The organism is Blastomonas sp. AAP53 (genome assembly GCF_000331245.1).
Lineage (GTDB): Bacteria > Pseudomonadota > Alphaproteobacteria > Sphingomonadales > Sphingomonadaceae > Blastomonas.
Map to the genome: position 1 here is coordinate 396,290 of NZ_ANFZ01000006.1, position 111,319 is coordinate 507,608.

At 62.7% G+C, this 111,319-nt stretch carries 123 protein-coding genes, 1 other RNA gene and 1 pseudogene (2 of these 125 cut by a window edge); 77 read left to right on the forward strand and 48 right to left on the reverse strand.

Annotation, left to right across the window (positions count from 1 at the left end; translation table 11 throughout):
- The 3 genes in view from D618_RS0104840 to D618_RS0104850 are tightly spaced (at most 9 nt apart) and all read left to right on the forward strand, a layout consistent with a single transcriptional unit that may run on beyond the window.
- On the forward strand, positions 1-84 hold the 3' end of the coding sequence (locus D618_RS0104840; RefSeq protein ID WP_017670366.1) for an efflux RND transporter periplasmic adaptor subunit. The gene continues 1,038 nt to the left of window position 1, outside the view; only the last 84 of its 1,122 coding nucleotides appear in the window; its start codon lies off the left edge, out of view; it ends in the stop codon at positions 82-84.
- A 9-nt stretch (positions 85-93) separates the two neighbouring features.
- Positions 94-3,300 carry a multidrug efflux RND transporter permease subunit gene (locus D618_RS0104845; protein ID WP_017670367.1) on the forward strand — a complete coding sequence of 1,069 codons (3,207 nt, stop codon included), beginning with the start codon at positions 94-96 and terminating at the stop codon, positions 3,298-3,300.
- Complete coding sequence (locus D618_RS0104850; RefSeq protein ID WP_017670368.1) at positions 3,297-4,742, forward strand: efflux transporter outer membrane subunit; 1,446 nt, start codon at positions 3,297-3,299, stop codon at positions 4,740-4,742. Before D618_RS0104845 ends, D618_RS0104850 begins: the two co-directional genes overlap by 4 nt.
- A gap of 616 nt (positions 4,743-5,358) precedes the next feature.
- On the opposite strand, the pseudogene D618_RS17685 reads toward D618_RS0104850, so the two are convergent.
- Positions 5,359-6,936, reverse strand: a pseudogene (locus D618_RS17685) (DEAD/DEAH box helicase); the annotation flags it as partial.
- A gap of 250 nt (positions 6,937-7,186) precedes the next feature.
- Here D618_RS17685 and D618_RS0104860 point away from each other — a divergent pair.
- Positions 7,187-7,573 carry a hypothetical protein gene (locus tag D618_RS0104860; protein ID WP_017670370.1) on the forward strand — a complete coding sequence of 129 codons (387 nt, stop codon included), beginning with the start codon at positions 7,187-7,189 and terminating at the stop codon, positions 7,571-7,573.
- Between the two features lie 55 nt (positions 7,574-7,628).
- Here the strand turns inward: D618_RS0104860 and D618_RS17690 are convergent, their stop codons facing one another.
- From D618_RS17690 to radC, 4 genes are all read right to left on the reverse strand, one after another.
- Positions 7,629-9,188: a methyl-accepting chemotaxis protein gene (locus D618_RS17690; protein WP_017670371.1), complete on the reverse strand. Its 1,560-nt coding sequence runs from the start codon at positions 9,186-9,188 to the stop codon at positions 7,629-7,631.
- Positions 9,179-9,541: a hypothetical protein gene (locus tag D618_RS0104875; protein WP_017670372.1), complete on the reverse strand. Its 363-nt coding sequence runs from the start codon at positions 9,539-9,541 to the stop codon at positions 9,179-9,181. The genes D618_RS17690 and D618_RS0104875 overlap by 10 nt, the downstream gene beginning before the upstream one ends.
- 142 nt (positions 9,542-9,683) lie before the next feature.
- A complete protein-coding gene (locus D618_RS0104880; RefSeq protein WP_026091305.1) occupies positions 9,684-10,871 on the reverse strand; it encodes an NAD(P)/FAD-dependent oxidoreductase in 1,188 nt (395 codons plus the stop codon).
- Positions 10,872-10,910: 39 nt separating this feature from the next.
- Positions 10,911-11,648 carry a DNA repair protein RadC gene (radC, locus tag D618_RS0104885; RefSeq protein ID WP_017670374.1) on the reverse strand — a complete coding sequence of 246 codons (738 nt, stop codon included), beginning with the start codon at positions 11,646-11,648 and terminating at the stop codon, positions 10,911-10,913.
- A 104-nt stretch (positions 11,649-11,752) separates the two neighbouring features.
- On the opposite strand from radC, the gene D618_RS18925 reads away from it, so the two are divergent.
- The 13 genes from D618_RS18925 to leuB all read left to right on the forward strand — a co-directional run bounded on the left by D618_RS18925 (position 11,753) and on the right by leuB (position 23,311).
- A complete protein-coding gene (locus tag D618_RS18925; RefSeq protein WP_152414534.1) occupies positions 11,753-14,953 on the forward strand; it encodes a YdbH domain-containing protein in 3,201 nt (1,066 codons plus the stop codon).
- Positions 14,950-15,165: a YnbE family lipoprotein gene (locus D618_RS0104895; protein ID WP_017670376.1), complete on the forward strand. Its 216-nt coding sequence runs from the start codon at positions 14,950-14,952 to the stop codon at positions 15,163-15,165. Before D618_RS18925 ends, D618_RS0104895 begins: the two co-directional genes overlap by 4 nt.
- Positions 15,165-15,545 carry a YdbL family protein gene (locus D618_RS0104900; protein WP_017670377.1) on the forward strand — a complete coding sequence of 127 codons (381 nt, stop codon included), beginning with the start codon at positions 15,165-15,167 and terminating at the stop codon, positions 15,543-15,545. Before D618_RS0104895 ends, D618_RS0104900 begins: the two co-directional genes overlap by 1 nt.
- Before the next feature lie 204 nt (positions 15,546-15,749).
- Positions 15,750-16,109, forward strand: coding sequence for an AtpZ/AtpI family protein (locus tag D618_RS17700; protein WP_017670378.1), 360 nt, complete (start codon positions 15,750-15,752; stop codon positions 16,107-16,109).
- 17 nt (positions 16,110-16,126) lie between these two features.
- Positions 16,127-16,912, forward strand: coding sequence for a F0F1 ATP synthase subunit A (locus D618_RS0104910; RefSeq protein WP_017670379.1), 786 nt, complete (start codon positions 16,127-16,129; stop codon positions 16,910-16,912).
- Between the two features lie 55 nt (positions 16,913-16,967).
- Entirely contained in the window at positions 16,968-17,195 is a 228-nt protein-coding gene (locus tag D618_RS0104915; protein ID WP_017670380.1) for a F0F1 ATP synthase subunit C, read from the forward strand.
- 77 nt (positions 17,196-17,272) lie between these two features.
- Complete coding sequence (locus D618_RS0104920; protein ID WP_017670381.1) at positions 17,273-17,767, forward strand: hypothetical protein; 495 nt, start codon at positions 17,273-17,275, stop codon at positions 17,765-17,767.
- A complete protein-coding gene (locus D618_RS0104925; RefSeq protein ID WP_017670382.1) occupies positions 17,760-18,311 on the forward strand; it encodes a hypothetical protein in 552 nt (183 codons plus the stop codon). The genes D618_RS0104920 and D618_RS0104925 overlap by 8 nt, the downstream gene beginning before the upstream one ends.
- A gap of 94 nt (positions 18,312-18,405) precedes the next feature.
- Positions 18,406-20,349 (forward strand): excinuclease ABC subunit UvrC, encoded by a 1,944-nt coding sequence (uvrC, locus tag D618_RS0104930; RefSeq protein ID WP_017670383.1) that lies wholly within the window; start codon positions 18,406-18,408, stop codon positions 20,347-20,349.
- A gap of 40 nt (positions 20,350-20,389) precedes the next feature.
- Complete coding sequence (locus D618_RS0104935) at positions 20,390-21,112, forward strand: hypothetical protein (RefSeq protein WP_017670384.1); 723 nt, start codon at positions 20,390-20,392, stop codon at positions 21,110-21,112.
- Between the two features lie 153 nt (positions 21,113-21,265).
- Positions 21,266-21,424, forward strand: coding sequence for a hypothetical protein (locus D618_RS19830; protein WP_017670385.1), 159 nt, complete (start codon positions 21,266-21,268; stop codon positions 21,422-21,424).
- A 9-nt stretch (positions 21,425-21,433) separates the two neighbouring features.
- Entirely contained in the window at positions 21,434-22,168 is a 735-nt protein-coding gene (recO, locus tag D618_RS0104945; RefSeq protein ID WP_017670386.1) for a DNA repair protein RecO, read from the forward strand.
- A gap of 81 nt (positions 22,169-22,249) precedes the next feature.
- On the forward strand, positions 22,250-23,311 hold the full coding sequence (leuB, locus tag D618_RS0104950; protein WP_026091308.1) for a 3-isopropylmalate dehydrogenase: 1,062 nt from the start codon (positions 22,250-22,252) through the stop codon (positions 23,309-23,311).
- 18 nt (positions 23,312-23,329) lie between these two features.
- On the opposite strand, the gene D618_RS0104955 is transcribed toward leuB, so the two are convergent.
- On the reverse strand, positions 23,330-23,782 hold the full coding sequence (locus D618_RS0104955) for a VOC family protein (RefSeq protein ID WP_343207518.1): 453 nt from the start codon (positions 23,780-23,782) through the stop codon (positions 23,330-23,332).
- A 27-nt stretch (positions 23,783-23,809) separates the two neighbouring features.
- Positions 23,810-25,078 carry a phosphoribosylamine--glycine ligase gene (gene purD, locus D618_RS0104960; protein WP_026091310.1) on the reverse strand — a complete coding sequence of 423 codons (1,269 nt, stop codon included), beginning with the start codon at positions 25,076-25,078 and terminating at the stop codon, positions 23,810-23,812.
- Between purD and xseA the strand changes: the two genes are divergently transcribed.
- From xseA to D618_RS0104980, 4 genes are all read left to right on the forward strand, one after another.
- A complete protein-coding gene (gene xseA / locus D618_RS0104965) occupies positions 25,077-26,534 on the forward strand; it encodes an exodeoxyribonuclease VII large subunit (protein ID WP_026091311.1) in 1,458 nt (485 codons plus the stop codon). The genes purD and xseA overlap by 2 nt on opposite strands.
- A 127-nt stretch (positions 26,535-26,661) precedes the next feature.
- Entirely contained in the window at positions 26,662-26,865 is a 204-nt protein-coding gene (locus tag D618_RS0104970) for a DUF2093 domain-containing protein (protein WP_026091312.1), read from the forward strand.
- 151 nt (positions 26,866-27,016) lie between these two features.
- Positions 27,017-27,796: a M23 family metallopeptidase gene (locus D618_RS0104975; protein WP_238550595.1), complete on the forward strand. Its 780-nt coding sequence runs from the start codon at positions 27,017-27,019 to the stop codon at positions 27,794-27,796.
- Positions 27,797-28,025: 229 nt separating this feature from the next.
- The gene (locus D618_RS0104980) at positions 28,026-31,184 is read left to right on the forward strand and encodes a TonB-dependent receptor (protein ID WP_026091313.1); all 3,159 of its coding nucleotides are present in this window, start codon (positions 28,026-28,028) and stop codon (positions 31,182-31,184) included.
- 93 nt (positions 31,185-31,277) lie between these two features.
- Here D618_RS0104980 and D618_RS0104985 read toward each other — a convergent pair whose 3' ends face one another.
- Positions 31,278-31,808: a hypothetical protein gene (locus D618_RS0104985; protein ID WP_017670394.1), complete on the reverse strand. Its 531-nt coding sequence runs from the start codon at positions 31,806-31,808 to the stop codon at positions 31,278-31,280.
- A 328-nt stretch (positions 31,809-32,136) separates the two neighbouring features.
- On the opposite strand from D618_RS0104985, the gene D618_RS0104990 reads away from it, so the two are divergent.
- Positions 32,137-35,076, forward strand: coding sequence for a TonB-dependent receptor (locus tag D618_RS0104990; protein ID WP_017670395.1), 2,940 nt, complete (start codon positions 32,137-32,139; stop codon positions 35,074-35,076).
- Positions 35,077-35,623: 547 nt separating this feature from the next.
- On the opposite strand, the gene ruvB is transcribed toward D618_RS0104990, so the two are convergent.
- Complete coding sequence (ruvB, locus tag D618_RS0104995) at positions 35,624-36,646, reverse strand: Holliday junction branch migration DNA helicase RuvB (RefSeq protein ID WP_017670396.1); 1,023 nt, start codon at positions 36,644-36,646, stop codon at positions 35,624-35,626.
- A gap of 36 nt (positions 36,647-36,682) precedes the next feature.
- On the opposite strand from ruvB, the gene D618_RS20015 reads away from it, so the two are divergent.
- Positions 36,683-36,970, forward strand: coding sequence for a hypothetical protein (locus D618_RS20015; RefSeq protein WP_017670397.1), 288 nt, complete (start codon positions 36,683-36,685; stop codon positions 36,968-36,970).
- Here the strand turns inward: D618_RS20015 and D618_RS0105005 are convergent.
- The 9 genes from D618_RS0105005 to D618_RS0105045 all read right to left on the reverse strand — a co-directional run bounded on the left by D618_RS0105005 (position 36,939) and on the right by D618_RS0105045 (position 41,423).
- On the reverse strand, positions 36,939-37,190 hold the full coding sequence (locus D618_RS0105005) for a type II toxin-antitoxin system ParD family antitoxin (RefSeq protein ID WP_017670398.1): 252 nt from the start codon (positions 37,188-37,190) through the stop codon (positions 36,939-36,941). The two genes, D618_RS20015 and D618_RS0105005, sit on opposite strands and share 32 nt — an antisense overlap.
- A gap of 68 nt (positions 37,191-37,258) precedes the next feature.
- Entirely contained in the window at positions 37,259-37,903 is a 645-nt protein-coding gene (locus tag D618_RS18930) for a hypothetical protein (RefSeq protein WP_017670399.1), read from the reverse strand.
- The gene (gene ruvA / locus D618_RS0105015) at positions 37,903-38,502 is read right to left on the reverse strand and encodes a Holliday junction branch migration protein RuvA (RefSeq protein WP_017670400.1); all 600 of its coding nucleotides are present in this window, start codon (positions 38,500-38,502) and stop codon (positions 37,903-37,905) included. The genes D618_RS18930 and ruvA overlap by 1 nt, the downstream gene beginning before the upstream one ends.
- 39 nt (positions 38,503-38,541) lie before the next feature.
- The gene (gene ruvC, locus D618_RS0105020) at positions 38,542-39,024 is read right to left on the reverse strand and encodes a crossover junction endodeoxyribonuclease RuvC (protein WP_017670401.1); all 483 of its coding nucleotides are present in this window, start codon (positions 39,022-39,024) and stop codon (positions 38,542-38,544) included.
- Entirely contained in the window at positions 39,021-39,425 is a 405-nt protein-coding gene (locus D618_RS0105025; RefSeq protein WP_017670402.1) for a DUF559 domain-containing protein, read from the reverse strand. Before D618_RS0105025 ends, ruvC begins: the two co-directional genes overlap by 4 nt.
- A 45-nt stretch (positions 39,426-39,470) precedes the next feature.
- The gene (locus D618_RS0105030; RefSeq protein ID WP_017670403.1) at positions 39,471-40,214 is read right to left on the reverse strand and encodes a YebC/PmpR family DNA-binding transcriptional regulator; all 744 of its coding nucleotides are present in this window, start codon (positions 40,212-40,214) and stop codon (positions 39,471-39,473) included.
- A 69-nt stretch (positions 40,215-40,283) separates the two neighbouring features.
- On the reverse strand, positions 40,284-40,778 hold the full coding sequence (locus D618_RS0105035; protein WP_017670404.1) for an arsinothricin resistance N-acetyltransferase ArsN1 family B: 495 nt from the start codon (positions 40,776-40,778) through the stop codon (positions 40,284-40,286).
- A gap of 8 nt (positions 40,779-40,786) precedes the next feature.
- Entirely contained in the window at positions 40,787-41,032 is a 246-nt protein-coding gene (locus D618_RS0105040) for a DUF2312 domain-containing protein (RefSeq protein WP_017670405.1), read from the reverse strand.
- Positions 41,033-41,099: 67 nt separating this feature from the next.
- The gene (locus tag D618_RS0105045) at positions 41,100-41,423 is read right to left on the reverse strand and encodes a DUF1244 domain-containing protein (protein WP_017670406.1); all 324 of its coding nucleotides are present in this window, start codon (positions 41,421-41,423) and stop codon (positions 41,100-41,102) included.
- A 127-nt stretch (positions 41,424-41,550) separates the two neighbouring features.
- Between D618_RS0105045 and pyk the strand changes: the two genes are divergently transcribed.
- A complete protein-coding gene (gene pyk / locus D618_RS0105050; RefSeq protein ID WP_026091316.1) occupies positions 41,551-43,008 on the forward strand; it encodes a pyruvate kinase in 1,458 nt (485 codons plus the stop codon).
- A gap of 202 nt (positions 43,009-43,210) precedes the next feature.
- On the opposite strand, the gene D618_RS19835 is transcribed toward pyk, so the two are convergent.
- From D618_RS19835 to ykgO, 4 genes are all read right to left on the reverse strand, one after another.
- A complete protein-coding gene (locus D618_RS19835) occupies positions 43,211-43,384 on the reverse strand; it encodes a hypothetical protein (protein WP_017670409.1) in 174 nt (57 codons plus the stop codon).
- A 5-nt stretch (positions 43,385-43,389) separates the two neighbouring features.
- Positions 43,390-43,656: a type II toxin-antitoxin system prevent-host-death family antitoxin gene (locus D618_RS17710; RefSeq protein ID WP_017670410.1), complete on the reverse strand. Its 267-nt coding sequence runs from the start codon at positions 43,654-43,656 to the stop codon at positions 43,390-43,392.
- 25 nt (positions 43,657-43,681) lie between these two features.
- The gene (locus tag D618_RS0105070; protein ID WP_017670411.1) at positions 43,682-44,311 is read right to left on the reverse strand and encodes an HAD family phosphatase; all 630 of its coding nucleotides are present in this window, start codon (positions 44,309-44,311) and stop codon (positions 43,682-43,684) included.
- A gap of 105 nt (positions 44,312-44,416) precedes the next feature.
- Positions 44,417-44,542, reverse strand: a complete 126-nt coding sequence (gene ykgO / locus D618_RS0105075) for a type B 50S ribosomal protein L36 (protein WP_003046794.1) — start codon at positions 44,540-44,542, stop codon at positions 44,417-44,419.
- A gap of 251 nt (positions 44,543-44,793) precedes the next feature.
- Here ykgO and D618_RS0105080 point away from each other — a divergent pair, with 251 nt between their 5' ends.
- The 3 genes from D618_RS0105080 to D618_RS0105090 all read left to right on the forward strand — a co-directional run bounded on the left by D618_RS0105080 (position 44,794) and on the right by D618_RS0105090 (position 47,088).
- Positions 44,794-45,420 (forward strand): hypothetical protein, encoded by a 627-nt coding sequence (locus tag D618_RS0105080; RefSeq protein ID WP_026091317.1) that lies wholly within the window; start codon positions 44,794-44,796, stop codon positions 45,418-45,420.
- Positions 45,417-46,577, forward strand: coding sequence for a M14-type cytosolic carboxypeptidase (locus D618_RS0105085; RefSeq protein ID WP_017670413.1), 1,161 nt, complete (start codon positions 45,417-45,419; stop codon positions 46,575-46,577). The genes D618_RS0105080 and D618_RS0105085 overlap by 4 nt, the downstream gene beginning before the upstream one ends.
- Before the next feature lie 76 nt (positions 46,578-46,653).
- The gene (locus D618_RS0105090; protein ID WP_017670414.1) at positions 46,654-47,088 is read left to right on the forward strand and encodes a hypothetical protein; all 435 of its coding nucleotides are present in this window, start codon (positions 46,654-46,656) and stop codon (positions 47,086-47,088) included.
- A 10-nt stretch (positions 47,089-47,098) separates the two neighbouring features.
- On the opposite strand, the gene D618_RS0105095 is transcribed toward D618_RS0105090, so the two are convergent.
- The 8 genes from D618_RS0105095 to D618_RS0105130 all read right to left on the reverse strand — a co-directional run bounded on the left by D618_RS0105095 (position 47,099) and on the right by D618_RS0105130 (position 56,111).
- A complete protein-coding gene (locus D618_RS0105095) occupies positions 47,099-48,337 on the reverse strand; it encodes a dicarboxylate/amino acid:cation symporter (RefSeq protein WP_026091319.1) in 1,239 nt (412 codons plus the stop codon).
- Positions 48,338-48,408: 71 nt separating this feature from the next.
- Positions 48,409-50,193, reverse strand: a complete 1,785-nt coding sequence (locus D618_RS0105100) for an SLC13 family permease (protein ID WP_017670416.1) — start codon at positions 50,191-50,193, stop codon at positions 48,409-48,411.
- Positions 50,194-50,236: 43 nt separating this feature from the next.
- Positions 50,237-51,592, reverse strand: coding sequence for an MFS transporter (locus D618_RS0105105; RefSeq protein ID WP_017670417.1), 1,356 nt, complete (start codon positions 51,590-51,592; stop codon positions 50,237-50,239).
- 167 nt (positions 51,593-51,759) lie between these two features.
- The gene (gene aroC, locus D618_RS0105110; protein WP_017670418.1) at positions 51,760-52,830 is read right to left on the reverse strand and encodes a chorismate synthase; all 1,071 of its coding nucleotides are present in this window, start codon (positions 52,828-52,830) and stop codon (positions 51,760-51,762) included.
- 88 nt (positions 52,831-52,918) lie between these two features.
- The gene (gene fabI / locus D618_RS0105115; RefSeq protein WP_026091321.1) at positions 52,919-53,725 is read right to left on the reverse strand and encodes an enoyl-ACP reductase FabI; all 807 of its coding nucleotides are present in this window, start codon (positions 53,723-53,725) and stop codon (positions 52,919-52,921) included.
- A 9-nt stretch (positions 53,726-53,734) separates the two neighbouring features.
- The gene (locus tag D618_RS0105120; RefSeq protein WP_193746676.1) at positions 53,735-54,571 is read right to left on the reverse strand and encodes a YihY/virulence factor BrkB family protein; all 837 of its coding nucleotides are present in this window, start codon (positions 54,569-54,571) and stop codon (positions 53,735-53,737) included.
- A 72-nt stretch (positions 54,572-54,643) separates the two neighbouring features.
- Positions 54,644-55,570, reverse strand: a complete 927-nt coding sequence (locus D618_RS0105125) for a DnaJ C-terminal domain-containing protein (protein WP_026091322.1) — start codon at positions 55,568-55,570, stop codon at positions 54,644-54,646.
- 79 nt (positions 55,571-55,649) lie between these two features.
- A complete protein-coding gene (locus tag D618_RS0105130; RefSeq protein ID WP_017670422.1) occupies positions 55,650-56,111 on the reverse strand; it encodes an ABA4-like family protein in 462 nt (153 codons plus the stop codon).
- A gap of 139 nt (positions 56,112-56,250) precedes the next feature.
- On the opposite strand from D618_RS0105130, the gene pdxH reads away from it, so the two are divergent.
- Together pdxH and D618_RS0105140 are read left to right on the forward strand one after the other, a co-directional pair.
- Positions 56,251-56,829 (forward strand): pyridoxamine 5'-phosphate oxidase, encoded by a 579-nt coding sequence (pdxH, locus tag D618_RS0105135; protein ID WP_017670423.1) that lies wholly within the window; start codon positions 56,251-56,253, stop codon positions 56,827-56,829.
- Positions 56,826-57,635 (forward strand): PhzF family phenazine biosynthesis protein, encoded by an 810-nt coding sequence (locus D618_RS0105140; protein ID WP_017670424.1) that lies wholly within the window; start codon positions 56,826-56,828, stop codon positions 57,633-57,635. The genes pdxH and D618_RS0105140 overlap by 4 nt, the downstream gene beginning before the upstream one ends.
- Before the next feature lie 42 nt (positions 57,636-57,677).
- On the opposite strand, the gene D618_RS0105145 is transcribed toward D618_RS0105140, so the two are convergent.
- Positions 57,678-58,307, reverse strand: coding sequence for a hypothetical protein (locus tag D618_RS0105145; RefSeq protein WP_017670425.1), 630 nt, complete (start codon positions 58,305-58,307; stop codon positions 57,678-57,680).
- A gap of 58 nt (positions 58,308-58,365) precedes the next feature.
- Positions 58,366-59,487, reverse strand: coding sequence for a serine hydrolase (locus D618_RS0105150; RefSeq protein WP_081590427.1), 1,122 nt, complete (start codon positions 59,485-59,487; stop codon positions 58,366-58,368).
- A 29-nt stretch (positions 59,488-59,516) separates the two neighbouring features.
- Between D618_RS0105150 and D618_RS0105155 the strand changes: the two genes are divergently transcribed.
- Positions 59,517-59,882: a hypothetical protein gene (locus D618_RS0105155; protein WP_238550589.1), complete on the forward strand. Its 366-nt coding sequence runs from the start codon at positions 59,517-59,519 to the stop codon at positions 59,880-59,882.
- Between the two features lie 11 nt (positions 59,883-59,893).
- Here the strand turns inward: D618_RS0105155 and D618_RS0105160 are convergent, their stop codons facing one another.
- A complete protein-coding gene (locus D618_RS0105160) occupies positions 59,894-60,181 on the reverse strand; it encodes a chorismate mutase (RefSeq protein WP_017670428.1) in 288 nt (95 codons plus the stop codon).
- 92 nt (positions 60,182-60,273) lie between these two features.
- Between D618_RS0105160 and D618_RS0105165 the strand changes: the two genes are divergently transcribed.
- From D618_RS0105165 to D618_RS0105180, 5 genes are all read left to right on the forward strand, one after another.
- On the forward strand, positions 60,274-61,302 hold the full coding sequence (locus tag D618_RS0105165) for a polyprenyl synthetase family protein (protein ID WP_026091323.1): 1,029 nt from the start codon (positions 60,274-60,276) through the stop codon (positions 61,300-61,302).
- 52 nt (positions 61,303-61,354) lie between these two features.
- A complete protein-coding gene (locus tag D618_RS0105170; RefSeq protein WP_051041235.1) occupies positions 61,355-62,761 on the forward strand; it encodes an MATE family efflux transporter in 1,407 nt (468 codons plus the stop codon).
- 105 nt (positions 62,762-62,866) lie between these two features.
- Positions 62,867-65,311: an ATP-dependent helicase HrpB gene (hrpB, locus tag D618_RS0105175; RefSeq protein ID WP_017670431.1), complete on the forward strand. Its 2,445-nt coding sequence runs from the start codon at positions 62,867-62,869 to the stop codon at positions 65,309-65,311.
- A 97-nt stretch (positions 65,312-65,408) separates the two neighbouring features.
- Entirely contained in the window at positions 65,409-65,654 is a 246-nt protein-coding gene (locus D618_RS19275; RefSeq protein ID WP_081590414.1) for a hypothetical protein, read from the forward strand.
- 121 nt (positions 65,655-65,775) lie between these two features.
- Positions 65,776-66,054 (forward strand): ETC complex I subunit, encoded by a 279-nt coding sequence (locus D618_RS0105180; RefSeq protein WP_017670432.1) that lies wholly within the window; start codon positions 65,776-65,778, stop codon positions 66,052-66,054.
- Positions 66,055-66,079: 25 nt separating this feature from the next.
- On the opposite strand, the gene ruvX is transcribed toward D618_RS0105180, so the two are convergent.
- Both ruvX and D618_RS0105190 read right to left on the reverse strand, forming a co-directional pair.
- Positions 66,080-66,538, reverse strand: coding sequence for a Holliday junction resolvase RuvX (gene ruvX, locus D618_RS0105185; protein WP_026091324.1), 459 nt, complete (start codon positions 66,536-66,538; stop codon positions 66,080-66,082).
- Positions 66,535-67,647, reverse strand: coding sequence for a DUF3089 domain-containing protein (locus tag D618_RS0105190; protein WP_017670434.1), 1,113 nt, complete (start codon positions 67,645-67,647; stop codon positions 66,535-66,537). The genes ruvX and D618_RS0105190 overlap by 4 nt, the downstream gene beginning before the upstream one ends.
- Before the next feature lie 158 nt (positions 67,648-67,805).
- On the opposite strand from D618_RS0105190, the gene gatC reads away from it, so the two are divergent.
- The 35 genes from gatC to rimK all read left to right on the forward strand — a co-directional run bounded on the left by gatC (position 67,806) and on the right by rimK (position 93,782).
- Positions 67,806-68,093, forward strand: coding sequence for an Asp-tRNA(Asn)/Glu-tRNA(Gln) amidotransferase subunit GatC (gatC, locus tag D618_RS0105195; RefSeq protein WP_026091325.1), 288 nt, complete (start codon positions 67,806-67,808; stop codon positions 68,091-68,093).
- Positions 68,094-68,095: 2 nt separating this feature from the next.
- Positions 68,096-69,580, forward strand: coding sequence for an Asp-tRNA(Asn)/Glu-tRNA(Gln) amidotransferase subunit GatA (gene gatA / locus D618_RS0105200; protein WP_017670436.1), 1,485 nt, complete (start codon positions 68,096-68,098; stop codon positions 69,578-69,580).
- A 2-nt stretch (positions 69,581-69,582) separates the two neighbouring features.
- The gene (gene gatB / locus D618_RS0105205) at positions 69,583-71,085 is read left to right on the forward strand and encodes an Asp-tRNA(Asn)/Glu-tRNA(Gln) amidotransferase subunit GatB (RefSeq protein WP_017670437.1); all 1,503 of its coding nucleotides are present in this window, start codon (positions 69,583-69,585) and stop codon (positions 71,083-71,085) included.
- Positions 71,086-71,268: 183 nt separating this feature from the next.
- Positions 71,269-72,543, forward strand: coding sequence for an HD-GYP domain-containing protein (locus D618_RS17715; protein ID WP_152414535.1), 1,275 nt, complete (start codon positions 71,269-71,271; stop codon positions 72,541-72,543).
- Positions 72,544-72,747: 204 nt separating this feature from the next.
- Positions 72,748-73,119, forward strand: a complete 372-nt coding sequence (gene rpsL / locus D618_RS0105215; protein WP_017670439.1) for a 30S ribosomal protein S12 — start codon at positions 72,748-72,750, stop codon at positions 73,117-73,119.
- A gap of 57 nt (positions 73,120-73,176) precedes the next feature.
- Complete coding sequence (gene rpsG / locus D618_RS0105220; RefSeq protein ID WP_017670440.1) at positions 73,177-73,647, forward strand: 30S ribosomal protein S7; 471 nt, start codon at positions 73,177-73,179, stop codon at positions 73,645-73,647.
- A 258-nt stretch (positions 73,648-73,905) separates the two neighbouring features.
- Positions 73,906-76,002 (forward strand): elongation factor G, encoded by a 2,097-nt coding sequence (fusA, locus tag D618_RS0105225; RefSeq protein WP_026091326.1) that lies wholly within the window; start codon positions 73,906-73,908, stop codon positions 76,000-76,002.
- Between the two features lie 155 nt (positions 76,003-76,157).
- On the forward strand, positions 76,158-77,348 hold the full coding sequence (gene tuf, locus D618_RS0105230; RefSeq protein WP_017670442.1) for an elongation factor Tu: 1,191 nt from the start codon (positions 76,158-76,160) through the stop codon (positions 77,346-77,348).
- Positions 77,349-77,488: 140 nt separating this feature from the next.
- Positions 77,489-77,800, forward strand: a complete 312-nt coding sequence (gene rpsJ, locus D618_RS0105235) for a 30S ribosomal protein S10 (RefSeq protein ID WP_017670443.1) — start codon at positions 77,489-77,491, stop codon at positions 77,798-77,800.
- 255 nt (positions 77,801-78,055) lie between these two features.
- Positions 78,056-78,814: a 50S ribosomal protein L3 gene (gene rplC / locus D618_RS0105240; RefSeq protein ID WP_017670444.1), complete on the forward strand. Its 759-nt coding sequence runs from the start codon at positions 78,056-78,058 to the stop codon at positions 78,812-78,814.
- A 6-nt stretch (positions 78,815-78,820) separates the two neighbouring features.
- Positions 78,821-79,447 carry a 50S ribosomal protein L4 gene (rplD, locus tag D618_RS0105245; protein ID WP_017670445.1) on the forward strand — a complete coding sequence of 209 codons (627 nt, stop codon included), beginning with the start codon at positions 78,821-78,823 and terminating at the stop codon, positions 79,445-79,447.
- Entirely contained in the window at positions 79,440-79,751 is a 312-nt protein-coding gene (locus tag D618_RS0105250) for a 50S ribosomal protein L23 (protein ID WP_017670446.1), read from the forward strand. Before rplD ends, D618_RS0105250 begins: the two co-directional genes overlap by 8 nt.
- 29 nt (positions 79,752-79,780) lie before the next feature.
- The gene (gene rplB, locus D618_RS0105255) at positions 79,781-80,617 is read left to right on the forward strand and encodes a 50S ribosomal protein L2 (RefSeq protein ID WP_017670447.1); all 837 of its coding nucleotides are present in this window, start codon (positions 79,781-79,783) and stop codon (positions 80,615-80,617) included.
- Positions 80,618-80,620: 3 nt separating this feature from the next.
- Positions 80,621-80,896: a 30S ribosomal protein S19 gene (gene rpsS, locus D618_RS0105260; RefSeq protein WP_017670448.1), complete on the forward strand. Its 276-nt coding sequence runs from the start codon at positions 80,621-80,623 to the stop codon at positions 80,894-80,896.
- Positions 80,896-81,273 (forward strand): 50S ribosomal protein L22, encoded by a 378-nt coding sequence (rplV, locus tag D618_RS0105265; RefSeq protein ID WP_017670449.1) that lies wholly within the window; start codon positions 80,896-80,898, stop codon positions 81,271-81,273. Before rpsS ends, rplV begins: the two co-directional genes overlap by 1 nt.
- A 3-nt stretch (positions 81,274-81,276) precedes the next feature.
- Positions 81,277-81,975, forward strand: a complete 699-nt coding sequence (rpsC, locus tag D618_RS0105270) for a 30S ribosomal protein S3 (protein WP_017670450.1) — start codon at positions 81,277-81,279, stop codon at positions 81,973-81,975.
- 30 nt (positions 81,976-82,005) lie between these two features.
- Entirely contained in the window at positions 82,006-82,440 is a 435-nt protein-coding gene (gene rplP, locus D618_RS0105275) for a 50S ribosomal protein L16 (protein ID WP_017670451.1), read from the forward strand.
- Positions 82,440-82,649: a 50S ribosomal protein L29 gene (rpmC, locus tag D618_RS0105280; protein ID WP_017670452.1), complete on the forward strand. Its 210-nt coding sequence runs from the start codon at positions 82,440-82,442 to the stop codon at positions 82,647-82,649. Before rplP ends, rpmC begins: the two co-directional genes overlap by 1 nt.
- A gap of 10 nt (positions 82,650-82,659) precedes the next feature.
- Positions 82,660-82,929, forward strand: a complete 270-nt coding sequence (gene rpsQ, locus D618_RS0105285) for a 30S ribosomal protein S17 (RefSeq protein ID WP_017670453.1) — start codon at positions 82,660-82,662, stop codon at positions 82,927-82,929.
- Positions 82,930-82,986: 57 nt separating this feature from the next.
- Complete coding sequence (rplN, locus tag D618_RS0105290) at positions 82,987-83,355, forward strand: 50S ribosomal protein L14 (protein ID WP_017670454.1); 369 nt, start codon at positions 82,987-82,989, stop codon at positions 83,353-83,355.
- 2 nt (positions 83,356-83,357) lie between these two features.
- On the forward strand, positions 83,358-83,678 hold the full coding sequence (rplX, locus tag D618_RS0105295; protein WP_017670455.1) for a 50S ribosomal protein L24: 321 nt from the start codon (positions 83,358-83,360) through the stop codon (positions 83,676-83,678).
- Positions 83,671-84,252 (forward strand): 50S ribosomal protein L5, encoded by a 582-nt coding sequence (rplE, locus tag D618_RS0105300; protein ID WP_026091327.1) that lies wholly within the window; start codon positions 83,671-83,673, stop codon positions 84,250-84,252. Before rplX ends, rplE begins: the two co-directional genes overlap by 8 nt.
- Positions 84,253-84,292: 40 nt before the next feature.
- Positions 84,293-84,598, forward strand: coding sequence for a 30S ribosomal protein S14 (gene rpsN, locus D618_RS0105305; RefSeq protein WP_017670457.1), 306 nt, complete (start codon positions 84,293-84,295; stop codon positions 84,596-84,598).
- 12 nt (positions 84,599-84,610) lie between these two features.
- Entirely contained in the window at positions 84,611-85,006 is a 396-nt protein-coding gene (gene rpsH, locus D618_RS0105310; RefSeq protein ID WP_017670458.1) for a 30S ribosomal protein S8, read from the forward strand.
- Position 85,007: 1 nt separating this feature from the next.
- Positions 85,008-85,541 (forward strand): 50S ribosomal protein L6, encoded by a 534-nt coding sequence (gene rplF / locus D618_RS0105315; RefSeq protein ID WP_017670459.1) that lies wholly within the window; start codon positions 85,008-85,010, stop codon positions 85,539-85,541.
- A 3-nt stretch (positions 85,542-85,544) separates the two neighbouring features.
- The gene (gene rplR / locus D618_RS0105320; RefSeq protein WP_017670460.1) at positions 85,545-85,895 is read left to right on the forward strand and encodes a 50S ribosomal protein L18; all 351 of its coding nucleotides are present in this window, start codon (positions 85,545-85,547) and stop codon (positions 85,893-85,895) included.
- A gap of 2 nt (positions 85,896-85,897) precedes the next feature.
- Entirely contained in the window at positions 85,898-86,623 is a 726-nt protein-coding gene (gene rpsE / locus D618_RS0105325) for a 30S ribosomal protein S5 (RefSeq protein WP_026091328.1), read from the forward strand.
- Positions 86,624-86,629: 6 nt separating this feature from the next.
- Positions 86,630-86,806, forward strand: coding sequence for a 50S ribosomal protein L30 (gene rpmD / locus D618_RS0105330; protein WP_017670462.1), 177 nt, complete (start codon positions 86,630-86,632; stop codon positions 86,804-86,806).
- A gap of 164 nt (positions 86,807-86,970) precedes the next feature.
- Complete coding sequence (gene rplO / locus D618_RS0105335; protein ID WP_017670463.1) at positions 86,971-87,471, forward strand: 50S ribosomal protein L15; 501 nt, start codon at positions 86,971-86,973, stop codon at positions 87,469-87,471.
- 197 nt (positions 87,472-87,668) lie between these two features.
- Positions 87,669-89,036 carry a preprotein translocase subunit SecY gene (gene secY, locus D618_RS0105340; RefSeq protein ID WP_026091329.1) on the forward strand — a complete coding sequence of 456 codons (1,368 nt, stop codon included), beginning with the start codon at positions 87,669-87,671 and terminating at the stop codon, positions 89,034-89,036.
- A gap of 61 nt (positions 89,037-89,097) precedes the next feature.
- Complete coding sequence (locus tag D618_RS0105345; protein ID WP_017670465.1) at positions 89,098-89,745, forward strand: adenylate kinase; 648 nt, start codon at positions 89,098-89,100, stop codon at positions 89,743-89,745.
- 125 nt (positions 89,746-89,870) lie between these two features.
- A complete protein-coding gene (locus D618_RS17720; RefSeq protein WP_017670466.1) occupies positions 89,871-90,710 on the forward strand; it encodes a hypothetical protein in 840 nt (279 codons plus the stop codon).
- Between the two features lie 245 nt (positions 90,711-90,955).
- Entirely contained in the window at positions 90,956-92,311 is a 1,356-nt protein-coding gene (gdhA, locus tag D618_RS0105355; RefSeq protein WP_017670467.1) for an NADP-specific glutamate dehydrogenase, read from the forward strand.
- Between the two features lie 84 nt (positions 92,312-92,395).
- A complete protein-coding gene (locus tag D618_RS0105360; RefSeq protein ID WP_017670468.1) occupies positions 92,396-92,866 on the forward strand; it encodes a RimK/LysX family protein in 471 nt (156 codons plus the stop codon).
- A 10-nt stretch (positions 92,867-92,876) separates the two neighbouring features.
- Complete coding sequence (gene rimK / locus D618_RS0105365) at positions 92,877-93,782, forward strand: 30S ribosomal protein S6--L-glutamate ligase (RefSeq protein WP_017670469.1); 906 nt, start codon at positions 92,877-92,879, stop codon at positions 93,780-93,782.
- Positions 93,783-93,809: 27 nt separating this feature from the next.
- On the opposite strand, the gene D618_RS0105370 is transcribed toward rimK, so the two are convergent.
- The 4 genes from D618_RS0105370 to D618_RS0105385 are packed head-to-tail and all read right to left on the reverse strand — an operon-like array spanning position 93,810 to position 96,499.
- The gene (locus D618_RS0105370) at positions 93,810-94,325 is read right to left on the reverse strand and encodes an NUDIX hydrolase (RefSeq protein ID WP_017670470.1); all 516 of its coding nucleotides are present in this window, start codon (positions 94,323-94,325) and stop codon (positions 93,810-93,812) included.
- Between the two features lie 41 nt (positions 94,326-94,366).
- Complete coding sequence (locus D618_RS0105375; RefSeq protein WP_017670471.1) at positions 94,367-95,050, reverse strand: hypothetical protein; 684 nt, start codon at positions 95,048-95,050, stop codon at positions 94,367-94,369.
- 7 nt (positions 95,051-95,057) lie between these two features.
- A complete protein-coding gene (locus D618_RS0105380) occupies positions 95,058-95,852 on the reverse strand; it encodes a TPM domain-containing protein (RefSeq protein ID WP_152414536.1) in 795 nt (264 codons plus the stop codon).
- Positions 95,853-95,908: 56 nt separating this feature from the next.
- On the reverse strand, positions 95,909-96,499 hold the full coding sequence (locus D618_RS0105385; RefSeq protein ID WP_026091332.1) for a LemA family protein: 591 nt from the start codon (positions 96,497-96,499) through the stop codon (positions 95,909-95,911).
- A gap of 160 nt (positions 96,500-96,659) precedes the next feature.
- Between D618_RS0105385 and mscL the strand changes: the two genes are divergently transcribed.
- Both mscL and ssrA read left to right on the forward strand, forming a co-directional pair.
- On the forward strand, positions 96,660-97,088 hold the full coding sequence (gene mscL, locus D618_RS0105390; protein ID WP_017670474.1) for a large conductance mechanosensitive channel protein MscL: 429 nt from the start codon (positions 96,660-96,662) through the stop codon (positions 97,086-97,088).
- A 14-nt stretch (positions 97,089-97,102) separates the two neighbouring features.
- Positions 97,103-97,484, forward strand: a transfer-messenger RNA (tmRNA) gene (gene ssrA / locus D618_RS19280).
- Positions 97,485-97,504: 20 nt separating this feature from the next.
- Here ssrA and D618_RS0105395 read toward each other — a convergent pair.
- The 4 genes from D618_RS0105395 to D618_RS0105410 form a co-directional block, all read right to left on the reverse strand.
- Positions 97,505-97,732: a hypothetical protein gene (locus D618_RS0105395; protein WP_017670475.1), complete on the reverse strand. Its 228-nt coding sequence runs from the start codon at positions 97,730-97,732 to the stop codon at positions 97,505-97,507.
- 90 nt (positions 97,733-97,822) lie between these two features.
- A complete protein-coding gene (locus D618_RS0105400) occupies positions 97,823-99,073 on the reverse strand; it encodes an N-succinylarginine dihydrolase (protein WP_017670476.1) in 1,251 nt (416 codons plus the stop codon).
- Positions 99,074-99,279: 206 nt separating this feature from the next.
- On the reverse strand, positions 99,280-100,290 hold the full coding sequence (locus tag D618_RS0105405) for an arginine N-succinyltransferase (RefSeq protein WP_017670477.1): 1,011 nt from the start codon (positions 100,288-100,290) through the stop codon (positions 99,280-99,282).
- Positions 100,287-101,507: a hydrolase gene (locus tag D618_RS0105410; protein ID WP_026091333.1), complete on the reverse strand. Its 1,221-nt coding sequence runs from the start codon at positions 101,505-101,507 to the stop codon at positions 100,287-100,289. Before D618_RS0105410 ends, D618_RS0105405 begins: the two co-directional genes overlap by 4 nt.
- 173 nt (positions 101,508-101,680) lie before the next feature.
- Here D618_RS0105410 and D618_RS0105415 point away from each other — a divergent pair, with 173 nt between their 5' ends.
- The gene (locus D618_RS0105415; RefSeq protein ID WP_017670479.1) at positions 101,681-103,783 is read left to right on the forward strand and encodes a malate synthase G; all 2,103 of its coding nucleotides are present in this window, start codon (positions 101,681-101,683) and stop codon (positions 103,781-103,783) included.
- 185 nt (positions 103,784-103,968) lie between these two features.
- Here D618_RS0105415 and D618_RS0105420 read toward each other — a convergent pair whose 3' ends face one another.
- The 3 genes from D618_RS0105420 to D618_RS0105430 all read right to left on the reverse strand — a co-directional run bounded on the left by D618_RS0105420 (position 103,969) and on the right by D618_RS0105430 (position 106,979).
- The gene (locus D618_RS0105420) at positions 103,969-104,802 is read right to left on the reverse strand and encodes an alpha/beta fold hydrolase (RefSeq protein ID WP_017670480.1); all 834 of its coding nucleotides are present in this window, start codon (positions 104,800-104,802) and stop codon (positions 103,969-103,971) included.
- Positions 104,803-104,869: 67 nt separating this feature from the next.
- Positions 104,870-106,576, reverse strand: coding sequence for an alpha/beta fold hydrolase (locus tag D618_RS0105425; RefSeq protein WP_017670481.1), 1,707 nt, complete (start codon positions 106,574-106,576; stop codon positions 104,870-104,872).
- 115 nt (positions 106,577-106,691) lie between these two features.
- Positions 106,692-106,979: a 4a-hydroxytetrahydrobiopterin dehydratase gene (locus tag D618_RS0105430; RefSeq protein WP_017670482.1), complete on the reverse strand. Its 288-nt coding sequence runs from the start codon at positions 106,977-106,979 to the stop codon at positions 106,692-106,694.
- A gap of 52 nt (positions 106,980-107,031) precedes the next feature.
- Here D618_RS0105430 and ccmA point away from each other — a divergent pair, with 52 nt between their 5' ends.
- Complete coding sequence (gene ccmA / locus D618_RS0105435; RefSeq protein ID WP_017670483.1) at positions 107,032-107,679, forward strand: heme ABC exporter ATP-binding protein CcmA; 648 nt, start codon at positions 107,032-107,034, stop codon at positions 107,677-107,679.
- Positions 107,676-108,347, forward strand: a complete 672-nt coding sequence (locus tag D618_RS0105440; protein ID WP_017670484.1) for a heme exporter protein CcmB — start codon at positions 107,676-107,678, stop codon at positions 108,345-108,347. The genes ccmA and D618_RS0105440 overlap by 4 nt, the downstream gene beginning before the upstream one ends.
- A 6-nt stretch (positions 108,348-108,353) precedes the next feature.
- Here D618_RS0105440 and D618_RS0105445 read toward each other — a convergent pair whose 3' ends face one another.
- Complete coding sequence (locus D618_RS0105445; protein WP_017670485.1) at positions 108,354-109,100, reverse strand: extensin family protein; 747 nt, start codon at positions 109,098-109,100, stop codon at positions 108,354-108,356.
- 122 nt (positions 109,101-109,222) lie between these two features.
- Here D618_RS0105445 and D618_RS0105450 point away from each other — a divergent pair, with 122 nt between their 5' ends.
- Both D618_RS0105450 and D618_RS17725 read left to right on the forward strand, forming a co-directional pair.
- On the forward strand, positions 109,223-109,666 hold the full coding sequence (locus tag D618_RS0105450; protein WP_017670486.1) for a hypothetical protein: 444 nt from the start codon (positions 109,223-109,225) through the stop codon (positions 109,664-109,666).
- Positions 109,667-109,835: 169 nt separating this feature from the next.
- Positions 109,836-110,339 carry a YetF domain-containing protein gene (locus tag D618_RS17725; protein WP_017670487.1) on the forward strand — a complete coding sequence of 168 codons (504 nt, stop codon included), beginning with the start codon at positions 109,836-109,838 and terminating at the stop codon, positions 110,337-110,339.
- Positions 110,340-110,402: 63 nt separating this feature from the next.
- Here the strand turns inward: D618_RS17725 and D618_RS0105460 are convergent, their stop codons facing one another.
- A protein-coding gene (locus D618_RS0105460) for a glutamate--cysteine ligase (RefSeq protein WP_017670488.1) crosses the window boundary here: on the reverse strand, positions 110,403-111,319 show its 3' portion. 472 nt of this gene lie beyond the right edge of the window; the window shows 917 of its 1,389 coding nt (coding positions 473-1,389); the start codon falls outside the window, past its right edge; its stop codon occupies positions 110,403-110,405.

Genomic DNA, 111,319 nt, shown 5'->3' on the forward strand with positions numbered 1-111,319 from the left:
GTAAAGCCCGGTGCGCCGATCAAGCCCGTTCCTGCCAGCACGCCGCAAGTGATCGCTCCGCCATCTCAGCCAAAGCGCGGCTGAGGCCCCGCTGTGTCACGCATTTTCATCGAGCGACCGATTTTCGCATGGGTGCTGGCGATCATCACGATGCTGGCTGGCGTCGGTGCGATCTATCTGCTGCCGGTCGAGCAATATCCCGATGTCGCTCCGCCGCAGGTCAACATTCGCGCGACCTTCCCCGGCGCATCAGCCGAAACGCTGGAAAACAGCGTCACCCAGATCATCGAACAGCAGCTGACCGGCATTGACGGCCTGCTGTATTTCAACTCCAGCTCGACCTCGCGCGGCCAGGTGACGATCAGCGCCACGTTTGAGAAGGGCACCGATCCCGACATTGCGCAGGTCCAGGTGCAGAACCAGGTGCAGCAGGCACTGGCGCGGTTGCCGCAGCAGGTGCAGCAGCAGGGGCTGCGCGTCACAAAGTCCAACCCGGACTTCCTGATGATCGTCGGTGTCTATGACGAGACCGATCGCAGCACCAACATCGACGTTTCCGATTTTCTCGTCTCGAACCTGCAGGACACGCTTTCGCGGATCGAGGGTGTGGGCGAGACCAATGTGTTCGGATCGCAATATGCGATGCGCATCTGGCTCGATCCGGATCGGCTGGCCTCGGTCGGTCTGATGCCAGGCGATGTGATCACCGCCATCCGCAACCAGAATACGGAAGTTGCAGCCGGCGAAGTCGGCGGGCTGCCCCAGCCTGAGAGCAACCGGCTCAACGCCACCGTCACGTCGCAATCGCGGCTGCGCACGGTCGACGAGTTCGAGGCGATCATCCTCAAGGCCGAACGGAGCGGCGCGGTGGTGCGGCTGGCCGATGTCGCGCGGGTCGAACTGGGGGCGGAAAATTACTCTGCATCCAGCCGTATCAATGGCCATCCCGGCGCGGGACTGGCCATCTCGCTCGCCCCGGGCGCAGATGCGCTGGCGACGGCCGATCTGGTCAAGCAGGCGGTGGCCGATGCCAGGGGCAACTTCCCGGCCGGCTACAATGTCGCCTATGCCAACGACACCACTGCGTTCATCCGGTTGTCGATCGAGGAGGTGGTGCAGACGCTGATCGAGGCGATCATCCTCGTTGTCATCGTGATGTTCGTCTTTTTGCAGAGCTGGCGCGCGACGCTCATCCCCACCATCGCAGTTCCGGTGGTGTTGCTGGGCACGTTTGCCGTGTTCTATCTGTTCGATTTCTCGATCAACACGCTCACGCTGTTCGGGCTGGTGCTGGCAATCGGCCTGCTGGTCGATGACGCGATCGTCGTCGTCGAGAATGTCGAGCGGCTGATGGAGGAAGACCCCGACCTCACGCCCAAGGAAGCGACGATCAAGTCGATGGGCGAGATTCAGGTGGCGCTGGTGGCGATTGCCGTCGTGCTGTCCGCCGTGTTCCTGCCGATGGCGTTCTTCGGCGGATCGACGGGCGTGATCTACCGCCAGTTTTCGATCACCATCGTCTCGGCGATGGTGCTTTCGGCACTGGTCGCGCTGATCCTCAGCCCTGCGTTGACCGCGTCGCTGCTCAAACAGAAGCGGCACGACGGAACGGAACGCAAAAGCTGGCTGACGCGCAACTGGCCGTGGGCCGCAGCACGGATGGAGCGGGCGCAGCACTGGTTCAACCATGGCTTCGCCCGCGGCACCGATCGCTACGTTGGCGCGGTGGAAAAGGTGGTCGATCGCAAGTGGCTGTTTCTGGCGATCTACGCGCTGGTCCTGGTTCTGCTGGTTGCCTTGTTCGTGCGCCTGCCGACCGGCTTTTTGCCGACGGAAGATCAGGGGGCGGCACGTTTGCAGTTTCGTCTGCCCGCAGGAGCCACGCAGGGCCGCACCCGTGAAGTGCAGCTGGCGATCGAAAAATACATGCTGGAGGACGAACGCAAGAACATCGCCGTGATGTTCAGCGTGGCCGGTGGCGGGCAGGGCGCGGCGGGGCAGAACACCGGCCAGGGCTTCGTCAACTTCGTCGACTGGTCCGATCGCACGGCAGCCGAGGATTCGGCCGACGCGATCAGCCAACGTGCCTCAAAGGCGTTTTCGAAGTTTCGCGACGCGCAGGTCAACGTGCTGGTGCCCGCCGCCATTCGTGGCCTGGGCCAGACCAACGGCTTCAGCCTGCAGCTTCAGAACACCAGCGGCATGAGCCGGGAGGATTTTGACGAGGCGCGCAACAGGCTGCTGGAAATGGCGGAAAACGACCCTGTTCTGGCGGGCGTGCGTCTCGGCGAATTGCCCGATGTGCAGACACTGCAGGTTGATATCGACCAGCCCAAGCTTGCGTCGCTGGGACTGAACCAGTCGGATGTGAACACCACTTTGTCTGCCGCCTGGGGCGGGCAGTATGTCAACGATTTCATCGACCGTGGCCGGGTCAAGCGCGTGTTCGTGCAGGCCGATGCGCCGTACCGCGCCACGCCCGACGATCTCGGTCGCTGGTTTGTGCGCGGGAATGATGGGCAGATGGCGCCATTCTCCGCCTTCGCGCGCACGCGCTGGTCGACCACGCCGACCACGCTGTCGCGCTTCCAGGGCTATCCCAGCTTCCAGTTCGAGGGCCAGGCCGCACCGGGGCAAAGCTCTGGCGCTGCGATGGACCGGATCGAGGAGCTGGCCAAGGAAATTCCCGGTATCGGCGTAGCCTGGTCCGGGTTGTCCTTCCAGGAGCGGTTGTCGTCGGGCCAGGCGCCCTTGCTCTATTCGCTGTCGCTGCTCGTCGTCTTCCTGTGTCTAGCGGCCCTGTATGAAAGCTGGACGATCCCCGTCGCGGTCATGCTCGTCATCCCGCTGGGCCTCGTCGGCGCGGTGTTCGCGGTGACGCTGCGCGGGCTGGAGAACGACGTCTATCTGCAGATCGGCCTGCTGACGACGATGGGGCTGGCGGCGAAGAATGCCATTCTGGTGATCGAATTTGCCGAACAGGCGGAAAAACGTGGTGCGCGCGTGATTGATGCGGCGCTGGAAGCGGCGCGGCTGCGCCTGCGGCCGATCCTGATGACCAGCCTGGCGTTCATCTTCGGCGTGCTGCCGCTGGCCCTGTCGAGCGGTGCAGGCGCCAACAGCCGCATCGCCATCGGCACGTCGGTGATTGGCGGCATGCTGACCGCGACAGTGCTGGCGATCTTCTTCATCCCGCTGTTTTTCGTGCTCGTCCGCCGGACGACGCGTGACACGCTCAAGAAACTGCATATCGGCGACGCGCAGCCCAATTCCACGGGTTCGGGCGGAGGCGCGGCATGAAGCGGGCAGGGTTGATCGTCGTGGCGCTGCTGTCGGGCTGTTCGATGGCGCCCAAATATGTGCAGCCTGACCTGCCCGTGCCGGCATCATGGCCGGCGGGCGATGCCTATCTGGCGCAGAGCGAGGCGGCGCTGCCGGTGCTGTCGTACCGCGAGGTTTTCGTCGACGCCAGGCTTGCGCAGGTGATCGAGCAGGCACTGGCCAACAACCGCAACCTGCGCGTGGCGGCGGCGAATATCGAGGCAGCCCGCGCACAGTTCCGGATCCAGCGTGGCGCGCAGTTGCCGCAGATCGGCATCGTTGCAAACAGGACCCAGTTCGACAACGGCACCGCCAACCAGAACCGCAATCAGGATGTCGATATCGGCAATTCGCCCACGGCGAGCCGTTCGACCGCAGGCGTGCGCTATACCGCGGATGTCAGCACCACCGCGTTCGAACTCGACCTGTTCGGGCGATTGCAGTCGCTCTCCGATGCTGCGCTCAACCGCTATTTCGGTACCGAGGCGGCGGCGCGGGCGACGCGCCTGACCCTGGTCGGCGATGTGGCGGATGCGTGGCTGACCTATGCCACCGACCGCTCGTTGCTCGCCTTGGCGGAAGAAACCGCTGCCAACGCGCGCGAGCGGGTCAAACTGACCCGGCTTCGGCTGGATGGCGGTATCGCCCCCCGCACCGATCTTCGCCAGGCCGAGCAGATTCTTGCTACTGCGGAGGCCGATATCGCCGCGCAGACCACATTGCTGGCGCAGGATGCCAACGCGCTGCAGCTGCTGGTCGGCGCACCGGTGGACGAGGCGCTGTTGCCGCGTTCGATCGCCGATGCAGGCGCTGCGGTAAAGACACTGCCAGCGGGGCTCGATTCCACGATTCTGTTGCGCAGGCCCGACGTGATGCAGGCCGAATATGCGCTGAGGGCTGCCAACGCAGAAATCGGCGCGGCGCGCGCGGCGTTGTTCCCGCGGATCACGCTGACGGGACTTGCTGGCCTGGCCAGCAATGCGCTGTCGAGCCTGTTTACCGGCGCAGCGTTCAACTATTCGGTCGGCGAGACCGTGCGTTATTCGCTGTTCGCCGGCGGTGCGGCGCAGGCAGGGGTCGCGCAAACACAGGCACAGCGCGATGCGGCGGTCGCAGGCTATGAAGGCGCGATCCAGGCTGCGTTTCGCGATGTTGCCGACGCGCTGGCGCGGCGCGGCACAATCACCGAACAGCTGCGTGCCTCGCGTGCCTTTGTCGATGCCGCCGAAGACAGCTACCGGCTGACCGACATGCGCTATCGTGGAGGGCTGGACTCGTTCCTCACCAGCCTCGATGCGCAGCGCTCGCTCTATACGGCACAGCGCACGCTGTTGAATACGCAGCTGATCGAAGCGAGCAACCGCGTCACGCTCTACCGTGCGCTGGGTGGTGAGACGGTTGCGCCAACACCACAAGATTGAACCGCGCTACGGGGCGTGCCGCAGGTCAGAGCAACAACATCGCAAACTCGCCCCTGTTCTGCGACTTTCGTAGCAGAGCAGGGGCGATTGTTAGCGTGCAGGCTCAGCCCTTGGGGCGTTTGGTGAAGGGCTTGGCACCTGGGCGACCAGAAAAGCCGGGCTTTCCGCCTTCAGGGCGCGGACGGCTGTCGCCGCGCGGCGCGTAGGGCTTGCCGCCGGGGCCACCAGTGCGGGGACCATCAGAGCGCGGACCATCGCTGCGGGGGCCGCGCGCGGGCTTGTCAGCGAACGAGGCACGGTCGGCATTGGTCTTCTTGTCGCCATAGGGCTTTTTATCGCCAAATGACCTGTTGTCGCCGAACGGCTTCTTGTCGCCAAAGGCGCGCGGTTCGCCATACGGCTTGCGGTCGCCAGAAGGCTTGCGATCGCCAAAGGGCTTCTTGTCACCGAATGGCTTCTTTTCGCCGAATGCCTTGGCTTCATAGCGCGGCTTGAGCGGGCCGGAGTTCGTCTTGCCCTTCTTGCCCGATCCGCTGCCATCACGGGCGTCGGAGCGACGCGGCGGGCCGGAGCGGCTGTGGCCCTGCGGCGGTCCTTCGGCGCGGGTGATCGAGACGCTGCCTTCGTCGCCATCCTCGCCGCCGGCGGTGCGCTCGACAGCTTCTGCGAAGCGATCGGCGACGGCGCGCGGGATTTCAAAATGGGTCGCTTCGTCGCCCAGGCGGATCGCGCCGATTTCGCTACGGGTAATGTGTCCACGACGGCAGAGCAACGGCAGCAGCCAGCGCGGATCGGCATTCTGGCGGCGACCGATGTTCAACGCGAACCAGACAGTGTCTTCAAAACCGGGGCGCGGCCCCATGTCGCGCGGCGGCGGCGATGCAGCAGCGTCGAGCAGTTCCTCGGGCAAAGGCATCTGCGCACGGTGTGCCTGCACCAGCATGATCGCGATGTCTTCTGCCGAGCGCTCGCCCAGCAGCGTTTCGGCCAGCGTGCGGTCGGCGTCGTCCGCTTCGACCGGTGCGCGCAGCTTGTCGAGCAGACGGTCGTGATCGGCGCGGCGGATGTCTTCAGCCGAAGGTGCGTTGATCCACTGTGCGTTGATATTGGCGCCGCGCAGCATCGATTCGAGTCGACGACGACGCGGATACGGCACGATCATCAGCGCGGTACCCTTCTTGCCCGCCCGGCCGGTACGGCCCGAACGGTGCTTGAGGGTGTCCATGTCGCGCGGCAGCTCGACGTGAATGACCAGCGAGAGGCTGGGCAGATCGATGCCGCGCGCAGCCACGTCGGTGGCGACGCATACCCGGGCACGGCGATCGCGCAGCGCCTGCAGCGCCGCGTTGCGCTCGTTCTGGCTGTGCTCACCCGACAGGGCAACAGCAGAGAAGCCGCGCTCGATCAGGCTGGCGTGGAGGTGACGGACATTGTCGCGCGTGGCGCAGAACAGCATCGCGGTTTCCGCTTCGTGCAGACGCAGCAGGTTGACCACCGAGTTCTCGATATCCGCAGGGGCAACCGTCACCGCCAGATATTCGATATCGCCATGACCGCGGTCGGCACCGACGGTCGAGATGCGGTGCGCATCGCGCTGATAGCGCTTGGCCAGCGCCACGATGGGCTGGGGCATCGTGGCTGAGAACAGCATCGTGCGGCGACCATCGGGGGTTGCGTCGAGGATTTCTTCAAGGTCTTCGCGAAAGCCCATGTCGAGCATCTCGTCGGCTTCGTCGAGCACGGCGACCTTGAGGCCGGACAGGTCGAGCGCGCCGCGTTCCAGGTGATCACGCAGGCGACCGGGGGTGCCGACGACGATCTGTGCGCCCTGCGACAGCGCGCGGCGTTCCTTCGAGGCGTCCATGCCGCCGACGCAGGTCGCGATGCGCGCGCCAGCGGGGCCATAGAGCCAGATGAATTCGCGGCTGACCTGCAACGCCAGTTCGCGCGTCGGTGCGACGATCAGCGTCTGCGGCGTGTGGCTGGGGGCAACACGGTTGTCATCACCGATCAGATCGCTGGCCATGGCCAGGCCAAAGGCCACGGTCTTGCCGGACCCGGTCTGGGCAGAAACGATCAGGTCGCGGCCATGTGCGTCTTCAGACAGGACTGCCTGTTGGACAGGGGTGAGCGTGTCGTAACCATGCGCATCAAGCGCGTCCGACAGAACGGCGGGAACAGAGTCAAAAGGCATCGGGATTTCAATTCGTTTAGGGATGCGAAGGTTCCGCGATCGGCGGCGAAACCGCGCGCGGTGGAAAACACGGCCACCGCTGCAAGTCTGCGCCCTTAGCCGTTTTGCGTCCTGGATACAATGACATTCGCTGCCTGGGCTGCCTGCGCCGGTGTTGCGCGGTTCGTTGAGTTTCGTTGCTGAGGCGTGTAACCTGCGTCAACGGATAGGGGCCGTGATTGGCGGCGCCAACGGAAAGGGGGAGGCGAACATGAAAAATCTTGCTGCTTTTGGGTATGTCGTGGCCGCAGTTGGCGCACTGGCGTTGCCGACCATTGCATCAGCGCAAGAGGTGGGCGACTGGGTGCTTTCGCCATGGCGCGGCAGCTCGGTCTATTACCCTGGTGTTATTGAATCGCGCAGCGGATCGCTGGTAACGGTCCGGTTCGATGATGGCGATGTCGAGACGCGCCAGGCCAACACGGTGCTTCCGTTCGACTGGCAGGCCGGCAGCCGCGTTGCATGCATGTGGAGCGACAACAAATGGTATGTCGCCACGGTTCGCTCGATCGCTGCCGATGGGTTCACCATGCAGATCCGCTACGACGAGGACGGCACCATAGAGAATACCAACACCGGGCGGTGCCGTACGCGTTGACCGCCTGCTCCGCCCGCCTGAACGGCCTTGCGGTTCAGGCGGGCGGGCGCCGCCGTCACGCTGCGCGGGAGAGAGGGTTCTCGCGCGGTTCTGTGCCAGCAGAAAGCTGCGTGGACCTCTTGTTGTCCAATCCCAGCCGGAATTTGGCGATTTCCTCCGCCAACTTGCGTGATTCCGCAGCGAGCGACCTTGCTGCGGCACTTGTCTCCTCGACCATGGCGGCGTTCTGCTGGGTGATGCCGTCCAGCGCGCCCACGGTCTGGTTCACCTCGCGCAGCTTCACTGCCTGACCTTCGACCGACTGGGCGATCGTCGTCACGAAATCGCCAATCTGCAGAATGCGGCTCGTGATCCTTTCCAGCGTCTCGCTGGTTTCGGCGACCACCTGCACGCCCACGGCAATCTGTGCATTGGATGCACTGATCTTGGTCTTGATGTCCATCGCAGCATCGGCAGAGCGCTGCGCCAGGGCGCGCACTTCGGTGGCCACGACCGCAAAACCCTTGCCGGCTTCGCCGACCCGCGCCGCTTCGACGCCCGCGTTGAGCGCCAGCAGGTTGGTCTGGAACGACAGCCCGTCGATCACGGCGATGATCTGGTCGATCTCCATCCCGGAATGCTCGATATTGTCCATTGCCACGCGCGCACGTTCAACGATCCCGGCCGAGCTCTCCGCCTCACCCTGCGCGGTTTGCAGCACCTGGCGCGCGTCCTTGGCCTGTTGGGCCGTGCCCGACACGCTATCGGTTATCGCCCGGATGCTGGCGACCGTGTCGTGCAGCGTGGCACTCTGCCTCTCGGTGCGGTCTGCCATGTCATGCGCGGCATGGCTCACATCGCCTGCGCTTTCGTCGATGCTGGTTGCCGCGCCGGAAATCTTGCCGAGCGACTGGCGCATGCCTTCCAGCGCAAGATGATAGTCCGTGCGCAGCTTTTCATAATCGGCAGGGAAGGCTTCGCCGATGCGGCAGGTCAGGTCGTTGCGTGCCATGGCGTTCAGGCCATCGCCCAGCGCGCCGATGACCAGCACCTGTTCGGCTGCGATGGCATTGCGAACCGAAGCCGCTTCCTGTTCAAGCCGTTCAGCTTCGGACCGTGCCGCGGCTTGGCGCTCGATCATCTGCTCAAGCTGCAAAGAGACCTGGATCAGCACCCCTGCTTCTACCAGCACGATCACTGCATGCAGCAAGACGCGGGGCAGATCTGCGCCATCGGGAAAGACCCACGCGGGCATGATGAAATTGGTACCGAGGTGGTGCACCGCGATCACCGCTGTGCCCGCCACGATCGGTCGCCAGTCGCACATCACCACCAGCGTCGCGAGCAACGCAAAGAACATCATGTGGACGTCCATCTGCAGATTCGCCCCTGCGGCCTGGTACAACAGGATCGCAGGGTAGACCGGCATGGTGACACCCAGCAGGATTCTGCCGGTCGACTGGATGTTGCCCGATCGGGCGATCAGCGTCGGGAGCAGGGTGATCGCAACGGCCGCGACGACCGGGGTCCACCCCAGGCTGGCATAAATGCTGACCCCGGCAATGATGGCTACGCATAGCCAGGCGATGATCACGAGCGCGAAAACGCCGTTCTTGCGGATACCGGTCAGTTCCATGAGGTTTGTTTCTTCCCTTGGGTTCCTGCAATCTTCCCGCAAAAGATTTCAGGTGCTTTGATGAGCAGACTCGAATGTTGCCATGCGCTGGCCGCGAGGAGGTCGCGTCGCGCGTAAACGAGGATCGATCCCGGCAGTGGCCCCTGGCCCAGAAACGCCGCACCCTTGGGCAAGGCCCAGCCCATCGTCTGGCCAACCGCCGCAGGGCCCAGCGGAATGACCATCATCGGTCCTTCGCGCGGGGGTGCCAGGGTCATCGCAACGATAGCCGCCACGACCATCGCAATCTGCGCATACAGCGCAATCTTCAGCGCTCGCATGGAGCGATCAGTCTGGATTTCGTCGGAGGGCATGGACACTCGCATGCCCTGCACTATCCAATCGACAAGTAAACATTCGCTTATTTATGGAGCGAATTCTGCCTAACAGACCATTTATAATGGCTGCAAACCTTTGTAGGCATGATGATTGCCGATAGATGGGCGTTCGATAACGCTAAATTGCGGTGCCCGCAGCATGGCCGCTCGCCCAGGCCCATTGGAAATTGTAGCCGCCCAGCCATCCCGTGACGTCTACCGCTTCACCGATCGCATACAGTCCCGGTACTTTGCGCGACTCCATTGTCTGCGACGAGAGGCCATCTGTGCTGATCCCGCCGGCGGTAACTTCGGCCTTGGCATAGCCTTCGGTGCCGTTGGGGTGAAACACCCAAGACTTCAGGCGCCGCTCTGCCTCGACAAGCAGGCGGTCTGCGCAATCTGCGAGGCGGCTTTCGGAACCGAGGCGTTCGCTCAGGGTGGCAGCCAGCCGGTCAGGCAGCATGGCGCCCATTGCGCTGCGCACGGTCGCGCGGGGTTGGGTGCGCTTGGCAGAAGTCAGCCAGCCGGTGGCCGCATCAGGGATGAAATCGATCTCCACCGGCTCGCCATGCCGCCAATAGCTGGAGACCTGCAGGATTGCGGGGCCGGAAAGCCCCTTGTGCGTGAACAATGCCGCCTCGCGAAACGCCGACTTGCCAGCGCGGGCAATCACCTCGGTTGCGACGCCCGAGAGCGACCGGAACAGTGTCTCGTCGCCGCCCAAAGTCAGGGGCACCAGCGCGGGGCGGGGTTCCACGACCTTGAGGCCGAACTGCCGGGCCAGGTCATAGGCAAAGCCGGTCGCGCCCATCTTGGGGATGGACGGACCACCGGTCGCTATCACCAGCGCCGGTGCGCTGGCCGTCCGGTTGCCGATGGCGACGTGATAAACTCCATCGGCATGGCTGACGGCACCCACGCGGTGACCCAGCACCATCTCGACGCCGCCCTTGTCGCATTCCTCGAGCAGCATCGCGACGATCTGCTTGGCCGAGCCATCGCAGAACAGCTGACCCAGGGTCTTTTCGTGCCAGGCGATGCCATAGCTGTCGACCAGCGCGATGAAATCCTGCGGGCTGTAGCGGCCCAGCGCGGATTTGGCGAAATGCGGGTTGGCGCTGATGTAGCGGTCTGCCTGGGTGTTCACATTGGTGAAATTGCACCGCCCGCCGCCGGAGATCAGGATCTTCTTGCCCGGCGCATCGGCATGATCGACCAGCAGCACCCGACGGCCGCGCTGCCCGGCGATGGCCGCACAGAACAATCCGGCCGCGCCAGCGCCCAGGATGATGGCGTCATAGGGGGATGGAGCGGGGGAGGGCATCAGGCGGGTCTATGACGCGCAGGTGGCGCTTAGTCGAGGTCAAATCAGCCCCATCGAGCGCATGCTGCTATGCCCGTCCAATCCGATGATGATATGGTCGTGCACACCGATGCCCAGCCGTTTGCCCGCCTCGATGATCTCGCGGGTGATCTGGATATCCTGCTTGCTGGGCTGGGGATTGCCGCTGGGGTGGTTGTGCACCAGGATCAGCGAGGTCGCCCCCAGGTCGAGCGAGCGCTTGATCACCTGCCGGGTGTAGATCGCCGCCTGATCGACCGATCCTTCGGACATGTTGTCGTCGCTGATCAGCATGTTCTTGGCGTTCAGATACAGAACGCGGACGCGCTCGCGGGTGAGGTGCGCCATGTCGAGCCGCAGATAATCGAGCAGCGCCTGCCAGCTCGACAGGATCGGCTGGCGGTGCACCGGCTCGCTGACCAGCCGGCGCGCGGCGACCTGAACGATCTTGAGCGCCGCTGCGCTGGTATCGCCCATGCCCGGCACCGCGCGCAGCGAATCGCCGTCGGCCGTAAGCACGCCGGCCAGGCTGCCGAAATGGTCGATGAGCTGCTTGGCGAGCTGCTTGGTGTCGCGGCGCGGAATTGCCAGCGCCAACAGATATTCAATAATTTCATGATCATGCAGCCCGGTTCCGTCACTGTTCAGCAAACGCTGCCTAAGCCGGGCGCGGTGGCCTGCGCCGTGATGGCCGCCTGCCGCAGTATCGGGCAGTTCGGCATCGGCCAGCAACGGCAGCACAGGCGAGGAAGGGGGCATATTTTGAGGTTAATCTTTCGCCCCGACGCGGGCAAACGCTTTGTCGGCGCGGCTTTCATCGCTCGGCGTTGCAACCGACGGCGTTGCAGCGCATTCAGGTGGCGATGAGCGACCCCGAGACAGAGGCTGAGGCGATCCCGCCTGAACGTCAGGCGCGGGCGTGGCAGCGAACCGCGTGGCCGCTGCGCGTGGTGCTGTACGGCGTCGCGTTGCTGGGATTGGTCGGGCTGATCGCTTGGACCCAGCGCGAGGATATCGCCCGCAACCTGATCGGCAACGAACTGGAGCGCCAGGGCATACAGGCGCGCTATGATATCGAATCGATCGGTGTCGGGCGGCAGACGGTGCGCAACCTGGTGCTGGGCGACCCCGCCCGGCCCGATGCGACGATCGACCGGTTGAGCATCGATATCGGCGGCGGGCTGTTTGGCCTGAGGATTGACCAGGTGATCGTCGAAGGCCTGCGCGGCTATGGCCGGCTGGACAACGGCCGGGTCAGCTTCGGTACCCTCGACAAGCTGATCTACACTGACAGCCAGGAGCCGTTCAGCCTGCCAAGGCTCGATCTGACGCTGCGCGATGCGAGGCTGCGGATCGAAAGCCCCTATGGCACGCTGGGTATCAAGGGCGAGGGGAGCGGCGATCTGCACGACGGCTTCAAGGGCACAATGGCGGCCATCGGGGCGCGATTCGCTTATCAGGGGTGCGCCATTGACCGGCCCAGCCTGTTCGGCACGATCCGCATCGAAGATCAGCGACCTGCATTCACCGGCCCGCTGCGGTTTGCAGGCTTGGCTTGCGAGGCCGGTGGGGTCGCAATCGGCGGATCTTCGCTGGCGCTGCGCGCCGAGGCGAACGCCACGCTGGATCGAGTCGAGGGCGCGATCGTCCCCGCCACCGGTGCGATCCGCGCAGGCGACGCGGCAGCGGCTGGTTTGCGCGGCCGGCTGGGCTTTGCCTATTCGCCCGGACAGATCGATACCGAGGTGGATCTGACACTGCTGGATGCCGGTGCTTCGGGTGTCGGCTTCGACAGGCTGGTGGCCAGGGGCACGGGCGTGCTGCGGTTGTCAGCAATGCAACCCGACGTCCGCTTTGAAGGCAGTGTTCTGGGCGAGTCGCTTGCAATGGACCCGGCGCGCCTCACTGGGATGGACCGGGCCGTCGGTGCCAGTGCTAGCCTGCCGGTCGGGCCGCTTGTTGCGCAGATGGTCAAGGCCGCGCGGCGTACCTTGCCCGGGGCGAACCTCGCGATGACGGTCCAGGCGCGCAGCGGCGCTGAACGGCTGTCGGTCGAGATCCCGCGACTCGCGCTGAATGGGGCAAAAGGCGAACGGCTTGTCGGCGGTAACAGCCTGACGCTGCGCCGTGTGCGCGACGAGTTCCAGCTCGCTGGAAACATCGCCACCGGCGGTGCAGGTCTCCCGATCTCCCAGTTGCGCATCGTGCCGCGCGGGCAGGGGGCCTATGCGCTGCGGCTGGCTATGGAGGAGTATCGCGCAGACGGTGCGTCGCTGGCAGTGCCGCAGCTGGAAGCGCAGTGGAACGGGCGCGGTGGCCTGTCGTTCAATGGCACAGCGCGGCTCAGCGGACCGATCCCCGGCGGCAGTGTGCAGGGTCTGGTGCTCCCGCTTCAGGGGCGATGGAGCGAGGCAGGCGGTGTCACACTGTACGATAACTGCCAGACGTTGCGCGTCGACCAGCTGCGGCTGGCAAATTTCACCAGCGCACGCCAGGCACTGACCCTGTGCCCCACAAGAGGTGCGCCGATGGTTCGCTCCGGACTCCGTGGTCTGGTGCTGGCGGCGCGGTTGGCGCAGTCCAGCCGGATCAACGGCCGGCTTGGCACATCGGACCTTGCACTGTCGGTGGGGGCCCTGCAGCTCGATTTCCCCGGCACGGCGCAGCTGTCGGATGTCGATCTGCTGATCGGCAACGCGCAGGCGGGTACGCACATCAAGGCGGGCGACTTTAGCGTCGATCTGGGCGATGCCCTGGGCGGGCGCTATGCCGATGCGGAAGCGACGATCGGCGTGGTTCCGCTGTTGATGACGCGCGGTACAGGCGCGTGGCGCTTCGCCGAATCGGTGCTCGAGGTGACGGGCGACGAATGGTTGCTGCGCGATCGTCAGGTGCCCGCGCGTTTCCAGCCGCTGGTAACCGACGACATGCGGCTCACGCTGGCCGATGACAGGATCGGCGTGACCGGTACGCTGAACGAACCGCAGACGCTGCGCCAGGTTCTGCGCGTGGGTATCGCGCACGATCTGGCAACGGTCACCGGCCATGCCGACCTGTTCGTCGATGGCATGACCTTTGACGATACGCTTCAGCCCGAGATGGTCAGCAATATCGCGCTGGGTATCATCGCCAATACGCGCGGCACGGTGGCGGGCACCGGGCGGATCGACTGGACAAGCGAAGGGGTGGCATCGAGCACGGGGCGCTTCCGCACCGATTCGCTTGGCTTCGCAGCGGCTTTTGGCCCGGTCAGCGGCCTGTCGGGCGAAATCGCGTTCACCGATCTGCTCGGATTCGAGACCGGCCCGGGGCAATTGGTGCGGCTGGCAGAGGTCAATCCCGGCTTTGCTGTCTATGGCGGCGCGATTCGCTACCGCCTGCTCCCCGGCTTTCGCATGCAGGTCGAGGGCGGCGAATGGCCGTTTGCCGGGGGGCGGCTGCTGCTCGACCCCGGCACGATCGATCTGGTGAGCGAAGAGCCGCGCCGTCTCGTTTTCCGCGTCGATCGGGTGGATGCCGCACAGTTCCTGGCCGGATTCGATTTCGAGAACATCAACGCGACCGGCCAGTTCACCGGCATCATCCCGATCATCTTCGACAAGGACGGCGGCCATGTCCGCGGTGGCCGGCTTGAGGTCATCGGCGATGGCGGCACGCTCGCCTATGTCGGGGAGCTGACCTATGAAGACCTCGGCACGATGGCAAACTTCGCATTCAACGCCTTGCGATCATTGCGCTATCGATCGCTGGTGGTCGAACTGGACGGCGAGCTGGCAGGCGAGGTCGTCACAAAAATTCGCTTTGATGGCATCAGCCAGGGCGAGGGCGCTTCCCGCAACTTCCTCACCCGGAGGATCGAGAAACTGCCGCTGCGGTTCAATGTGACGATCAGCGCGCCTTTCCTTCAGCTCATCACTTCGGCGCGGTCGCTCTACGACACGCAGTACATTACCGACCCCGGAGTGCTGGGCCTGCTGCCCGGCCAGACGAACAATCCGGGCATCGGTTCGACAACGGAAACAAAACCGGGCATTCAGCCCCCAGAAAGCGAGGATCGTCCATGAAGCGGGGAACATGGTTGGCGATGGTGAGGAACCACAGCGCCCTGGTCGCAGTCGTGATGGCTGCGGCTGCGTCGCTGGGGGGATGCGTGACGATAGCGGCACCGGACAAGCCGATTGTCATCAATCTCAACATCAACATCAAACAGGAAGTCGTCTATCGGCTCGATGGCAAGGCCAAAGAGGTGATCGACGAGAACGCGGAGATTTTCTGATGAACAGGGCTTTTGTGAAAACCGGGATTGCCGCGCTGGCGGTGTTTGGCCTGGCTTTGCCTGCCCTCGCGCAGCGTGATCCGGCCTATGAGGCGGCTCGCTCCAGCGGATCGATTGGCGAGAAGCCGGATGGTTATCTTGCGGTGGTCAGTGGCGGCGACGGCCAGCTGCAGAAGCTGGTCAGCGACATCAATCTCAAGCGCAAGCAGGTCTATACCGAACGTGCTTCCGCCGAAGGCTCGACAGTGGAACAGTTCGCCTTCACCGCAGGCTGCAACACCATATCGCGAACCAAGCCTGGCGAAAAATACCAGGCACCTGACGGCAGCTGGAAGACTCGGGACGGCAGCCCGCCGGTGCGTGATGCCCGCTGTCCGTAACTGCGACAGCTCCCTGAACGCCGAACCCGCCCGGATTTCTCGCGAAATCCGGGCTTTTTCGTGCATGTTCCCGCAGCGCAGCATGGCCATTGACTTGCAACCCAGCCCTTTCTAAACGGGCCGCGCCTTGGCGGGTCCACTCGTCGCTGGTTGCTTGCTTTTTCGATATTGTAGCCTCAGGGCCAATAAGAGGGAGTAAAGCAGATGGCGGAGAATGAACCCGGGCAAGACCCTGTCGGCGGCGACGCGCGGATCGATCACCTTGGTGATCGCTTGCGCGATATCACGCAGCGGGAGCAGGCCGGAGCGAGCGGCAAGGGGGGCGCAGTCGATGCGAATTATCGATTGGGCAACCGGGTGCTCGCCGACCTGCTGGGGGGTATTGCTGGTGGTTTGCTGTTCGGCTGGCTGTTTGATCGCTGGCTGGGCACATCGCCCTGGCTCCTGATCGCGTTCCTCACCTTGGGGATCATCGTGGCGTTCAGGAACATCATCCGGGTTTCCAACGCATATTCGGCGGGGCTGAAAAATCAGCAGTCCCCGAAGGATAAGCCTGAAGATTAAGACGAAGAGGTAAGGTTGTGGCAGCCGAGTCAGGCAAAATCGACCCAATGCACCAGTTCGAAATCGCGCCCGTTTTCTCGGGTGGTTTCGACATTGCGGGGCAGACCATCGCCTTCACCAACAGCGCCATGTGGATGCTGTTGACGCTGGTGGCATTGTGGGTGTTCATGCAGGGCGGCATGAAGCGTGAGCTGGTGCCCGGTCGCTGGCAGCTGATGGTCGAGAGCTTTACCGGCTTTATCGACGACATGCTGGTCGCCAACATCGGTGCCGAGGGCCGCAAATACGCGCCTTATGTCTTTTCGCTGTTCATGTTCATCCTGTTCGCCAACATCCTCGGCCTGCTGCCGATCGGCGTGTTTGGCGGTCATCCCTTCACCGTGACCAGCCATCTGACGATCACCGGCGTGCTCGCCATCGTCAGCTTCGCGATCGTGCTGATCGTCGGTTTCAGCCGTCATGGCTTCCACTTCTTCTCGCTGTTCGTGCCGCACGGCACGCCGCTGCCGATGATCCCGTTCATCTTCCTCGTTGAACTGCTGTCCTTCCTGGTCCGCCCGTTCAGCCTGGGTCTGCGACTGTTCGTTGCGATGACCGCCGGGCATATCCTGCTGAAGGTGCTCGCAGGCTTCGTGATCAACTCGACCAACGCCGGCGTCGGCTATGGCCTGATGGTCGGCCTGCCCAGCCTGACGCTGATGGTCGGGATCAGCGCGCTCGAAATTCTGGTCGCGGTTGTCCAGGCCTATGTCTTTGCGCTGCTCACCTCGCTGTACATCAACGACGCGGTGAACCTGCATTAAGCTTTTCTTTTCGCTACAATCTTTCCATCACACAAGTTTCCTAAGGAGTAATATTATGGACGCAGAAGCTGCAAAGTTGATCGGTGCCGGTCTGGCTGCAATCGGTGCCGGCATGGCCGCTATCGGTGTGGGTAACGTGTTTGGTTCGTTCCTGGAAAGCGCACTGCGCAACCCGGCAGCAGCCGATGGCCAGCAGGGCCGCCTCTTCATCGGCTTCGCCGCTGCCGAACTTCTCGGTCTGCTGGCGTTCGTCGTGGCGATGATCCTGATCTTCGTTGCCTGATTATTCGTGAAACGGGGCCGGCCTGTCGCCGGTCCCGTTTCGCACCTTCAAGATTCTGATCCACGGATAGCTTTGATATGCCCCAGATTGACCAGATCATGTCCACCTACGGGTCCCAGTTCTTTTGGCTGGTGATCACGTTTGGGCTGATTTATTTTGTAATCGGGCGTTCGATGCTGCCGAAGATCCAGGGCACGGTCGATCTGCGCAAGGGTAAGATCGCCGGTGATCTGGCCGCTGCCCGCGCTGCCCATGCCCGTGCCGACGAGATCGAGGAAGAGTATCGTCAGGCGCATGCTCGTGCCCGCGATGCGGCGCTCGCCGTGACGGCCGAAGCCAAGGCCAAGGGCGCTCGCGAGGCGGAAGTCCGGGTGCGGGATGCCGATGTCGGCATCGCATCGCATCTGGCCGAAGCCGAAGGTGCCATTGCGGCACAGCAGGCAGCCGCTCTGACCGAGATCGAAGCCGTGGCGGTGGAAGCCGCCCAGGATATCGTCGCCCGGCTGACGCCGGCAAAGATCACCAAGCCGCAGGTCAACCGTGCGGTCAAGGGAGCACTGGCCGATGCTTGACCTCATCATCCTCGCGTCCGAAGCCGGCGAGCATGCCGATCCTTCGATCGGCGGCGTGCATCTGCTCAACGCCACCTTCTTCGTCTCGGCGGCGATGCTGATCCTGATCGGCATTGTCCTCTACAAGAAGGTCCCGGCGCTGATCGGTGCCTCGCTCGATCGCAAGATCGCCAGCATCAAGGCGGAACTCGACGAGGCCCAGGCCTTGCGTGCGGATGCCGAGCGTCTGCGCGGCGAATATGAGGCCAAGCTGGCTGCGGCAACGCAGGAAGCCGCCGACATGAACGCCCGCGCCGAAGCCGAGGCCGAAGCCGTTCTCGCCAAGGCCCGCACCGATGCGGAAAACCTGATCGCGCGCCGCCAGAAGATGGCGACCGACAAGATCGCCGCCGCCGAGCGTGCGGCCGTCGCCGAAATCCGCAGCAAGGTTGCCCGCGCTGCCACCGGTGCCGCGGCTGCGCTGATTGCCGAAAACCACAATGCCGACGCCGACAAGGCGCTGGTCGATCATACCGTGGCCGAACTGGGCACGCGTCTGAACTGATCCTGTTTCCCTCTCCCTGCGTGGGAGAGGGATCGGTTTTGCCATGTGCTAAACCATTGACCTGCCGCCATCGTCACGCCACATCACGCGCACCATGGCAGGCCGTCCCGCACATCCCAATGACAGCAATCCGCGCGCACCCGACCGCTTTCTGGAGGAAGCGGCGACGTACAGCGTGCGCGGGGCTGATACGCCCGACCTCGACGTCGGTGTCGCTGCCATCCGCAACACGCTGAAATCACTGCCGACGCGGCCTGGTGTCTACCGGATGCTCGATGCACGCGGCGATGTGCTCTATGTCGGCAAGGCGCGGATGCTCAAGAACCGGGTGACCAACTATACCCAGGTCGACAAGTTGCCGCGCCGGTTGCAGCGGATGGTGTCGCTCACCCGGTCAATGCTGATCGTCACCACCAACAGCGAGGCCGAGGCATTGCTGCTCGAGGCACAGCTGATCAAGCGCTATCGCCCGGCGTACAACGTGCTGCTGCGCGACGACAAGAGCTTCCCCTACATCCTGCTGCGCGAGGACCACGACTTCCCGCGCATGTCCAAATATCGCGGCGCGCAGAAGTACAAGGGCCAGTATTTCGGCCCCTTCGCCAGCGCCGGATCGGTGACCAGCACATTGAATTCGCTGCAGAAGCTGTTCCTGCTGCGCTCGTGCTCGGACAGCTTTTTCGCCAACCGATCGCGGCCCTGCCTGCTGTACCAGATCAAGCGCTGCTCGGCGCCGTGCGTGGACCGGATCAGCAAGGCGGATTACGCTGCGCTTGTCGGCGATGCGCGCGCGTTCCTCACCGGCAAGTCGACCGACGTTCAGGCCAAATTGGGCGCGCGGATGGAGGCGGCGGCGCAGGCGCTCGATTTCGAGAGTGCGGCGGCCTATCGCGACCGATTGAAGGCTTTGACCTTCATTCAGGGCAGCCAGGCGGTCAACGCGAACGGGATTGCCGATGCCGATGTGTTTGCGATGGCGAGCCAGGGCGGCACGGTCTGCATCCAGGCGTTCTTCATCCGCGCCGGGCAGAACTGGGGCCATCGCAGCTTCTTCCCCGCGCATGTTCAGGAGCTCGACGAGGCCGAGATCCTCACCAGCTTCCTGATGCAATTCTATCAGGACATGCCGCCGCCGCGGCTGATCCTCACCGATCGCACGCCGTTCGAATGCGATCTGGTGGTCGAGGCGCTGTCGGCCAACATGACGCACAAGCTCGAACTGCTGGTGCCCCAGCGCGGCGAGCGCAAGCGGCTGATCGAGCAGGCGCAGCGCAATGCGCTCGAGGAACTGCAGCGCCGCGTCGCCGAGAGCGCCAGCCAGACGAAGTACCTCGCCGAGATGGCCGATCTGTTCGGGCTCGACGGCCCACCTGATCGCATCGAGGTCTATGACAACAGCCATATCCAGGGTACCAATGCGCTTGGCGCGATGGTGGTCGCGGGGCCGGAGGGCTTCCGCAAGGCGGCGTATCGCAAGTTCAACATCAAGCGCGCCGAAACCGTGCCGGGCGATGATTATGCGATGATGCGCGAGGTATTCGAGCGCCGCTTTGCCCGCGCGCAGACCGACGATCCCGATCGCAGCGGCGGCGACTGGCCCGATCTGGTGCTGGTCGATGGCGGCAAGGGCCAGTTGAACGCGGCGATGGAGGCGCTCGCGGTGCTGGGTATCGACGATGTCGCATTGGTCGGCGTCGCCAAGGGGCCGGATCGCAACGCGGGCCGCGAGACCTTCTTCCTGCCCGATGGCAAGGAGTTCACGCTACCGACCAACAGCCCGGTGCTGTTCTATCTCCAGCGGCTGCGCGACGAGGCCCACCGCTTCGCCATCGGCGCGCACCGCACCAAGCGCAAGAAGGCGATGACCAGCAGCCCGCTCGACGAGGTGCCCGGCATCGGCCCCGCACGCAAGCGTGCGCTGCTGATGCACTTCGGCACCGCCAAGGCGGTGCGCAGCGCCAGCCTTCAGGACCTGCAAAAGGCCCCCGGCGTGTCGAAGGCGATGGCGCAGCTGGTCTATGACTATTTCCGGGGATGATGTAACTCAGCTACACTGTTAAGTGTTATGGGGTCGTCTGATGGGTCTCGACATAATGGTTGGATGGCTAGCGCAGAACCGGCGCTGCCTCGCAGACGAGGAGTTCCGGTCGCTGTTCGAGCCTTTCGATTCGCTGAATGAGGTGTTGGTAGAAGGCGGTGCGCCACCACACCACGAGCCGCTCGACGTTGCCGACGATGATGTGTTCGAAGCGCAGATGTGGGGCTATAACGGTCTCCGCATGGTTCGTCGCGTTGCGGCGCACTGGGCTTTGGAGGGGAGGTTGCCTCCGCCAATCGCATACGACGAAGTCGATGAAGTACCGGTTCTAGACCAGCTGTATGCGGCACATAACGAGTTTATGGCCCGAGAATCTTCGCGCGGGCTATTGTCGCGTTTTGCCAAATCTAAGCCTGCACCAGCTTTCGCCCAACTTCTGTTGCACTCCGATTGTGAAGGCTTTTATCTGCCGCGCCGGATGGATAGGGTAATCTTCGATAGCGGCGATCCCCAGCGGGAAGGCGTTGGCTACATGGTCGGTTCCGCGCCCCTGCTGTGGGAAGAGTGTCAATTGTTGGCTTCATGCATTGACCTCCCTGAGGGGCTCGACACACAGGACGAGCAACTTTGGGAATTTGCCGACAGGCCTTCGAAGACGGGGCCTCTCTGGCAACAATACGGCGTAGAAGCATACTGTCTGACGGTCCTGATGCGAGCCACCGAGGCATCTGCTCGGCTGGGAGCTGCAGTCCAGTTCGTTTGATCAGCCAAGGTGCTAGTTTGTGAGTAATGACTGGGCTTTTACTGGTCCATTTTCGATGAGATTGCGCAGGGACCCCTGTCCATTTTCTGCCGCACAGTTACGATGCAAGCGGCCTTTCATAAGGTCGTATGAAGCGAAAATCTGGATCTTTCGGTGGACAAATCGACCGACACGCAACGCGTAAGCCTCAAAATGCCTCCGGAGCTGCCTGAAAGGCTCGATCGGGCGGCAAGCAGGCGCGGCGTGTCTTTGCAATCCCTGATCAAGGTGTGGATTGGCGATAAGCTGGATCAACTTGCCGACCTGCGCTAGGGCGTTTAAATGCCCATAATCCGCACCCCCGCGATCGTCTGCACGGTGCGAAAGCATGGCGAGCATGGGGCGGTGGCGCGGCTGTTTACGCCCGAGCATGGCCTGCAGGCAGGCTATGTGCAGGGCGGGCGGTCGACAGCGATGCGCCCCGTGCTGATGCCTGCCAATCTGGTGACCGCAGAGCTGCGCAGTCGCTCGCCCGATCAGCTTGCCAGCCTGACGGTCGAGCTTTCCACCAGCCGCGCGCCTTATTATGCCGAGCCGCTGGCGGCGGCGGCGTTCGAGTGGGTGACGTTGCTGACCGCGACGGTCGCGCCCGATGATCAGCCTTTCCCCCGGCTCTATGCCGCGCTGGCCGCGCTGCTCGAACTGGTTTGTGTTGCCCCCTCGGCGCGCTGGTGGGCGCAGGCGATGGTGCGGTATGAGGCGCTGCTGCTCGCCGAACTCGGATTCGGGCTCGATTTGCAACGCTGTGCGGTCACCGGCGAGCGCGAGGATCTGGCCTATGTCAGCCCGCGCACCGGGCGCGCGGTGTCGCTGCACGCCGCCGGAGTCTATGCCGAAAAGCTGCTGGTGCTGCCCGCGTTCATGACCAGTGATGCCGAGCCCGATTGGGAGCAGCTGCTGCAGGGCTTTGCACTCACCGGGCATTTCATCGAGCGTCAGTTCTTTGCCGAACGCCGTGCCGATCCGCTGGCGGCGCGGGTGATGATGATCGACCGCTTGAGGCGGATCGCGGGCTGATCGCTCGCTTCGCGCAAAACAATGTTGCCTGAATGCGCCGCCGGACGCTATGCGCGCGGCGATCACAGACAGGAACACGACATGAAAATTGCAATTCTCCCCGGCGACGGCATCGGTCCGGAAATCATGGCCGAGGCCGTCCGCGTGCTGCGCGCGCTCAACCTGCCGGGTGTGGAATTGCACGATGGCCTTGTCGGCGCCGCGGCCTGGCGCGTCCACGGCCACCCGCTGCCCCCCGAGACGCTCGCGTTGATGCACGAGAGCGATGCCCTGCTGTTCGGCGCGGTGGGCGATCCCGCCTGCGATGGCCTGGAGCGGCATCTGCGCCCCGAACAGGCGGTGCTGGGGATGCGCAAGGAGTTGGGGCTATTCGCCAACCTGCGCCCCGCCAAGGTGTTTCCGGGGCTGGAGGCGCATAGCTCGCTGCGGCCCGAGGTCGCGGGCGCGATCGACCTGATGATCGTGCGCGAACTCAATGGCGATGTGTATTTCGGCGAGAAGGGGATGCGCACCACCAGCGACGGTCAGCGTGAGGGCTATGACATCATGTCCTATAGCGAAAGCGAGGTGCGCCGCATCGCGCATGTCGCGTTCCGCACCGCGCAAGGTCGTTCGGGACGGCTGTGCTCGGTCGACAAGGCCAATGTGCTAGAAACCTCGCAGCTTTGGCGTGATGTGATGATCGAGGTGGCGGCGGAATATCCCGATGTCACGCTCGAGCACATGTATGTCGACAACGCCGCGATGCAGCTGGTCCGCGCACCGGGCAAGTTCGACACCATCGTCACCGGCAACCTGTTCGGCGACATATTGTCCGACCAGGCGAGCATGTGCGTCGGCTCTATCGGCCTTCTTGCCTCGGCGTCGCTGGGCGCGGAGCAGACCGCGTTCGGCACCAAGGGCGCGTACGAACCGATCCACGGCAGCGCACCCGACATCGCGGGCAAGGGCCTCGCCAATCCGGTCGCGATGATCCTGTCGGCTGCGATGATGCTGCGCCACAGCTTCGGGCTGGAGGCAGAGGCCGCGCGGATCGAGTCGGCGGTGGCGACTGCGCTCAACGCAGGCGCGCTGGGCGCGGATCTCGGCGGGACGATGGGCACGGTCGCGATCGGTGACGCGGTGCTCGCGGCGCTGGGCTGATCTCTACTGGCCTGATCTTTACTGGGTCGCAACCCACCAGAGGTGACCCGCCGGATCGCGAAAACCGCCCCTGAGATCATCGTCGGCGGCTTTGCGTATCGGCGGCTGAACCGCCTCAGCCCCTGCCGCCATCGCGCGATCGTAAACGGCCTGAGCGTCTGCGACATAGACATGGAGATGGACCTCCGCCGACAGATAGTCTGTCGCGCCGCCGCCTATCATCACTATGCTATCGTCGATCCGCACCTCGCCGTGCATCAGCGAACCATCGGGTCGGTCAAAGCGGCGAAGGAGTGACGCGCCAAAAACCGCTATCAGAAAGTATATCACCCGTTCGGGTTCAGGACAGATCAAATAGGGACTCACCGATGGGTAGCTTGGGGGTTTCCAGTCTCTCATGCCCGCTCCATTCTGCATGGTCGGTTGACGCCTGAATGATAGCGCAGAGCCCGTCCAGATACCACTGAACATCCTATATCGCGGGAGAGTGGAGGCGGCTCAACCTCGTTCGCGCGCCACTTCGCGCCAGCCGATGTCTCGGCGGCAGAAGCCGGTGGGGAAGGTGATGGCATCGACTGCTGCATAGGCGGCGGTCTGCGCCTCGGTCACGCAGCTGCCGGTACCGGTGACGTTGAGCACGCGGCCACCATTGGCGACCAATGCGCCGTCCTTCAGCGCGGTGCCTGCGTGGAACACCTTCGCGTCGCCCACATCGCCCAGCGTGATCGCGCCGCCCTTTTCGGGGGTGCCGGGATAGCCCTTGGCGGCCATTACCACGGTCAGCGCATAGTCGCCCGAAAACCGGGGAGCGGGGCAGTTTGCCAGCTCGCCCTTTGCGGTCGCGAGGAGCAATTCGGCCAGATCACTCTGCAGACGGGTCATCAGCACCTGGCACTCGGGATCGCCGAAGCGGCAATTGTATTCAATCAGCTTGGGCCCTTCGCTGGTCAGCATCAGCCCGGCGAACAGCACGCCCGAATAGGGCATGCCCTCGGCGGCGAGCGTCGCGACGGTCGGCGCAATGATCCGCTCCATCACCTGGGCTTCTAGCTCGGCGGTCAGCACCGGCGCGGGGCTGTACGCACCCATGCCCCCGGTGTTGGGCCCGGTATCGCCTTCACCCACCCGTTTATGGTCCTGCGCCGATCCGAACGCGACGATCGCGCTGCCATCGGTAATCGCAAAGAAGCTCGCCTCTTCGCCGGTCATGAACTCCTCGATGACCACCTCGGCTCCGGCCTCGCCGAAGGCACCCGCGAACATATGACCAATCGCGTCGTCCGCTTCCTCGGCGGTCTCGGCGATGATCACGCCCTTGCCCGCAGCCAGGCCATCGGCCTTGATCACCACCGGCAGGTCGAAATCGGCGAGCGCCGCACGCGCCTCTGCCGCATGGCTGGCGCGGACATAGCGTGCGGTCGGGATGTCGGCGCGGTCGCACAGCGCCTTGGTGAACCCCTTGGAGCCTTCCAGCTGCGCCGCTTTCGCGGACGGTCCGAAAACGGGCACTCCGGCGGCGCGCAGACTGTCTGCCAGGCCATCGACCAGCGGCGCTTCGGGGCCGATGACGACCAGGCCAATGGTTTGCTCGGCACAGAATGCCGCAGCTGCTGCATGATCGGTCACGGCGAGGTCGACACAGGTCGCATGCTCTGCGATGCCCGGATTGCCCGGCGCGGCGAAGATGCTTTCGACCTGCGGGGATTGCGCCAATTTCCAGCACAGGGCATGTTCGCGTCCGCCGCTCCCCACCAACAGGATATTCATGCCCGACCCCTTTTCAGATGATGCCAATTCGCGTTCGGGCGGGCTGTTAGCCCAGATGGCGGCGGGCGACAACGCCCCGCCGCTGTCAGTTTCGGAAATCTCGAACGCATTGAAGCGCATGGTCGAGGATCGTTTCGGGCATGTGCGGATTCGAGGCGAGATTTCGGGGTTCAAGCGTGCCGCATCGGGGCATTGCTATCTGGCGCTGAAGGACGACAAGGCGGTCATCGACGGGATCATCTGGAAGGGCACCGCGCAGCGGCTGAACTTTGCGCCCGAAGACGGGCTCGACGTCATCGCCACCGGCAAGCTGACGACCTTCCCGGGCCGCTCGAAGTATCAGATCACCATCGAATCGCTCGAGCTCGCGGGCGAAGGCGCGCTGATGCAGCTGTTCGAGAAGCTGAAGGCGCGGCTGGCGGGCGAGGGGCTGTTCGACCAGCAGCGCAAGCGCCCGCTGCCGTTTCTGCCGCGCACCATCGGCGTGGTGACTTCGCCGACCGGCTCGGTGATCCGCGATATCCTCCACCGGCTGGCCGACCGCTTCCCCAGCCATGTGCTGGTCTGGCCGGTGCTGGTGCAGGGCGAGGGCGCTGCGGCGCAGGTGGCAGCGGCGGTGCGCGGCTTCGGCGCGATGCCGATAGCCGAGAGGCCCGACCTCTTGATCGTCGCGCGCGGTGGCGGCTCGATCGAGGACCTTTGGGCGTTCAATGAAGAGCCGGTGGTCCGCGCGATCGCCGAGAGCGGCATCCCGGTGATTTCCGCGGTGGGGCATGAGACTGACACCACGCTTGCCGATTTCGCCGCCGACCGCCGCGCGCCGACGCCGACTGCTGCAGCCGAGATGGCGGTGCCGGTGCGCGCCGATCTGCTCGCGGGTCTTGGCGAGCTCGGACTGCGTGCCACGCGGGCGATCAACCGCAGCCAGGCATTGGCGCGCGAGCGGCTCGAGGCGCGGGCGCAGAGGCTGCCCAAGCTGCAGGATCTGCTCAGCCCGCAACAGCAGCGCGCCGATGATCTGGGCGAACGGCTTCGCGCTGCACTGGGGCTGCGGCTCGCCGATGCGCGCGGCACTCTGGCGCGCGCGTCCGGCGCCCTGCGCCCGGCGGTGCTGGATGCCCGCGCCGGGCTGGCGCGCGAGCGGCTGGCGCGACTGACGCTCGATCCGGCGGTGCTGGAACGGATCACCAGGCGGGCAGGGGAAAGGCTTGCCGGGCTGGAGCGGGTGCTCGCGCAGCTTGATCCGGATGCGCCGCTGCAGCGCGGCTATGCGCGGGTGACCAGCGGCGATGGCCGAACCTTGATCGACAAGGCATCGGCAACGGGCGAGCCAGCGCTGACGCTGCATTTCCGCGATGGGACGCTCGATGTCGCGCCGGTCGATGGCGCGGTGCCGGCACCTGCGCCGCGCGCCAAGCCCAAGCCGTCCGAAGCGCGCCAGCCCAGCTTTCTGTGAACGGGCCCGTCCCGCAGATTTGCACCGGGGGCCACATTCGCTTATCCTGCGCCCAGAGTGGTTGCAGGCAGGGCGGGTCGCGTCTTGGTAAAGCTGCAATTCATACCCGATGGAGCAATTCGAAACGATGCTGATGTCCAACCGCGATCGCGCAGCCCGCGTGCACTATATGGCGAACGGCTTTCGCTTGCTCAGCGCCGGCGATCACGTGCTGTGCGCTGAAACCGGCCACAAGATCGATCTGGAAGAGCTGCGCTACTGGAGCGTCGAGCGGCAAGAGGCTTATGCCAGCTGCGAGATATCGGTGCGCGCCGCTCTGGGGCAGCGCTGATCCGATGATATGCGGGCGGCTTCTGGCTGGCGTGGCTGCGGTGATGCTCGCGGGTCCGGTGACGGCACAAACCACGCCTGCCAGGCCCCCAGTCCAAACCACCGCCAGCCAGGCCGATGGTCCGGACTTCCTCAAGCGGCCGTTTGGCACCATGCGTCCGCTCGCCAGCGGTATTCGCCTCGAGGGCGCACCAAGCCAGGGCGCATTGCTGCGCGGCACCGCGCCGCGCAATGTGACCGGGCTGGACCTTGACGGGGTCAAGGTACCGATCGCCGAAGATGGTGCATTCCTGCTGGGTTTCCATCGCGATGCCCCGTCGCTGGGCGTGCTGACCGTCAGCTTTGGCGATGGCGGTGTAGTGAGCGAACCCCTGGCGATCGAGCCGCGATCCTGGCGGGTCGAATATGTTGCCGTGGCTGCCCGCGGCGGTGTGCCCAGCGCAGCCTTCATGGCCCGGCGCAAGCCCGAACTGGACATGATTGCCGCCGCCCGGTTGCGCGCATCGGACAGCAGCGGCTGGCGTCAGCCGTTCATCTGGCCCGCGCAAGGACGCATTTCCGGCATCTTCGGTTCGCAGCGTGTCTATGCGGGCGAGCCAGGCAGCTTCCACAGCGGCGTTGATGTCGCCGGAGCAGCGGGAACGCCGGTCATCGCGCCGGCTGACGGCGTAGTCATCCTGGCCGCGCCGACGCCCTTCTCGCTGGAGGGCAACCTGCTGATGATCGACCACGGCATGGGGCTGAACAGCGCGTTTCTCCACCTGTCGGCTATCGATGTGAAAGATGGCGAGCGCGTGCGGCAGGGTCAGCAGATCGGCCGAATCGGCGCGACAGGCCGCGCCACGGGCCCACATCTCCACTGGAGCATGAAGTGGAACGACGCCAGAATCGACCCGCAACTTCTGGTGGGTCCGATGGGGGTGGTTCGGTAATTTTGTTACTTGCTCGTTTCTGAACAACTCGTAAATGTGTCATTCAGGTTACAGGGTCCCCCAAAAATGGCGGCGTATCGGGACGCTCGCTTTACAATATTTTTGCACTGCGGTTACCTGCCCTTAGGTCTGGGGAGACCGAAGGGTGTTACATCTGGTCGCGCTTCGACCCCTGATTGCTGTTTTTTTGCGGAAGAACCGGATTGGTTCGCACAGGGGTTGTCCAAAAATGAAGACATTTTCGCGTTTACGTGCTGGGGTCGCACCCGTAGTCGTCGGTTTTGTGCTCTTTTCGTCCATGCCAGCGCTCGCGCAGCAGACCGCTACGGATCGTGACGAGGCGGCAACCGAGCTTCCGCCAACTGCCGCTGCAGAAACCGAAGCTGCGATCGTGGTTACCGGCTCGCGTATTCGTCTGCCTGGGTTCGCCAGCACAGAACCGATCGTGACGGTCACGTCCGAATATGTTGAAGATCGCAACCTGACCAACATTGCCGACGCTCTCAACGAAATTCCCGGTTATCGCGGTTCGGTCACGCCCGACGGCGCGCAGGGTTCGTTTGGCCAGGGCGTCAACTTCATCAACGCGTTCGGACTGGGCTCGAACCGTTCGTTGACGCTGATCAACGGTCGCCGCGTGGTATCGTCCAACGTCGCCACCATTTTCGGCAATGCTGCTCCTGGAACACAGGTCGATCTCAACATCATTCCGACGATTCTCGTTGACCGTGTTGACCGCGTGGCCATTGGCGGCGCACCTGTATACGGGTCTGACGCCATTGCTTCGACCGTCAACGTCATTCTGAAAAAGCGCTACACCGGCCTCGATCTGCGTGCGACATCGGGCATCACCGAAGAAGGCGACAACTTCCGCATCAACGTCAGCGCCGCTGGCGGTATCGAACTGTTCGGTGGCCGGGGTAACCTGACGGCAGCTGTCCAATATGAAAAGGTGAACGGCGTTCTTGCCAATGCCCGCGACTTCCTGCGTGCCAGCCCTGGCTTCGCGACCAACCCCTGCACCGTCGTTACGGCAGGCACCTGCACCACGGCCAACCTTGTCAGCACCATTCGCGGCCCTGCTGGTGCGACGATCGGCCTCAATGATGGCCGTGTGAATACCGGCATTGGTTTCAACAACAGCCAGACAGACGGTTTCCCCGGTTCGGTCCTGACGATCCGCAACGGCATTCCGTCGTTGTCGGTCAACGGCGTGATTGCCAATATCGGTGCCCTGCGCCCGCTAGACTTCAACGTGCAGTTCGCGCGCACGGGTGAACTGGTGCCCTTCAATCGCGGTACCCTGTTCGGCGGCCCGATCACGTCGGGGGCATCGCGTTCGTCCGCTGGCGATGGTTTCATCTTTGCCGACTTCAACCAGATCACCAGCGATGTCCGTCGTATTTCGGCCAATCTGTTCTTCAACTACGACGTGACTGACAATATCCGTTTCTTTGCCGAAGGCACGTTCTTCAACGGTCGTGGTAACGAACTCGTTCAGCAGCAGTCGTTCAACTCGACGCTGTTCGGCGGCGGCAGCGGCGCGTTGACGTTCTCTGTCGACAACCCCTTCCTGACCGCTCAGGCGCGCAACCTGCTGGTGGCCAACGGCTACCAGACGTTCCGCCTCAGCCGCGTCAACCTGGATTTGAATGACGGAACCGGTTCGTCTGACAACGACCTGTATCGCGGCGTCATCGGATTTGAAGGCGCATTCAAGATCGGGGATCGTGACTTCAACTTCGAAGTTTCGGGTAACTATGGACGCAACAACTTCACGGACTTCGGGCAGGATATCAACCAGCAGAACTTCGTGAATGCCGTAAACGTGACGACGGTCAATGGGCAGATTGTCTGCACGGCCACGCCCGCGGTTCTTGCAACCCCAGGCTTCACGCCTATCGCGGACCCCAACTGCCGCCCGTTGAACCTGTTTGGGCGCGGTGCACCTTCTGCAGAGGCTCTGGCCTATGTGATCCAGGACAATGTCGCGGAAAGCGTGCTGCAGCAGACGGTGATCAACGCCAACGTCGGCGGATCGCCATTCGACCTCTTCAACAACCCGATCGCTTTCAATATCGGTTATGAACACCGCGTTGAAGAAGCCACCTTCACGCCGAGCGCCTTCCAGCAGGCTGGTCGTGGCCGGTCGGTTGCCATTGCCCCCAACGGCGGCAAGTACACCTTGAACGAAGTGTTTGGGGAACTGCTGGTACCTTTCATCACGCCAAACAATGACTTCTTCATTCACAGCCTGGAAGGGTTCGCCCGCGGTCGTTACGTTGATAACACAGTCAATGGCGGGTTCTTCGCATGGTCTGCTGGTGGCTCGATTTCGCCGATCCAGGACATCACGTTCCGCGGCAATTTCACGCGTTCGTTCCGTGCGCCATCGATCACGGAACTGTTCTCGCCGGTGACGAACACCTTCGTGACCGTTCCTGACCTGTGCTCGACCGGTAACATCAACGCGGGTCCTGTTCCCGTAACGCGTGCGCGCAACTGCAACGCGTTTCTTGACCGGTTCCCAGATGCAACCCCTCTGGCTGCAGCGGTGGCAACTGTGCCGGGCCGCAACGGTGGCAATCCCAATCTGGGCAATGAAGAGGCTGACAGCTATACCTTTGGTGTAGTCCTGCAGCCGCGCTTCATTCGCGGACTGTCGATTGCGGTCGACTACCTGGATGTGAAAATCAACAATCCGATCGCCAGCTTGACCGTGGCCCAGATCGCGTCGGGTTGCTTCGACAACGAAGCGTTTGACGCAAGCGATCCGGCGAATGGCAACAACTTCTGCTCGTTCATCCGCCGCGATGCCAATGGTCAGGTACCGGCCGACCCCGCCAATCCGGCGGTGACTGCCGGCTTCGTCAACGGCCAGCGCATCTCCTTCAGCGGTATTCAGGGTGTCGTCGACTACCAGACCTCGCTTGAAGGCATCGGCATTCCCGGACAGCTTGGTCTGGGTGGTGACGTGTTCTACGTCCGTCGCCGGATCAACGACATCACCGGCGTGGCACCGTCTCGCACGGACGGCACCAATGCAACCGGGACGAACGATCCTGAATGGCAGGGCCAGTTCCGGTTCCGTTACACGAACAACGGGTTCGGGTTCATCACAAACGTGAACTATACCGGTGAACTCCTGACCTCACGTTTCAACCGTGGTCCTTCGCCGAACGACACGCGTGAATTCGACCAGTACAAGGATTTTGTCACGGTCGATGCCAGTGTGTTCGTCACGACGCCGGACGACTTCCGTCTGACCCTGTCGGTGACCAACCTGACGAACCGCGTGGGTCAGGAATATTTCGGCGTGATCATCCCCGCGTCCATCAACGACCGCTTCGGTCGCCGCTTTGCAGTGAGCGTTCAGAAGCAGTTCTGATCGGAATATCGATCAAAAAAAGGCGGCGCTCCTTTGGGGGCGCCGCCTTTCTTGTGTTTTTGTCAGCGGCCCTTGGTCCGCTGGGCCGACTGGCTATTCCACGCGCTTGGCACGGACCGAACGCGTGTTGCGAACCTTCAGAAAATATCCGCCCAGCGCCCCGACCTTGATTTCGACCGCATCGCCCACGGCTGGGTTGGTCGACAGGGTTTCTGTCGTCTGCCAGACCGCACCTTCGGGAATGGCGATGTTCCACCGGCCACCTCCGGCGCGGCCAACGGCCTTGATCGTGGTGACGAGTGTCTTGTCCGCCTCACTGTCATTGTCCTTGCCGCCGAAGATCGACAGGTCAGGCAGGCGGAAACCGAACAATGACCGCTTGGTCTTCTCGACCTCCTTGTCCTCGACCACGAGGATCTGCTTGGTATCGACTGCGGCCGACAACTTCGCAGCAGCAGAATCGTAACATGCCAGCCGTAGCGTGGCATCGCCGATGGTGCGGCATGACTCCAGCGCGACGAACAACTCGGGGCTGGGGGGCGGGGCTGGCTTGTTGCGACCTTGCGCCAGCGCAGGTGCGCTGACCGCCATGGCTGCAAGCACGGCAGCGCAGAGGATGGGCATGTGGTTTCCGTGCAACATCAAATTTCACCCTTCAGGACTGGTGCGTAGCGCCTTCTCTTTATCCAAGGTGGCCGAAACGGGAAATGGTTTTCGGCGACTGGCCAGATATCTCCCAGGCCTCGCACAGCGGATCGCAGGCAACCAGCTCCACTATGATGCGCGTGTGACCTTTTTGCTACAGCCTTGGGAAAAGCGAAGGATTTCCACGCGCCAAGGTTGCGTCATTCCAAAAATATCGCGTAGACCGGCACCATGGTAGGGCAAAAAACCCGCCTGAACTGGGTTTAGCTGTGCCAGGTAGGCGCAGCGATCAAGGGGAAATTTCCAGATGAAAACACAATTTAAGCTCGGCTTGCTTGGCACAAGCCTTTTTGTTGGCGCTGCAACGCTGGCCACCCCGGCCTTCGCTCAAGAGCAGAGCCAGGAGCAGGAGCAGGGCAGCGCCACTGCGGAAGCCACCATCGTCGTTACCGGTTCGCTGATTTCGAACCCGAACCTCGACCGTTCCGCTCCCGTCAGCGTTGTGACGTCCGAAGAGCTCGATCTTCGTCAGACCAACACGGCTGAACAGTTCCTTCGCGAACTGCCCAGCGCCGTTCCCAGCATCGGTTCGGCTGTTAACAACGGCAATGGTGGTGCTTCGTTCGTCAACCTTCGCGGTGTCGGCAGCCAGCGCAACCTGGTGCTGCTCGACGGTCGTCGCGTCGCTCCGGCTGACTCGACCGGCCGCGTCGACTTGAACAACATTCCGCTCGCTGTCATCGAGCGTACCGACATCCTGACCGGCGGTGCGACCACCACTTATGGTGCTGATGCTGTCTCGGGCGTTATCAACTTCGTCACGAAGCGCGATTTCTCGGGTATCGAAGCCAATCTCGGCCAGCAGATCACCGAGCGTGGTGACGGCAACGTCTTCCGTGCCGACCTGACCATCGGTGCGAACTTCGATGATGGACGCGGTAACGCCGTGTTCAGCGTCGGCTACCAGGAAGCGGATGCCGTTTTCCAGGGCTCGCGTGACTTCTCGCTGTTCAACGTCAGCTCGGTTACCGGCCAGCCCGGTGGTTCCTCGGCCGCCGTGCCCGCCGTGATCATCGGCCCCGGCATTCCGGGCAACCAGATCAACGAAGCTGGCACCGACGTGACTGCATTTGATCGTCCGTTCAACTTCAACCCGTTCAACATTTTCCAGACGCCGTTCGAGCGCTACAGCATGTATGGTGCTGCACGTTACGAAATCAGCGATGCCGTTGAAGTGTTCACGCGCGGCATGTTCTCCAAGAACTCCGTCAAGACGATCATCGCTCCGGGCGGATCGTTCTTCAACACCTATCGCGTCAACTTGAACAACCCGTTCATTCCCGATGCCATCGCCCAGCGTTTTGCCAATGGCCTTGGTCTGACGGCAGCTCAGTTCGCTGCAGCCCGCACTTCGCAGTTCGGTCCGACCCTGCCCGATGGCACGGCCAACCCGAACTATGTCGAGTTCAGCACCCAGGTTCGTCGCCGGACGACTGAAGCCGGTACGCGCGACAGCGAGTTCACGACCACGTACTTCGATTACATGCTTGGTCTCCGCGGTGGCATCACCGACACCATCAACTGGGAAGTTTCCGGTAGCTATGGTGAAAGTGAGCGTATCCAGAGCCAGACCGGCTTCGCGCGTTTGACGACTCTGTCGCAGGCCATGTTGAGCCTGCCCAATGGCCAGTGCGTCAACCCCGCAAATGGTTGCGTACCCATCGATCTGTTCGGTCCGCAGGGATCGATTACGCCTGAGATGGTTGCCTTCTCGTTCTCCGGCGAACAGACCGTTATCGACCGTTCGTCGCTGGCGCAGGCCCAGGGCGTCATCACCGGTGATTTCGGTTGGGGCTTCTCGGAAACGCCAATCAGCTTCGCTATGGGTGGCGAATATCGCCGGTTCACTGCGCAGCGTCGCAGCGATGATGCGTCGAAGTTGCCCGGTGAAGTCGTTGGTGGTGGCGGTGCCGCTCCAGACATCGACGGTGCCTATGACGTCTATGATGGCTTTGGTGAAGTTGTCATTCCGTTGATCGAAAACCGCCCGTTCTTTGAAAGCCTGGTGCTTGAAGCCGGTGCGCGTTACTCGGATTACTCGACTGCAGGTGGCGAGTTCACCTGGAAGGTCGGCGGTAACTGGTCGCCGGTCCAGGACCTGTCGATCCGTGGTAACTACCAGCGTTCGTCGCGTGCGCCGAACATTGGTGAACTGTTCGTTCCTGTCACCACCGGCCTTGACAACCTTTCGACCGATCCGTGCCAGGGTTCGGCGCCGGTTGGCAACGCACAGCTTGCAGCGGTTTGTATTGCCCAGGGTGCACCTGCCGCAATCGTCAATGCTGGTGGTATTCTTCCGCCGGCAGCTGGCCAGATCAACACAACTGGTGGTGGCAACCCGAACCTCGGCGTTGAAACTGCCACGACCTGGACGGTCGGTGCAGTTCTGACCCCGTCGGCAATCCCGGGCTTCTCGTTGACTGTTGATTACTTCAACATCAAGGTTGCAGACGCCATCTCGTCGCCGGCGATCGGTGACATCATCGGTGGTTGCTACAGCAGCGGAAACCTGAGCTTTGCGAATAACCCGCTTTGCCAGCTGATCGAACGTAGCGCCTTTACCGGTGGTCTCGACGGTTCGCCGAACGAAGTCCGTGGTCTGCTGCTGCAGGCTTCGAACCTTGGTCTGATCAAAACCGACGGTATCGACGTGAGCCTGCGTTACAACACGCAGATCACTGACGACATCGGCATCAATCTGTCGTTCGACGGTACCTGGACCAACAAGAACACCTTCCAGGCGTTCCCGGGTGCTATCAACCGTGATTGCGTCGGCTTCTACAGCGTCAACTGCGCATCGATCCAGCCTGAGTTTGCCTGGACCCAGCGTACCAGCTTCCTGTTCGGTGATGACTTCACCGCATCGGTTCTGTGGCGCTATATCGACGCAGTGGAACTGGAGCCCGAGTTCGTGGGTGACTTCCTCGGCGGAAATGGCCGCCCGGCTGTTGGTGAATTCTCTGACTTCACCTCGATCCCTGCCGAGCATTACTTCGACCTGTCGCTCCGTTGGAATGTTGTCGACAACGTTCAGCTGACCTTCCTGGTTCAGAACGTGCTGGACAACCAGCCGAAGGTTGTTGGTTCCGACATCGGTTCGACCGCATTCAACAGCGGTAACGTCTTCCCGTCGACCTATGACGCTCTGGGTCGTCGTTATGCTGCTGCTGTGAAGTTCCGCTTCTGATCCATTCGGCCGCCTGCATGCGAGTGCAGGCGGCCGAATTGTCGTAGAAAGGATTCCGGATATGCCCAACCACTCGAAAATTCTCCTCGCCAGCCTCTTGTCTGTCTCTTTGTTCTCGCCCGCGATGGCTCAGGACCAAAAGGCAGCCAAGGTAGAGGCGAAGGCCACATCTAACGCGGTTTTGGACAAGAATGATCCTGACTACGTGAAATGTCGCCGAGAACCCATTTTGGGTTCGCGGGCAAAATTCCGGAAAATATGTCTGACCAATCGGGAGTGGGAGGCCACTGCGCGTGAAGGTAACCGGGTTACAGATGACCTTATTACCAACATGCGTGCTCAATCGACCAGTGGTAGCTAACAGCTGTCTTGCCGGTTTATTTGCTTTTCAGAACATGTATTGGTATTGAATTGGCGGGTGGATCTTTGGATCCGCTCGCTTTTTTTATGACTTCGCGCCTCGATCGAAGGACGCTGCCTTCTCTGCAGCCTTGGCAGGCGCTAGGTGAAATCCCCTAGATCGGCGAAGGCGCCTGACAACAGGCCGTCACAGGTCGAACAGCCCTTCCTGTGCCCCTTCGGGTGGGTTGAGGCCCAGATGCTTCCATCCGCGCGCATTCAGGCAGCGACCGCGTGCGGTGCGGGCGATGAGGCCCAGCTGGATCAGATACGGCTCGATCACGTCCTCGATGGTGTCGCGCGGCTCCGACAAGCCGGCGGCCAGCGTTTCCACGCCCACCGGCCCGCCGCGATAGATATCCGCGATCATCATCAGATAGCGCCGGTCCATGGCGTCCAGCCCCAGCTTGTCGACCTCCAGCCGGGTGAGTGCGGCGTCTGCTGCGAGCGCGTCGACGGTGGGTTGTCCTGCAACATTGGCGAAATCGCGCACCCGGCGCAGCAGCCGTCCAGCCACACGGGGAGTGCCGCGTGCGCGCCGCGCAATCTCGGTGGCGCCATCGGCGGCGATGCCTAGCCCGAGCAGGCGCGCGGCGCGGGTGACGACCGCTTCCAACTCAGCGACCGTATAGAAATTGAGCCGCACCGGAATGCCGAACCGGTCGCGCAACGGCGTCGTCAGCAACCCCTGGCGCGTCGTCGCACCGATCAATGTGAACGCGGGCAGGTCGATCCGCACGCTGCGCGCGCTCGGGCCTTCGCCGATGATCAGATCGAGCGCGCGGTCTTCCATCGCGGGGTAGAGCACCTCCTCGACCACCGGATTGAGCCGGTGGATCTCGTCGATGAACAGCACATCGCCTTCTTCGAGATTGGTGAGCAGCGCGGCAAGGTCGCCCGATTTTGCGATCACCGGGCCCGACGTCGCGCGAAAGCCCACGCCCATCTCGCGCGCGATGATCTGCGCCAGCGTCGTCTTGCCAAGACCGGGCGGGCCGAACAGCAGCACATGGTCGAGCGCCTCGGACCGGCCACGCGCGGCCTCGATAAACACGCGCAGGTTATCGCGCGCCGCCGCCTGGCCGATAAACTCAGCCAGCGTCTTGGGGCGCAGCGCGGCATCCTGATCTTCGGGGATGCGGTCCGGGGTGAGCAGGCGGTCTGTGGTCATATCAGCTTTTCAACGCGGAATTGAGGTCGCGGGGGCGTGGTGGATGACGCGGACGATAACCACGACACCACCTTCAATGATATAGAATATTCGATGCCGACGATGCACCAGGCAGCGAACGCCGGTGCCAAGCTCGGGCTTGGGTACGCCTACATGGGGGTGCTGTGCGAGGCGATCGAAAGCGTGGTCAAAACCCAGAAAATACGCATCGGCTGTGTCAGGACCGAAGTGTTCAAGACTGAAGAGACGAATTTCAACCAGGTCCTGCCGCGCCTCTGGGCTGATATCCAGTTCAGCCACGATTTGCGGGGTACTCAGTCATGATTTCCCGCAGCACGTCCTTGGGATTCTGACTCAACCGCCCTGAGGCGTGCCCCTCGTCGATCATTGCCTTGAGCCATTCAGCTTCGCCTTCCGACTGCTCTTGATCCCGGCGAAGCAGGTCACGCACATAGTCGGCTGCATCGGCGTACTGGCCCAGCGCAACGCGCTCGTCGATCCACTGCTTCAGGTCAGGCGATACCGAGATGGTCATATCCGTCATGGGCGAAATTATAGACGATCACCGGATCAAGTCCAGCGGTGGCGCTTCACCGCGCCGCTATGGATTGTTTAATGCTGCGGGGGAAGGCCAGACGGTGGCGTCTGCCTTCTTGTCTCCATGTCATCGAGATTCCGTCTGATCGCAGCATTGGTTTCATCCAAATTGCGCGCCAAGGCCTCAGCATCAATCTTGAATGGGACCCATTTTGCATTGTGGTCCAAGGGCCTTGGGGTGCCGCGCGCGACCAAACCACGGGACAACGACTCCGGCCCTTTGTTCCAATCCCTGTCTTCGGCTCGCTGGAACAGCAAGGGCGTGAAAGAGAAAGTCTTGGTCGGCTGCCGACTAGCATTGCCTGTGATGAATCCCGTCAGCACGCCATCTTCTGAGTTGTGATCGTCTGACCACATCTCGACCCAGGTATCGCACATTGAGGTAAGCCTCAATTTGATCTCGATTGTGCTGCCGACGGGAATACCGCGCACGGCTTCTAAAGTCGTTGCTCGGAGGCCTTGTATCTCCTGCTTCGCAGCCGAGTGCAGAGCCTTATCCACCCTAACCTTCAGTACGACGGCGCCGCCGGGGACATGTTCAGGAGCCTGGTTCGCCACAACCGAACGGTAGGCCGCTGGCGATGAGCATGCGGAGGCAGGCGTTGCTAAGACCGCACCCAAGCCTAGGCTAAAGGTGAGCAGCCACAGCTTGCCAACCATCACCGCGCTGCCTTCTTCAGCGCCAGACGGACCAAAGCGTCGAGGCTTGCGCCGTCGCCCAGATCCTCTTCTGCGCCGGCCACCGCGCGGGCCGCGTCGGCGGGTTTGAAGCCCAGGTTCTGCAGCGCGGAGACCGCGTCGGCGGCGTGGTTGCCAACCAGCGCGGGGATGCCGATACCCGCCGGGCCGAGGGCTATCGCGCCCATCTTGTCCTTGAGCTCGTTGACGATGCGCAGCGCCAGTTTCGGCCCCACGCCCTGCGAGCGCGCGATCATCGCCTTGTCGCCTTGTGCCACGGCGCGGGCCAGTTCTTCGGGGGTGAGGGCGGAGAGGATGGCGAGCGCTACCTTGGACCCCACGCCCTGAACGCCGGTGAGCAGGCGGAACCCGTCGCGCTCGCTGGCCGAGGCAAAGCCGATCAGCCGCATGTCGGTTTCGCTCACCTGCATTTCGGTGTGCAGCACGACCTTCTCGCCCTTGCCGCCCAGGTTGGTCAGCGTGCGCGACGAGGCGAACACCAGATAGCCGACGCCGCCGACATCGATCACCGCGTGATCATGCCCCATGCTGTCGAGTATTCCGGTGAGCTTGGCGATCATGTTTCCTGCTTCTCTTTCCCGCTGGGGGAGAGCAGGGGGTTAGCGCAGTTTCTCATGCCCCGCCAGATGTGCATGCGTGATCGCCACCGCGAGCGCATCGGCCGCATCGGGCCCGGCGATCTGCACGCCGGGCAGCAGCCTCTGCACCATCGCATCGATCTGCGCCTTCTCGGCAGCACCGGTGCCGACTATGGCCTTCTTGATCAGCCGCGGGGCATATTCGCCGACGCTCAGGCCTGCGCGTGCCAGCCCCAGTATCAGGCCCCCGCGCGCCTGAACGAGCTTCAGCGTCGATTGCGGGTTCTTGTTGACGTAGATTTCCTCGATCGCGGCGCTGTCTGGCTGGTAGTCGGTGATGATCGCCGCCAGCGCGGTGTCAAGCTCGAGCAGCCGCGAAGGCAGCGCAGCCTTGGCATTGGTCTTGATCTGGCCGTTGGCGATATGGCTGAGCCGATTGCCGACGGAGCGGATCACACCCCAGCCGGTGGTGCCCAGGCCAGGGTCGATGCCAAGGATGATCAAAGCCCCTCCCCTTCAGGGGAGGGGTTGGGGTGGGGGAGTGACTTGCCAGGCCAACGATCAGGCAGGCTCTCCAGTTTTTCCAGGATCAATTCCAAGACCCCTTCAAGACTTTGGCCAACCTCATAGTTCGTAAACCGCATGGTGAAATATCCAAATTCCGCCAGAGCGGCATCGCGTTTTGCGTCTCGCGCAGCATCGTGCGTGTCGCCGTCCACCTCGACAATCAGGGCTTTGGACGGGCACAGAAAATCGCAGATGAATGGCCCAATCACCGATTGCCGCCGAAACTTGTAGCCGCCCAGTTGCGAACTCTTGAGATATTTCCAAAGAATGATTTCAAAGGGTGTAGGATTGTTGCGCAATTCCTTTGCGAACAGAGACAATCGAAGGTCGTTGTCCATTCCCCACCCCAACCCCTCCCCTGAAGGGGAGGGGCTTTGTTCGAGTTATCCCAGCTTCTCCATCACCTCGTCGGACACTTCGTAATTGCCCCACACGGTCTGAACGTCATCGTCGTCGTCGAGTGCGTCGATCAGCTTGAACAGCGTCTGCGCATCGGCTTCGGCGACATCGACCTTGACCTGCGGACGCCAGGCGAGCTTGACGCTCTCGGCTTCGCCGAGCGCCTTTTCGAGCTCACCAGCAACGGCGTGCAGGTCTTCCATGTTGGTCCAGATGTCGTGGCCGTCTTCGGTCGTTTCGATGTCTTCCGCGCCCGCTTCCATCGCGGCCTCGAGCACCTTTTCCTCATCGCCTGCGCTGGCGGGATAGGTGATGAGGCCCATGCGGTCGAAGCCGTGGCTCACCGCGCCAGATGCGCCCAGGTTGCCGCCGTTCTTGCTGAACGCGGTGCGCACGTTGGTGGCGGTGCGGTTGCGGTTGTCGGTCAGCGCCTCGACGATCAGCGCGATGCCGCCCGGGCCATATCCTTCGTAGCGGATTTCTTCATAGTCTTCGCCGCCGGCAGCAGAGGCCTTGTCGATCGCGCGCTGGATATTGTCCTTGGGCATCGACTGCGCCTTGGCGGCGTTGACGGCCAGACGCAGACGCGGGTTCATGTCGGGATCAGGCATGCCCATCTTGGCGGCCACGGTGATTTCGCGGCTGAGCTTGGAAAACATCGCCGAACGCTTTTTATCCTGCGCGCCCTTGCGATGCATGATGTTCTTGAATTTGCTATGGCCTGCCATGGCGGATCTCTGCCTGTATGCTTGAGTGGATGCGAATGCTGGTGCGCGCCTTTACACCAGCGGGGCGGCTTATAGCAACCGCTGCCACCAACCGACATCGCGCCAGCCGTCCAGCTTCCATCCCACCTCGCGATAGATGCCCACCGGCACCATGCCCATCGACTCGTGCAGCGCGATGCTGGCGGGGTTGGGCAGGGCGATTCCGGCGAATACCGCGTGGATGGATTTTGCCCTCAGCCGATCGAACAGGGCGGTGTAGAGCGCGCGGCCCAGGCCCTGGCCTTGCGCATGCGGGGCGATGTAGATCGCGATATCGGCAGAGGTGGCATAGGCAGCGCGCACGCGGTGGGGGCTGGCATAGGCATAGCCTGCGATCTCGCCATCGCACTCGGCCACCAGCCAGGCGTGCGATGCGCCATAGTCTGTGATGCGGCGCGCCATTTCGTCGGCGCTGGGGGCTTCGGTCTCGAAGCTGACCCAGCTCTGCTCGACGAAGGGCGCGTAGATGGCGGCGAGGGCCTCTCCGTCACGGGGCTGCCCGTCGCGGATGCGGATCGCCGCCATGGCCGCGATCAGCCCAGGCCCAATGCAGCCTTGTAGGTATCCAGGATGGCTTCCATTTCCTGCCGGTCGTGCGGCTCCATTTTGCGCAGGCGCACGATCTGGCGCATGATCTTGGCGTCATAGCCCTGCGACTTGGCTTCGTTATAGGTGTCGCGGATGTCGTCTGCGACGCCCTTGCGCTCTTCTTCCAGCCGCTCGATGCGCTCGATGAAAAGGCGCAGCTGGTCGTCGGCCGACATGATGGGTTCGCTCATGATCTGTCTTTCATTTCGGATGGGGCGCCGGGCGAATCTCCCGACGCGAAAATGGTGGATCGCCCCCTTAAGGGTGGTCGGCGTTCTTCGCCACGCTTTCCTTCATCCGGGCGAGCTGTTCTGCGCTGGCCTCGCCCTGATAGCGGCTTTTCCAGGTGGCAAAGTCCATCCCGTAGATCAGCTCCCGGGCGCTTTCGCGGTCGGGCGCACCGCCAGCGTCCTGCACCCAGTCGGCCAGGCAGTTGCGGCAGAAGCCGGCAAGCCCCATCAGGTCGATATTCTCGGCATCGTGACGGTGGCGCAGATGCGCAACCAGTCGGCGGAAGGCAGCAGCGGCAACCTCGTCGGGGATATCGACTTCGGTCGGTGGGGCAGGGATGGCATCTGTCATATAAATTTTTCCACAACGGTTTTGCGATTGAAGACGGTCTGGCCTAAGCAACGCGCTACCATGCCGTTACGATTTGCAAGCGTTGACGGCGATCGGAAATCCAGATTGGCCAGACCAGGGGAAAGATGTGAGTAAGACTATCGCCAAGCGCAGCCGCAAGGTCAAGATTTTGGCAACCTTGGGCCCGGCAAGCAACAGCCCCGAGATGATCGAGAAGCTGTTTCGCGCCGGAGCCGATGCCTTCCGCGTCAACATGAGCCATGGCGAGCATGCCACCCATGCCGCCACGATCAACGCGATCCGTCAGATCGAGACGCGGCTGCAGCGGCCGATCACGATCCTGTGCGATCTTCAGGGTCCCAAGCTGCGCGTCGGTACCTTCAAGGAGGGCAAGGCCTTCCTCAAGCACGGCCAGCATTTCACGCTCGATTCGAACCCCGAACCCGGCGACGACCAGCGCGCTTATCTGCCGCACAAGGAGATCTTTGCCGCGCTCGACAAGGGCCAGCGACTGTTGATCGACGATGGCAAGATGGTGCTGCGGGTGCTGCGCCCGGGCGATGCCGAGATATTGTGCTCGGTCGAAGTCGGCGGGTTCATTTCCGACCGCAAGGGCGTGAACGTGCCCGACAGCTTGGTGCCGATGGCCGCGCTGACCGAAAAGGATCGGCGCGACCTTGCGTTTGCGCTCGAAATGGGGGCGGACTGGATTGCGCTCAGCTTCGTGCAGCGCCCCGATGATGTGGCCGAAGCGCGCAGCCTGATCGGCGGGCGTGCCGCGTTGATCGCCAAGATCGAAAAGCCTGCCGCGCTCGCCTCGCTCGACGCGATCATCGAAATGTCCGATGCGGTGATGGTCGCGCGCGGGGATTTGGGCGTGGAAATGGCGCCCGAAGAGGTGCCGGTGATGCAGAAGCGCATCGTCGAAACCGCGCGCCGGTCCGGCAAGCCCGTAGTCGTGGCTACGCAGATGCTCGAATCGATGATCACCAGCCCGTCGCCAACCCGCGCAGAAGTGTCGGACGTCGCCAATGCCGTCTATGATGGTGCTGACGCAGTGATGCTGTCAGCCGAAACGGCCGCGGGCGAATGGCCCGAACTGGCCGTGGGCATGATGGACCGTATCGCCACCCAGGTCGAAAGCGATCCGGGTTACAGTGCGCGCGTCCATTTCATCGAAACGCTGCCCGATGCGACGACCGCCGATGCGCTGTCGGCGGCCTGCAGTGAGATTGCCAACACCGTGCGTGTCAGCGCGATCGTGTGCTTCACCCTGTCAGGGTCGACGGCACGGCGCGTGTCGCGCGAGCGGCCATCGGTACCGGTGATGGTGCTCACCCCGTCACGCGAGACCGCACGGCGGGTGGGGCTGCTCTGGGGCGCCTATCCTGTGGTGACCCGCGATATCGGTAGCTTCGAGGAAATGATCGGCAAGGGCAAGCGCATGGCGCTGCGCCATGGCTTTGGCGATGCCGGTGGCCGGATCATCGCGCTGGCAGGGGTTCCGTTCGGCACGCCCGGGTCGACCAACGTGCTCCATATCGTCACGCTGACCGGCGAGGAACTGAAGGGCTATAACGACTGATAGGCCAATGGGTGGTCCAGCAGGGCCCGGTCGCGCGTCAACAACCGCGCTCCGGACTGCTGGGCCTGGACCAGCAGCAGCTCGTCAAACGGATCCTTGTGGGTGAGCGGGACGATGAGCGGCGTCGCGGCGGTTTCGGCGTCGAGTGGAAGAGTCTCTAAGTCAATGGATCGCGGATAGCTGGCCGCCGCGATCGGATCGATTAACCCTTGCGTTCACCCGACACACGAATCGCGTTCCATTTGATCCGAATTTCCCAGATCGACACAGCAGAGGCGACCACGTTGTGGAATGGATTGTTGAGCGCGTGCCATTCGTGCGTCGCAATGGTGGACTGGTTGGTTGCCAGCCAGATCACGAAATGCGTGTCGAGCAAGACTTTCAATCTTCCAGGCCCAAGACCTTTCGGCTGAATGCCGGATCATCGAATTCGGGCGGCCAGAGGTCTTGGCCTTCCAGTTTGTCCAGCCCGTCTTCCTTGCGATAGGCTTCGCCTGCAGCCCAGTTGATTGGACGTTTGACGAACTGCGGAGGGTTCATTTCCTCAACCGGCGTTCCATCGTCGGTTATCACGACCTTTTCGCCCCGCATCACGGCAGCGATGGCTTCCGAAAATCGGGCCTTGGCTTCGCGGATCGACATTTCCATGGGTGGAAATTACCACAAGCTGCGGTCAGGCAGTAGTCACAATCTCGATCACACCGCGCGCCATAAGGTCGGTGTGCAGCGTTTCAAAGTCGCGGAACACATGCCCCTGCAATCCGCAGGCAATGGCGCTTTCCACGTTGTCCGTACGATCGTCGATGAACAGCGTCCGCGCAGGATCGATGCCGAAGCGGTCGATCGCCAGATGGTAGATCGCAGGATCGGGCTTCACCAACTTTTCCGCGCCAGAAACCACGATGTCGCGGAACAGGTCGAATATGGGAGCGGTGGGGCGAAACATGTCCCAGAATTCCACGCCGAAATTGGTGATGCCGAACAGCGGGTAGCCCAGCAGCGCGAGCTGTTCAGCCAGATCGATCATGCCGGGCACTGGTCCGGGGATCGTCTCCAGCCAGCGCGGAACATAGTGCGCAATCAGCGCGCTATGCTCGGGGTATTGGGCGGCTAGTTCCTCGACCATCTCCGCCAACGGGCGACCCGCATCGTGCTGGAAATGCCATTCGGGCGTGACGATATGCGTCACGAAGTGGTCCAGCTCAGCCGGATCGTCGATCAGCCGCGCATAGAGATGCCGGATATCCCATTGATAGAGGACATTGCCGACGTCGAAGATAATCGCCTCAACAGGTTCCGGCACGGTGTTTTCCCCTCACGCACGCAAGCAAAAGGCCCCGGAGCCTCCGGAGCCTTTCATGCACTTCCATCCTGAACCTCGACGCGCCTTGCGGGCGCGGCAAGCGGATCAGCCCTGGCGGGCCTTGAAGCGACGGTTGGTCTTGTTGATCACATAGGTGCGGCCACGACGACGGATTACGCGGTTATCGCGATGGCGATCCTTGAGCGACTTCAGCGAATTGCGAATCTTCATGACATTCGGGCCCTTGATTGAAGCGATGCAGCGTCATGGAGTCTGGCGGCAACCGCTGATTCTTAGCGTTTGCCGGGCCGGATCAACCATGCCGGAAAGCGGCGCGGATACGTGGGCGACCATCCAAAGTCAAGCACGCGAGCCGTGGCAGCACGCGATTTTTCTATGCTTCATTGCCGGTTCATCGCCAATTGCGTTAGGCAGGCATAGCACGGGCACCGGCGCGTGGCATCAGAAAGGGCGCGAGCATCATGGGGTTACCACGTATCTTCGGTCAGGTAGCGGTCGGCGGCGTGCTCGCGCTGACGGTGCTGGCGGGCGCTTGTGTATCGCCTGCCGGGCCGGTCGAAGCTGTCCGCTTCGTGTCGCCTGATCGTGCAGGGGAACTGGGACGTGGATCGATTCGCGTGGTCGCCGGCGAGGGGATGGACAGCAGCGCGCTGGAATACCGCAGCTATGCCACAGCCGTCGAACGCGAACTGGAACGCATCGGATATCAGGTGCTGCCTGTCGGCGCGCGTGATGGCGCGAATCTCCAGACTGCCACTGTCCGCATAGAACGGTCGGTCCTGTCGCCAGCGGTGGAAGGCCGCAACCCGGTGTCGGTCGGAGTTGGCGGGGGTACCGGCGGGTTCGGATCGGGCCTCGGGGTCGGCATCGGCATCAATCTGGGGGGACGGCCCAAGGACATGATTGCCACTGAGATGTTTGCAAACATCCGCGCCGGCGATGGCACGGTGTTGTGGGAAGGCCGCGCCAGCGTCGAGGCCAAGGCCGGATCGCCGATGGCCGAGACCCAGCTGAATGCGGCGAAACTTGCCGAGGGGTTGTTTACCGGCTTTCCCGGTGAGTCCGGAGCGACTATCAGCGTGCCATGACACATGAGCAACGCCCCAGCATCACCGCAGCCTTCGATTCCGGCAACATCACCGTCCAGTCGCTGAACCCATCGCCCTCTGGCGGATGGCGTGCAGAGCTCGCGATTCGCAAGGACCGCGAGTCGGATTTCTTTCAATGGTTCCACTTCCGCGTGGCTGCACAGCCCGGCGAAGAACTTGAACTGGTGATCACCGGGCTGGACCAGTCAGCCTATCCCGGGGGCTGGCCTGGCTATCGCGCGTGTATCAGCGAAGATCGCGACTTCTGGGGGCGGGCAGAAACCTCTTATGACGCCGACAAGGGCGCGCTGACCATCCGTCACCAGATGGGCAGCGGTGTCGCATGGTTTGCCTATTTCGCCCCCTATTCGATGGAACGCCATCATGACCTGGTCGCCGAGATGGCCAGCCGCGCGGGCGTGCGCCATCACGAACTGGGCCAGAGCATCGAGGGCCAGCCGATCGATTGTCTGGAAATGGGGGAGGGGCCGATCCAGGTCTGGCTGTATGCCCGTCAGCACCCTGGCGAGAGCATGGCCGAATGGTGGATGGAGGGCGCGCTGGAAAAGCTGACCGATCCCGCCGATCCGCACGCACGATTGCTGCGCAGCCAATGCACGCTGCACATCGTGCCCAACATGAACCCGGATGGATCGTGCCGGGGCCATCTGCGGACCAATGTGGCAGGCGTGAACCTCAATCGCGAATGGCATGAGCCCAGCGCAGAGCGCAGCCCCGAAGTGCTGTGCGTGCGCAATGCGATGGACGCGACGGGTGTCCATTGGGCGATGGATGTTCATGGTGATGAAGCCATCCCGCATGTGTTCATCGCCGGTTTCGACGGCATCCCGTCATGGACCACCGATCAGGGCGAACGCTATGACCGGTATCGCGACCTTCTGGCTGCGCGGACGCCCGATTTCCAGACAGCCAAGGGCTATCCGCGGGCTGCAGCGGGCCGGGCCAACCTGTCGATGTCGACCAACCAGCTCGCTGAACGTTTCGGCCCATCGCACGGCTGCGTGGCGATGACGCTGGAAATGCCGTTCAAGGACAATGACGACCTGCCCTGCGCCGAACAGGGGTGGAGCCCGGAGCGGTCGAAGCTGCTGGCGCATGATTGCCTGGCAGTGCTGGCAGAGATGATCGCGGGCTGACCTGCCCACCATTCATCGACATGCAAGGCCGCATGGCGCACTATCCCGGCACTATGAGGATCGGAAAGGAATCGCCATGCCTGCCAACCGTCGCCTGATTGCCGCTGGGCTGTTCGCCACGGGTGCTGCGCTGTTTGCGCTGCAGCCGCTGGCTTTGGCCCAAGGCGATGCGCCCGCCGCCAAAAAGTCACGCGTTCCCCCCGCCGAGGTGGTGGGCGAGCCGGTGAGCTGCATCAACCTGTCGCAGATCCGCAGCAGCGAGGTTCGCGACGACCGCACGATCGATTTCGTCATGTCGGGCGGCAGGGTCTATCGCAATGAACTGCCGCAGCAGTGCGGTTCACTGGGCTTCGACCGCGCGTTCACCTATTCCACATCGCTGACCCAGCTGTGCAACGTCGATATCATCACCGTGTTGCAGAATGTCGGTGGCGGTTTCAATCGCGGCGCCAGCTGCGGGCTGGGCGAGTTTACCCCGGTGAAGCTGATCAAGCAAACCAAGGGCGGCTGACGCTCATCGTTCAGACATCATCGTCTGAAATCATTTCCACGCGGTCGAGTTCGCCGGTCATCGCAGCGACGGTGACGGCGATGGCGGCATCACCGGCAACGTTCGTCGTGGTGCGGATCATGTCCATGATCCTGTCGACGCCTGCGACCAGCGCAATCGTCTCCAGCGGAACCCCCACCGAGCCGAAAACCAGAGCCATCATGATCAGGCCCGCCCCCGGAATACCGGCGGCCCCCACTGCACCCAGCGTAGAGGTCACCGCGATCATCGCGTAATCACCCCAGCTCAGGTCCACGCCGAAGATCTGGGCGCCGAACAGGGTGGCCAGGCCCAGGTACATCGCCGTGCCGTTCATGTTGATTGTGGCACCAAGCGAAACGACAAAGCTCGACACGCTGGGCGACACACCCAGATTGCGTTCGGTGCAGCGCAATGTAACGGGAAGCGTCGCGTTGGATGATGCTGTCGAATAGCTGACCGCTATGGCATCGATCATGCCCCGGAAAAAATCGATGACGGGCAGCCTGGCGATGAACTTGATCATCGCCGAGTACATCACCAGGATGATGATCGCGCAGCCGACGTAGTTCAGCGCGACCAGCTTGGCGAGGGGTATGAGCCCTTCGAAGCCGAAGGTTCCGGCGACCCAGGCCATCAGGGCAAACACGCCGAAGGGTGTCAGTTCCATCACCAATATGGTTATCTTCTGCATGATGACCGCGCCGGAATCGAAGATCTTCGCGACCGGCTCGCCTGCCTTTTCGGCCATCAGGATACCGATGCCCAGCAGCAGCGAGAAAACGATCAGGGGCAGGACATCCATGGTCGCCATGGCTTGAACCACGTTTTCCGGCACCAGGTTCAGTATCATATCGGTGGCGGACGTCGTGGGCGGTGCAGGTGTTTCGCTGACCCCGGCCAGACTTGCATCGACGCCCAGACCCGGCTGGATGAGGGTTGCCATGGTAAGGCCGAGGATCACGGAAAGCTGCCCCGTGATCAGGAACAGCAGCATCGCCCGGCCACCAACCGACCCCAGCTTGCGGACATCGCCGATCGAGGCGACACCGGAGACCAGCGAAAAGAAGATCAGTGGAACGACCAGCATCTTGATCGCGCGAATGAACAGATCGCCGATCCATTTGATCGCGACAGCGCCTTCGCCCCACACAAGGCCGGTGATGATCCCCAGGATCAAGGCCGCTATGACGCGCTGCCAAAGCGGAATACGGAACCAGAAACCCACTATGCTTCCCCTGACGCGATCAGTACGCGCCAGGACGGGAGACGGTTTCCCGAGCGGGACGAATTTGCCGTTTTTCAGCTCAGCATGATGATCGCAAAGCAGGTGGCCAGGCCAACCCCGATGGTCAGCGGAATGCCGGCCTTGAAGAAGTCGGTGAATCGATAATTGCCCGCCGCATAGACCAAGGTGTTGGTCTGGTAGCCGATAGGGGTGGCAAAGCTCGCCGATGCGGCGAACATCACGGCAATGACCAGCGGGCGCGGGTCGATGCCCAGATCCGTGCCGAGCTTGATGACGATCGGCGTCACCAGAATGGCCACCGCATTGTTGGTGATGATCTCCGTCAGCAGCACCGAGATGACATAGACCGCAAACACCACGGCCCAGATCGGCGCTTCGGTGAGGAAGGGGGCAAGGGCCGCAACGACGATGTTGACGCTGCCGGCCTGCTCGAGCCCCAGACCCACCGCGAGCATTCCGAAGATCAGCACCAGCACGTTGCCGTCAATCGAACCCCAGGCCTCTTCGGCATCAATGCATCGCGCGATCAGAATGAAGCCGACCGCGAGGATCGCCGCCACCTCGATCGCCAGGACATTGAGCGCAGAGAGGATGACGACGGCTGCCAGCGCGCCGATGGCGAGCGGGGCCTTGTCGCGGCGGAAGGCACGGGCATTGGTGCTGGTGATGCCGAAAAGGTTCGGGTTCTCGTACATCCGCGCAATGTCGGCCTTCGATCCTGTGACGACCAGCTTGTCCGCGGCATGTATCTTGGCGTTGGGCAGGTCCGAACGCGGCAGGTTGCGATAGCGGCTGAGGCCCAGGATGCGGACGTTGAGCTGCGAGAGGAACGGAATATCGTAAAGCCGGTTGCCGATGCTGGGATGGCTGGGGGCGACCATCGCCTCGACCACCACTTCGCCCATCGCGCCGACATCGCCCTTGCGCACGATGCCGACCTTGAAATCCGCGCTTTTGCGCAGCGACATCAGTTCAGGCAGATCGGTGCGGATGACAACCACGTCGTCGGCCTGCAAAATCTCTGTCGAGAGATTGTGACGGATATAGCGTCCGTCGCGTTTCACCGCCGTGACAAGGATTTTCGACCGTTTGCCGATCGGGGTTTCGCCCAGTGTCTTGCCCCGCAGGGCCGAGGCGTTGCGGATGGTCAGTTCGGTGAGGAAAAGCTCGTCGCTGGCGCTTCCGCCGCCCATGTCCTTGTCGTCCTTGGGCAGCAGCCAGCTGCTGAACGTCGCGAGCATGATCATGCCGGCAACGCCCGCGACCAGGCCGTAAGGCGTGATATCGAAGATGCCGAAAGCGGGCAGGCCGTTGTTGCGCGCAACCGAATCGACGATGAGGTTCGTTGACGTGCCGATCAGCGTGGTGGTGCCGCCCAGAATGCAGACGAAGCTGAGCGGAATCAGCAGCTTCTTGGCTGAATAGCCAGTGGCCTGAGCAAGACGGATGATGATGGGGATCATGACAACAACAACGGGCGTGTTGTTCATGAAGGCGGAGGCAACATAGACCCCCAGGAACATTTCAGCCACGGCCAGCCTGGGATGGTGGGCGGCGCGGCTGATGATAGCCCCTGCGATCGCGTCTATCGTGCCGGTCCGCAACAGCGCACCGGACAGGATGAACATCGCCCCGATGGTGATCGGCGCGCTGTTCGAGAAGACCGAGAACAGCTGCTTGGAATCGATGACGCCCAGGAACAGGAAAGAACATGCCCCCAATATGGCGATGACCGCCGCCGGGAACCGCTCCATGATGAAACCGACGAACATCAGCGCCAGAATGACAAGCCCGATCGGGGCCTGCCAGGTTTCAATGAACAGCCGGATCTCGTCCATAGGCTGCCTGGCCCCCCGTTAACATGCAATCACGCAATATGCCTTACCCGCTCTTCAGTTCCCGTGTCAGCCGCAAACTGGCGCGCCAGAACAGAAAAGCTGGGATCAGGCCCAGCCATGCGGCACCATAAAGCACCCATCGAACGCTGTCTTCACCCGCGATCGGCCGGAACGCATCGGACATCATGCCGAACAGTAGCGGACCCAGGCCCAGCCCGATGAGGTTCTGCGAAAACAGCATCACGGAGGCCGCCACCGCGCGCAGTTCCGGGCGGACGAGCCCCTGAACGCAGGCGTAGACCGGGCCGTAATACATGATGTTCATCGCGGTGGGCAACACCAGCAGGGCCAGCGCGACGCGCCAGTCTGTGGCCGAATAGGCGAGGAACAGGATCGGCGCCGCCAGCGCAATGGCAAGAGCCGGACCGGTCAGCAGATGCTTGCGATCAATCTTGCCGAAATGGTCGGCCAGCTTGCCGCCGCCCCAGGTGCCGATCATGCTCGAGATGCCAAGGGTGACACCAAGGTAGAGGCCCGTTTCGCCAGGGGTCAGCCCGAAATTGCGGATGAACAGCACCGCCACCCACACGCCCTTGCCATAAGACAGGAAGGCGATCAGTCCGCCTGCAATGCACAGAAAGACGAAGCATCGCGACGACGCCAGTTCGCGCAGAGCCTCGCCGACCGGAACCTGGTGCTTGGCCTTGGGCAGGGCTGCGCCGCGCACCATACCGGCCCTGCGCGGCTCCTTCATCAGGAACGGAACCAGCACTGCCAGCAGCACGCCGGGCATGCCGACGACATAGAACGCCGTACGCCAGCCATAGGCATCGGCCAGCCCGCCGCCGATCACCATGCCCAGCAGCGATCCGATGGGGATGCCGAGCCCGTAAAAGGCAATGGCGGAGGAGCGCTTGTCGGCAGGCACGCTGTCGGTGATCAGCGAATGGGCTGCGGGCGTGCATCCCGCTTCACCGACGCCCACGCCGACACGGGCGAGCAACAGTTGCGGGAATGTCTTCGCCGCGCCGCACGCCATCGTCATCGCCGACCAGATCGCCACCGACCATGCGATCAGTGACACGCGGTTGGTGGTGCTGCGGTCGGCATAGCGTGCGATGGGAATGCCCAGCAACGTGTAGAACAGCGCAAATGCCAGCCCGGTCATCAGCCCAAGCTGGGTGTCGCTCAGCTGGAATTCGCGCTTGATCGGTTCGGCCAGGATCGAGACGATCTGCCGATCGAGAAAGTTGAAGATGTAGATGATCATCAGCGTCCACAGCATCACGCGCGGGGTGGCGGCGCTGGGCAGGCCAGCTGATGTGGCGGCAGGCGGCGCAGATGCGGCCATGGCGGGCGGCACAGCGGCATCGCCTGCCCGGTTGGGCGTGACGGTCATTCACTCTCCTGTCGCGCCGCGTCTTTACCCATAGCGGGCAGGCGGCTGCTGTTGCGCCCATGCTAGACACAGTTGCAGGTGAGAGGCAATCGCTTCGCGGTGAAATGTTACGTTTACGTCAAGTGCCGCTACGGCTTCGCGCGGCGTTTACCGTTGAAGAGCAGCGGTCAGCCGCACTGAGCGCGGTGCAGCAGCTTCTGATCCGCCAGCACCAGCGCCACCATGGCTTCCACCACCGGTGTGCCGCGAATGCCCACGCACGGGTCGTGACGGCCTTTGGTGATGATTTCGCTCGCCTCGCCTTCGCGCGTGATGGTTTCCACCGGCGTCAGGATTGAGCTGGTCGGCTTGAAGGCAACCCGGACCACGACAGGCTGACCGGTCGAGATGCCGCCTGCGATTCCGCCTGCGTGATTGGCGAGAAATTCAGGCGAGCCATCAGCGCCTGGCCGCATCGGATCGGCATTGCGTTCACCGGTGAGCCTTGCGGCAGAAAAGCCATCGCCAATCTCGACGCCCTTGACCGCGTTGATCGACATGCAGGCTGCTGCCAGTTCGCTGTCGAGCTTGGCATAGAGAGGCGCGCCCCAGCCGGCGGGAACCCCGGTGGCGACGCATTCCACCACTGCGCCGAGCGAGCTGCCCGCCTTGCGCGCAGCATCGACATTGGCCTCCCAGCGCTTCGCCGCTTCGGGGTCGGGGCAGAAGAACGGGTTACGGGCGATTTCGGCGGCATCGAACCGGGCCGGATCGATCGAATCGCCGCCCAGTTCGCAAACATAGGCGGTGATCGTGACCTCGGGGATCACGGCCCGCGCCACCGCGCCTGCCGCCACGCGCGCTGCGGTCTCGCGCGCGCTCGACCGGCCACCGCCGCGATAATCGCGAAAGCCGTATTTGGCATCATAGGCATAGTCGGCATGGCCGGGGCGGTAGGCCTTGGCGACCTCGCTATAGTCCTTGGAGCGCTGGTCGACATTCTCGATCATCAGGCTGATCGGGGTGCCGGTGGTGCGCCCCTCGAACACACCTGACAGGATGCGCACCGCATCGGGCTCCTGCCGCTGCGTGGTGAAGCGCGAGGTGCCGGGGCGGCGCGCATCGAGAAACGGCTGGATATCCGCCTCGCTCAGATTCAACCCCGGTGGGCACCCGTCCACCACCGCGCCCAGCGCGGGACCATGGCTTTCTCCCCAGGTGGTGAAGCGAAAAACGCGGCCAAATGTGTTGAAGCTCATGGGGTCGTCCGTTCCGGCGCAAGGGTATCGCGGGCGCTTTGCGTTATTGTGCCCGCGCTGTCCAGATGCGCGGCCAGCAACCTTGGCGTTACTGATCGAGCGCGATGTCGGGCGCGTCTTCCTGCTTCATGCCGACGACATGATAGCCGGCATCGACATGATGCGTTTCGCCGGTGACGCCCGAAGACAGGTGCGAGCACAGATACAGGCCCGCGCCGCCGACGTCCTCGATCGTCACGTTGCGACGCAGCGGGGCGTTGTATTCGTTCCACTTCAGGATGTAGCGGAAGTCGCCGATGCCACTGGCGGCGAGCGTCTTGATGGGGCCTGCCGAGATCGCGTTGACGCGGATGTTTTCCGGTCCCAGATCGTTGGCGAGATACTTGACGCTGGTCTCCAGCGCGGCCTTGGCAACGCCCATGACGTTGTAATGCGGGATCACCTTTTCTGCGCCATAATAGCTCAAGGTGACGATGGAGCCACCGTTGGGCATCATCGCGCGCGCGCGCTTGGCGACGGCGACCAAGGAATAGGCGCTGATGTTCATCGTCATCAGGAAGTTTTCGAGGCTGGTGTCGACATACAGGCCGCGCAGCTCGTTCTTGTCCGAAAAGCCGATGGCATGGACAACGAAGTCGATCGTCGGCCAGCGCGCGCTCAGCGTCTCGAAGGCGCTGTCGAGCGCGGTCATGTCCGAAACGTCGCATTCAAAGGTGAAATCGCTGCCCAGCTCCGCCGCAAGAGGAATGACTCGCTTGCCCAGCGCCTCGCCCTGGTACGAGAAGGCCAGCTCTGCGCCCTGGGCGGCCAGCTGCTGCGCGATGCCCCATGCCAGCGACTTGTTGTTGGCGAGGCCCATGATCAGGCCACGTTTGCCCTGCATCAATCCGTTCATGGCGTATCCTTATTCTATGGCTGTTTGCTGCGGCACACCGCCGCCCGCGCGCGCGATCGCGGCGTTCAATTCGGCCCCGATTACCATAGCGAGCCCGATGAGAAAGAAGAAAATGAGGCTGACCATCACGCCTGCCAGGCTGCCATAGGTCAGATCGTAATTGGCAAAGTTGCTGAGAAAGAAGGGCAGTGCCGCCAGGCTGACCATCCACCAGATGCTGATGAATAGCGGGCCTGGCCAGATTGGATGGCCTGCGCGGCGGTAGATCGTGGGGGTCAGCATGCCGAAGACAAGGTACAGCATGCCCAGCAGCACCAGAAAGGTGAACAGCTGGCTGAACGCCACCAGCAATCCTGCATCCTGCGGAAAGCGGACGCTGGCGGCGATCACCTCTGCGGCGCCGACCAGCACCACCTGCATGCTCAGCGCCAGCATGGTCGCCAGGACCGCGATGATGATCAGCGCGATCGAACCGAGGCGATAGCGCCAGAACGGCTTGTCGTTGGTGGTGCCATAAGCCCGGCGGATCACCGAGCGGATCGATTCGATCAGGCTGCCGGTGGTCCACAGACCCACGATGACCGCCAGCCACAGCAGCGGCCCGGTGCGAGCGGTCATCGCCGCTTCAACAGGGGCGGCCATGACCGCAGCCATGCTGGGCGGGACGGCAGCGAGAAAGGCATTCACAGCCTGCTGTCCGTATTCACTGCGCCCGAAGACCCCGCCCAGCGCGGCTGCGACAATGAAGAACGGAAAGATGGTCAGCAGTGCCAGATACGCGAAATTGCCCGCGACCACGCCGCCATGCACCAGAACATTGCCCACCACTTCGCGGGTGATGCTCACGGTCCGTGCCCGCAGTCGCTTGAGTGTGTCCGGCTTCAACAGATTGGATATGGCCATCTTGAAAGTCGTTGGTCAGCCCGCAAGACCTGATCGGGGATCGTAATCGACCGACCAGTTTTCCACGAACTGGCTGAGCGCTGCATCGCCACCCTCGGGCAAGCGGATCTGCAGCTCGATGATCTGGTCCCCGCGAACCCCGGCCTTGTTGTGAAAGCCCTTGCCCTTGAGGCGCAGCTGCTGGCCTGACTGGCTGCCGGGCTTGATCTTGAGCATGACCGCGCCATCGACGGTGGGCACCCGCACCTCGCCACCGGCCACGGCTTCCTTGAGCGTGATAGGCAGGTCGAGCCGCACATTGTCGCCGTCGCGGCGGAAGAAGCGGTGGCTGCGCACCTCTATGGTGACAATGCCGTCACCGGGGCCGCCAGGACCGGACTGGCCCTTGCCCGACAGGCGCATGTTGGTTCCGGTCTCGACCCCATTGGGCAGTTTCAGGTCAATCGTCTTGCCATCTGCGAGCGTGATCCGCTGCGGCTTGAGCGCTGCGGCATCGGTGAAATCGACCGCCAGCTTGTAGGCGACATTGGCGCCCTTGGGCGCGCTGCTGCGCCCGGTGCCGCGATAGGGGCCGCCACCGCCCAGGCCGCCAAACAGTCCATCGAAAATGTCGGCAAAATCGACACCATCATTGCCGAAGCCCGAAAAACCCGCGTTCTCATTCGATCGGCCCTGCTGGCGATAGCCGCCGCCGCCGCCAAAGCCGAAAGGCGCAGCCGGATTGCCGTCGATATCGATCTCGCCCCGGTCGAAGCGGGCACGCTTGTCTTTGTCGGACAAGAGGTCGTACGCGCGCGTGACTTCGGAGAAACGCGCGGCAGCAGTGGCGTTGTCCTTGTTGTAGTCCGGGTGCAGTTCCTTGGCGAGCTTGCGGTACGCGCTCTTGATGTCCTTCTCGCTTGCGCCTTTGGACACGCCGAGAATTGCATAGGGATCAGCCATGAATGTGGTCGCCATTGTTGGTGAGAATATCCATTGTTGCCCAATTACAACAATATCTGGGGGAGGGGCAGGGCATTTTTCAAGTCGGTATCAGATGAGCCGATGCCCTGCGCAAAAAAATCGCACGGACTGTGATGTAGAGCGCAAGCCCGAACGGCCCCGCAGCAAAGGTGAAGAACAGGATGGGTGCCTGGATCAACCGGCCCTTCCATGTGCCCAGCCCATGCGCATCGGCGTTGCGCGCGATCCACAGGCCGACGAACAGGTCAAAGGTCAGATAATGCACCCAGCCGATCGTCACACCCGGGTCGCTGGCAAAGATGCTGCGCACACCGGCGATCGTGGAGAAATCCGCGCCGCCATCGGTGGGCACCACGCCGGTCATCACCAGCGTCAGCCCGGTTGCATAGCCCAGTGCCAGCAAAAGCACGGGGCCGAAGAACAGGGCGCGCATCACGCTTTCGCGCCGGGGGGCGAGGATCAGCACCGCCCAGGCGATCATCGCCAGCAGGTTGGCAGCCCCGAATATCTGTTCCCACATTGCCGGATACCCCTTGCGGGCCGCTCGCAAAGCCCTGTTCATCGCCTGACCGCTGCGGCATAAGCCGCACTGGCGGATTCACCACTGTCTTATATGGTTAAGGCAGTCAAGCGAGCCGCATTGACCAAGGCAGGACGAGATGGCCGACGATCCCTTTGCGCTGTTCGATACATGGTATGCGCAAGCCCGCGAGACCGAGATCAACGACAGCAACGCCATGGCGCTGGCGACCGCGAACGAGCAGGGTCACCCCTCGGTGCGCATGGTCCTGCTCAAGGGCCATGGCCCGGACGGTTTCATCTTCTACACCAATTACGAAGGTCGAAAGGGCGGCGAACTGCTCGCCAATCCGCACGCCGCGTTGCTGTTCCACTGGAAATCGCTGCGCCGCCAGATTCGCATCGAAGGGCCGGTTCAGGCTGTCGATGACGCGACGGCGGATGCCTATTTCGCCAGCCGGTCGCGCGATTCGCAATTGGGGGCATGGGCATCGGACCAGTCGCGGCCATTGCCCGAGCGCGGCATCTTCGAGCAGCGTTTTGCCGAAGTCGAGGCGCTGTTCGCCGAACGGCCAGTGCCACGCCCTCCGCATTGGTCTGGCTTTTGCGTCGTGCCGCAGCAGATCGAGTTCTGGGAAGATCGCGACCACCGCCTGCATCATCGCCGCTTGTTCACCCGCACCGCCCATGGCTGGAGCGAAGGATTGCTGTACCCATGACCACATTACCTGCCACGCTGCCCTATTGCCATATCGATGCCTTTGCCAACCGGCCGTTCACCGGCAATCAGGCGGCCGTGATGCCACTGGAGGCATGGCCCGACGACGATGTGCTGCAGGCGATCGGCGAGGAGAACAATTTCGCCGAGACCGCGTTCATCGTGCCGATCGAAAGCGACGAGGCGGACTACGAGCTGCGCTGGTTCACCCCTGCGGTCGAGATCGCGATGTGCGGTCATGCCACGCTCGCGTCGGGGCATTATGCGTTCGAGAACGGGTTTGCAGGCGATACCGTGCGCTTTCTGACAAGGCAGGCTGGCGTGCTCAGCGTGAGCCGCAAGGACGACATGCTGACCTTGTCGCTACCCGCTCTTGCGCCATTGCCCGCGCCGCTGCCCGACTGGACCAGTCTGCTGGGTGGATTGCCGAGCGAATATCATGTCCATCCGGGACGCTACAACGTGCTGCTGTTCGACAATGCGCAGGATGTCCTGGCGCTGCAGCCGGATTTCAAGGCATTGGCGGCAATGGGCGATCACCAGTTCATCTGCACCGCGCCGGGCCAGGACACCGACGTGCTCAGCCGCGTGTTCGTGCCGGGGGCAGGGGTGGATGAAGACAGCGTGACCGGCTCTGCCCATGCCGTGCTGACCCCGTTCTGGGCGGCACGTCTGGGGCGCGACAGCTTTACCGCCTGCCAAGCCAGCGCGCGTGGCGGATTGCTGCTGTGCACCCTGGCAGACGACCGCGCCATCCTGGGCGGGCAGTGCTTTACCGTGGTCACGGGGACGTTCCGGCTACGGTAACGGCAGGCATGTCCTCTCTCGCCTGCGGGAGAGGACCATCGGTCAGCTTCCTTGAGCGCCCTTGGCTTTCTGCGCGGCGGTCATGGCATCCCAGGTGTCCCAGTCGATGCTGCGGCCGGGATAGGCAACGCGCTTGAACGGCCATTCTTTCGCCACCCAGTCTTTGGCCCAAGCATAGAGCTCCGCGTCGAAGCCCGCGTCATATTCAGCCTTGGTCACCCACATCGTGACCACCGCGTCATAGCCCTCGATCTCGCTGGGGTAGACGTACACGCAGCCGCGCTCGCGCTTTCCATCGGGCGTCAGCACGGCATAAGCGAACGACTCTCGCCGCTCGAAACGACCCTGCTCGGTCTGCATGTCCTTCATCGCGTCGGCATCGGCCACGCCCGGATGCGGCCAGCTCGTGCTGCGGGTGAAGGTCTTCTGCAGGTGCTCGATCGACGACATGTACGCGTCGAAATCGACTTTGACGAGATCGGGTCCCAGCGGCACAACCTTGAACGACGACGTCGTCACCAGCGTCGGCACATCAAAATCGGCAGCAACAAAAGGTGCGGTCCGGCTTGCCTCAGACGCGCTCGCGGAAGCCATCGCCTGTGCAGGCGCTGAGCTTGCCGACAAGACCATCATGGCTGCTGCCAGCGCCGCTATGTACTTCATCCGCTGCATATCGTGCCCCCGCCAGTTCCGATTCCTTCGCAAGTCTGACAGAGGTCGGGCGATCAGCCTAGTCCTTCGGGAACATCGCGGCGATTTTGCCAATCTGTTCCTTCACCGGGTCCAGTTCGTTGTCCTGAGTCTTGCCCAGCCGCACGATCGTCAGCCGCTGGCTGGGGCTGACGATGACGAACTGGCCCAGATGGCCTTGCGCTGCGAAGACATCACCAGGGAGCAGGTCGGGATACAATATCTTGCGCTGCCCCGCAGCACTGGGCTTGTTGAGCCAGATATGGCCGCCATAGGTTGGATTGTTGGGCGAGCTGGTGAGCATGAAATCCACCCAGCCGCGGGTGAGAAACTGGTTGCCCGCGATCGAGCCCTTGTTGCGCAGGAATTCGCCGAACTTGGCCCAGTCGCGCGCATTGGCCTGGATGATCGATCCGCCGATCATCGTGCCCGAAGCGTCGAACTCCGGCACCATCGACGACATGCCCAAAGGTTCGATCAACCGGCCGCGGATATAGCCCAGCATCGCGCGTCGTCGCACATCGGGGTCCTTGCTGTCGGTCAGCTGCCGGGTGATGATATCAGACAGGATCACCGTCGTGTTGGTCGAATACTCGAATTTCGATCCGGGCTCGGCCTCCAGCGGCTGGCTGGCGGCATAGCGCACCATGTTGTCTCGCCCGTCGAGGAACAGCATGCGCACCTCGTCAGAATCATACGGCGGATCTCCCGCTTCGGTGTGCTGCAGGCCAGCGGACATGTGCAGCAGATGGCGCAGCGTGATCGCGCCGCGCGGATCGCCCGGGCGCTGCCAGTCGGGCACCGGGGCAGGGGCATCAAGCGCGAGCCGACCGTCGGTTACCATCAATCCGACCAGTACCGCCGTCACGCTCTTGGCCATCGACCAGCTGATGAACTTGGTGCCCTGGTCGTAACCTGGGGCATAACGTTCCGCGACGATCTGCCCGCCGCGCATGATCACCAGCGCGCGGGTCTCGGCATATTCGTCCTCGTTGAACAGCTTGTCGATCTCGGCGTTGAGCGCCGCGGCTGACACACCGGGGACATCGGCGATCATTGTCTCGCCGGTGTCGGCCGCCTTGCTCTCCAGTCCGTAAAGACCGAAAGCGGTTGCGCCCACAAGGCTGGTTGCGGCAAGGGCGAGGAGTATGCGGTGCTTCATGGCTGCTTCCATCAATCAGGCGGGGATCAATGGCAACTCGAAATATGGGCATGGCGGAGGCCAGCGGCGGTCGCCTGAAATGGGTTTTGCTGGCCGTGCTGCTGATGGCAGCGGTCGCGATTGCCTATCTGTGGCCCAGCCTGCGCGCCTATAGCCAGACCGGCGCTGCCTATTCTGCGCGAGTTGTGTGTTCGTGCCGCTACATCGGCGGGCGCGAGCTGGGCGACTGCGAAAAGGATCTGGAACCGGGGATGGAGGTGGTGAGCCTGAGCGAAGCTGCCGATGCCAAGCGCATCGATGCGACCGTCCCGTTAATGGCTGCGGAAAGCGCGGAATATCGCGATGGCTGGGGCTGTGTGCTGATGACGCCGAAGGAGCGCGAGCAGGCTGACTGACCGGGGGCGGGTCAGCTCTCGTCGCGGATCTTTTCGTGGTGGCGGATGACTTCGTCGATCACGAACCGCAGGAATTTTTCAGAAAAGTCAGGGTCGAGATCGGCATCGACCGCCAGCCGCTTCATCCGCGCAATCTGTTCCACCTCGCGGTTGGGGTCGGCAGGTGGCAGATCGGTCTTCGCCTTGTATTCGCCCACCGCTTTGGTGATCTTGAACCGCTCGGCCAGCATGAAGATGAGCGCGGCATCGATATTGTCGATGCTTTGTCGAAATGCAGCCAGAACCGGGTCTTGCGCCATATGCCGTGTGCCTTGTCAGAATCGGGCAACGCATTGCTGTACGTTGCGCTTTGAGCTTGCCTTAAGCCATGCGGATTGCCACATCGCAACCCATGACAGCGACTGTTCACCCGATAGGCCGCCCCGGCGCCGCGCCTGCACCCGCCCCGAGCCTCGATCCGATCATGGCGCTGGTCGCGCATGACATGAATTCGGTCAACAGCGTGATTCTCGACCGTATGCAGTCGAAAATCCCGCTGATTCCAGAGCTTGCAGGCCATCTGATCGCGGGCGGCGGCAAGCGGATGCGCCCCATGCTCACGCTGGCCTGCGCGCGGCTGCTCGACTATCCGGGCAACCGTCATCACAAGCTCGCTGCCGCAGTCGAATTCATCCACACCGCCACCTTGCTGCATGACGATGTTGTCGATGGGTCGGACATGCGGCGTGGCAAGAAGGCTGCCAATCTGGTGTTCGGCAATCCCGCGACAGTGCTGGTCGGCGATTTCCTGTTCAGCCGTTCGTTCGAGCTGATGGTCGAAGACGGTTCGCTCAAGGTGCTGAAGATCCTTTCGGGCGCATCTGCGATCATCGCCGAGGGCGAGGTTGACCAGCTGACGGCGCAGCGCCAGATCGAAACCAGCGAAGAGCGCTATCTCGCGATCATCGGCGCCAAGACCGCCGCGCTGTTCGCCGCCGCCTGCCGAATCGCCGCCGTCGTGGCCGAGCGCAACGAGGCCGACGAGCTCGCGCTCGATGCCTATGGCCGCAACCTCGGCATCGCTTTCCAGTTGGTCGACGATGCCATCGATTATGTTTCCGACGCGGCAAAGATGGGCAAGGATGTCGGCGACGATTTCCGCGATGGCAAGGTTACGCTGCCCGTCATCCTGGCCTACGCGCATGGAACGCCCGAAGAGCGCAAGTTCTGGGAAGCTGCGATCATCGGGCACCGTACGTCGGACGAGGATCTGGCGCATGCCACCGATCTGCTGCGCCGACATAGTGCCATCGATCTGACGCTCGACCGCGCCCGCCATTTTGGCCAGCGCGCGATCGATGCGATCGCGGGCTTCCCCAATGGCAAGGCCAAGTCGGCGCTGATCGAAACGGTCGAATTCGCGATCGCGCGGGGCTATTGACGGCGGCTGACCCGAATCACCGGGTGAGCCCGGTCCATCGAGTTTCAGTCCCATGACGGCGGTTTCAGCCAGTTCCACTCCTGACGTGAATCGCAAGGGCGGCCTTGCGATCGAAATCCGCGCGCTGCTTCTGCTCGCCGGGCCGCTGGTGCTGGGCAATCTGGCGCAGATGGCGATCCACACCACCGAGGTCATTATCCTGGGGCGCTATGATGTTCAGGCGCTGGCGGCGGCGGCGCTCGCGGTGAACCTGTATTTCGCCTGCGGCACCTTCGGCATGGGGTTGATGACCGCTGCCTCACCGATGATCGCGGCAGAGCGGGGACGGCGTGCCCATTCGGTGCGCGATATCCGCCGGACGGTGCGCCAGGGCTTCTGGGTGGCGCTGACCGTGTGCGTGCCGATCTGGGCGGTGCTGTGGCAGGCCGAAGCACTCTTTCTGCTGATGGGGCAACAGGCCGATCTGGCGCGCGATGCCGGTCAGTTCATGCGCGTGGCGATGTGGGGCCTGCTGCCCTGGCTGTTGCAGTTCGTGCTGCGCATGTATGTCTCTGCGCTGGAGCGGCCCATCTGGGGGGTCATCGTCACCTTGTGCGGTGTCGCGGTCAACCTGATCGTGTGCTGGGCCTTGGTGTTTGGCAATCTGGGCTTCCCCGAAATGGGGCTGATGGGGGCCGCGACCGCCAACCTCGTCGCCAATTGCACGCTGTTTCTGGTCATGGCCTTGGTCGTGACCCTAGTGAAGCCTTTCCGGCGGTATCGCATTTTCGGGCGGTTCTGGGTGGCCGACTGGCCGCGCTATGCCGGGCTGTTCCGTCTGGGCCTGCCGATCGCGATCACCTTTGCCTTCGAGGTCGCGATCTTCAGCGCGGCAGCTTTCCTGATGGGGCTGATCAGCCGCGATTCGCTGGCGGCCCACGCGGTGGCGATCCAGATCGCTTCATTTGCGTTCATGGTTCCGTTCAGCCTGTCGCAGGCGGCGACGGTGCGGGTCGGGCTGCACCATGGCCGGCGCGATGCGGTGGCCGCGTCGCGCGCGGGCTGGGCGGCTTTGGGCGTAGGGGTCATCGCGGCATGCGCGATGTCGGCGATCATGACCGCCTTTCCCGAGTTTCTCGTTGGGCTGTTCATCGATCCCACCGATACGACCGCTGCGGCGGCGTTCCAGCTGGCGCTGGGCTTCATTGTCATCGCGGCAATCTTCCAGCTGGTCGATGCCGTGCAGGCGGTGGGGGCAGGGGTGCTGCGCGGGCTGCAGGATACGCGCTGGCCGATGCTGTTTGCCGCGTTCGGCTATTGGGTGGTCGGCATGGGCACCGCGTGGTTCTTCGCCTTCCGGCTGGGCTGGGACGGCGTGGGCGTGTGGATTGGCCTGGCCGCCGGGCTGGCGGTGGTCTCTGTGCTGATGGTCGGCCGGTGGATGATGCGCGCAAAGCTCGGGCTGGGGGTTTACCAGTAGTGCACCCGTTTCCGAGTTCCCGAGCGAAGTCGAGGGACGTGCGCGCAAACGGTAGAGCGCACGTCCCTCGACTTCGCTCGGGACAGACGGAAGGGGGAAGCAGGCATGGCTGAGTTGCCGATTCATTCCGTCCTCCCCGACCTGCTCTCGGCCTTGGCCACCAACCCCAATGCCGTCCTTGTCGCACCACCGGGCGCCGGCAAGACCACCACCGTCGCGCCTGCTTTGCTCCATCAGCCCTGGTGCACCGGGCTAGTGCTGCTGCTGTCGCCGCGCCGTCTGGCTGCCCGGGCTGCTGCCGAGCGGATGGCGGAGCTGGCGGGCGAGGCGGTCGGGCAGACGATCGGCTACGCCACCCGCATGGACAGCAGGAGCAGCGCCGCAACGCGCGTGCTGGTGCTGACCGAGGGCATTTTCGTCAACCGCATCCAGGCCGATCCCGAACTGGCAGGAGTCTCTGCCGTGCTGTTCGACGAGGTGCACGAGCGCAGCCTCGACAGCGATTTCGGCCTCGCGCTGGCGCTGGAGGCGCAGGGCGCGTTCCGGCCGGACATGCGCTTGCTCGCCATGTCGGCGACGCTCGATGGCGCGCGGTTTTCGACGCTGATGGGCGACGCACCGGTGCTCGCCAGCGAGGGCCGCTCGCACCCGCTCGAGCTGCGCTACCTCGGACGGCGGGGCGAGCAGCGGATCGAGGATGGCATGGCGCAGGCGATCCGCACCGCGTTGCGCGAAGAGCCGCAGGGCGATGTGCTTGCGTTCCTGCCGGGCGTGGCGGAAATCGCGCGGGTGGAGGAGCGGCTCGCCGTGCTGGGCGGGGGCATCGCGGTGCTGCCGCTGCATGGCACGCTGACCCCGCCCGAGCAGCGCGCCGCGATCCGCCGTGATTCGGAAGGCCGCCGCAAGGTCATTCTCGCCACCAGCATCGCCGAAACCAGCCTGACCATCGATGGCGTGCGGATCGTTGTCGATAGCGGACTGGCCCGGCGCGCACGTTATGATCCGCTCGCTGCGACCACGCGCTTGGTCACCGAGCGTGCCAGCCAGGCTGCGGCAACCCAGCGTGCCGGCCGTGCCGCGCGGCAGGGGCCAGGCGTCGCATACCGGTTGTGGGAGGAGGCTGCCACCGGTGGCCTGCCGCCGTTCGACCCGCCCGAGATTCTCGACAGTGATCTGGCGCCTCTGGTGCTGCAATGCGCGTCCTGGGGGGAGAGCGATCCGCTGCGCCTCAACTGGCTCGACCCGCCGCCAGCGCCCTTGCTGTCCGAAGCGCGCAAGCGGCTGGAGGCGCTGGAGGCTATCGATCCGAGCGGAGCGATTACCGCCAATGGCCGCGCGATTGCTGCGCTACCATTGCCACCGCATCTGGCTGCGATGCTGCTGCGCGGGGCAACAGCAGGCTGCGCGCTGCTGGCCGCCGAGATCGCGCTGCTGTGTCAGGAGCGCGGGCTGGGTGGGCAGGGCGAAGACCTGGAGGTGCGGTTGGCGCGGTGGCGCAGCGATCGCGGCGAACGGGCCGCCAAGTCGCGCAAGCTGGCGCAGCGCTGGGCGCAGCTGGCAGAGCGACAGGTCCAGATGGGCGTGCGGCAGGACATCCCGCCGGCCATCCTGCTCGCCTTCGCGTTTCCTGACCGCGTGGCCAAGCGCCGCGACGGGTCGGGCGAGACCTGGGCGAGCGCGGGCGGCCGCAGCTTCCGGCTCGATCCGGCGTCGTCGCTGATTACGGCGCAGTGGCTGGCGATCGGCGAGGTCCAGGGCAAGGCCGCCGATGCGCGCATCCTCGGGGCGATGGCGATCGATCCTGCCGATGTCGAAGCGCATCTGGCACACCGGATCGATCGCGTCAGCCGGTGCAGTTTCGCGCTGGCAGAACGCCGCGCCGAAGCTCGGCTCGAACGCAGGCTCGGCGCGATCCGGCTGGTGAGCGGGCCGGACCCCAAACCGTCGCCCGATGCGCTGTGCGCTGCGCTGATCGGCGGGGTGCGCGAGCATGGGCTGGGCCTGCTCGACTGGGGCGAGAAGGCGCAGGCGCTGCGCCAGCGCGCTGCCTTTGCCGGAATAGAAACGCTCGATGACGTGCACCTGCTCGCTGCCCTGGAGGACTGGCTAGCGCCGCTGCTGGCCGGTAAGCGATCGCTGGGCAGCGTCAGCCCCGGCGACCTGCACAATGCGCTGCAGGGGCTGGCGGGCTGGGATGCGATGCAGGCGATGGATCGCGTCGCACCTGCTGAATTCGCCAGCCCTGCAGGCACGCGCCACGCCATCGATTATGCCGCAACCGCTGGGCCGACGGTCGAATTGCGGGTACAGGCACTGTATGGGCTGGATACGCATCCGGTGGTCGGGCGCGACCGCATTTCGCTCGTTCTTTCGCTGACGTCGCCTGCCGGTCGCCCGATCCAAACGACGCGTGACCTGCCCGGCTTCTGGCGGGGCAGCTGGCGCGATGTCGCCAAGGACATGCGCGGCCGCTATCCCCGCCACCATTGGCCCGACGCGCCCTGGGAAGCCCAGGCCAGTCTCGCGACGAAAAAGCGGCAGGGGATTTGAGGTATTTGTTCCGACTCCCGATCTAGCCGCACAGTGGCTTCTCATTGCTGCGTGGCCGGATCCGTGGCATTTATCGTGGCCGAGAGGAGCAACGAGAATGCCCAAAACTCCAATCAAGCCCTGGTTTGCTGTCAAGAGCACAGGCTATGGTGTTGGCCTACCGATCGCACGGGAAGGTTGGCTTCTATTGGCTGCTTACGTGGCATTTGCGACTGTTGGTGGTGTGCTGTTGTCGCCGCTGATATTCATCCTCATGTTGATCGTTGCGACTGCGATATTACTGTATATCGCCCATAGCCGGTCCAATGGCGCATGGCGCTGGCGTGATGGAGAGCAGCCGTAACGATCCGCTTCGTCCTAAGTCGTGGTGGCGCCAGTAAGTTTGAAACGGCACACCAGCCTTGACCCGAACGCCCCGGCTGTAGCAAAGGCGGGGCGATCACACTTTCCCGGGACGGATACCAATGGCCGCACGAATCTATCAGCGCCCCAAAAACGCCATGCAGTCGGGCCGCGCGCTTACCGATCTGTGGGTGCTCGAATTCGAGCCTGCTGAAGCGAAGAAGCCCGATCCGCTGACCGGCTGGGCGGGCTCTGGCGATACCCAGCAACAGGTGGTGCTGAAATTCCCTGATCTTGAAGCGGCCAAGGGCTATGCCGAGAAGTACGGTATTACCGCGCGCATCGAACAAACACCTCCGCGCCGCCTGAAGATCCAGGCCTATGCCGATAATTTTCGCTGACTTTTAAGGCTGAGCGTTCGATCGCTCAGCCGACCATCGCGTCGATCGCGCCTTGCAGGATGAAGGCGGCGGCCGCGCTGTCGACGCGCTCGGCACGCTTGGCGCGGCTGATATCCGCATCGATCATCGCGCGCTCCACGGCCTGGGTCGACCAGCGTTCGTCCTGCATGAAGATCGGCAGCCCCAGCACCGCAATGTTGCGGGCAAAGGCGCGCACGCTCTGCGTTTGCGGGCTGTCCGAGCCATCCATGTTGAGCGGCAGGCCAATGACCAGCCCGGTGATCTGCTGATCGCGAACCAGCTGCTCGATCTGCTCCTTGTCCTTGCCGAACTTGGTGCGCTTGATCGTCTTGGCAGCGGTGGCAAAGCTCCAGCCGGCATCGCAGAAGGCGGTGCCGATGGTCTTGCTGCCGACGTCGAGCCCGATCAGCCGTCCGCCCGCAGGCAGCGCCTCACGGAATTCCGCCGCCTGCGTCGTGATCAGCGCGCCAGAAATGCGTTTACCCTCCGCTCGGCATCCGCCCGCACATTGGCCCAGAACAGCGGATAGTCGTACACGTGATAGTTGTTTCCGGGGAGTACGTAATTGCCCATCTGCGGCTCTCCGCCCAACAGCAGCAGTCCGCGATCATCGCAGCGCGCAGGCACCAGGCCGGGCGTGATGACGCCGTCGGTCAGCTCCTCGTTCGGCACCAGAGTGCCGATGTTCTTGTCCGCAGCCGCCTCGTCGCCCAGCACGCCGGTGAGCGGATTGACGCAAAGCATCGGCGAGTCTGCCCGCAATACGCCATCGAAGCCGACGCTGGCCGCGTAAACCTGCAGAATGAGGTCGGGCTCGGCCGGTTCGCCAAAGCTCTGCCAGCCCAGCATGCAGTTTGCCTGATCGGGATCAGTGCAGGCCGGCAGGCCCAGCGCCAGCAGATCGGTGGTCAGCGATACCGGCCAGCCGATGACATAGGCAGCGACAATCCGGTCGGCGAGCGGACGGGTGACGACCCGCTGGCGCATCAGCGTGGTCAGGTGCAGCGCGCCCTGGCTGTGCCCCGCGATGATGATCGGCATGTCTTCGGGGATTTCGGCGACGAACTCGTCGAAGGCTGCGAGGACATCGCTATAGGCGGCGTCGAACGCCATCTGCGCTTCGGGCTTGTCGGTGAGGAACGCGCCGATGGCGGCCTGGCGATAGCGCGGAGCCCAGATCTGGCCGATGCCGTTGAACACGCTGGCCTGGCTGCGCAGGAAGATGCGCGCGCGGTCTTGCGATTCCTTGTCGTTCATCGGCGCGTTCCAGAATTCGCGCTTCATGTACGATGTCGGGTGGACGTAGAAGACGGCGACCTTGGGGGCGGCGGTCGGCTCGAACCCTTCGGGTGTCCACAGCGACGGATTGGCGCTGCCGGTGATTTCGGGCCGGGAGAACCACATCTTCTGGTCAGCATAGGCGCTGGTCTCAACCGCTTGCGGCTTGACGAACTCTGTCGACGGAACGAAGGCAGCTGCAAAGATCTGCTGTGGAAACAGGCGGTAAAGCGCGAAAGCTGCGACCAACAGGAAGATGATCGTCGCGATCAGGTACAGAAACTTGCGGGCCAAAAACACTCTCCGAACGGTGGGCATGGGCGGTCCAGCGACATCCCGGCCATTCGGCGCATATAGGTACAGGTCTTGGACACTGCCAGCGGTGTTTGATCACGCATTTGCAGCATTTGCCTGCTTGATGGCAAAGCGGCCCGGTGCTAGCCGCTAGAGCCATGTCAGTAGATAGCAAAACCGTGAAGAAGATCGCCAGCCTGGCGCGGATCGCAATGACCGACGCCGAGATTGAAGCGATGGTGCCAGAATTCAACGGCATATTGGGCTGGGTCGAACAACTCGGCGAGGTGGACGTCACCGGCATCGAGCCGATGACCGCCGTCATCCCCAATACGCTGCGCTTGCGCGAAGATGTCGTCACCGATGGCAACATCCGCGACAAGGTGCTGGCCAATGCCCCCGCCGCCGAACACGGCTTTTTCGGCGTGCCCAAGGTGATCGAATAAACATGACCGAACTGACCGACCTCGGCATTGCCGACATCCGCAACGGCGTGCGCGCCGGAACCTTCAGCGCGCGCGAAGTCGCAACCGCGTTCAACGCGCGCGTGGCCGAAGCCAAGGCGCTGAACGCCTTCATGATCGACACGCCCGATCATGCATTGGCCGCTGCCGATGCGATCGACGCAAAGCGCGCGGCGGGCGAGGACCTGCCGATCATGGCCGGCGTGCCGATCGGCATGAAGGACCTGTTCTGCACCGTCGGCGTCGAAGCGCGGGCAGCGAGCGAGATCCTGAACGGCTTCAAGCCCACCTATGAGTCCACCGTCAGCCAGAAGCTGTGGGATGCGGGCGCAGGCATGCTGGGCAAGCTCAACATGGACCAGTTCGCGATGGGATCGTCGAACGAGACCAGCGCCTTCGGTAACGTCATTTCGCCCTGGCGGCGCAACGATGGCAGCAATGCGCCGTTGGCGCCTGGTGGTTCGTCGGGCGGAAGTTCGGCTGCGATTTCCGCGCGGCTGTGCCCTGGGGCGACCGGAACCGACACCGGCGGATCGATCCGGCAGCCTGCCGCCTTCACCGGTATCAGTGGCATCAAGCCGACTTATGGTCGCTGCTCGCGCTGGGGTGTGATTGCGTTCGCCTCGTCGCTGGATCAGGCCGGACCGATGGCGCGCGACGTGCGCGACTGCGCGATCATGCTCGAGGCGATGAGCGGCTTCGACCCCAAGGATTCGACGTCGCTCGATCTGGCGGTGCCCAATTGGGAAGCCGGATTGTCGAGCGATCTCAAGGGCAAGCGCGTAGGTATTCCCAAGGAATATCGCATGGACGGCATGAATGCCGATGTCGCTGCCGTATGGGACAAGGCTGCCGACTGGCTGCGCGATGCCGGGGCCGAGATCGTCGAGGTTTCGCTGCCGCATACCCGCTATGCGCTGCCCGCCTATTACATCATTGCCCCGGCGGAAGCCTCGTCCAATCTCGCGCGCTATGATGGCGTGCGCTATGGCCAGCGCACCTTGCCCGATGGGGCCGGGCTGCAGGACATGTACGCCGCCACGCGCGCCGCAGGCTTCGGTGCAGAGGTCCGGCGCCGCATCATGATCGGCACGTACGTGCTGTCCGCCGGCTTTTACGATGCCTATTATACTCAGGCGCAGAAGGTCCGCGCCCTGATCGCGCGCGATTTCGCGCAGGTCTGGGATCATTGCGATGTGCTGCTCGCGCCGACTGCGCCCAGCGCTGCCTTTGGCCTGGGCGAGAACAGCGAAGACCCGATCGCGATGTACCTCAATGACGTGTTCGCGGTGCCCGCCTCGCTGGCAGGGCTGCCCGCAATGTCGGTTCCCGGCGGTCTCGACAGCCAGGGCCTGCCGCTGGGCCTGCAGATCATTGGCAAGCCGCTCGACGAGCAGGGCGTGCTGAACGCCGGTCTGGCAATCGAGGAACGTGCGGGCTTTACCGCGCGTCCGGCGCAGTGGTGGTGACAATGACTGAATCAACCTATCGTATCCAGGGCGCAACCGGTGAGTGGGAGGTCGTGATCGGGCTGGAGGTGCATGCCCAGGTCACCAGCCACGCCAAGCTGTTCTCGGGCGCTTCGACGACGTTCGGCGCAGAGCCCAATGCGCAGGTGTCGCTGGTCGACGCCGCGATGCCCGGCATGCTCCCGGTGCCTAATGGCGAGTGCGTCCGCCAGGCGGTGCGCACGGGCATGGCGTTGAATGCGCAGATCAACCGTTACTCGCGGTTTGATCGCAAGAACTATTTCTACGCCGATCTGCCGCAGGGCTATCAGATCAGCCAGCTCTATCACCCGATTGTGGGTGAGGGCGGTATCGAGATCAGTCTCGACGAGAAGAACCCCGACGCGCAGACCAAGACGATTGGCATCGAGCGACTGCACCTGGAGCAGGATGCGGGCAAGCTGATGCACGACCAGCATCCGACGATGTCCTATGTCGATCTCAACCGCTGCGGTGTCGCGCTGATGGAAATCGTCTCGCGTCCCGACATGCGCTCGCCGGCGGAAGCCGGAGCGTATCTCAAGAAGTTGAGGACGATCCTGCGGTATGTCGGCTCGTGCGACGGCAATATGGAAGAAGGCTCGATGCGCGCCGACGTCAATGTCTCGGTGCGCAAGCCCGGCGACGAATTCGGCACCCGCACTGAGACCAAGAACGTCAATTCGGTCCGCTATGTGATGGCCACGATCGAGCATGAAGCGAACCGCCAGGTCGACGTGCTCGAAAGTGGCGGCACCATCGTGCAGGAAACCCGGCTGTACGATCCGGACAAGAACGAGACGCGCTCGATGCGGTCGAAGGAGGATGCGCACGATTACCGCTACTTCCCCGATCCGGACCTGCTGCCGCTGGAGCTCGACGATGCATTCCTCGACGCGTGCAAGGAATCGCTCCCCGAGCTGCCCGATGCCAAGCGCAAGCGGTACGAAAGCGAGCTCGGCCTGTCTGCCTACAACGCCGCAGTTCTGACCGCCGAAGCCGAGACTGCACGCTGGTTCGAAGCGCTGCTGGCCGAGAGCGCCAAGGCGCAGGGCAAGCCGGAAGCAGACGTTGCCAAGGCGTCGGCAAACTGGCTGTTGTCTGAACTGTACGGCGCGCTCAACCGCATGGGCAAGACCATCGACGAGAGCCCGGTCAGCCCGGCTGCCGGAGCGGAACTGGTGGCGCTGGTCGCAGATGGCACGATCTCTGGCACCATCGCCAAGCAGGTCTTCGAGATCATGCTGGAAACCGGAGACGGGGCGGGCAAGATCGTGGAAGAGCGCGGGCTGAAGCAGACGTCCGACACGGGCGCGATCGATGCCGCCATCGCCAAGGTCCTTGCCGACAACGCCGACAAGGTGGAACAGTATCGCAGCGGCAAGGAAGCCTTGTTCGGCTTTTTCGTCGGCCAGACGATGAAGGCCATGCAGGGCAAGGCTAACCCGCAAATGGTAAATGAGCAGCTGAAGAAGGTGCTTAATTAACTCGGCTCAATTCATCAGCTCTGCGGCCCGTTTGTAACATCATGCTGTGGTTTATTCGAGCTTACGCTATGTTAACACATTCACTGGATATCCCCTGCTGTAACAAGCCTTGATGGGGGGGATATCCGGTAGGCGTGGTCCATATCCTTGCCCCCCTGTCGTGGCGCGGATGGGACTGTGCGCGTGCTGAGACATATCAAGCCTGCTGACGTTGCCACGGGGATGTTCATCCACGGTTTTGTCGGCTCGTGGTTTGATCACCCGTTCTGGCGCAAGAAATTCCTGCTCGAAGACGATGATGATGTTCTCAAGATCCGCCAGAGCCGGGTGGATGCGGTTATCGTCGATGATGAGCGCGGCAGTGTTCCGGCGCCAAGGGCTGCTGAACGGCCCTTCGCGATGCCGAGCCTGCCTTCCGCGCCGCGACTGGCAACGCAGCCCAATCCGCTCGCCAAAAGATACACGGCGCCCACGGCCGCTACAAAATCCACGAGCTTTCGTCAGGAAAGCAAGCGCGCGGCGAAGATTGTCGAAAAGTCGAAGAAGCAGGTCGGCGCCATGTTCGAGGCGGCGCGCATGGGGCAGGCGATCAAGGTCGCCGATGTGGCGCCGCTGATCGATGAAATCCGCGATTCGGTCGAGCGCAACAACAAGGCGCTGACCAACCTGGTTCGGCTCAAGAGCAAAGACGAATACACCTACATGCACTCTGTCGCGGTATGCGCGCTGATGATCAACTTTGCGCGCAAGCTGGACCTGGATGAAAATACCATCCGCTCGATGGGCATGGCAGGGTTGCTGCACGATCTGGGCAAGATGGCCGTTCCACAGATGATCCTCGACAAGAACGGGCGACTGACCGACGAGGAATTCTCGGCCATTCGCACTCATCCCGAACGGGGCCACGCGCTGATTGGCGACAATCCGGAGATCCCGGATGTGGCGCGCGATGTCTGTCTGCACCACCACGAGAAAATGGATGGCACGGGCTATCCCTTCGGATTGCAGGGCAACGAGATAAGCCTGGCTGCGCGCATGGGGGCGATCTGCGACGTCTATGATGCCGTGACATCCAACCGGCCTTACAAGGATCCCTGGACCCCCTGCACAGCGCTGGGCCGGATGGCGCAGTGGGAAGGTCATTTCGATGAACGGCTGATGCAAGTGTTCATCAACTCCATGGGCCTGTATCCTGCCGGGGGTCTGGTGCGCTTGAACGACCACCGTCTGGCGCTGGTTGTCGATAACTGCGAGGACGATCCGTCTGCTATCCGGGTGCGGCCATTTTATTGCACGTCGCGCCTGCAGTTGACCAAGCCGGTGGAAATCATCATTGCACCGGACCGCGGCCCTCAGATTCTGGGCACCGAGCGCCCCGAGTTCTGGCATTTCGATGATTGGGCTGCATTGCGGCAATCGATCCTTGCCAAGGGTGCCGACCTTTCTGCTGCGGCTTGACCGGCAGGGCATTGATCGCTAAGGGCCCCCCTTCGATTGCCGCCGAGCCACGCTTTGCGAGAATCGGATACCAGCACAACACTGGCGCTAGGTGCGGGTGGATCAAAGGCGGAGCCTCCACCATATCGGCGTGCGGAAACGCGCCTCGTTCACGTATCTGGCGGCAGAGTAACCTCATACTCTACCAATCAGGTGAAGAGAAACATGCCAACGATTAACCAGCTGGTCCGCAAGGGCCGGGTGCCCCAGAAGGCGAAGTCCAAGGTGCCCGCAATGGACGCAAACCCGCAGAAGCGCGGCGTTTGCACCCGTGTTTACACGACGACCCCGAAAAAGCCGAACTCGGCACTGCGCAAGGTGGCCAAGGTCCGTCTGACCAACAGCCGCGAAGTCATCACCTACATTCCGGGTGAAGGCCACAACCTGCAGGAGCACTCGGTTGTGCTGATCCGCGGCGGCCGCGTACGCGACCTTCCCGGTGTGCGTTACCACGTGCTGCGCGGCGTTCTCGACACCCAGGGTGTCAAGGACCGCAAGCAGAGCCGTTCGAAGTACGGCGCCAAGCGTCCGAAGTGATCCTCGCGGGGTGTTCGTCACCCCGTTTGAAGGTCAGGCCTTTTTCAGGAGTTACCTATGTCTCGTCGTCGTCGCCCAGAAAAGCGCGTCATTCTTCCCGATCCCAAGTTCGGGGATCTGACGCTTTCCAAGTTCATGAACAACCTCATGCTGGACGGTAAGAAGTCCGTTGCAGAGCGTATTGTTTACGGTGCCATGGAAACCATGGAAGCCAAGGCCAAGGCCGACCCGCTTCCCATGTTCCACGATGCGCTGAACAACGTGAAGCCCGGCATCGAAGTTCGCAGCCGCCGCGTCGGTGGCGCGACCTACCAGGTTCCCGTCGAAGTTCGTCCGGAACGTGCCCAGGCTCTGGCCATCCGCTGGCTGATCTCGGCTGCGCGCAACCGCAGCGAAACCACGATGGCTGCGCGTCTGTCGGGCGAACTGCTCGATGCCGCCAACAATCGTGGCAATGCGGTCAAGAAGCGTGAAGACACGCACCGCATGGCCGAAGCGAACCGTGCATTCTCGCACTACCGCTGGTAAATATCGCTCTCTCCCTTGCGGGAGAGAGTTTGCTTCACGATTTGAAGCACGGGGAGGGCAGGGCGCACACCGGGTGCTGACCTGCCCCTCTCCCATTCCGCCTCGGCCAGCCTGCTGGTGAGGCACACCGTCCTCTTTCTGCAACGGGAGAGGGGTTTGGCGTTTGCTACATCGATAACCCCAATTCGCGCTGGTCAAAGCGCGGGGGCTTCATTATAGCGCGCGGCAAATTACGCCCCACACTTGGAGTTTATGATCATGGCACGCAGCCATCCCCTGGAAAAGTACCGCAATATCGGCATTATGGCCCATATCGATGCGGGCAAGACCACCACGACCGAGCGGATCCTCTATTACACCGGCAAGTCGTACAAGATCGGCGAAGTGCATGAAGGCACCGCGACGATGGACTGGATGGAGCAGGAGCAGGAGCGCGGGATCACGATCACGTCTGCTGCCACCACCTGCAAGTGGCGCGCCGAAGAAGGCAAGGGCGACGAGCACCTGATCAACATCATCGACACCCCTGGCCACGTTGACTTCACGATTGAAGTCGAACGTTCGCTGCGCGTACTCGATGGCGCGGTTGCGTGCTTCGATGGCGTTGCCGGCGTTGAGCCGCAGTCCGAAACCGTGTGGCGCCAGGCCGACAAGTACGGCGTGCCGCGCATGTGCTTCGTCAACAAGCTGGATCGCACCGGTGCCGATTTCTATTTCTGCGTGAACTCGATCATCGAGCGTCTGGGCGCCCGCCCGGCTGTTCTGTATCTGCCGATCGGCATCGAAGGCGGCTTCAAGGGTCTGGTCGATCTGGTCGAGAACCGCGCGATCATCTGGCTGGAAGAGAGCCTGGGTGCGAAGTTCGAATATCAGCCGATCCCTGACGATCTCGTCGAGAAGGCCGCGAAGTATCGCAGTGACCTGATCGAGATGGCTGTTGAACTCGACGATGCGCTGATGGAAGCCTATCTCGAAGGCAACGAGCCCAGCACGGCCGACCTCAAGAAGCTGATCCGCAAGGGTACGCTCGAAATGGCATTCGTGCCGGTGGTCTGCGGTTCGGCGTTCAAGAACAAGGGTGTTCAGCCGCTGCTCGATGCCGTGGTCGACTATCTGCCTTCGCCGCTCGATGTTCCTGCCATTAAGGGCGTGAAGCTCGATGGCGAAACGCCGGACGAGCGTCCGTCGTCGGACAGCGAGCCCTTTGCGGCACTGGCGTTCAAGATCATGAACGATCCGTTCGTGGGCACGCTGACCTTCGCCCGCATCTATTCGGGCAAGCTGGAAGCGGCTTCGACCGTCATCAATTCGGTGAAGGACAAGAAGGAAAAGGTTGGCCGCATGCTGCTGATGCATGCCAACAGCCGTGAGGACATCCAGGAAGCGTTCGCAGGCGACATCGTCGCTCTGGCGGGCCTGAAGGACACCACGACGGGCGACACGCTGTGTGCTGCCAGTGCGCCGATCATCCTTGAGCGCATGGAATTCCCCGAGCCGGTGATCGAGCTTTCGGTGGAACCCAAGACCAAGGCCGACCAGGAAAAGATGGGCGTGGCGCTCAACCGCCTTGCTCGCGAAGATCCCTCGTTCCGCGTATCGTCGGATTCCGAAAGCGGCCAGACGATCATCAAGGGCATGGGCGAGCTTCACCTCGAAATTCTCGTCGACCGCATGCGTCGCGAGTTCAAGGTGGAAGCCAATGTCGGTGCGCCGCAGGTGGCCTATCGCGAGTATCTCGCCAAGCCTGTGGACATCGATTATACCCATAAGAAGCAGTCGGGTGGTTCGGGTCAGTTCGGCCGCGTCAAGTTCAAGCTGACGCCGGGCGAGCGTGGATCGGGCATCATCTTCAACGATGCGGTCAAGGGCGGTAACATTCCCAAGGAATACATTCCGTCGGTCGAGAAGGGCATGCGCGAAACCGCAGCCTCCGGATCGCTGGTTGGCTTCCCGATCATCGATTTCGAGATCGAGTTGTACGATGGTGCATACCATGACGTCGACTCTTCGGCACTGGCGTTTGAAATTGCCGGACGTGCCGCGATGCGTGAAGCCGCCCAGAAGGCCGGCATCAAGCTGCTGGAACCGATCATGAAGGTCGAGGTCGTGACGCCTGAGGATTACCTCGGTGACGTCATCGGCGATCTCAACAGCCGTCGTGGCCAGATCCAGGGCACCGACACGCGCGGCAATGCCCAGGCAGTGGAAGCGGTTGTGCCGCTCGCCAACATGTTCGGTTACGTGAACCAGCTGCGTTCCTTCACTCAGGGACGTGCGCAGTACACGATGCAGTTTTCTCACTATGATGAGGTTCCGGCAAATGTCGCAGCCGAGGTCAAGGAGAAGCTGGCATAAGCCGGGCATACTCGCTATAGGCGCTCGACCTTAACCCGTCGAATCGCGCCTATGGCGCCACGGGCTTTCAATTGGGTGTTGACAGTTTTGGGCAGTCTCGCCAGAGCGCGGCGCGGACTATCCCACAGATAGTAAAAGAACGAAGGTAGGAAAAAATGGCCAAGGCTAAATTTGAGCGGACCAAGCCGCACTGCAATATCGGTACCATCGGTCACGTTGACCATGGCAAGACCACGCTGACCGCAGCCATCACCAAGGTGCTGGCTGAAACCGGTGGCGCGACCTTCACCGACTATGCCAACATCGATAAGGCTCCCGAAGAGCGCGAGCGCGGCATCACCATTTCGACCGCACACGTCGAATATGAAACCGAAGCACGCCACTATGCGCACGTCGACTGCCCCGGCCACGCTGACTATGTGAAGAACATGATCACCGGTGCTGCGCAGATGGACGGCGCGATCCTGGTGGTGAACGCTGCTGACGGCCCGATGCCCCAGACCCGCGAGCACATCCTGCTTGCTCGTCAGGTCGGCGTGCCGGCTCTGGTCGTATACATGAACAAGGTTGACCAGGTCGACGACGAAGAAATCCTCGAGCTGGTTGAACTGGAAGTGCGCGAGCTGCTGAGCTCGTACGACTTCCCGGGCGACGACATTCCCATCGTCAAGGGTTCGGCTCTGGCCGCTCTCGAAGGCCGTGACGACAATATCGGCAAGGAATCGATCTACGCCCTGATGAAGGCCGTTGACGACTACATCCCGCAGCCTGCTCGCCCCGTCGACAAGCCGTTCCTGATGCCCGTCGAAGACGTGTTCTCGATCTCGGGTCGTGGTACGGTTGTGACCGGTCGCGTTGAAACCGGCATCGTCAAGGTTGGTGAAGAAGTCGAAATCGTCGGCCTCAAGGATACCCGCAAGACCGTCGTCACCGGCGTTGAAATGTTCCGCAAGCTGCTCGACCAGGGCATGGCTGGCGACAACATCGGCGCACTGGTTCGCGGCGTGGCTCGTGAAGACGTTGAGCGTGGTCAGGTTCTCTGCAAGCCCGGTTCGGTTACGCCGCACACCGAGTTCAACGCAGAAGTCTACGTCCTGTCGAAGGACGAAGGCGGCCGTCACACGCCGTTCTTTGCCAACTATCGTCCGCAGTTCTACTTCCGCACCACCGACGTGACCGGTGAAGTTGTTCTGCCCGAGGGCACCGAAATGGTGATGCCTGGCGACAACGTGACGATCGGCGTCAAGCTGATCGCTCCGATCGCGATGGATCCGGGTCTGCGCTTCGCAATTCGCGAAGGTGGCCGGACTGTCGGTTCGGGGGTTGTCAGCACGATCTCCAAGTAATATAGGGCCATCTCCCGGACGGATTTGATTCGTTCGGGAGATGGCAGTTTTTCAATAGGCCGCCCCGGCGTTGGGTTCGAAAGAGCCAACGGGTTTCTGGGGCGGTTTGTTTTTCGCTCTTTCGCATCGGTAAAGTGGTAATGGAAACGCAGAATATCCGTATTCGCCTCAAGGCATTTGATCATCGCGTGCTTGATCAGGCAACCGGCGACATCGCCGACACAGCCCGTCGCACCGGCGCTCTCATTCGTGGTCCCATTCCGCTGCCGACGCGCATCGAGAAGTTCACCGTGAACCGCGGCCCGCATGTCGACAAGAAGTCGCGCGAGCAGTTCGAGGTGCGCACCTACAAGCGTTTGCTGGATATTGTTCAGCCGACCCCGGCCACCGTCGATGCTCTGATGAAGCTCGAGCTGGCCGCAGGCGTCAACGTCGAGATCAAGCTGGCCTGATGCCAGCCGGCGCCGGGCAGGGCCTGGCGCTTCCATCCACTGGATGGGAACTACAAGGGATACCGCGCAGCAATGCTGCGGCACTGGTCCCCCGTCTTTTTCGATGCCCCTTGATGGGGATGCGGAAAAAGCCAACCCGGACGGGGTGATCATCAAATTTCGGGTTGGCCCTCAAGGTTCGCAGAACTTTGGGGGTTTTCGTTTGGATACGCCCGCAGGCAATTGTGCATGTGGGCCTCTATTGGGAGAAAGATCATGCGCACTGGCGTGATCGCAAAGAAAGTCGGGATGACCCGCCTGTTCCAGGACGATGGTCGGCACGTGCCGGTTACCGTTCTGTCGCTGGAAGATTGCCAGGTGGTTTCGGTCAAGAACCAGGATCGTGACGGATACGTCGCTGTTCAGCTGGGTGCCGGAGCTGCCAAGCCCAAGAACGTCAACAAGCCGCAGCGCGAGCATTTTGCCAAGGCAGAAGTCGCTCCCAAGATGCTGATGGCCGAGTTCCGCGTCGCTGACGATGCGATCCTCGATGTCGGCGCCACCATTTCGGCCAACCACTTCGTTGCCGGCCAGCTGGTCGACATCACCGGTCACACCCAGGGTAAGGGTTTTGCCGGTGCCATGAAGCGTTGGGGCTTCGGGGGTATGCGCGCATCGCATGGTGTGTCGATCTCACACCGTGCGCATGGTTCGACGGGTCAGCGCCAGGATCCGGGCAAGGTTTTCAAGAACAAGAAGATGGCCGGCCACATGGGCGACCGTCAGCGCACGCAGCAGAACCTCGAAGTCGTCCGCACCGATGAGGCGCGCGGTCTGATTTTCGTCAAGGGTTCGGTCCCCGGTTCCAAGGGTGGCTGGCTGATGGTTCGTGATGCCGTCAAGGTTGATCGTCACGCTGACGCTCCGTATCCCGCCGCCATCCGCTCTGCAGCGGGTACCAATGACAATGCTCCTGCCGATACGCCTGCTGAAGACGTCGCGGTGGTTGAAGCAACCGACGGCCAGGAGGGTTAATCAGCCATGAAGCTCAAGGTCCAAACCCTCGACGCAACCGCCAGCGGCGACATCGAACTGAACGATGACGTCTTCGGTGTCGCGCCGCGTGCAGACATTCTGCACCGTGTCGTCACCTGGCAGCTCGAAAATCGTCGCGGCACTGCCCGCGGCGCTCGCGAGCGTAGCGATGTTGCCCGTACCGGCAAGAAGTTCGGTCGCCAGAAGGGCGGCGGTACCGCTCGTCACGGCGATCGTCGTGCCCCGATCTTCATCGGCGGTGGTAAGGCTCACGGTCCTCGCGTCCGTGACTTCAATCCTTCGCTGAACAAGAAGGTCCGTGCGCTCGGCCTGAAGATGGCTCTGTCGTCCAAGGTCGCCAGCGAAAGCCTGATCGTGGTCGACACGTTCGACATCACCGAAGCCAAGACCAAGACTCTGCTGGCACAGCTCGGCAAGCTCGGTCTGGGCAAGAAGGCGCTGTTCATCGATGGCGATGCCGTGAACGACAATTTCAAGAAGGCTTCGGCCAACCTGATCGGTCTGAACGTGCTGCCCGCCGTTGGTGCCAACGTCTATGACATCCTGAAACACGATACGCTGGTGCTGACCCGCGCCGCTGTTGAAAAGCTGGAGGCACGGTTCAATGGCTAAAAATTCCGACACCATCGATACCCGTCATTATGACGTGATCGTGGCTCCGCACATCACCGAGAAGTCGACGCTGCTGAGCGAGAACAACGCGGTGGTTTTCAAGGTCACGCAGGACGCGACCAAGCCGCAGATCAAGGCTGCCGTCGAGGCGCTGTTCGATGTCAAGGTGATCGGGGTGAACACCCTGGTCCAGAAGGGCAAGACCAAGCGTTGGAAGGGCCGTCCCTACACCCGCAACGACATCAAGAAAGCCGTTGTTCGTCTGGCCGAAGGCCAGTCGATCGACGTCACCACCGGCGTCTGAGCGCGGTTCGTAGCTGACAGGATAGAGATATGGCACTCAAATCATATAATCCGACAAGCCCGGGCCGTCGTGGTCTGATTCTTGTCGATCGCAGCGACCTGTACAAGGGCGGCCCCGTCAAGGCGCTGACCGAAGGCAAGCGCAAGACCGGTGGCCGCAACAACAAGGGTCACGTGACCTCGCGCGGCATCGCCGGTGGTCACAAGCAGCGTTATCGCATCGTCGACTTCAAGCGTCGCAAGATGGACGTTGCTGGCACCGTGGAGCGGATCGAATACGATCCCAACCGCACCGCCTTCATCGCGCTGATCAAGTACGAAGACGGCGAAGTCGCGTACATCCTGGCCCCGCAGCGTCTTGCTGTCGGCGATCAGGTGATCGCCAGCGAGAAGACCGACGTGAAGCCGGGCAACGCCATGAAGCTGGCACAGATGCCGGTCGGCACCATCATCCACAACGTGGAGATGAAGCCGGGCAAGGGCGGTCAGATCGCACGTTCGGCTGGCACCTACGCGCAGGTCGTCGGTCGTGACCGCGGCATGGTGATGGTCCGTCTGAACTCGGGCGAACAGCGTTACATCCCCGGCGCCTGCATGGGCACGGTGGGCGCAGTGTCGAACCCCGACAACAGCAACCAGAACTTCGCCAAGGCTGGTCGCAAGCGCTGGATGGGCCGTCGTCCGCTGACGCGCGGTGTCGCCAAGAACCCGGTCGATCACCCGCATGGTGGTGGTGAAGGCCGCACCTCTGGTGGCCGTCATCCGGTTACGCCGTGGGGCAAGCCGACCAAGGGCATGCGCACCCGCAAGAACAAGTCGACTGACAAGATGATCATCCGGTCACGTCACGCGAAGAAGAAGAGGTAAGTCATGGCTCGCTCAATCAAAAAGGGGCCGTTCTTCGACCTGTATCTGCTGAAGAAGGCAGAAACGGCGCAGGACGCTGGCGGCCGTGCTCCGATCAAGACGTGGTCGCGTCGTTCGACGATCCTGCCGCAGTTCGTCGGCCTGACGTTCAACGTCTACAACGGTCACAAGTTCATCCCGGTTTCGGTCAACGAAGACATGGTGGGTCACAAGCTGGGCGAATTCGCTCCGACCCGCACCTTCCCTGGCCACGCTGCTGACAAGAAGGGCAAGCGCTAATGGGCAAGGCAAAATCTCCGCGTCGCGTTGGTGACAATGAGGCTCTGGCTGTCGGCACGACCATCCGTGGTTCTGCGCAGAAGCTGGGTCTGGTTGCTGCCCTGATCCGTGGCAAGAAGGCTGAAGAAGCCATGAACATCCTGGCCTTCTCCAAGAAGGGCATGGCTGTTGATGCGCGCAAGGTTCTGGCATCTGCGATTGCGAATGCCGAAAACAACCACAATCTCGATGTAGACGCGCTGGTCGTGGCTGAAGCGAGTGTTGGCAAGGCGATCACGATGAAGCGTTTCATGACGCGCGCTCGTGGCCGTTCCAGCCGCATCCTGAAGCCGTTCAGCCGCTTGCGCATCGTTGTGCGCGAACAAGAGGAAGCGTAAGTCATGGGTCAGAAGAGCAATCCGATCGGCCTGCGCCTGCAGATCAACCGCACTTGGGACAGCCGCTGGTACGCCGAAGGGCGCGACTATGCAAAGATGCTCAAGGAAGACATCGAGCTGCGCAAGTTCATCATGAAGACGATGCCCCAGGCAGCGATCTCCAAGGTGGTCATCGAGCGTCCCGCACGTCTGTGCCGCGTCTCCATCTATGCTGCACGTCCTGGCGTGATCATCGGTAAGAAGGGTGCGGACATCGAGAAGCTTCGCAAGAAGCTGGAATCGATGATCGACGGCGGCGAAGTGAAGCTGAACATCGTTGAAATCCGCAAGCCGGAAATCGATGCCAAGCTCGTTGCGCAGGGCATTGCCGATCAGCTGATCCGCCGCGTGGCTTTCCGTCGTGCGATGAAGCGCGCCGTGCAGTCCGCGCTGCGTCTGGGTGCCGAAGGCATCAAGATCACCTGCGGCGGTCGTCTGGGTGGTGCAGAAATCGCGCGTACCGAATGGTACCGTGAAGGCCGCGTGCCGCTGCACACTCTGCGCGCCAATGTCGACTATGCCGATGCCGAAGCGCTGACCGCGTACGGCATCATCGGCATCAAGTGCTGGATCTTCAAGGGCGAAATCCTTGGTCACGATCCGATGGCGCAGGACCGGCTGATGATGGAAGCGCAGACTTCCGGCGTCCGTCCGGCCCGCTGAGCCCAGAACAGACAGACAAGGTAGAGCATCATGCTGCAACCGAAGAAAATGAAGTTCCGCAAGGCTTTCAAGGGCCGTATCAGCGGGAATGCGCCGGGCGGAACCACGCTGAATTTCGGATCTTATGGCCTGAAGGCCATGGAGCCCGAGCGGATCACCGCGCGTCAGATCGAAGCTGCCCGTCGTGCCATCACGCGTCACATCAAGCGTCAGGGACGTTTGTGGATCCGCGTGTTCCCCGACGTGCCCGTGACCAAGAAGCCTGCCGAAGTTCGTCAGGGCAAGGGCAAGGGTTCGGTGGAATACTGGGCCGCTCGCGTCAAGCCAGGCCGCATCCTGTTCGAACTGGATGGCGTTCCCGGCCCGATTGCCGCAGTGGCATTCGAGCGCGCAGCCATGAAGCTGCCGATCAAGACCAAGGTTGTGGCCCGCCTCGGCGATACGTCGCACCTGGGAGGTGAGTGATGACCAAGATTGTTGAAGACCTGCGCACCAAGACCGACGACCAGCTTTCGAGCGAACTCGGCGCGCTGAAGAAGGAAGCGTTCAACCTGCGCTTCCAGGCTGCGACCAACCAGCTGGAGCGCCCCGCGCGTGTCCGCGAAGTGCGTCGCAACATTGCCCGCATCAAGACGTTGCAGAGCGAGCGCGCAAGCGCCGCCGCTGCCAAGTAAGGAGGCCGATATGCCGAAACGAGTTCTGACCGGAACGGTGGTCTCCGACAAGGGCGACAAGACCGTTGTCGTGAATGTCGAGCGCAAGGTGAAGCACCCGTTGTACGGGAAGATCATCCGTCGTTCGAAGAAGTATCACGCGCACGACGAGACCAACAGCTTCAAGGAAGGCGAAACCGTCCGCATCGAAGAGACGGCGCCGATTTCGAAGCTGAAGACCTGGAAGGTGCTGGATCGGGTGAACACCCACAAGGCGCCTGAGGCTTCGACCGAAGCGTAATTCAATCAGGAACTGCCGGACTGGTTCCGGCAAGCCAGACAAGAAGGAAACGGATCCATGATCCAGATGCAATCCAATCTTGATGTTGCAGACAACAGTGGCGCCAAGCGCGTCCAGTGCATCAAGGTTCTCGGCGGATCGAAGCGTCGCTTCGCCGGCGTGGGCGACATCATCGTCGTCTCCGTCAAGGAAGCTGCCCCTCGCGGCCGCGTGAAGAAGGGCGACGTTCACCGCGCCGTCATCGTGCGTACCGCCAAGGACGTCCGTCGCTCCGACGGCACCGTGATCCGCTTCGACAGCAATGCTGCCGTCCTGGTCAACAAGAACGACGAGCCCATCGGCACGCGTATCTTTGGCCCGGTGGTTCGTGAACTTCGTGCGCGCAAGCACATGAAGATCATCTCGCTGGCTCCGGAGGTGCTGTAACCATGGCTGCTGCAAAGATCAAAAAGGGTGACAACGTTGTTGTCCTGTCCGGCAAGGACAAGGGCCGCACCGGTACCGTCGCCAAGGTGATGCCGAAGGACGACAAGGTCCTGGTTTCTGGCCTGAACGTGATGACCCGTCATCGCAAGCCGACGCAGGCGAATCCTCAGGGCGGTCTCGACCGCGTTGAAGCTCCGCTGCACATTTCGAAGGTCGCTGTTGCCGACCCGAAGACCGGCGCACCTACGCGCGTCCGCTTTGAAACGGTCGACGGCAAGAAGGTCCGCGTGGCTGTAAAGTCCGGGGAGAAAATCGATGGCTGATAAGTACGTGCCCCGCATGCGTCAGCGTTATGACGACGTCGTGGTGAAGGCGATGCAGGAAAAGTTCGGTTACACGAACCCTATGCAGATCCCGAAGCTCGAGAAGATCACCATCAACATGGGTGTCGGCGAAGGCAGCCAGGACAAGAAGAAGGTGACCACTGCCGCTGCCGAAATGGAACTGATCGCTGGCCAGAAGCCCGTGATCACCAAGGCACGCAAGTCCATCGCACAGTTCAAGCTGCGCGAAGGCATGCCGATCGGCTGCAAGGTGACGCTGCGCAAGGAGCGTATGTTCGAATTTCTCGATCGTCTGGTGACGATCGCGATGCCGCGCATTCGCGATTTCCGTGGCCTGAACCCGAAGAGCTTTGACGGACGCGGCAACTATGCCATGGGCCTGAAAGAGCAGATCATTTTCCCCGAAATCAGCTACGACCAGATCGACGCTGTTCGCGGAATGGACATCATTGTGACCACGACGGCCAAGACGGACGATGAAGCGCGCGAACTGCTGCGCCTCTTCGGCTTCCCGTTCCCGATCGAGGAAACCCAGGAACAGGCGGCGGCTTAAAAGCCCTCCGTCTCGCAATAGAAAGGCGAGAACTTAAGTCATGGCGAAACTGAGTTCCATCAACAAGAACGAACGTCGCAAGAAGATGGTCAAGCAGTATGCTGGCCGTTATGCGCGGCTCCGTGCGAAGGCAGAAGATACCAATCTTGACGAAACCGAGCGTCTGATCGCCCGGCTCAAGATGGCCGAGCTGCCCCGCAACGCAAACCCCACGCGCGTGCGCAACCGGTGCAACACCACTGGTCGTCCCCGTGCTTATTACCGCAAGTTCGGGCTCTGCCGTATCGAGCTGCGTGATCTGGCCAACAAGGGCCTGATCCCCGGCGTTACGAAGTCCAGCTGGTAAGGATTTGAAGATATGGCAATGACCGATCCTCTGGGCGATATGCTCACCCGCATCCGTAATGGCCAGCAGGCCAAGAAGGACAGCGTGATGTCGCCGGCATCGAACCTGCGCGCTCGCGTGCTCGACGTTCTGCAGCGTGAAGGCTATATCCGCGGATATACCGAAGAGCTGCTGGGCCGTCACAAGGGCCTGCGCATCGAGCTCAAGTATTTCGAGGGCCAGCCTGCGATCAAGCATGTTGCTCGCGTGTCCAAGCCTGGCCGCCGCGTCTATTCGGGTTCGAAGGAACTTCCGATTGTGCGCAACGGCCTTGGCATCACCATCGTATCCACCCCCCGCGGTGTTCTGTCCGACGCTGAAGCGCGCGAACAGAATGTTGGCGGCGAGGTGCTGGCGGAGGTATTCTGATATGAGCCGCATTGGTAAAAAGCCTGTGGCAATTCCCGCAGGCGTCACCGCGTCGATGGCCAATGGTGTTCTCACCATGAAGGGCCCCAAGGGCGAACTGACCATGCAGACCGTGCCCGACATCACCTATGAACTGGGTGATGATCAGGTTTCGGTAAAGCCGGCCAACGGCACCCGCCGTGCCCGCGCTTTCTGGGGCATGCAGCGTACGCTGGTCCAGAACCTGGTTGTTGGTGTGACCGAAGGTTTCACCAAGACGCTGAACATTACCGGCGTCGGCTATCGTGCCAACGTGCAGGGCAGCAACCTCAAGCTGCAGCTCGGCTACAGCCATGACGTCGATTTCGCCATTCCGGACGGCATCGACATCAAGACCCCGGATCAGACGACGATCCACATTTCGGGCAGCGACCGCCAGAAGGTTGGTCAAGTTGCCGCTGAAATTCGTCGCTGGCGCAAGCCGGAGCCCTACAAGGGCAAGGGTATCAAATATGCGGGCGAGTTTATCTTCCGCAAGGAAGGGAAGAAGAAGTAAGCCATGGCGAAGCTCTCTTTATTCGATCGTCGCCGTCAGCGCGTCCGCAGCTCGCTGCGGGCCCGTGCAGGCGGACGTCCCCGTCTTTCGGTGCACCGCACCGGCAAGCACATCTATGCACAGATCATCGACGACGCAGCCGGCAAGACGCTGGCTTCGGCTTCGACCCTGGTCAAGGGCAGCAAGGCATCAGGTGCTACCGTTGCCGACGCCATCGCCGTTGGCAAGCAGATCGCCGAGGCTGGCAAGCAGGCGGGTGTGACCACCGTTGTGTTCGACCGTGGCGGTTTCATTTTTCATGGCCGGGTCAAGGCCCTGGCTGATGCCGCACGCGAAGGCGGACTGGAGTTTTAATGATGGCCGATGAAGTGACAAGCTCGGAAGCTGCCGACAACCAGAGCCCCGAACAGGGAGCTCAGCCTGCCCAGCAGGAACGTCAGGGCCGTGGTGGTCGTGGTCGTGGCCGTGGCGGCAACGAACGTGGCGGCAATGATCGCGGTGGCCGTGGCCGTCGTGATGACCGTAACAAGCGCGACGAAGATCAGGGCGAAGAGCTGATCGAGAAGCTGGTGCACATCAACCGTGTGTCGAAGACCGTCAAGGGCGGTAAGCGTTTCGGTTTTGCTGCACTGGTCGTGGTTGGTGATGGCCAGGGTCGCGCCGGTTTCGGCCATGGCAAGGCACGCGAAGTGCCTGAGGCGATCAGCAAGGCAACCGCTGCTGCCAAGAAGAAGATGATCCGCGTTCCGCTCAAGGAAGGCCGCACGCTTCACCATGACGGCACCGGCCATTTCGGTGCGGGCAAGGTTACGCTGCGCAGCGCACCGCAGGGTACCGGCATCATCGCCGGTGGTCCGATGCGCGCTGTGTTCGAAAGCCTGGGCGTGGCGGACGTTGTGACCAAGTCCAACGGCACGTCGAACCCCTATAACATGATCCGCGCGACCTTCGAGGCGCTCGGCGAACAGACCAGCCCCAAGTCGGTGGCAGCACGTCGTGGCAAGAAGATTGCAGACCTGCTGGGCCGTGGTGGTGCCAGTGCTGTTGTCGCCGAGGCTGAAGCCGCTGCGATTACGGAGTAAAGCGACATGGCAACCATCAAGCTGAAGCAGACCGGATCGCCGATCCGTCGTCCTGAATCCCAGCGCAAGGTCCTGATCGGCCTTGGACTGAACAAGATGAACCGCGTTGTGGAACACACGGACACGCCCGAAATTCGTGGCATGCTCCAGAAGGTCCGCCACATGGTGACGGTGATCGACTGACAGAAATATTCTCTCCCCGTTGGGGGTGAGGGTTAGGGGAGGGGCTTGCGTTATCGCGCGCCCCTCTCTACTGCGTCCAGCCACTGACCTGGCAGGACGGTGCACCGCTCCTTCATCCGGGGCGGTTTTATTTGGCGCGAACAAAGCGAAAGCGAGTGCAACTCATGAAGCTCAATGAAATCAAGGACAATGAAGGCGCCCGCAAAGGCCGTATGCGCGTTGGACGCGGCATCGGTTCGGGCAAGGGCAAGACCGCCGGTCGCGGCCAGAAGGGCCAGACCAGCCGCTCGGGCGTCTCGATCGCCGGATTTGAAGGCGGCCAGATGCCGCTCCACATGCGCATCCCGAAGCGCGGCTTCAACAATCCGTTCGGCAAGGATTATGACATCGTCAACCTGGGCATGATCCAGAAGTTCATCGATGCGGGCAAGCTGCCCACCGATGGCACTGTCGATCAGGCCGCTCTGCGCGCTGCCGGTCTATCGCGTGGCGGCAAGGACGGCGTTCGTCTGCTCGCCAAGGGCGAACTGACCGCGAAGGTCAGCTTTGCTGTTGCCGGTGCATCGAAGTCCGCTGTCGAAGCGATCGAAAAGGCAGGCGGCAAGGTGGACATCATTCTGCCGCGCCCCAAGTACGTGAAGCCGCCGTACGAAAAGAAAGCCTGACCGGATCAACCGGCTTGTCAAGCGCGCCCCGCCTCCCGATATGGTGAGCGCGGGGCGTCTTGCTTGAAGCGCCCCAAGCCGGTATCGCTGTGCATCGCCGTTATGGCTGAGAGCGCAGATACCGAGGCGCATTGACGAATTTTTCGGCCACGCGCCCTTGGAGCGCAAGTCTGGCCGCTTTTTGGGATACAGGGTTCATGGCATCACGGGCCGACAATCTGGCTAGCAATTTTAGCTTGGCGAAGTTCAGCCAGGCGACCGAACTGAAGAACCGCATCTGGTTCACGATCGGTGCGCTCATCATCTTCCGCATGCTCAGCTATGTGCCGCTGCCCGGCGTTGATCCCACGGCGCTTGCGGCGCTGTACGAGCAGACCAAGGGCGGTGTTCTCGATATCTTCAACACCTTCTCTGGTGGTTCGCTCGAGCGCATGAGCCTGATCGCGCTTGGCGTGATGCCGTACATCACCGCCTCGATCGTCGTGCAGCTGGCAGCGTCGCTGTCGCCGCAGCTCGCCGCGATCAAGAAGGAAGGCGAGTCGGGCCGCAAGAAGCTCAACCAGTACACGCGCTACGGCACGGTGTTCCTGACCGCCATGCAGGGCTATTTCATCGCGGTCGGTCTTGAATCCTATGCAGGCGCCAGCGGCATCCAGGCCGTGATCAATCCCGGTATCATGTTCCGCGTTGGCGCTGTCATCAGCCTTGTCGGCGGTACGATGTTCCTGATGTGGCTGGGTGAACAGATCACCGCGCGCGGCATCGGCAACGGTATCTCGCTCATCATCATGGCCGGTATTGTCGCGCAGATGCCCGTTTTCGTGGCACAGATGTTCGAAGGTGGTCGCACCGGTTCGATCTCGCCGTTCCTGATCGTCGGACTGATCGCCATGATCGTGCTGCTGGTGCTGCTCATCAGCTTCATGGAGCGTGCGCAGCGCCGGGTTCTCATCCAGTATCCCAAGCGCGCAACCCAGCGTGGCGTGATGCAGGCCGATCGCAGCCATCTGCCGCTCAAGATCAACACCGCAGGCGTCATCCCGCCGATCTTTGCCTCGTCGCTGCTGCTGATGCCGCTGACGATTTCGCAGTTCGCCGGCAGCTCGGCTGATCCGAACTCGACGACGGGCAGCCTGCTGGTGACGCTGAACCAGTATCTGGCGCACGGCCAGCCGCTGTACATGGCGCTTTATGCCGCGGGCATCATCTTCTTCTGCTTCTTCTACACCGCGGTGGTCTTCAACCCGGAAGAGACCGCAGAGAACCTCAAGAAGAATGGCGGCTTCATTCCCGGCATTCGCCCCGGCAAGAACACGGCGACCTATCTCGACTATGTGCTGACGCGCATCACGGTGGTTGGCGCGGCATACCTGACCTTCGTCTGCGTGTTGCCCGAATATGTGATTGCCCAGACGGGTATTCCGCTGTTCTTCCTGGGCGGGACCAGCCTGCTGATCGTCGTGAACGTGACCGTGGACACGATCACCCAGATTCAGAGCCACCTTCTGGCGCATCAATATGCCGATCTGATCAAGAAGGCGAAGTTGAAGGGGCGCTTGCGGTAATCGCAGCGTTCAGGAATAGGAAGGGCCGGGATCAACCGGCCCAATGGGGGATGGATTACCCATGAATATCATTCTTTTAGGCCCTCCGGGTGCCGGCAAAGGCACCCAGGCACAACGTCTGGTCGACGAACGCGGCATGAAGCAGCTGTCGACCGGCGACATGCTGCGGGCGGCGGTCAAGGCTGGTACGCCCATTGGCCTGAAGGCCAAGGCCGTGATGGAAGCAGGTGAGCTGGTATCGGACGAGATCGTTTCGGGTATCATCGGCGATGCGCTGGATGAGCTGCCGAGCGACACGGGCATCATTTTCGATGGCTATCCCCGGACGGCCGCCCAGGCAGAATCGCTCGATGAAATTCTCGAAGCGCGCGGTCGCAGTCTGCATCACGTGATCGAGCTCGAAGTGAACGAGGACGCTCTGGTCGATCGTATCACCGGGCGTTTCACCTGCGCCAATTGTGGTGAAGGCTATCACGACCGCTACAAGCTGCCCGCCAAGGAAGGCGTGTGCAACAAGTGCGGATCGACCGAGTTCAAGCGTCGGCCCGACGATAACGAGGAAACCGTGCGCACGCGCATGGCCGAGTATCGCGCCAAGACCGCCCCGATCCTGCCGATCTACGAAGCACGCAACATCGTATCGCGCGTCGATGGCATGGCCAGCATGGATGCGGTCGCGACTGCAATCACCGGCGTCCTCGACGCCTGACAGAGCACCTTTCCCTTCCTGCATGCGGGAGGGGTGAGGCTCGGTCGCTGCTGCTTGTCCCGACAGACTTGCGGGACCACCCGATCGCGGGCATGAACCGGCAACACCACCGGGGACCATTCACCATGCGCACTGCTCTTGCCGTTCTGGCTCTCGCTACTTTCATCAATGTACCCGCGCATGCCGAAGTCACGGCCCAGTCTGACACCGGTTTTGCCGTGCAGCACAGCGTAACGGTGTCGACCGATCCCGAGGCGACCTTCGCCATGTTGCGGACGCCTGCCAAATGGTGGGACAAGGACCACACCTGGACCGGCAGTGCCGAGAACCTGTATATGGATGCGCAGGCGGGCGGCTGTTTTTGCGAGCTGATCCCGAACGAGGCGACCACTGAAAGCGGTGCACCGCAGCGGACCTTGCGCGGCAGCGTGCAGCACATGCAGATCGTGTATGTCGATCCGGGCAACAGGCTGCGTCTGTCGGGCGCGCTGGGGCCGTTGCAGGCCGAAGCCGTGACCGGCACGATGACGATCAGCCTCAAGCCGATCAAGGGCGGCACCCGTCTGACCTTCGAATATGTGGTTGGCGGATATATGCGGATTCCGATGAGCGAGGCTGCCCCCAATGTGGATGCGGTGATCGGCGCGCAGGCCTCGCGCCTTGCGATGGCGCTCGGTCCCTTGGTGGGCGCTGGCGATGCACCGGCAGAGCCCGCTGACACGCCTGATACAGCATCGAACGAGGGGCTGGATGCAGCAGCGGCAGCACCGGCAGACAGCACCAGTGTTGCCGATCTGGTGACCGATCTTGCCCCTGATGAAGCAGTATCGGTTGGTGCTGCGAGCGACGCAGATGATCCGGACGTTGCAGAGCCGGCGGCTGCAAAGCCCAAACCTGCCAAGCCGGCAGCGCGGCCCGCGACGCGCCCTGCGCCCGAGAAGGAAAGCACCGACAACGGTCGCTGATCGCCAGACCTGGGCGAGGCAGGGGCGCAGCACCTGTGATCTTCCGACGCTGCGGCCAGCAGTGTTCTGTCAGCCTTGCCTGGTGTCGTTCCGGGCGTTTGTGCTGCCCATCCTCGAGTGCTGATTAGCACTATCGCCATGCTCAATATGCGGTAGAGTTCGCCCAGAATGCAGGCGAATCAGGAGAATTCGCTGTGTTCGGCCCGGGTCGCGCAGTTTGCAGCATCACCTCAAAGGGGGCACCCATGGCCGTATCCGATCACGTAGACCTGCCGACCTTCATGGAAGGCGTGAAAAAACGCAACCCGCACCAGCCGGAATTTGTCCAGGCCGTGCAGGAGGTTGCCGAAGACATATTCGACTTCATGGCCGACAAGGAGCAGTATCACTCGCAGCAGATCCTGCGGCGGATTGCCGAGCCTGATCGGGTCGTGTCGTTCCGCGTCTGCTGGGAGGATGACAACGGCAACATTCGCGTGCAGCGCGGCTGGCGCGTGCAGAACAACAACGCCATCGGCCCCTACAAGGGCGGCATCCGTTTTCACCCCTCGGTGACGGAATCGGTGCTGAAGTTCCTGGCGTTCGAACAGACCTTCAAGAACGCATTGACCGGCCTGCCGATGGGCGGCGGCAAGGGCGGATCGAATTTCAACCCCAAGGGCAAGAGCGTGCGCGAGATCATGCGCTTCTGCCAGAGCTTCATGACCGAATTGTACCGCCATATCGGAGCGGATGTCGATGTGCCTGCGGGCGATATCGGTGTGGGCGGCCGCGAGATCGGATACATGTTCGGCCAGTACAAGCGCATCACCAACCAGTTCACCGGGGTGCTCACCGGCAAGGGGCTGGAATGGGGCGGGTCGCTGATCCGCACCGAAGCCACCGGCTATGGTGCCGTCTACTTCCTCGCCAACATGCTGGCGCACAAGGGCCAGGACCTAGTCGGCAAGACCGCTGTCATCTCCGGGTCGGGCAATGTCGCCACGCACGCGGCGGAAAAGATCGTCCAGATGGGCGGCAAGGTGCTCACCCTGTCCGATTCGGGTGGCTTCATTCATGATCCTGACGGCATCACCCAGGACAAGATCAACTGGGTGAAGGAACACAAGACCCACCGTCGCGGTCGCATCGAGGAATATGTCGAGGAGTTCAAGAACGCGACGTTCCACGCGGGCAAGACCCCCTGGGGCGTGCCGTGCGATGTCGCATTGCCCTGCGCGACGCAGAACGAACTGCTGGGCGAGGATGCCAAGGCGCTGGTGGCCAATGGCTGCATCGCGGTGTCCGAAGGCGCGAACATGCCAACCGACCTGGACGGCGTTCACATCTTCAAGAACGCCAAGATCCTCTACGCCCCCGGCAAGGCCTCGAACGCTGGCGGAGTGGCCGTCTCCGGGCTCGAGATGAGCCAGAATTCGGAACGGCGCGCCTGGAAGGAAGACGAGCTGCAACAGATGCTCAAGGACATCATGCAGGGCATCCACAGCAGCTGCCTGACCTATGGTGACCAGGGCGGCGGCTATGTCGATTATGTGAAGGGCGCCAACATCGCGGGCTTCAAGAAGGTCGCTGATGCCATGCTCGCCTTTGGTGTAGTCTGACGAAATGACGGGGCCGGCGAGCAGGACGAACTGCTCGCCGCAACCCTGTTGCATTGTCCGCGCGGCCTGCTAACGGGCGCGGCGATGTCCCGGTCTTCACGCACACCAAGAGCAGACCGGGAACCGATTGATATCGGCTGGGTTGAGTGCGTCGATCTGCCCGATCTGGGCCTTGCGAACATCAAGGCCAAGATTGACACTGGTGCTGCCACCTCATCCATCCATGCAACGCGGGTCAACCCGCTGATGATCGACGGCAAGCTCGTCGTCGAATTCTGGTTCCGCGCACATCGCGGGGAGGCGGCGCGTAAGTACCGTGCGCCTGGCGTGGAACAGCGCCGGGTCAAAAGCTCCAACGGTGCGATCGAACTACGCTATGTCATAGAAACGACGATGATGCTTGGTACCATGCGCTGGAAGGGGCACATGACCTTGGCCAACCGCAACACCATGAATTTCCCCCTATTGATCGGCCGCCGGGCCTTGAGACGCGGTTTCCGTGTCGATTGCACGCGCAAATGGGTGCTGGGCCTGCCCGAGGAAACCGACCGATGAAGACCATCCCATGAAAATCGCGATGCTGGCGCGCAACCCCAATCTCTACTCGCACCAGCGGCTGTGCGAGGCCGCCCGTGAGCGCGGGCATGAGATTGACATTCTCAACACGCTGCGGGTGACGATGAACATCACCTCGCACCGCCCCGGCGCGCAATATCATGGCGAGCCGATCGGCGGCTATGATGCAGTCATTCCGCGCATCGGTGCATCGATCACGCAATATGGCCTTGCCGTGGTGCGCCAGTTCGAGATGATGGGCGTGTGGTCGCTGAACGAGAGCGTTGCCATCGGCCGTTCCCGCGACAAGCTGCGTTCGATGCAGATATTCGCCAAGCATGGCCTGGGCCTGCCGGTCACCGCCTTTGCGCACGATCCTCGCCAGACCGACGAGGTGTTGAAGATCGTCGGCGGCGCACCCGTTGTCATCAAGCTGCTCGAGGGCACGCAGGGCATCGGTGTCGTGCTGGGCGAGACCGAAAAGTCGGCCAAGTCGGTGATCGAGGCGTTTCGCGGCGCGAACGTGAACATCTTGGTGCAGGAGTTCATCAAGGAGGCTGACGGCAGCGATATCCGCATTTTCGTGATTGGCGGCAAGGTCGTCGCCTCGATGATGCGCACCGGGGCCAAGGGCGACTTCCGCTCAAACCTGCACCGCGGCGGTAGCGCCAAGGCGATCAAGATCACTCCGGAAGAGCGCTCGACGGCCGTCCGCGCCGCCAAGGTGATGGGATTGAATGTCGCGGGCGTCGATATCCTGCGCTCCAATCACGGCCCGGTGATCATGGAAGTGAACAGCTCGCCGGGGCTGGAAGGCATCGAGAACGCAACCGGCAAGAACATCGCCGGGATGATCATCGATTTCATCGAAGGCAACTTCAAGGCCGGCGCGACCAAGACCAAGGGCAAGGGCTGACCCGGAGCGAACCGGGTCAGGGGGCGCTCAGCCGAGCATGCGCGCTCCCAGCAGCAGCAACAGCTTTACGTCGATGCCGCTGCCCTGCGCGCGCTTGTCGGCGATGAAGGCCTCCAGATCAGCCAGGGGGACGATGTGGACGGTGATATTCTCATCCTCCACCCCGCCGCCTGCATGCACGCGCGTTAGATCGTGCGCGCGCATCAGGTGGAACGATTCGCTTACCATGCCGGGCGATGAGTAGAACTGGCCGAGGTTTTCCATCCGCCCGGCGCGAAACCCGGTTTCCTCTTCCAGTTCGCGCACGGCGGCCAGTTCGGGGGCTTCGTCGGTGCTATCATCGCCGATCAGCCCTGCCGGCAGTTCGATACAGGTTCGGCCCAGCGGAACGCGATACTGTTCCACCAGCACCACCGCGCCTTCGTGCACTGCCAGGATCACCGCCGCGCTGATGCCCCGGCTGCGCGAGACATATTCCCACTTGCCGCGCGTCTTGGCGGTGATGAACCGTCCCTGCCAGACGATTTCTTCGGGTTCGGTCATGGGAGTTTCCTGTCGTCCGGCGTGCGCTGGGCAGGCGGGCCTTAAAGCTCGATCAGCCGGTCGGGTAGCTCGTTGGGATTGTCGCCGGTCTTGGGGAAATGCTCTGCCAGCACCTTGCCGACATCGCGCACGGCAGCCGCCATGCCTTCGCCGGCACGACCTGCCTTCAACTCGACGATCATGTCCGCCATTGCCTCTCCCCAGACCTCTGGCGACACCTTGGCAGCAATCGCGCTATCGGCGACGATTTCCGCGCGGTGTTCCGCCATCGACAGGTAGATCAGCACGCCGGTGAGGCCCATGGTGCGCTTTTCCGCGCTGACCTTGAACAGGCTGATCGCGCGGGCCCGCACGCGCGATCGCTTGATCGCGGCAGGGGTCAGCGCCAGCCTGAGCGGTTTCCACCCCACGATGAGGTGCACCGCGCCAAACTTGGCTGCGAGCGCCAGCATGATGATCGTCAGGTATTCGCCCGGCGTATATTCATGCACCCAACCGCCGGTGAAGATGGACAGCAAGCCTTCGAACCATTGGGGGAAAACCGCCATGCAGGCCAGTGCCAGGAAGATCGCGGCAACCGCCCAGTAGATCGGCGTCTCGCGGTAATCATCGGATTGACCGGAAATGACAGTGACGATTTCGCCATCGGTATGCTGCTCTGCCAACGCCACGGCGTCGGTGACGATGCAATGCTCGTCGGCGGTTACGGTTTCGACCTTGCTCATATCCGTATCACCATCCGCCCGAAGAGCCGCCACCGCCGAAGCTGCCGCCACCACCGCCAAAACCGCCGCCACCAAAGCCGCCTCCGCCGCCGAAGCCGCCGCCGCCACGGTCGTTGTTGTTCATCGCCGATCCGATCGCGATGCCCCAGGTGATGATGTCGCCTGCATCAAGCCCGCCCTTGCGATAGCGCTTGCCTTTGCCGGCGCTGGCCACAGCGGGGATGATGAAGAAGAACAGGATGATCAGTCCCCAGAAGATGAACAGGCCAATGCCGCCGCCGCTCTTGCTGGACCGCGCGCCTTTTTCGATCTGGCTGGCATAGGCGCGGGCTTCCTCATCGGGCAAGGTCAGCTGGCTGACGATCGCGTCCGTTCCTGCTGCGATGCCGCCCGGAAAATCCTTGTCGCGAAACCGCGGCAGGATATCCTGCTGGATGATCTGGCTGGTGAGCGCATCGGTCAGGATGCCTTCGAGGCCATAGCCGACCTCGATGCGGACCTTGCGATCGTTGGGTGCGACGATCAGCAACGTGCCGTTGTCCTTTTCAGCCGCGCCATTTTCAGCTTGGCCTATGCCCCAGGCGCGGCCCAGCTGATAGCCGTATTCCTCGATCTCATAGCCTTGCAGATCGGGCAGGGTGGCAACCACCAGCTGGCGGCTCGACTGCTTTTCCAGCGCCTCGAGCTTCGCCGTCAGCGCCGCTTCCTGCGCGGGATCGAGCAGGTTGGCATTGTCGACCACACGGCCTGTCAGCTTGGGGAAAGTCTGGGCGAACGCAGCTGGGCCTTGCACTGCTGTCATCAACAGCAGTGCAAGCGCCAGCCTGCGCCAGATTGGCCCGAAGGCGATGCGAAGAATCACGAGCCGAAATCGACCTTGGGAGCCTCCTCGGCGCCTTGGGTGGTGGCCTTGAACGGAACCAGCGGCTTGGCACCGTGGATCAGCTTTGCGCCGATCGCATCAGGGAAGGTGCGGATCGTGGTATTATACTGGCGCACCGCCTCGTTGTAATCGCGGCGAGATACCGAAATGCGATTTTCGGTGCCCTCAAGCTGGCTCATCAATATGGTGAACCGCTCCTGGCTCTGCAGCTCGGGATAGGCTTCCACCACCGTGCGCAACTGGCCCAAGGCCTGGGTCAGCTGGTTCTGCGCCTGGCTGAATTTCTCGAAGGTTGCCGGATCGGACAGATCGTCGGTGGTGATGTTGATCGCGGTGGCATTGGCCCGCGCCTGTGTCACCTGGGTGAGAATCTTCTCTTCGGACGCAGCCCCAGCCTTCACCGTCGAGACGAGATTGGGCACCAGATCGGCGCGCCGCTGGTACTGGTTTTCGACGTCCGCCCATTTCGCCTTGGCATTTTCCTCGGCAGTCGGGACGGAGTTGATGCCGCATGCGCTGAGCGAGAGCGCAGCCAGCGCCAAAAGGCCATAACGGGTAATACGCATAGTCAAAAAATCCCTCCGGTTGATAACGCGCGACCGTTATATCGTGTTAATACGGCAAGTCTGCAAGGCCATGTTTTACATGCCCCTTCCGCAAAGCGCTCGACATCGCCACATCAGTTGGGATTATAGGGCGATATCGTGACAGCAAAAGGGGAAACACGTGTTCGCAGAGTTCAAGGCGTTCATTGCACGCGGCAATGTGCTCGATCTGGCGGTGGCGGTGATCATCGGTGCAGCCTTCGCCACCATCACCACATCGCTGACGCAAGACATCATCATGCCAGTGGTTGGCGCTATTTTTGGCGGGGCCGATTTCTCCAGCTATTTCATCATGCTCGGCCCGGTGCCTGAAGGCTATGCCGGATCGCTCGACAATTATGCCGAGCTCAAGGAAGCTGGCGTCGCGCTGTTTGGCTACGGCCAGTTCGTGACGGTGGTGATCAACTTCCTGATCCTGGCATTCATCATTTTCCTGATCATGCGCAGCGCCAACAAGATGTTCAAAAAGGAAGAGGAAGCCCCCGCGGCGCCGACCGGACCGAACGAGGTCGATCTGCTGATCGAAATCCGCGACCTGCTGAAGAAATGACCTTTTTCAGGCGCTCACTTCCCATTCAGGATTTGGTCGCTATATGGGTTTCTGCCGGTTCGTCCGGCTATGACGATAAACTGCGGCGTGCAATAGGCACAGCGGACCCGGGGGCGGTACCCGGCGGCTCCACCATGATCCTCGCGCAGGCGGGGCTTTTGATGGGGCCGAACTAGGATCGACGTGTGTTGAAAGACGTTGTTTTCGTCCGGGCTGAGTAACCCGTTAAAGGCTCAAACACGATAAGTGCCAATGACAATGACGCACTCGCCCTCGCTGCATAATTCAGCGGCCTAACGGCCAAGAATTATAAAGCCTGAGCGCGGTTGAACCCACCGGGCAACAGAAGCGGAGTTCAGCGGTTTGGAGAGCACCGGGCAACAGAAGCTCTCCACCATTCCCATCATCGATAGAGGTCACTCGGGGCCATAGGCTTTCTGGTAGTCGATCGCGTCGAGCATCTTTGCGCCCGCCATGAACACCGCACCGGTGCAGGCAACGAACAGCAGCCAGCCGCCATATCCTGGATATTGATCGAGATACAATTTTCCGCGTTCGCAGGCGCCCAGCGCGAGCGCATAGGTGATCAGATACACTTCAAACTTGGTCTTGATCAGAAACAGTCGGCGGATCTTTTCAAACATGCCTTCATCCCCGCAAGCGCCGTGCCAAGGGCAGATTTCTGCCGATCAGCATGGTGAAGAAAGGGTTAAGGTGTAAAGCCTGCCGACAGGTCAGCCAAGCTCTGACAGATCGAGCGCGGTCAGCAGCGCGGCGCGCGCATCGCGGACGGTGGCGATAAGCGCAGCATCGGCCAGATCCGCAGGCGCGGTGCGTTCGGGCCAGTGATGCGCCACTACCTGCTCGATCAGGTCCAGCCGCTCGGGCGTGGCAATGAAGCGCGGGTCGATGGTCGCGGGGTCGGCAACCACGCGCAGCCTCAGGCACGCAGGACCGCCGCCATTGGCCATGGACTGGCGCACGTTCACCGGCACCAGCTGGCGGATCGGGCCATTGCCTGCGATCATCTGTTCCAGATACGTCCATACCGCAGGCACCTCCTGCGCTTCGCTCGGCAGCACCAGCGCTTGACCGCCCGAGGGCAGGGTCACCAGCTGGGCGTTGAACAGATAGCTCCTGATCGCATCGGCCAGCGATACGGCGCTGGCGGGCACCTCGACGATCTGCACGGCAGGGAAGGCGGCCCGGATCGCGGCATAGCTTGCCTCGCGGTCCTCGAACGCCTGTTCGTGCGTGAACAGCACCGTTTCATTGGCCACCGCAACGACGTCGTTGTGAAAAGCGCCAGCAGCAATTGCGGTGTCGCTCTGCTGGAGGAATATCGTGCGGTCGGCCGCGAGCCCGTGCCGCCGCGCGATTGCCTTGCCGGCCTCGACATGCTGTCGCGCGGGGAAGGGGCCGCCTGCCTTGCCATAGACAAAGATCTCCACGCCGGAGCTGTCGTGCCGGTCGCACAGCCGCATATGGTTCGCCGCGCCCTCATCACCGAACGGAGCGGGGACAGGCGGGTGAACCGCGAAATGGCGTGTGTCGGCGAAGGCCAATTCCAGCTGCGCCAGCGTCCCTGTCCATTCATGGCTGCGGTGCGGCATCGTCATCAGATTGGCGACCGTCAGATGGCAGCGGCCATCGGCGGTATCGGGCGCCGGCGACACGGTTGCAGCATTCGCGGCCCACATCGACGAGGCGGAATAAGCGGCTGCGCGGATATGAGGCTCGGCGCTCGCGATATCGCAGCCGAGGCTCTCCAGCCAGCCGGTGTTGGGCCGGTCGAGCGGGAGGAAGAAACCCTGGGGCAGTCCCAGCGCGAGATTGCTGCGCATCTTGGCGATACCCTGCAGCGCCGCCGCACGCGGCTCGCTGACTGCGCCTGCGTTGCTCGCCGAGGCGATGTTGCCAAGGCTGAGGCCTGCGTAGTTGTGGCTCGGTCCGATGATCCCGTCGAAATTGATTTCGGTCAGCATTGGTTTCCTCTGATCTTCCTTCTCCCCTTGCGGGAGAAGGTTACGAAACCTTGGCGGCGCAGCCGCTTAAGCGCAGTTGGATGAGGGGTATGCGGCCCTTTGGGCCACGCGGTCGCAGACGACCGCTGCCCCCTCTCCCAGCTTCGACTAGGCAGCAAGCTGCCAAGTCTGCGCAACCCTCTCCCTCGGAGGGGAGAGCGGGTATTTCATCGCTCGATCCAGCGTACCGCGTCGCCGGTGCCGATGCCCAGCAGCGCAGACGCCTTGGCATCGATCGCGACACCGTCCGCGCCGTCCGCCACATGCGCGTAACCGCAGCGGAAGTCCGCGAGCTTTCCCGATGCCACCAGCGACAGCGTGCCGCCTTCTGCCACCGCACGTACCGTCGCGTCGCGCGAATTGCGGATCGAATGCACCTGGTCAGTGCGCGCGGTCATCGTCGGGCCGCCGTCGAAGATGTCGACGTAATTCTCGTGCGCAAAGCCTTCATTTTCCAGCATGCGCATCGCTGCACGGCCGCTGACATTGGGGCGGCCGAGCACATGGCGCGCAGCATCGGAGAGCATCGCGACATAGACCGGATGCTTGGGCATCAGATCGGCGATGAACTGGTTGCCGTGCAGCGCATTGAACGTGTCGGCTTCATCAAAGCTCATGCCGAAAAAGCGTCCAGCGATGCTGTCCCAGAACGGCGAATCCCCGGCTTCGTCGATGACGCCGCGCAGCTCGGCGAGGATGCGGTCAGTGAAGCGCTTGCGGTGCATGGCGATGAACAGATAGCGGCTGCGCGCGAGCAGCATGCCCAGGCCACCTGCGCGTTCGCCGGGATGCAGGAACAGTCCGCCGACTTCGCATGATCCCTCCAGATCGGTGACCAGGCTCAGGATTTCAGCGCGAAACGTCTGCGCGAGCTCGGCGCTATGCTGGCTGAGGGTGCTCAGGCGATAGGAGTAGAACGGCCACTTTTGCCCGACACGGGTGATCAGCTGGCAGGTGCCGCGAATCTCGCGGGTTTGCGTGTTTTCCAGCACCAGCACGAACAGTTCGTCTTCCACGCTTTCCGCATCCCGGGCAAAGGCTTCTGTCGAACGGACAATCTTCGATTCGAGCGATTTGCGGTCGGCGGGCAGGTTGGTGAATCCACCGCCGGTCAGCTTGGCCATCTCGTAGATCGGCTGCAGGTCGCCTGGCGTCGCCGCCCGGATGATAAAGCTCATAAACCCCTCTTTTCGGCAAGCCGCAATATGGTGAGCGCCGAGAGACGGGCGCGTTCGGCCAGGCTGTCGGTGATCAGGAATTCGTCGGCGCTGTGGATCGCGCCGCCGCGTACGCCCATCGTGTCGACCACGGGGACACCGCAGGCTGCGATGTTGTTGCCATCGCACACCCCGCCGGTACCGCGCCAGCCGATCTCCAGCCCCAGGGCAGCGCCGCAATCCTTGACCAGCCCGAACAGCTTGCGCGCGCCCGGATCGATCGGCTTGGGCGGGCGACCGAAGCTGCCATGGACGTGCACCGACACCTCGTGCTCGCGCGCGACCGCCTCGCCGATCTGGCGCAGCGCCATGTCGGCAAATGTCTGCATCTCAAAGCTTTGCGGGCGAAAGTTGACGCGCACGATCGCATGGTCCGGCACGACATTGTTGGCGCTGCCGCCGTCGATCCTGGCGGGGTTCACCGAGAGCCCGTCGCGGGTCAGCGCCTTCAATCGCAGCGCGATATCTGCAGCGGCGACCAGCGCGTTGCGTCCCTCTTGCGGATTGCGCCCGGCATGCGCCGACCGCCCGGTGACGATGATCGAGAAATTCCCCGATCCACCGCGCTCGCCTGCCAGCGTCCCGTCTGGCAGCGCCGGCTCGTAGGTCAGCGCCGCCGCCTTGTTTGCGGCCAGTCCCGCGATCAGCGCGGCGGACGAGCCTGAGCCGACCTCTTCATCGCTGTTGATCAGCACGTCATAGCCGATGGTGGCGGCAAGGGGCGATGTCTCGACGGCACGCAGCGCCGCCAGCATGACGGCGATGCCGCCCTTCATGTCCGCAACGCCGGGGCCGTTCAGCACCCCCGGTTCCAGCCAGGTCAGCGCCTGGAAGCCATGGTCGGCAGGGAACACGGTGTCCATGTGCCCGGTGAGCAGCAGCCGCAACGGTGCGTCGGGGCGTACCGATACGACGAGATGCTGGCCCCGCACGATCGGCTCGATGCTGCCATCGGCGCGAACGGCGTCGACTGCGGCGCCATCGACCAGCTGGACGGTGCCGGGCAGGGCGGCAAAAGCATCGGCCAGAAGTGCTGCAGTTTGCGTAAGGCCGGCAAGGTTGGCCGTGCCGCTGTTGATCACAGCCCAGGTTTCGACCTGTTGCAGCATCGCGGTCTGGTCGATCGTGTCGAGACAGGCGCGTTCGGATGCGGTCAGACTTGCAGGGCTGGTCGTCATCCGCCCACCCATAGCCGGATTGGTCGCCTGCCGCCACCCGTTGCAACCAAAAGCGGATTTACTTCTGCACCTTGCCTTGCCATAGCCAGTGCTTCATTCCTCCCCGGAAGCGATCTTGCATTTCGTTGGGCGCGCTGCGCCCGGGCGACCGTAACAAGCAAAGAGGACCGGGAATGAGCGACACTATCCAGATCAACGGCATCAGCATCGATTCCACGCTGCACGGCTTCATCACCGAATCGGTGCTGGCTCCGCTGGCGCTCGACGCGGATCGCTTCTGGGCCGACTTTGCCGCGCTGCTCGAGCGGTTCGTGCCGGTCAACCGGGATCTGCTCGCCAAGCGCGAGGACCTTCAGGCGAAGATCGATGACTGGCACCGTGCCCGTAAGGGCCAGCCGTTGAATGCCATGGAATACCGCACCTTTTTGTATGACATTGGCTATCTGGTCACCGCGCCACAGCCGTTTGCCATCGGGACCACCCATGTCGATCCGGAAATCGCGACCATGGCAGGCCCGCAGCTGGTGGTGCCATCGCTCAACGACCGCTTCGTGCTCAACGCCGCGAATGCGCGCTGGGGTAGCCTGTATGATGCCTATTACGGCACCGACGCACTTGATGCGGCGCCCGCGCAGCCGGGCGGCTACGACGCGGTGCGCGGCGCAGCGGTGGTCAAGGCCGCCAAGGCGTTTCTCGACGAAGCTGTGCCTTTGGCTGACGGCAGCTGGGCGGATTTCACCGGTGGCGCGCCTGCGCTCGCCGATCCTGCGCAGCTCGTCGGCACCAACGGCGCCAACCTGCTGCTGCGCCACAACGGCCTGCATATCGAGATCGTAATCGATCCCGCCAGCCCGATCGGCAAGGATGATCCCGCCGGGATCGCCGATGTGCTGCTCGAAGCGGCACTGACCACCATCGTCGACATGGAAGATTCGGTCGCCGCGGTGGATGCCGAGGACAAGGTCATGGCCTACACCAACTGGCTGGGGCTGATGCGCGGCGACCTGGAGGCGAGCTTCCCCAAGGGCGGCAAGACGCTGACCCGTGCGCTGGAAGCGGACCGCGATTACACCGCACCCGATGGCACGGCATTCACCCTGCCGGGGCGCAGCGTGCTGTTCGTGCGCAATGTCGGGCATCTGATGACCAACCCGGCAGTGCTGCTCGCAGACGGAACCGAAGCGCCCGAGGGAATCCTCGATGCAGTGTTCACCAGCGCGATCGGTTGCCACGATATCAAGGGGCTGGGCCGCTACAAGAACAGCCGCGCCGGATCGATCTACATCGTCAAGCCCAAGATGCATGGGCCCGAAGAGTGCGCGTTCACCAATGCATTGTTCGATGCCGTCGAGGACATGCTGGGCCTGGCTCGGCACACGATCAAGGTCGGCGTGATGGACGAGGAGCGCCGCACTTCGGCGAACCTTGCCGCCTGCATTCACGCGGTGAAGGACCGCATCGTGTTCATCAACACCGGCTTCCTCGATCGCACCGGCGACGAGATCCACACCTCGATGCAGGCCGGCCCGATGGTCCGCAAGGGCGACATGAAGACCTCGGACTGGATCAAGTCGTACGAAGCGCGCAATGTCGGCATTGGTCTGAAGTGCGGGCTGGATGGCAAGGCGCAGATCGGCAAGGGCATGTGGGCCGCGCCCGACATGATGGCCGACATGATGGAACAGAAGATCGGCCATCCGCTGACCGGTGCGAACACCGCCTGGGTGCCATCGCCGACGGCTGCGACGCTGCACGCGATGCACTATCACAAGGTCGACGTGTTCGCCCGCCGCGCCGAGATCGCGGCGCAACCGGTGCCGACGCTCGAGCCGCTGCTCAGCGTGCCGCTTGCTGCCGGGCAGAACTGGTCGCCCGAGGATATCCGCGCCGAGCTCGACAACAACGCGCAAGGGATATTGGGCTATGTCGTGCGCTGGGTCGATCAGGGCATCGGCTGCTCGAAGGTGCCCGACATCCATGACGTGGGCCTGATGGAAGACCGCGCGACGTTGCGCATCTCGAGCCAGGCTCTCGCCAACTGGCTGCTCCACGGCGTGTGCACCGCGGACGAGGTCGATGCCGCGTTGCTGCGCATGGCGGCCAAGGTCGATGCGCAGAATGCGGGCGATCCGCTCTACCACCCGATGGCGAGCGATCCCGAAAGCTCGCTGGCCTTCCAGGCCGCGCGCGATCTGGTGTTCAAGGGTGTCGAGCAGCCGAGCGGCTATACCGAGCCTCTGCTGCACGCCTATCGCCAGAAGGTGAAGGCGGGTTAATTCGGATAGCTTTGCGCGTACGTCCCTCGACTACGCTCGGGACAGGCGGAGGGGGGGCGGAGAAAAACTTGCCGCCCCTCTGGAATGGGACACCCACCTCGCCGAGTTCCCGAGCCCTTCGGCTGGCTGGCAAGCCAGCCGCTCAGGGTAAACTAAAGTCGAGGGACGTGTGCGCAGACGCTTAGCTAGGCTTCCCCCGCATCCAGATGCGCGCGGATCGCATCCAGGCTCTCGTCGAGATGGCTGAGCAGGAACAGATGCCCGCCATCGTCGATGATCTTGAGCTCCGCATTGGGGATCAGGGTCTTGAGGATCTGGCCGTTGATGGGTGGCACGATCTGATCATCGCCGCCCATCAGCACCAGCGTGGGCTTGCCGAGGAACGGCAGGAACGGCGCGCTGGTCCAGCCGATCATCGCCAGCAGCTGATAGAAATAGCCGGTCTTGGACGGCGGGGTGATGCGGCCGGTATGGCCGGTCGCGCCGTCGGTCGATCCGCCGTACAATGTCGCGAAATGCTTTTCCATGTAGCTGGGGTCGATATAGCGGCGCGGATCGGCCATCTTGCTGAGCGCGGCAATGTTGCCGGGGACCATGAACATGCCTGCGGTGGTCGCCGCCAGCACCAGCCGGTTGACGCTGCCTGAATGCTGCAGCGCGAAATGCTGCGCCATCGCGCCGCCCCAGCTCACGCCCATCACATCGACCGTCTCGATCTCGAACTGCTGGAGCAGCAGCCAGGCGCAGCGCGCCATCAGGAAGGCATTGTAGGGCACCTTGGGGTCAGGTGATCCACCGACGCCAGGCATGTCGAAGGTGATGAACGGGCGTTCCTCGAGCATCTCGGCGAACGGAGCGACCGCTTCCATGTTCGCGCCGATACCGTTGAAGAACAGCAGGGGCGGCTTGGTCAGCCCCTCGTCAAAGCGCCAGCGCGCCACGCGCAGGGTGCGCCCGTCAGCCACTTCCATGGTGATGTCGGGGCCTGAGGGCGTGCTGGGCTTGGGTTTGCTGGCCAATGCGAATTCCTGTCGGTTGATATCTGCGCGTTCAAACCTTCCCCATAACGAGGAGGTTTTGAATGTCCTACTCCAATACATACAGCCCTGGCGCAGGTTCCAGCGCGGGGTGTTTCTTGCTGCCGGTGCCGGACGGCGCGGCGACCTTTTCGCCCGATCGCGCCTGCAGCCATTCCATCCAGTACGGCCACCAGCTGCCCTTGACCTCTTCGGCCTTGCCCAGCCACTCATCGACGTCCGCCGGGGTCTTGCCCGCCTTGGTCGGCGTGTTGCCTTTCATGCGGAAATACTTGGCCTTGGGGTTGGTCGGCGGGTTGAGGATCGCCTGCATATGGCCCGATTGCGAGAGCACGAAATCGACATTCTTCGATCCGAACAGCTGCGTCGAACGATAGCAGGCGCGCCACGGGGTGATGTGATCGGTCACGCCGCCCAGGATGAACAGGTCGTTGGTCACCTTCGACAGATCGATCTTGTGGTCGACCATCTCGACTTCGCCTTTCTTCGTGAACGCCAGCGTCTCGAAGATCGTGAGGAAGTCTCCCATCAGGCTGGCCGACAGGTTTGTGGCGTCGGCGTTCCAGAACAATACGTCGAACGCTGGCGGGTCCTCGCCCATCAGGTAATTGTTGATCACATAGTTCCAGATCAGGTCGTTGGGCCGCAGCCAAGCGAACCCGCGCGACAGGTCGCTGCCCTTGATCACGCCCTTGCGCGCCGCGCGCTGCTTGGCGAGCGCGAGGCCGTTGTCGCTCATCAGCGATCCCGCCTCGATATCGGTCTGCTTGGGGTGCAGCACGCACACCATCAGCGTCACCGCGCCGATGCGGTCATCGCCCGAAGCCCGCAGCTTGGAGAGAAGCATCGCCAGCGTCTGCCCGCCCGAGCAGCCACCCGAGACATTGACCTTCTTTGACTTGGTGATGTCGCACACCACGTCGACGGCGCGGGTGCATGCGGCGATATAGTCCGCCATCGCCCATCCCCCGTGTTCCTTTTGCGGGTTGCGCCACGAGATGACGAAGGTCTGGATGCCGTTGTCGACCTGCCATTTCACCACCGATTTCTCGGGCGACAGGTCGTTGATGTACATCTTGTTGATCTGCGGCGGGATGGTCAGCTGCGGGATCGCATGGACCTCATCCGTGGTCGGCGCATAATGCACCAGCTCCATGATCTCGTCGCGATAGACGACATTGCCTTTCGAGGTCGCGACATTCTCGCCCAGCGTGAACGGTTTCTTGTCGACCTGGCTGACCATGCCGTCGTTATAGACCATGTCGTTATAGGCGTTCTTCAGCCCCTTGAGCAGCGACAGCCCGCCTGAATCGACGATCCGCTTTTGCGCCATCGGGTTGCCGAGCAGCGTGTTGGTGGGAGCAAGCGCATCGATGATGATCGCGGAGATGAAATTGGCGCGGTCGCGCTCGAGCGCGTCGAGCTCCAGCTCGTCGATCCAGCTCTTCATGCCCTTCTGAACGGCCATGTAGTATTGGGCACCCGCGCGGAAGAATGGGTTGAACCGCCAGGCGGGGTCCATGAAGCGCTTGTCCTTGGGGTCGGGCGACAGCTCCGACTGGCCCATCATGATCTTGACGACATCTTCCGAAAACGACTGGGCGTGGCGCATCGTGCGGGCAGGGTCGCTGGCGGTTTCGCGGAGCAAGAGCCCGATCGCGCCCACGAAATCTTCCCTTGCCAGCCCCATCAGCGGCCCGAGCGCCGTAGTGTGCTGCGCTGCTTCCTCGACCAGATTCGGGGTGTCGTCTGCCATAAGCTCTCTCTCCAGATCGGCTTGCCGCCCCGTTCATGCAGGGTCGGTCAGGCCTGCACCGTATAGTGAGCAGGCGACGCGCACAATGGGCGCAATAGCGCGCCCAATTCCCGTGTCAGATCAGGGCATCAATCTGGCTGGCAAGGTCGATATCGCGCTTCGAAAGCCCGCCTGCATCATGGGTCGTCAGCAGGATTTCGACGCGGTTGTACACGTTCGACCATTCGGGGTGGTGATCGGCCTTTTCGGCGAGGATCGCAACGCGAGTCATGAAGCCGAAGGCCTCGACGAAATCGGTGAAGCTGAAGGTGCGGGTGATGCCGTCGCGCACCGGTTCGGGTGTCCATTCGGGCAGGGCGGACAAGCCAGTGGTGCGCTCGATATCGGTAAGTTTGGTGACCATCGCATGCGTCTCCTCTTGGCAGCAGGCGGCAATTGCGCCTATCGCGGTGCAGATGGCGCATGATGCTGCACAAACCAAGGGCTTTGACGCGGGCGCGGCGCTGGAATGCACCGGCCTTGCCTGCGTGCGCGGTGGACGGATGCTGTTTCGCGGCGTCTCGTTCGCGCTCGATGCGGGCGAGGCGCTTCATGTCACCGGCCCCAATGGCATGGGCAAGTCTAGCCTGATCCGCGTGCTCGCCGGGCTGCTGCCGGCCTATGCGGGCGAGGTGACGGCGACAGGCCGCATGGCGCTGGCCGACGAGCGCGTGGCGCTGGATGCCGGACAACCGCTTGCCCGCGCGCTCATGCACTGGACGCGGCTGGACGGCAGCGCGGATGCCGATATCGCCGGGGCGCTGAACGCGGTCGATCTGCCGCATCTCGCCGATGTGCCGGTACGCTTCCTGTCGACCGGCCAGCGCAAGCGCGCGCTGCTCGCCCGGATCAGCCTGTCGCGTGCGCCGATCTGGCTGCTCGACGAGCCTGCCAATGGTCTCGATACCGCCTCGATCGAGCGGCTGGGGGCCATCATGGCCAATCACCGCGCCAACGGCGGAATCGTCCTTGCCGCATCACACCAGCCATTGCCGCTGAATGGCGCGCAGACGCTCCCGCTCGCAGAGTTCGTTCCTGCCGCTGTGCCGGAAGAGCCCGCATGATCGGCGCACTTGCCACGCTGATCCGGCGCGAGCTTATGCTGGCCTTCGGCCTGGGTGGCGGCACGCGCGGGTCTGCCGGGTTCGTGATGCCGATCATCTTCTTCCTGGCGGTGGCGACGATCTATCCCTTCGCCGTCGGGCCGGACGCGCAGTTGCTGGGCCGCACCGGCGGCGGGGTGATCTGGGTCGCGGCCTTGCTCGCCAGCATACTGCCGATCGACCGGCTGGTGCAGGCCGATGTCGACCAGGGTATGATCGACCAATATGTCGTGCGCGGTCTTTCCGAAGAGCTGATCGTGCTCGCCAAGACCATCGGCCACTGGCTGAGTTTTGGCCCGCCGCTGATGCTGGCAGCGGTGATTTCCGCTGGATTGCTGGGGCAGAGCGCCGAGCAGTTAATGATCATCGAGATTGGCCTTGCCTGCGCGACCCCGGCGCTGGCGGCGTTGGGCGTGATGATTGCGTCGTTGACCGCCGGCCTGCGCCATGGCGCGGCTCTGGGCGGGCTGCTGCTGCTGCCGCTTGCGGTGCCGCTACTGATCTTCGGCGCGGGCAGCCTGACGCCGGGGAGCCAGAACGGGCTGCTGCTACTGGCGGCGGCCAGCCTGTTGCTCACCGTCATCTGCCCGATCGCTGCAGGCGCCGCGATCCGCGCCGGTCGGGAATAACTCGCTCTAGCGGCAGGCGCGCCAGCCCATTTCGCCGCGATCGGCCATGTCGAAATGGAAGTGGTCGGCATGGGCGGCATTGTACTCCGGCGACAGCACGGTCGAGAACAGATCGCATGCGCCATCGCGCACCTGACGCAGGAACCGTGCCTTCTCGCTTTCGCCCACGTCGCTTTCGTCAGCCCAGTCGCCCAGCACCGAGATCCGCGTCCCGTCTTCGAGCACGAATGCGCCGATATCGATCGCATCGGCGGTGGCGTGCTCGCTCCACGCGCCTTCGCTGCGTCCGTACATGCGGCGGCACGAGAAGCTGCCCAAGGTCTCGATCCGCGCCACCCGCTGGCCGAATATCTCCTGCGCGTGCTGCTGCACCACCTGGTTCTGCCAGATCAGCATGCCGATCATCACCGGGCACGAAGGCGCGACCGAGCGCGGCGTCATCGCGAGCAGTTCCTGCCCGCCGTCCAGCCGCACCGCATCCTCGACCCGGCACTGGTCGTTGCCCTGCGGCTCGAGCGCGTCGAACTCCAGCCCCGATGTCTCGAGCAGCGCGATACAGCCGTCGCGGTCGCCGGTCAGCCGTGCAACCTTGCGCCCGGTGGACATGCCGATCGGGTCGCTCAAGCTCAGCGGCGTCCAGGGCATGTCCTCGCGGCCGGGCTTTAGCCAGGCGAACAGCACGAGCAGCGCGAACGCCAGGATCGCGAGCCAGATCAGCCGCCGGACCAGACCGATGATGTTGGGAATGCGCATATGGTCCAGCTTACGCAGATGCGCCCCATAAGGATGCAGTGCGATGACCTGCGGGGTAATTGTTCTTCGGCCATCGGGCCGCGTAATCCGGGGGTATCGCAACCCGATGGGAGACTTGGAACATGAACGGCAAATGGCAGGCGCAGATGCAGCTTTGGTGCGGCGCGGTGATGATCTTCGGCCTCGTGCTGATGGGCGGGGCGTTTCCGGCGTCCAGCGCGGGGGTGAACATGCTGTTCGCGATCCTCGATGGACCGGGGCCGTTGACCTTCGATCCCGCCCTGCGCTTTGCGCTGGCGTTGATGGGCGCTGTGACCTTGGGTTGGGGCGCGACTTTGCTGGCGGTGGTGCGCGGCACGCGCGAGATGTCGGGCGCGCAGTCGCTGGCGTTGTGGCGCGGCATCACGGCTGCGCTGCTGATGTGGTACATTGTCGACAGCGCACTGTCGGTTGCGACCGGCTTCTGGCGCAACGCGCTGTCGAACACGGTGCTGATCGTCTGGTACCTGCTGCTGATCGCGCGCCACCCGGCAAGATCACATCAGGGGCTGGCGGCGCGGGCGTGAGACGTCCGCCATTTGCACAACAGGGGCAGGCCTTGGCGCTCATTGAGCCGGGATAAAATGTTGAGTGTTGGGCGGGAAGCTGCCGCTCACCTCTGGCCTTTGCTAAATCTCTTGGCTCGTTTGCCTCTGCGTCGCAGGAAACAAAATCGCGGATGGACGTTGCACCATCATGTTGTTTGACGGTTTCTACGACCTCGCACGAGTCGCGGGCATTTCACTGCTGGCCTATGTGTCTTTGATCATTGTGCTTCGGTTGGCCGGGAAACGTTCACTCGCAAAGCTCAATGCGTTCGACCTTGTGGTCACTGTTGCACTGGGTTCGACCTTCGCTACCGTCTTGCTCAGCTCCGATGTTGCCTTTTTGGAAGGGCTGCTTGCGTTTGCCGCGCTGGCGCTTTTGCAATGGGGGGTGTCCCGGCTTTCCGTCGCTTGGCCGGCGTTCCGTAATCTGGTGCGAAGTCAGCCTCGGCTTTTGCTTGAGGACGGGGAATTCTTGATGGAGGCCGCAAACGACGAACGGATAACGCAGGATGAACTCCTCGCGGCTGTCCGCTCAGCGGGAGTAGGCCGCCTGGAAGATGTCGCAGCGGTAGTTCTAGAAACCGACGGCAGCCTCAGTGTCATCAAACGCGCTGATCAACCGCTGACAGTACTTGGGAGCGTCCGGCGGTAGCTGCGGCATGAGAGCCGACAGCCAAAGATGATGGGAGGCCGGAGAACCTAACAGACCAGCGTCCTAGAACTGCATCTCGTCATAGATCCGGCTAAGATCGCCGCCCCATTCGCCGTGGTATTTGGCGAGCAGGTCTTCGGCAGGCGTGCGGCCCCGCGCAACGGTGTCGCGCAGCGGTTCCAGGAAGCCGGTTTCGTTGTCGCCGCTCGAGTTGGTGCGCGCGCGTGCCGCCAGGCCGGATGTGGCGATGTCGAGCACTTCTGCGGCGATGTCGATCAGCTTGCCGCCGCCGGCGATCGGCGCATTGAGGCCCATTTTCGGCACGAAATCGCGCAGCGTCTGGCGTTCTTCGATCGTCCAGCCCTTGACCACGTCCCATGCCGCATCGAGCGCGGTCTGGTCATAGAGCAGGCCGACCCACAGAGCGGGCAGCGCGCAGATCTTGCTCCACGGGCCGCCATCGGCGCCGCGCATCTCGAGGAAGCTTTTCAGCCGCACTTCGGGAAAGGCGGTCGAAAGGTGGTCGTTCCAGTCGCTGATCGTCGGACGCTCGCCGGGCAGGGCAGGCAGCTTGCCGTTCAGGAAATCGCGAAAGCTCTGGCCCGCCGCGTCGATATAGAGGCCGTCGCGGAAGACGAAGTACATCGGCACGTCGAGCATATATTCGACATAGCGCTCGTAGCCGAAGCCATCCTCGAACACGAACGGCAGCATGCCGGTGCGCGCGGGATCGGTGTCCGACCAGATGTGGCTGCGGTACGAGAGCATGCCGTTGGGCTTGCCCTCGGTGAACGGCGAGTTGGCGAACAAGGCGGTCGCCAGCGGCTGGAGCGCCAAGCCGACGCGGAACTTCTTGGCCATGTCGGCCTCGCTCGCATAATCGAGGTTCACCTGGATGGTGCAGGTGCGCAGCATCATGTCGAGGCCCATGGTGCCGACGCGCGGCATGTGGTTCAGCATGATGCCATAGCGGCCCTTGG

Bases quoted from the DNA above. Each gene is read 5' to 3' on its own strand.
- D618_RS0105105 (WP_017670417.1), bottom strand. From the start codon at position 51,592: ATGACCGTCACGCCCAACCGGGCAGGCGATGCCGCTGTGCCGCCCGCC.
- D618_RS0104850 (WP_017670368.1), top strand. From the start codon at position 3,297: ATGAAGCGGGCAGGGTTGATCGTCGTGGCGCTGCTGTCGGGCTGTTCG.
- D618_RS0104875 (WP_017670372.1), bottom strand. From the start codon at position 9,541: ATGCCCTCCGACGAAATCCAGACTGATCGCTCCATGCGAGCGCTGAAG.
- rplO (WP_017670463.1), top strand. From the start codon at position 86,971: ATGAAGCTCAATGAAATCAAGGACAATGAAGGCGCCCGCAAAGGCCGT.
- D618_RS0105125 (WP_026091322.1), bottom strand. From the start codon at position 55,570: ATGGCTGATCCCTATGCAATTCTCGGCGTGTCCAAAGGCGCAAGCGAG.
- hrpB (WP_017670431.1), top strand. From the start codon at position 62,867: ATGGCTGAGTTGCCGATTCATTCCGTCCTCCCCGACCTGCTCTCGGCC.
- D618_RS0105360 (WP_017670468.1), top strand. From the start codon at position 92,396: ATGTCCCGGTCTTCACGCACACCAAGAGCAGACCGGGAACCGATTGAT.
- D618_RS0105415 (WP_017670479.1), top strand. From the start codon at position 101,681: ATGAGCGACACTATCCAGATCAACGGCATCAGCATCGATTCCACGCTG.
- rpsG (WP_017670440.1), top strand. From the start codon at position 73,177: ATGTCTCGTCGTCGTCGCCCAGAAAAGCGCGTCATTCTTCCCGATCCC.
- gatC (WP_026091325.1), top strand. From the start codon at position 67,806: ATGTCAGTAGATAGCAAAACCGTGAAGAAGATCGCCAGCCTGGCGCGG.
- ccmA (WP_017670483.1), top strand. From the start codon at position 107,032: ATGGCGCATGATGCTGCACAAACCAAGGGCTTTGACGCGGGCGCGGCG.
- rimK (WP_017670469.1), top strand. From the start codon at position 92,877: ATGAAAATCGCGATGCTGGCGCGCAACCCCAATCTCTACTCGCACCAG.
- D618_RS0105405 (WP_017670477.1), bottom strand. From the start codon at position 100,290: ATGAGCTTTATCATCCGGGCGGCGACGCCAGGCGACCTGCAGCCGATC.
- D618_RS0105425 (WP_017670481.1), bottom strand. From the start codon at position 106,576: ATGGCAGACGACACCCCGAATCTGGTCGAGGAAGCAGCGCAGCACACT.
- ruvB (WP_017670396.1), bottom strand. From the start codon at position 36,646: ATGACCACAGACCGCCTGCTCACCCCGGACCGCATCCCCGAAGATCAG.
- D618_RS0105395 (WP_017670475.1), bottom strand. From the start codon at position 97,732: ATGTTTGAAAAGATCCGCCGACTGTTTCTGATCAAGACCAAGTTTGAA.
- D618_RS0105040 (WP_017670405.1), bottom strand. From the start codon at position 41,032: ATGAGCGAACCCATCATGTCGGCCGACGACCAGCTGCGCCTTTTCATC.
- rplV (WP_017670449.1), top strand. From the start codon at position 80,896: ATGGGCAAGGCAAAATCTCCGCGTCGCGTTGGTGACAATGAGGCTCTG.
- D618_RS0104935 (WP_017670384.1), top strand. From the start codon at position 20,390: ATGGGTCTCGACATAATGGTTGGATGGCTAGCGCAGAACCGGCGCTGC.
- D618_RS0105170 (WP_051041235.1), top strand. From the start codon at position 61,355: ATGACGGCGGTTTCAGCCAGTTCCACTCCTGACGTGAATCGCAAGGGC.
- D618_RS0105160 (WP_017670428.1), bottom strand. From the start codon at position 60,181: ATGGCGCAAGACCCGGTTCTGGCTGCATTTCGACAAAGCATCGACAAT.
- rplF (WP_017670459.1), top strand. From the start codon at position 85,008: ATGAGCCGCATTGGTAAAAAGCCTGTGGCAATTCCCGCAGGCGTCACC.
- D618_RS19275 (WP_081590414.1), top strand. From the start codon at position 65,409: ATGCCCAAAACTCCAATCAAGCCCTGGTTTGCTGTCAAGAGCACAGGC.
- radC (WP_017670374.1), bottom strand. From the start codon at position 11,648: ATGCCCCCTTCCTCGCCTGTGCTGCCGTTGCTGGCCGATGCCGAACTG.
- D618_RS0105035 (WP_017670404.1), bottom strand. From the start codon at position 40,778: ATGGCGGCGATCCGCATCCGCGACGGGCAGCCCCGTGACGGAGAGGCC.
- D618_RS0104860 (WP_017670370.1), top strand. From the start codon at position 7,187: ATGAAAAATCTTGCTGCTTTTGGGTATGTCGTGGCCGCAGTTGGCGCA.
- D618_RS0105030 (WP_017670403.1), bottom strand. From the start codon at position 40,214: ATGGCAGGCCATAGCAAATTCAAGAACATCATGCATCGCAAGGGCGCG.
- uvrC (WP_017670383.1), top strand. From the start codon at position 18,406: ATGGCAGGCCGTCCCGCACATCCCAATGACAGCAATCCGCGCGCACCC.
- D618_RS0105370 (WP_017670470.1), bottom strand. From the start codon at position 94,325: ATGACCGAACCCGAAGAAATCGTCTGGCAGGGACGGTTCATCACCGCC.
- gdhA (WP_017670467.1), top strand. From the start codon at position 90,956: ATGGCCGTATCCGATCACGTAGACCTGCCGACCTTCATGGAAGGCGTG.
- rplB (WP_017670447.1), top strand. From the start codon at position 79,781: ATGGCACTCAAATCATATAATCCGACAAGCCCGGGCCGTCGTGGTCTG.
- purD (WP_026091310.1), bottom strand. From the start codon at position 25,078: ATGAATATCCTGTTGGTGGGGAGCGGCGGACGCGAACATGCCCTGTGC.
- D618_RS0105375 (WP_017670471.1), bottom strand. From the start codon at position 95,050: ATGAGCAAGGTCGAAACCGTAACCGCCGACGAGCATTGCATCGTCACC.
- D618_RS0105100 (WP_017670416.1), bottom strand. From the start codon at position 50,193: ATGGACGAGATCCGGCTGTTCATTGAAACCTGGCAGGCCCCGATCGGG.
- rpsE (WP_026091328.1), top strand. From the start codon at position 85,898: ATGGCCGATGAAGTGACAAGCTCGGAAGCTGCCGACAACCAGAGCCCC.
- fusA (WP_026091326.1), top strand. From the start codon at position 73,906: ATGGCACGCAGCCATCCCCTGGAAAAGTACCGCAATATCGGCATTATG.
- D618_RS0104955 (WP_343207518.1), bottom strand. From the start codon at position 23,782: ATGTTCAGTGGTATCTGGACGGGCTCTGCGCTATCATTCAGGCGTCAA.
- D618_RS17725 (WP_017670487.1), top strand. From the start codon at position 109,836: ATGTTGTTTGACGGTTTCTACGACCTCGCACGAGTCGCGGGCATTTCA.
- rplP (WP_017670451.1), top strand. From the start codon at position 82,006: ATGCTGCAACCGAAGAAAATGAAGTTCCGCAAGGCTTTCAAGGGCCGT.
- rplX (WP_017670455.1), top strand. From the start codon at position 83,358: ATGGCTGCTGCAAAGATCAAAAAGGGTGACAACGTTGTTGTCCTGTCC.
- rplE (WP_026091327.1), top strand. From the start codon at position 83,671: ATGGCTGATAAGTACGTGCCCCGCATGCGTCAGCGTTATGACGACGTC.
- D618_RS0104925 (WP_017670382.1), top strand. From the start codon at position 17,760: ATGCTTGACCTCATCATCCTCGCGTCCGAAGCCGGCGAGCATGCCGAT.
- D618_RS0105250 (WP_017670446.1), top strand. From the start codon at position 79,440: ATGGCTAAAAATTCCGACACCATCGATACCCGTCATTATGACGTGATC.
- rpmC (WP_017670452.1), top strand. From the start codon at position 82,440: ATGACCAAGATTGTTGAAGACCTGCGCACCAAGACCGACGACCAGCTT.
- D618_RS0105380 (WP_152414536.1), bottom strand. From the start codon at position 95,852: ATGACAGCAGTGCAAGGCCCAGCTGCGTTCGCCCAGACTTTCCCCAAG.
- D618_RS0104900 (WP_017670377.1), top strand. From the start codon at position 15,165: ATGAACAGGGCTTTTGTGAAAACCGGGATTGCCGCGCTGGCGGTGTTT.
- D618_RS0105025 (WP_017670402.1), bottom strand. From the start codon at position 39,425: ATGGACAACGACCTTCGATTGTCTCTGTTCGCAAAGGAATTGCGCAAC.
- D618_RS17710 (WP_017670410.1), bottom strand. From the start codon at position 43,656: ATGGAAATGTCGATCCGCGAAGCCAAGGCCCGATTTTCGGAAGCCATC.
- D618_RS0104915 (WP_017670380.1), top strand. From the start codon at position 16,968: ATGGACGCAGAAGCTGCAAAGTTGATCGGTGCCGGTCTGGCTGCAATC.
- D618_RS0105045 (WP_017670406.1), bottom strand. From the start codon at position 41,423: ATGACAGATGCCATCCCTGCCCCACCGACCGAAGTCGATATCCCCGAC.
- rpsS (WP_017670448.1), top strand. From the start codon at position 80,621: ATGGCTCGCTCAATCAAAAAGGGGCCGTTCTTCGACCTGTATCTGCTG.
- gatB (WP_017670437.1), top strand. From the start codon at position 69,583: ATGACTGAATCAACCTATCGTATCCAGGGCGCAACCGGTGAGTGGGAG.
- D618_RS0104920 (WP_017670381.1), top strand. From the start codon at position 17,273: ATGCCCCAGATTGACCAGATCATGTCCACCTACGGGTCCCAGTTCTTT.
- D618_RS0105005 (WP_017670398.1), bottom strand. From the start codon at position 37,190: ATGACGGATATGACCATCTCGGTATCGCCTGACCTGAAGCAGTGGATC.
- xseA (WP_026091311.1), top strand. From the start codon at position 25,077: ATGCCCGACCCCTTTTCAGATGATGCCAATTCGCGTTCGGGCGGGCTG.
- D618_RS0104985 (WP_017670394.1), bottom strand. From the start codon at position 31,808: ATGCCCATCCTCTGCGCTGCCGTGCTTGCAGCCATGGCGGTCAGCGCA.
- rpsQ (WP_017670453.1), top strand. From the start codon at position 82,660: ATGCCGAAACGAGTTCTGACCGGAACGGTGGTCTCCGACAAGGGCGAC.
- D618_RS0104990 (WP_017670395.1), top strand. From the start codon at position 32,137: ATGAAAACACAATTTAAGCTCGGCTTGCTTGGCACAAGCCTTTTTGTT.
- D618_RS0105165 (WP_026091323.1), top strand. From the start codon at position 60,274: ATGACAGCGACTGTTCACCCGATAGGCCGCCCCGGCGCCGCGCCTGCA.
- D618_RS0105385 (WP_026091332.1), bottom strand. From the start codon at position 96,499: ATGCGTATTACCCGTTATGGCCTTTTGGCGCTGGCTGCGCTCTCGCTC.
- D618_RS0105445 (WP_017670485.1), bottom strand. From the start codon at position 109,100: ATGCGCATTCCCAACATCATCGGTCTGGTCCGGCGGCTGATCTGGCTC.
- D618_RS0105145 (WP_017670425.1), bottom strand. From the start codon at position 58,307: ATGCAGCGGATGAAGTACATAGCGGCGCTGGCAGCAGCCATGATGGTC.
- D618_RS0105450 (WP_017670486.1), top strand. From the start codon at position 109,223: ATGAACGGCAAATGGCAGGCGCAGATGCAGCTTTGGTGCGGCGCGGTG.
- D618_RS17720 (WP_017670466.1), top strand. From the start codon at position 89,871: ATGCGCACTGCTCTTGCCGTTCTGGCTCTCGCTACTTTCATCAATGTA.
- rplN (WP_017670454.1), top strand. From the start codon at position 82,987: ATGATCCAGATGCAATCCAATCTTGATGTTGCAGACAACAGTGGCGCC.
- D618_RS17690 (WP_017670371.1), bottom strand. From the start codon at position 9,188: ATGGAACTGACCGGTATCCGCAAGAACGGCGTTTTCGCGCTCGTGATC.
- D618_RS0105080 (WP_026091317.1), top strand. From the start codon at position 44,794: ATGGGGTTACCACGTATCTTCGGTCAGGTAGCGGTCGGCGGCGTGCTC.
- pdxH (WP_017670423.1), top strand. From the start codon at position 56,251: ATGGCCGACGATCCCTTTGCGCTGTTCGATACATGGTATGCGCAAGCC.
- D618_RS0105130 (WP_017670422.1), bottom strand. From the start codon at position 56,111: ATGTGGGAACAGATATTCGGGGCTGCCAACCTGCTGGCGATGATCGCC.
- D618_RS0105090 (WP_017670414.1), top strand. From the start codon at position 46,654: ATGCCTGCCAACCGTCGCCTGATTGCCGCTGGGCTGTTCGCCACGGGT.
- fabI (WP_026091321.1), bottom strand. From the start codon at position 53,725: ATGAACGGATTGATGCAGGGCAAACGTGGCCTGATCATGGGCCTCGCC.
- rplR (WP_017670460.1), top strand. From the start codon at position 85,545: ATGGCGAAGCTCTCTTTATTCGATCGTCGCCGTCAGCGCGTCCGCAGC.
- D618_RS0105345 (WP_017670465.1), top strand. From the start codon at position 89,098: ATGAATATCATTCTTTTAGGCCCTCCGGGTGCCGGCAAAGGCACCCAG.
- secY (WP_026091329.1), top strand. From the start codon at position 87,669: ATGGCATCACGGGCCGACAATCTGGCTAGCAATTTTAGCTTGGCGAAG.
- D618_RS0104975 (WP_238550595.1), top strand. From the start codon at position 27,017: ATGCGTCCGCTCGCCAGCGGTATTCGCCTCGAGGGCGCACCAAGCCAG.
- rpsJ (WP_017670443.1), top strand. From the start codon at position 77,489: ATGGAAACGCAGAATATCCGTATTCGCCTCAAGGCATTTGATCATCGC.
- D618_RS0105180 (WP_017670432.1), top strand. From the start codon at position 65,776: ATGGCCGCACGAATCTATCAGCGCCCCAAAAACGCCATGCAGTCGGGC.
- D618_RS17700 (WP_017670378.1), top strand. From the start codon at position 15,750: ATGGCGGAGAATGAACCCGGGCAAGACCCTGTCGGCGGCGACGCGCGG.
- recO (WP_017670386.1), top strand. From the start codon at position 21,434: ATGCCCATAATCCGCACCCCCGCGATCGTCTGCACGGTGCGAAAGCAT.
- D618_RS0105410 (WP_026091333.1), bottom strand. From the start codon at position 101,507: ATGACGACCAGCCCTGCAAGTCTGACCGCATCCGAACGCGCCTGTCTC.
- D618_RS0105440 (WP_017670484.1), top strand. From the start codon at position 107,676: ATGATCGGCGCACTTGCCACGCTGATCCGGCGCGAGCTTATGCTGGCC.
- aroC (WP_017670418.1), bottom strand. From the start codon at position 52,830: ATGAGCTTCAACACATTTGGCCGCGTTTTTCGCTTCACCACCTGGGGA.
- rpsC (WP_017670450.1), top strand. From the start codon at position 81,277: ATGGGTCAGAAGAGCAATCCGATCGGCCTGCGCCTGCAGATCAACCGC.
- rpsL (WP_017670439.1), top strand. From the start codon at position 72,748: ATGCCAACGATTAACCAGCTGGTCCGCAAGGGCCGGGTGCCCCAGAAG.
- D618_RS0104895 (WP_017670376.1), top strand. From the start codon at position 14,950: ATGAAGCGGGGAACATGGTTGGCGATGGTGAGGAACCACAGCGCCCTG.
- D618_RS0105085 (WP_017670413.1), top strand. From the start codon at position 45,417: ATGACACATGAGCAACGCCCCAGCATCACCGCAGCCTTCGATTCCGGC.
- D618_RS18930 (WP_017670399.1), bottom strand. From the start codon at position 37,903: ATGGTTGGCAAGCTGTGGCTGCTCACCTTTAGCCTAGGCTTGGGTGCG.
- D618_RS0104880 (WP_026091305.1), bottom strand. From the start codon at position 10,871: ATGCCCTCCCCCGCTCCATCCCCCTATGACGCCATCATCCTGGGCGCT.
- D618_RS0105150 (WP_081590427.1), bottom strand. From the start codon at position 59,487: ATGAAGCACCGCATACTCCTCGCCCTTGCCGCAACCAGCCTTGTGGGC.
- D618_RS0105400 (WP_017670476.1), bottom strand. From the start codon at position 99,073: ATGCTGACCGAAATCAATTTCGACGGGATCATCGGACCGAGCCACAAC.
- rplC (WP_017670444.1), top strand. From the start codon at position 78,056: ATGCGCACTGGCGTGATCGCAAAGAAAGTCGGGATGACCCGCCTGTTC.
- ykgO (WP_003046794.1), bottom strand. From the start codon at position 44,542: ATGAAGATTCGCAATTCGCTGAAGTCGCTCAAGGATCGCCATCGCGAT.
- ruvA (WP_017670400.1), bottom strand. From the start codon at position 38,502: ATGATCGCCAAGCTCACCGGAATACTCGACAGCATGGGGCATGATCAC.
- D618_RS0105430 (WP_017670482.1), bottom strand. From the start codon at position 106,979: ATGGTCACCAAACTTACCGATATCGAGCGCACCACTGGCTTGTCCGCC.
- D618_RS18925 (WP_152414534.1), top strand. From the start codon at position 11,753: ATGAGCGACCCCGAGACAGAGGCTGAGGCGATCCCGCCTGAACGTCAG.
- rpsN (WP_017670457.1), top strand. From the start codon at position 84,293: ATGGCGAAACTGAGTTCCATCAACAAGAACGAACGTCGCAAGAAGATG.
- D618_RS0104980 (WP_026091313.1), top strand. From the start codon at position 28,026: ATGAAGACATTTTCGCGTTTACGTGCTGGGGTCGCACCCGTAGTCGTC.
- leuB (WP_026091308.1), top strand. From the start codon at position 22,250: ATGAAAATTGCAATTCTCCCCGGCGACGGCATCGGTCCGGAAATCATG.
- rpsH (WP_017670458.1), top strand. From the start codon at position 84,611: ATGGCAATGACCGATCCTCTGGGCGATATGCTCACCCGCATCCGTAAT.
- tuf (WP_017670442.1), top strand. From the start codon at position 76,158: ATGGCCAAGGCTAAATTTGAGCGGACCAAGCCGCACTGCAATATCGGT.
- gatA (WP_017670436.1), top strand. From the start codon at position 68,096: ATGACCGAACTGACCGACCTCGGCATTGCCGACATCCGCAACGGCGTG.
- D618_RS0105155 (WP_238550589.1), top strand. From the start codon at position 59,517: ATGGCAACTCGAAATATGGGCATGGCGGAGGCCAGCGGCGGTCGCCTG.
- D618_RS0104970 (WP_026091312.1), top strand. From the start codon at position 26,662: ATGCTGATGTCCAACCGCGATCGCGCAGCCCGCGTGCACTATATGGCG.
- D618_RS0105140 (WP_017670424.1), top strand. From the start codon at position 56,826: ATGACCACATTACCTGCCACGCTGCCCTATTGCCATATCGATGCCTTT.
- rpmD (WP_017670462.1), top strand. From the start codon at position 86,630: ATGGCAACCATCAAGCTGAAGCAGACCGGATCGCCGATCCGTCGTCCT.
- rplD (WP_017670445.1), top strand. From the start codon at position 78,821: ATGAAGCTCAAGGTCCAAACCCTCGACGCAACCGCCAGCGGCGACATC.